The sequence below is a fragment of the Mesorhizobium sp. CA14 genome (assembly GCF_020165195.1).
GTDB lineage: Bacteria > Pseudomonadota > Alphaproteobacteria > Rhizobiales > Rhizobiaceae > Mesorhizobium.
The window spans coordinates 110,275-225,267 of sequence record NZ_JAIUHR010000002.1 but is presented as its reverse complement, the minus strand read 5'-3'; the positions used below and the strand labels follow the sequence as shown (position 1 = coordinate 225,267).

Sequence of the window (114,993 nt, the reverse complement as noted above, 5' to 3'; positions counted from 1 at the left end):
AGCGGGTTCTGCGCGAATGGTCCCTCGACCGTCGTCGGCCCGTCGCCGCCGATCAGCTCGAGGCAGGTCGCGGTCATCAGCGCCAGATAGAATGAGACGGCGGCGAAGCGCTGGCCGGAGGTTAGGTCGCCAGCATTCGCCCACTGTGCATCGCGATGCGGGAATGGCCCGGAGCCCTGTTGGGTGGATGGCAGCAGCAAGACTTGGCGCGCCAGTATGGCGGTAACATCGGCTTCGCCCCATTCCTGCGGCTGGCCCTCGGTCAGCAGCGAAAACTCGCGTCCGCCCATGAAGCGCGCCGACGGCACCGGATCGCCGAGCGCATTGACATTGACCAGCGTGTCGCGCGCCGGGTCGAGCTCGATCCTGCCGCCGCCCACTGCCATCGACACCACCCATGTGCCGGTCGAAACAACCGAGAAGGGCGGTCGGTCGGACAGCAGATGCGGCAGCAGCGAGGCGTTGGAATCATGCAGTCCGCAGAACACGGGCGTCTGCGGGTCGAGCCCTGTCCGCCGCGCCAGCTCCGGCAGGATCGGGCCAAGCCGGTCCTTTGCCGGCCGTACCGGCGCCATCAGCCGGCGCCAGTCCATCCGGTCGACCAGCGACGAGTAATCGGACGTCCAGGGATTCCAGAGATCGGTGTGGCAGCCGAGCGAGCTCACTTCATTGGCGGCGACGCCGGTCAGCCGCAGCGCCCAATATTGCGGATACATCAGCATCGCGCCGGCCGTGGCGAAGTCCGCCGGGAAACGTTTCTGCTGCCAGAAGAACTGCGCGCCGAGATTGAGCCCGATCGGCAGCCGCGGCGTGCCTGTTTCGCCGAAGGGCGGGCGCACGGCGTCATAGTCGCCCGCAAGCTGGTCGGGGCCGTCGAATTCGTAATCGAGCACAGGCAGCACCAGTTCGCCTGAGCGGTCGACCAGCGCGCCGGTCGCGCCATGCGTGGTGATCGATATCGCATCGATCCGCCTTTCGCGGTTGAGATCGGCAAGGCTGTTCAGGATGAACGTCCACAGCGCCTCGACATCGTGATGCGGGTAGGGCGCCCGCCGCACTGGCGCGTTGGCGATACGGCGCAGCGCGATCTCGCTTCGTGTCGCGAGATCGACCAGCGCCACCTTGGCGTTGGTCTTGCCGATATCGATGACGGCGACGATCATGCCATATGGAACACGGTTTCCAGCGGCACCGCCACCGGCTCGTTGTCGGGTTTGGTCTCCATGAGATCGGCCATATGCGCCCACCAGCGCTGCATCACGGAGTGCTTCGGAAGATCGGCCATGCCGTGGTCATCGCGGCGCCACAGCACCCCGAACAGGATGTCGGTCTCCTCGTCCAGATGGATCGAATAGTCGGAGACGCCGGCCTCTCTCAGCAGCGCGACCAACTCGGGCCAGATCTTGTCATGGCGGCGCTTGTACTCGGCCTTCATGCCGGGATTGAGCTTCATCTTGAAGGCGTATTTCTCCATCAGGCGAAGCGCCCCTCGCGCAGCCGCCGCCAGACGATCGGCAGCGCAATGACGATGATCAGCAGCAGGCCGATGAAGATCGACATGACGATGCCGGGCACATTGAGCAGTCCGAGGCCGAACGTCACCAGCCCCATGATGAAGGCGGCGAGCACGACGCCCGGGATGCTGCCGGCGCCGCCGAGGATCGACACACCTCCAAGCACCACCATGGTGATCGCCTCGAGTTCGTAGCCCTGCGCGATCGACGGCCTTGTCGAGCCGAGCCGCGAGGTAATCAACACCGAGGCGATGCCCGACATCAGCCCGGTCAGGGAGAACAGGATGAACTTGATGCGATCGACACGAACGCCGGAGAACTGGCAGGCGACGGGGTTGTTGCCGATAGCGAAGACGCGGCGGCCGAAGCTCGTGCGGTGCAGCACGAACCAGTAGATGAGCGCGGCGACGAGGAACAGCGCCAGCTCGAACGAGAAGACCCACCAGACATAGCCTTGGCCGAAGAAGGCGAAGCTTTCCGGATAGCCCTTGTAGGCCTGGTCGCCGAGGATGATGAAGGCGATGCCGCGGAACAGGCTCATCGTGCCGATGGTCACGACGATGGAAGGCAGGCCGAGCCGGGTGACGAGCAGCCCGTTGAAGGCGCCGCAGCCGAGCCCGACGGCAATGCCGATCGCCACCAGCACAGGCGTTCCGGCGCCGGCCTGCACGGCCATGCCCATCATCGTCGAGGCTAAAGCAACGATCGCCGCGACAGACAGATCGATCTCGCCCGAGATGATCAGCAGCGCCATGGCTAAAGCGATCAGGCCCTTTTCGGTGAAGTTGAAGGTCAGATCCGACAGCGACCACGGATCGAGGAAATAGGGCGAAGCAAAACTGTTGACCGCGAAGATGAGGACCGCGATGGCGACGAGCAGCGCCTCCCAGGAGAAGATCGCCGAGGAGAGCGGCTTATCCAGCCGGTCGGGGATGTGGCGCGGGGCAGGGGTGTCGGTCATGCCGCTTCCGCCTTTCTCAGGATGATGCGGCCCTGCCGGCGTTCGCCGCGCGCGTTGAGCACGACGGCCAGGATGATGGCGCTGCCCGATATCGCCATCTGCCAGAAGGGCGAGATGTTGATGACCGGCAGTGCGTTGGAGATGATGCCGAGGAACAGCGCGCCCAGCACCGCGCCGCCGACCGAGCCGATACCGCCGGCGATCGAGATGCCGCCGATCACGCAGGCAGCGATGATGTTGAGCTCATAGCCGTTGGCTACCTCGACCGAGGCGATCACGTAGCGCGAGATCCACAGATATCCGGCGAGTCCGCCGATCATGCCGGAAATGCAAAAGACGATGAATTTTGTGCGGCCGACATCGATGCCGGCATAGACCGAGGCGGTCGGATTGACGCCGATGGCGTAGATCGAGCGGCCAATCTGCGTGCGCGTCATCACCAGGAAGAACAGCGCGATCACGATGATCGCGATCCAGGACAGCATTGGCAGGCCGAGGAAGGCGGCGCGCTGAAAATTGATGAAGTCGGGGCTCATCTGGTCGGCATTGACCCAGGCGCCGCCCGAGACGACGAAGGTCGCTCCCCGATAGATGGTAAGCGTTCCAAGCGTAACCACGATCGACGGGATGTTCAGCCGCCACACCAAGAAGCCGTTGATGGCGCCGAGCACCAGCCCGACGAGTAATGCGACGACGATCAGCACCGGGATCGGGATCGCCGGATGCGCGGCGTTGAGCATCGCCACCACCATGCCGGTGAAGCAGAGGTTGGACGCCATCGAGAGATCGATCGAGCGCGTTAGGATCACCGCCATCTGGCCGAGCGCCAGGATCATCAGGATCGAGGTGTCATTGAACACCTGGCGGAGATTGGCGGGGTCGGCGAAGCCGGGAAAGCGTGTCGAGATCAGCCCGATCAATGCCACGATGCCGGCGAGCAGCCAGATCTCGCGATATTTGAGGAAATTCTTCATGCCGCGATTCCCGCTGCCGTCCGAACCAGCGTCTCGGCGTCCAGCCCCTTGTTGTCGTAGGTCGCCGCGATGCGTCCTTCGCGCATGACCACGACGCGGTCGGACATGCCGAGGATTTCGGGCAGTTCCGACGAGACCATGATCACTGACAGGCCTTGCGCGACCAATTCGGCCATGAAGCCATGCACGGCGGCCTTGGAGCCGATGTCGATGCCCTTGGTCGGCTCGTCGAGGATGATCACCTTGGGGGCTGTGGCCAGCCATTTGGCGATGACCACCTTCTGCTGGTTGCCGCCGGAAAGCGTGCCGACATCCTGGCTGAGCGATGAGGCGCGCAGATCGAGACGTTCGGTGTAGGAGCGGGCGAGCGAAAACTCTTCCGCCAGTCTCAGCACGCCGGATTTCGAGGTGCGCTTCAGCGACGGCAGCGACACGTTCTGGAAGATGGGCAGGCCGATCACCACGCCCTGCTTGCCGCGCTCTTCCGGCACATAGACGATGCCGGCCTCGATCGAATCCGCCGCCGATTTCGGCGCGATCGTCTTGCCGTCCAGCGAAATCGCGCCTCGGCTGGTGCGGGTGATGCCGGCAATCGCCTGCATCACCTCGCTGCGCCCGGCGCCGACCAGTCCGTAGAAGCCGAGGATCTCGCCCTTGCGCAATTCGAAGCCGATGTCGTCGAACTCGGTCGGATGCGACAGGCCGGAGACGGAAAGCACCTGCGCGCCGATCTTCGGCTCGCGCTGCGGAAAGATATGGTCGACGTTGCGGCCGACCATCATGCGCACGATCTCGTTCTGGCCGGTGCCCTTGAGCAGGCCTTCGCCGACCATCTCGCCGTCGCGGAAGACGGTGTAGCGGTCGGCGATGCGGTAGATTTCGTCGAACTTGTGGCTGATGAAGAGCACCGCCTTGCCTTCGCTCTTAAGGAATTCGATCAGCAGGAAAAGCTCCTCGATCTCCTTCATCGACAGGGCTGCGGTCGGCTCGTCCATGATGACGATGCGCGCGTCGATCGACATGGCGCGGGCAACGGCTACAAGATGCTTGTTGGCGATGCCGAGGTCCTTCAGCCGCGTGTCGGCATCGATATGGCCGGCGCGCATCGTCTCCAGCACCTCGCGCGCATTCTTGCGCATGGTGCGCCAATCGATGGTGCCTAAGCGGGTGCGCGGCGCATGGCCGAGGAAGATGTTTTCGGCGACCGACAGATCGTCGAACAGCACCGTCTCCTGATGGATGGCGGTGATGCCGTGGCCGAAGGCGGCATGCGCGCTGGGCAGCGTCGTGGCCTGGCCATCGATGCTGATCTCGCCTGAATCGGGCTGGTAGATGCCGGTCATGACCTTGACCAGCGTCGACTTGCCGGCGCCGTTCTCCCCGATCAGCGCCGTCACCTGTCCGGGATAGAGCGATAGGCTGACATTGTGCAGCGCGCGCACGCCCGGAAAACTTTTCGAGATGCCGGAGAGTGTCAGGCGAGGAGCGGCGCTTTGGAACGGACCTGAAGGCTCGGGCCGCTCCGTCTCCGCTTTGCGCTGGGCTGTCGTGTCCATATCCGTATCAGGCCCTGAGAAGGTCCGTTTGAAGATGCGGCGGGACATTGTCCCGCCGCATGAGCGATAAGTCGACCAGGATCAATAGATCTTGGAGAACTTCTCGATGTTGGTCTTGTCGAACTGGAAGGGCGGAGCCATCGCGGCCGAGTTGGTGTCGTCGAGCGTCACCTTGCCGACGCGGCCGATCGACAGCGTGGCGCCGGGCTTGGCTTCTTCCTTCTTCACCGCCAGGTCATGGGCGAGATAGATCGCCGAGTAGCCGAGGTCGATCGGGTTCCACAGCGCAACCGCCTGGCTGGCGCCATTGTCGATGAACTTCTTGAACTCGGACGGCAGCGCCAGGCCGGTGACGTTGACCTTGCCGATCAAGCCTTCGTCGGTCACCACCTGTGCGGCGGCGACGACGCCCACCGTGGTCGGCGCGATGATCGCCTTGAGGTTCGGATAGGACTTCAACAGGCCCTTGGCCTCGTCGGTGCTCTTTGCCGAATCGTCATCGCCATAGACGGTGGCGACCAGCTTGATCTTCGGGAACTTCTCCGGCAGCACCTTCTTGGCCGCCTCGATCCAGGCATTCTGGTTGGTCGCGGTCGAGGAGGCCGACAGGATGGCGACGTCGCCGCCTTCCGGCAGATAATCGGCGGCGAGCTTGATGATGGTCTCGCCGATCAAATTGGTGTCGGACGGGTTGAGGTGGAGCTGGCGGCCTTCCTTGGCGACGCCCGAGTCCCACGAGATCACGGTGATGCCGCGTTCCATCGCCTTCTTCAGCACCGGCACCAGCGCGTCGGCGTCATTGGCCGAAACCGCTATTGCGTTGACCTTCTGCGCGATCAGCGAATTGATGACCTCGATCTGCGCTTCCGCGGTCGCCTTGGTCGGACCGGTGTAGATCACGTCGACATCGCCCAGTTCCTTGGCCGCTTCCTCGGCGCCCTTGTTGGCGGCGTCGAAGAAGCCGTTGCCGAGCGACTTCACCACCAGCGCGATCTTGACGTTTTCGGCATAGGCCGCATTCACGAACATGGCGGCGGAAAAGGCCGCCGTAACCAGCAGTTTCTTCAAAAAGCTCATCGAATATCCTCCCTTGAGCGTTGCATTCCATCGCCGCTGCGGGCGCGAGTTTCCCTCAGGCCTGCAGTGAAGATTCCTCCCTGTCGCTTGACTGTCTGCGGGCGACGATCAGCGCCACGCCCGCCGTTTCCAGCATCTTGGCCTCGCGGTCCTCGATGCCGTCGTCGGTGATCACGGTCGCGATGCGCGACAGCCCGCACAGGATCAGGCTGGAGCGCATGCGGAATTTCGAGGAATCGACCAGCACCACCAATTCGTCGGCCTGGTCGATCAATTTCTGCTCGGCCTGGATCAGCAGTGGATCGCCCTCCATCAGCCCGAGCGGCCCCAGCCCCTGCGCGCCCATGAACATGCGCCGCGCATAGAAGTTGCGCGTCACGTCATTGTCGAAGGGCGACAGGATGATGTTCTGCTCGCGGTAGATAGTGCCGCCCGACAGCATCACCGTGTTCTTCGAGTGCTTGAGCAGATGCTCGGCGATCGGGAAGGAGTTGGTGAAGATCGGCATGCGGCGGCCGGTCAGGAAATGCACCATCTGGAAAGTGGTGGTGCCGCCATTGATGATGATCGGCTCGCCGTCCGTGCAAAGGCTCACGGCATCCCGCGCGATCGCCCGCTTCTGCGCGGCGTTCAGCGTCTCGTTGACGGAGAAGGGCCGGCCGGCGAGGCCGATGAATTGCGGCGGCGAGATCGCCTCGGCGCCGCCGCGCACCCGGCGCAGGCGTTTTTGCACATGCAGTGCCGCGATGTCGCGCCGGATCGTCGCCTCGGAGGAGTCCGTCAGCTCGACCATCTCCTGCACCGTCACCACAGGCTTTTCCTGGACGGCGGACAGTATGATCCTGTGGCGCTCTTTCTCGTGCATGGTTCCTCCCTGCCTAAGCATCAGGCCTTAGAAAACACGCAGTGTCAATCATTTCCGATCATATATTTTCATTGTGCAGTGCAATATGATCGATATTGATCGTTTGTGATTGACAAGCGCGGCGCTTGCGTAGACATTCCCCGGCGAGAAATGAGGGGCGCGGCGTTCGCGCTCCAGGGAGGATACCTATGCTCGACAAGCGCTCCGGCTCGCGCCTCGCCAATCTTTGGGACGATGCAAAAGCCGAAGGGATGAGCGGCCCCGAGCTCCTGGTCTATCGCTCGAACACGCTGGGCTCCGATAAGCGCGTCACCAATTATGGCGGCGGCAACACCTCGTCCAAGGTCTGGCAGAAGGACCCGCTGACCGGCGAGGAGGTGGAAGTTCTTTGGGTCAAGGGCTCGGGCGGCGACAGCGCTTCGATCAAGCTTGACGGTTTCGCCACTCTCTACATGCAAAAGCTGCGGGCGCTGAAGGGCCTTTATCGCGGCGCCGAGCATGAGGACGAGATGGTGGGATATCTGCCTCACTGCACCTTCAACCTCAATCCGCGCGCGGCCTCCATCGACACGCCGTTGCATGCTTTCGTGCCGAAGGCTTGCGTCGACCACATGCATCCCGATGCCATCATCGCGGTCGCCGCAGCCAAGGATTCCAAGGCGATCACGAAGGAGATCTTCGGCGACGCCGTCGGCTGGCTGCCGTGGAAGCGGCCGGGCTTCGAGCTCGGCCTATGGCTGGAAAAATTCTGTCTGGAAAATCCGGATGCCAAGGGCGTCGTGCTGGAAAGCCACGGCCTGTTCACCTGGGGCGACACGCCGAAGGAATGCTACGAGACCACGATCTCGGTGATTAACCAGGCGATCGAGTGGTTCGAGCGCAAATCCGAGGGCAAGGCGATCTTCGGCGGCGAAGCGGTAAAGTCGCTCGACGCGCCGGCACGCCGCGCGATCGCCGCGAAATTGATGCCACGGATCCGCGGCCTGATCTCGCAGAAGAGCCACAAGCTTGGCCATTTCGACGACCAGCCGGCCGTGCTCGAATTCGTCAACTCGAAAGACCTGAGGCCGTTGGCGGCGCTGGGCACTTCATGCCCCGATCACTTCCTGCGCACCAAGATCCGGCCGCTGGTGATCGAGTTCGATCCGGCAAAGCCGGATGTCGATGCCGTCATCGCGCGCCTGGCGGACGACATCGCCGAATACCGCATCGGCTACCAGGCCTACTACGACGCCTGCAAGCATTCGGACTCGCCCGCGATCCGCGACCCGAATGCGGTCGTCTATCTGATGCCCGGCGTCGGCATGTTCACCTTTGCCGGTGACAAGGCGACGGCGCGCATCTCCGGCGAGTTCTATGTCAACGCCATCAATGTCATGCGCGGCGCCTCGACCGTCTCGTCCTATGTCGGCCTGCCGGCGCAGGAAGCCTTCGACATCGAATACTGGCAGCTCGAGGAAGCCAAGCTCCAGCGCCTGCCGAAACCGAAGGCGCTTGCCGGGCAGATCGCCTTGGTCACCGGCGGCGCCGGCGGCATCGGCCGCGCTGCCGCCAACCGGCTGCTGCGCGAAGGCGCCTGCGTGGTGCTCGCCGATATCGACGAGGCCGCTTTGGCCAGCGCCAATGAAGAGCTCTCGAAAGCCTACGGCAAAGACTTCGTCCGTCCGGTGCGCATCGACGTCACGTCGGAGGATCAGGTACTTTCCGGCTTCGCTGACACTGCGGTCGAGTTCGGCGGCATCGACATCCTGGTCTCCAATGCCGGCCTCGCCTCCTCGGCGCCGATCGAGGAAACGACGCTGACCTTGTGGAACCGGAACATGGATATCCTGTCCACCGGTTATTTCCTAGTCTCGCGCGAGGCTTTCCGACTGTTCCGCGCCCAGAAGATCGGCGGCAATGTGGTTTTCGTCGCCTCCAAGAACGGACTCGCCGCCTCGCCGAACGCGTCCGCCTATTGCACGGCCAAGGCGGCCGAGATCCATCTTGCCCGCTGCCTCGCACTTGAGGGCGCGGAGGCACAGATCAGGGTCAACGTCGTCAATCCGGACGCGGTGCTGCGCGGCTCCAAGATCTGGACCGGCGAATGGAAGGAACAGCGCGCCGCCGCCTACAAGATGTCGACCGACGACCTCGAGGAGCATTACCGCTCGCGCTCGATGCTGAAGCGCTCGGTCTTCCCGGAGGACATCGCCGAAGCGATCTACTTCTTCGCCTCGGACATGTCGGCCAAGTCCACGGGGAACATCGTCAACGTCGACGCCGGCAACGCGCAGAGCTTTACGCGCTAAGCTTCCTTCTCCCCGTTCTACGGGGAGAAGGTGCCGGCAGGCGGATGAGGGGCAGCGCCGGCCGAACGTATTCTTGGGAGGAATAGCCTTTGTCCGAACAGATCATTTCAGCCGAGCTCGTCGTCAAGCACAATGCCGCGCGCAAAGCCGACCTCGACCGCGACTACGCTTCCCTCGGCGAGCGTCTCGACAGACGCGGCATCGCCATCGAGGCCATCCGTGACAAGGTGGAAAAATTCGCCGTGGCGATCCCGTCCTGGGGCGTCGGCACCGGCGGCACGCGCTTTGCCCGCTTTCCCGGCGCCGGCGAGCCGCGCGACATCTTCGACAAGATCGAAGACTGCGCGGTCATCAGCCAGCTGACGCAGGCGACGCCGACCGTCTCGCTGCACATCCCATGGGACAAGGCCGATCCTAACCGGCTGAAGCAGGCGGCGTCCCGTTTCGGCCTCGGCTTCGACGCGATGAATTCGAACACCTTCTCCGACGCCAAGGACCAGAAGCTTTCCTACAAATTCGGCTCGCTGTCGCATGCCGATGCCGGCACGCGCCGGCAGGCGGTTGAGCACAATCTCGAATGCATCGAGATCGGCAAGACGCTGGGCTCGAAAGCGCTGACGGTGTGGATCGGCGATGGCTCCAACTTCCCCGGCCAGGTCAATTTCGCAAAGGCCTTCGAGCGCTATCTCGACGCCATGCGCGAGATCTATGCCGGCCTGCCGGATGACTGGCGGCTGTTCACCGAGCACAAGATGTATGAGCCGGCCTTCTATTCGACGGTGGTGCAGGACTGGGGCACCAACTACATTATTGCCAGGGAACTCGGCGACAAGGCCTTCTGCCTGGTCGATCTCGGCCATCACGCGCCCAACGTCAACATCGAGATGATCGTGTCGCGGCTGATCCAGTTCGGCAAGCTCGGCGGCTTCCACTTCAACGATTCCAAATATGGCGACGACGATCTCGATGCCGGCTCGATCGATCCCTACCGGCTGTTCCTCGTCTTCAACGAGCTGGTCGATGCCGAGCTTTCGGGCGCCAAGGGTTTCGACCCCGCGCATATGCTCGACCAGAGTCACAACGTCACCGACCCGATCGAAAGCCTGATGCTGTCGGCGGTAGAGGTGCAGCGCGCCTATGCGCAGGCGCTGCTGGTCGACCGCAAGGCGCTTGAAGGCTTCCAGGAGGACAATGACGCGCTGATGGCGACGCAGACATTGAAGCTGGCCTATCGCACAGATGTCGAGCCGATCCTCGCCATGGCGCGGCTCAGAACCGGCGGCGCCATCGATCCGGTCGCCGCTTATCGCGAAGCCGGCTACAGGTCCAAGGTCGCGGCGGAGCGGCCGGCGGTTGCGGGTGGCGGCGGCGGTATCGTCTGACAGGCAGCGCCACTCCTCATCCGGCCGCTTCGCGGCCACCTTCTCCCCGAGGGGAGAAGAGATCAGCGCCGCCGCACGATCCTCTCCCCTTGGGGAGAGGTCGGATTGCCCGAATTGCCCTTGCAATTCGACTTGGCAATCCGGGTGAGGGTCACTCGCGCTGCTTCAATTGTTATTGGACTAATTCGCTGTGGCGGTCTTTCCTAGGCATCCCCCAACGCCAGGAGCACCGCCATGCCCTTGACCCGCCGGACGCTGATCGCCGTCAGCCTTTCGCTCACCTTTGCCTTCACGCCAGCCGCCGTCTTCGCCGCTTCGCCGACCCCCGCCAAGGGCGAGCATGGCATGGTGGTGACCGCCCAGCATCTGGCAACCGAAGTCGGCGTCGACGTGCTGAAGAAAGGCGGCAACGCCGTCGATGCAGCGGTCGCCGTCGGCTATGCGCTCGCCGTGGTCTATCCCAATGCCGGCAATATCGGCGGCGGCGGTTTCATGACCGTGCGCATGAAGGACGGTCGCACGACCTTTCTCGATTTCCGCGAGCGCGCGCCTCTCGCCGCGACCAAAACCATGTATCTCGACAAGGACGGCAAACCGATCAAAGGCGCCAGCCTCGACGGCTATCTGGCGGTCGGCGTACCCGGCTCGGTCGCGGGCTTCGAGATGGCGCGCGAGAAATACGGGACCTTGTCGAGACAGGATCTGATGGCGCCGGCGATTGCCTACGCCAAAGACGGCTTCGTGCTCAATCAGGGCGACGCCGCGACATTCGCCGGCAGCGCTGACCGGTTGGCGAAGGACCCGGCGGCGGCCGCCATCTTCCTGAAGAAAGACGGCAAGCCTTACGGCATCGGCGAGAAGCTCGTTCAGCCGGGCCTCGCCGCCTCGCTGTCGGCGATCTCGGAAAAGGGGCCTGACGCCTTTTACAAAGGCACCATCGCCGATGAAATCGTCAAGGCGAGCGGCGCGAAAGGCGGCATCCTCGCCAAAGGCGATTTCGAGCAATATGCCGTGCGTGAGCTGAAGCCGGTGACCTGCTCCTATCGCGGCTACGAGATCATCTCCTCGCCGCCGCCGAGCTCGGGCGGCGTCATCATCTGCGAGATACTCAACGTGCTGGAGGGTTATCCGCTCTCCTATCTCCGTGCCGGCTCGGCTGAGACGGTCCATGTCATGGTCGAAGCCATGCGCCATGCCTATGTCGACCGCAATTCGGCGCTCGGCGATCCGGATTTCGTCGACAATCCGGTCTCGAAGCTGCTCGACAAGAACTATGCGAAAGACATCCGCGACAAGATCGATCCCTTTCGTGCCGGCGTCTCGAAGGAGCTGATGCCGAAAGGCTTCGGCGAATCCAAGGAAACCACGCATTATTCGATCATCGATAAAGACGGCAATGCGGTTGCGGTCACCTACACGCTGAACGGCTCCTTCGGCGCCGGCGTCGTCGCTGGCGGCACCGGCATCCTGCTCAACAACGAGATGGACGATTTCACCCAGAAGCCCGGCGTGCCCAACCTCTACGGCCTGGTCCAGGGCGAGGCCAATGCGATCCAGCCGAAGAAAACGCCCTTATCCTCGATGAGCCCGACGATCGTCACGAAGGACGGCAATCCGTTCATGGTCATCGGCAGCCCGGGCGGCTCGCGCATCATCACCATCACGCTGGAGGCGATCGTCAATGTCATCGACCACGGCATGGACATCCAGCAGGCGATCGACGCGCCGCGCATCCATCATCAATGGCTGCCGGACACTGTCTATGTCGAGCCTTTCGGGCTTTCGCCGGACACGGAGAAGCTGCTTGCCGCAATGGGGTATCATCTCGATCTCAGCGACCAGACCTGGGGCCAGGCGGCCGGCATCCTGGTCGGCGGCAAGAGCCTGGCGGAGATCGAGAAGGGCGGCGGCGCCCGCTACAATGGCGCCATCGACAGCCGCGCGGCCGCCGGCGAGGCGCTGGGATACTAGGCTCAGGGACCTCTGAATCAGTCGGCCAATTAACATGGCAGTGGGTGCCGCCTCGGCCGGCGTCACCCAATCGACCGCAGCGATGGTGTTGTCACCGCCCGGGCAGGGAATGCGATCCCGGACGACACGTCGGCGCTACGATGGCTCAGGCCATTGAAGATTAACTGAAAATCGTTAGAAGGCGGAGTAGCGGACCCTGAATGCCTTAACATGCCGAGCCTCCGGGGCGGCGCCACAGCGGCTGTCGATGAATGAGTCAGAGTTTTGCTTTGGTGGTTCCTACGCGTGACGGAGCGCCGCACAGTCTGATAATTGCCGAAGAATATCGACGGCTCGGGATTGAAATTCGGTATTTCGTCGATAGCCGTTCGTCGCCGCGATACATAGAAGATGTGCTTCGCAAAGTAGACTTGGCCACCAAGCTATCCGTCAGGTGGGGGCGGTCTTATGTCGAAGGCATTCTGCCGAAGATTGCAGCCGTTTCACGCGCAAAGCGTATCTTCCGGTTGGACGACGATGAATTTCCCTCGCGTGCCTTGTTGACCTGGCTGCGCGATGTTGCGGCGCCGACAAACAAACCGGTGATCGCCGTTCCGCGCCGCGCCGTAGCAATTATCGACTCCATGGCTGTTTCTGCTGCGAATATGCCTAATCTGCCACCGCAAGATTTTCAGTTCAGAGGGTTCCTCGTCGATTCGGTAAGATTCAGGAAGAAGATCCACACGCCGGGCTTCTCGTTCAATGAATCCGACGTCTTGTACGCACCCTCGGATTGCCACATCTACCATTTCGACTGGGTTGTACGAAGTCGCGAGCAGAGGGCCAGCAAACTCGAATTCTACGAGAGGATGGAGCCGGGAGCGTTCGAATTGCTGAAGTATCAGTATCTCTACGAGGACTTCGACCGGGCCCTTTATGATTTTAGCCCGCTTGACGATTCGGACGTATCGGCCCTGGCCCTTCGGCTCCACGACGGGCGGCCTGCACCCGCGGAGGCAATCAAGGGATGGACGCGGCTTTTCCGCAGGATCGCTTGTCGATGAATCTCTTCGCGGCTTTTCAGCGGCCATTGCTCGGCCCATCGGCAGGTAGTCGGCAGGCAGGAATCTTCATAACTCATGTGCTGAACGATCGAATACAGGCTCATTTTGACCGTCTCCGCCACGAAACGGAGGAGGTCATTGACTGGCAGCTCGCCTATAATCCGTGGACGTTGAGCGACCTCGTCGCCGGACGAGGAGAATTCGAGATCGACCGGACCTCCGGGCGCGTGCGGCAAGCCATGAATAAAGGGAACTTGTCGATGGGCTATATGGACATCGTCCTCTTCCCTTTGGCGAAGTCCGCAAATCGGGAATTCGTCTGGATCCTCGAATATGACGTCGACTTTGCCGGCCGATGGCTCGATTTTTTTCAGCAGTTTTCAAGTAACGGCGTGGACTTGCTGGCGACGACGCTCAATACGCGCCGCCGCGATCCGCGCTGGACGTTCTGGGGCTCGGCGGATGGGCCGTGCCCTAAATCACGGTTCACGAGAGCATTTATGCCCATCATGCGGGTTTCGAGGCGGTTGATTGATGTCTACGAGGAGGCGCTCTCGACAGGCGAATGGAGTGGGCACTACGAATTCCTCGTGCCGACCATTGCGCGCGTTCATGGTCTCAGGATCGAGGACATCGGCGGGACCGGGCCGTTCGTGCCTTGGCGCCGAAGGAGGCGAAACTATCTGAATACGGCGAAGGACCCCCATCTCGGTCCCGGGACGTTCGTCTGGCGACCATCGATGAGGGCTTATTTTCACGAAGACCACACCGCATTCATGCAACGGGCCATGCTTTACCATCCGATCAAGGCCGACGTGGTCGAATGGGAGGCCGAAGCACCTGTGGCGCTATCCGAGGCCTGATGCGAGAGGCCTGGGGGCTGGTTTATCGCAAACCAGCTGGATTACTTTTTCAGACGACCAGCGTGATGGTCGAAGCGATCAGCATGACGGCGGCAATGGCGACGAACAGCGCATAGATGCGCGGCCGGTCGAGCAGCAGCGCATTGCCGGAAATCCAGGCCGCCGTGGCGCCGCCGAGCGCGAAGAGGAAGCCGTTGCGATGGCCGAAGGACATGGAGGCGGCCATCAGGCCGCCAATGATCAGCGCGCCGAAGACGATGATGACGGCGACCGCGTATTTCTCGAAATCATTGCCGCCGCCCATCGCCGGGCCCATCGCATTGAGATTGGGCAAGTCTTCCGGGTCGAAGGGGCTGGTCGAGCCGTATTCGTCTTGACCGAGGGATTCGCGCATCATTTATTCTCCGCTGGGCGGCAACAAACCATCAACGCCAGCCGAGCGCAACCCGGCAAAGCCGCCACTGCGATGCATTCGCCGCCCGGCTGATGCCCGCGTGCCACGGTTTCCCGGTCGGTTTCAACGGCGTAGCGGCGTTGCGGTTCCCACGGGCATGACGCCGAAAAGTGTGAAGCGTTTGCGGACGACATCATGCTCCATCTCGGCCCTTGATCTACCTGGAAAAATCGCTGCGCACGATGCCGTGCCGCTGCAGCTTGTCGTAGAAGGTCTTGCGCGGAATGCCGAGCGCCTCGATGGTGCGCCGGACGTCGCCGTCATTGCGGCCAAGTGTCTCGCGTATGATCTCGGCCTCGTAGCGATCGAGCCGTTCGGGCAACGGCATCGCGGCGTCGCTCTCCATTGCCGCACGGGAAGGCGTTTCGCCGACATCATCGAGCCCGAGCACGAAACGTTCGGCGAAATGGGCGAGCTCGCGCACATTGCCCGGCCAGTCATGGTCCCTCAGATGACGCTGGACCGCGGCGGAGATCGCCGGCACGGTGCGACGGAAGCGGGCGGCGGCACGCTCGGCGAAATAACCGAACAGCAGCGGCACATCATCCCGCCGCTCGCGCAGCGGCGGGATCGAAAGCGTCACCACATTGAGCCGGTAATAGAGATCCTCGCGGAAAGCGCCGCGTTGGCTGGCATCGCCGAGATCGACCTTGGCTGCCGCGACCACCCTCAGGTCGACCGGGCGCACCTCATTGGTGCCGAGCGGCGTCACTTCGCGCATTTCCAAGACGCGCAGCATCTGTACCTGCGTTGAGGCCGGCATGCTTTCGATCTCGTCCAGGAACAGCGTGCCGCCGCTCGAATGCTCGATACGGCCGACGCGCTTCTTCTGCGCGCCGGTGAAGGCGCCGGGCTCGTGGCCGAACAACTCGCTTTCGATGACCGTCTCCGGCAAAGTGCCGCAGTTGAGCGCGACGAAATTGCCCTTGGCGCGGCGGCTCCAGCGATGCAGCAGGCTCGCCACCACCTCCTTGCCGGAGCCGGTCTCGCCGGTCACCAGCACGTCGACGTCGGTGTCGGCGATCTGCCGCAATGTCCGGCGCAACCGCTCCATCGCCGGCGTCTGGCCGATCAGCGGCAATCCCTCCTGTGCCTGCTCTGCCGCTTCTCGTAAAGCGCGGTTTTCCATCACCAGCCGGCGTTTCTCCGCGGCGCGCGCAACGCTCTGCGCCAGCCGGTCGGCGGCGAAAGGCTTGGTGATGAAGTCGTAGGCGCCGTCCTTGATCGACTTGACCGCCATGGCGATATCGCCATGACCGGTGACCAGGATGACGGGAATGTCGGGGTCGAGCCGCAGCACGCGGTCGAAAAGCTGCAGGCCGTCGATCTCCGGCATGCGGATGTCCGAGACAATCACCCCCGCGAAATTCCTGTCGAGCGTCGCCAAAGCTTCGCTCGCCACCGCGTAAGCCGACACCGCGAAGCCGGCAAGCTCCAGCGTCTGCCTTGTCGCCTTGAGCAGATCGCTGTCGTCATCGATCAGGATCACCGGTGCTGGGTCATGCCTGGTCATGCTGCGCCGGCTTTCGACAGATGGATGGTGAAGCGTGTGCCTTGGCCGCTGCTCGAAACCTCGATGCGCCCGCCATAATCGGCGACGATGTCCTTGGAGATGACGAGGCCGAGCCCGAGGCCACTTTCCTTCGAGGTGTTGAAGGGCGTGAACAGGGATTTCAGGATCGCGGGCGGGATGCCCGGCCCGTTATCGGAAACGACCAGCGCCACGTCTTCGGCGGTTTCGGTGGCGGAGATTTCGACCAGCGCGCCATCACGGCCATCGAGCGCCTCCAGCGCGTTCTGGAACAGGTTGATCAGCACCTGCTCCAGCCGCAGCCGGTTGCCCATCACCTTCAGCGCCGGCGGCGGCAGCGTGATCGCCAGCGCGTCCAGCCGGCCGGCGAAGCGGCTCCTGAGCAGCACCACGGCGCCTTCGATCACGCCGCGCAGCTCAACCGGTTCGGCGGCGGTGCGGCCCTTGCGGGCAAAGGCTTTCAGCTCTTCGGTGATCGAGCCGATGCGCTCGGTCAGCGCGGCGATGGCGCCAAGGTTCTCTTCGGCCGAGGCCCCCTGCTTGCGCTCCAGGAAGACGCGCGCATTGTCGGCATAGGCGCGGATCGTCGCCACCGGCTGGTTGATTTCATGCGCGACGCCGGCAGCGACCTGGCCAAGCGTGGCAAGCCGGTTGGCCTGGACCAGCTCCTGCTGCATCACCTGCAGCTTCGCCTCCGTGCTGCGATGGTCGGCGATCTCGGCCTGCAGCCGGTCGCGCGCCAGGCTGAGGTCCTGCGTGCGCTCGACGACCCGGCGCTCGAGCTCGACCCGCGCGGCCTGTTCCGCGGCAATCCGCATTTGGCCGGATTGCCGGCGCCACAACAGATAGGCGGCAAAGGCGATGAGCGGGACGAGGATACCTAGCGTCAGCAGCCGCATCTCGCGCTGCGCCGCTGCGATCGGCGCCTCGGCCGGAACGAGATAGTCGAGCCGCCACGGCGTCGACGGCACTGCGGTCGACAGCCGCAGATACTCGGCGTCGCTGCCCCCGGGCGTGATGGCATGGACCAGCGCGACGTCGGAGCTCAGCGGTTGCGGTTTCGTGATCGGCAGGGGCACCAGCGGCGCATCGCCGAATTGCTGGCTGGCGCGGATGGCGCCGCTGACCGCAGCCGCCAGCGGTGCCGTCGTCATGAAGCGCCAGGAGGGCACGCTGGTGATCAGCACCACGCCGTGCTCGTCGCTGACATAGGCCGGGCGGTTGGCCTCGTGCCAGTCGGCCTCGAGCTGGTCGAATTCCATCTTGACCACGACGACGCCGAGCGGCCCCGAAGCGCCGTCGACGCGGCGCGAGATGTAGAGGCCCGGACGTTTGCTGACATTGCCGAGCGCGAAATATTCGGCCGTGCCGGTTTCCATCGCGCCCGAGAAATAGGCCCGGAAACCATAGTCGTTGCCCACGAAGCTCACCGGTTCGCGCCAATTGCTGGAGGCGATCGCCAAGCCGTCCGTGCCGGTGACATAGAGCACCGAGGCCTTGGTGCCCGACACCAGCCCTTCGAGCTTGCGGTTGAGCACGTCGATCGAGGCAGGGCTGCGCTCGCTCAACGCGTCATGCACCTGCTGATCCTCCGACAGCAGCAGCGGCAGCGCGCGCGGGTTTTCCAGCACAGCGCGCAGCAACGCCACCTTGAGGTTGGCGTCGGTGCGTCCCTGCGTGGCCAAGGCCTCGGTCTCGGTCGAGCGGCCATAGAGGCCTGCGCCGTAAAGCGCTGCCGCGACGATCGCCAGCGCCACCGCCGCGAACAATAGCCAGGCGCGGCGTGCCCGCCCGGCGAGCAGTTCGGGCGTCGAGGCGAAGACAGCGGCAGGGCGTTGCAGCATGCCGCATCTGTGCATGAATTCGCACAAAGCACAATTCGACCTATGCGGATAAGCGCACGGAGTCCTCGAAGACGCCCGTCCTCGGTTCGAAAAAGCCAACAAAATCAGTATTTCGAGGCTTCGGCCGTCATCTGGCACGCGCGTTGCAAATGCATCCGCAGCAGCCGCGAGGCTGTGGAGGTCAACAGCCCCAGGGAGGTCGAGCGTCTCGATCGGGGGCCGAATGGAGGATATCATGCAGACAGCAATCGCTGCCGCCGAACCGCGCGGCAAGGTTCCCTTTTACCGGCATCTCTATGTCCAGGTCCTGGTGGCGATCGCCGCCGGCATCCTGCTTGGCCATTTCTATCCCGACCTGGGCGCCTCGCTGAAACCGCTTGGCGATGCCTTCATCAAGCTGGTCAAGATGGTGATCGCGCCGGTGATCTTCCTCACCGTGGCGACCGGCATTGCCGGTGTTTCCGACCTGCACAAGGTCGGCCGCGTCGCCGGCAAGGCGATGATCTATTTCCTCGTCTTTTCGACTCTGGCGCTCGTCGTCGGCCTCGTCGTCTCCAACGTCGTCCAACCTGGCGCCGGCATGCACATCAATCCGGCCACGCTCGACGCCTCGAAGGTCTCGACCTTCACCGAGAAGGCGCATGACACGACCATCGTCGGCTTCCTGATGAACATCATTCCCGACACCATCACCGGCGCCTTTGCGCAGGGCGACATCCTGCAGGTGCTGTTCTTCTCGGTGCTGTTCGGCATCGCCCTGGCGCTGGTCGGCGAACGCGGCCGCCCGGTCGTCGATTTCCTCCAGGCGTTGACTGCGCCGGTCTTCCGCCTCGTCGCCATTTTGATGAAGGCCGCCCCCATCGGCGCCTTCGGCGCCATGGCCTTCACCGTCGGCAAATACGGCATCGGCGCGATCGCTAACCTCGCCTTCCTGATCGGCACTTTCTATCTGACGTCGCTGCTCTTCGTGCTCGTCGTTCTGGGTGCCGTCGCATGGTACAACGGCTTCTCCATCCTGGCGCTGATCCGCTACATCAAGGAAGAGCTGCTGCTGGTGCTCGGCACCTCGTCGTCGGAAGCGGCACTTCCCGGCCTGATGGCCAAGATGGAGCGCGCCGGCTGCAACCGTTCGGTGGTCGGTCTTGTCATCCCGACAGGCTATTCCTTCAACCTTGACGGCACCAATATCTATATGACGCTTGCCGCGCTGTTCATCGCCCAGGCGACCGACACGCCGCTCACTTTCGGCGACCAGATCCTGCTGTTGCTCGTCGCGATGCTGAGCTCGAAGGGCGCGGCCGGCATCACCGGCGCCGGCTTCATCACCTTGGCCGCCACGCTCTCGGTCGTGCCCTCGGTGCCGGTCGCCGGCATGGCGCTGATCCTCGGCGTCGACCGCTTCATGTCGGAATGCCGCGCGCTCACCAACTTCGTCGGCAACGCGGTCGCGACCATCGTCGTGGCCCGCTGGGAAGGCGAGCTCGACCAGAAGCAATTCGCCGCCGCCATGGCCGGTCAATTGCCGGAAGAGGCTGACCTTGCGCTGTCGGGCGGCCTGCAACCTGCCTGATCGCCGTCCGAAGTTGCGGAAGACAAACGGCATCCTCCCGATGCCGGACAGGTCGCGGCTCTGCCGCGGCCTGTTCTTTTTGTCGGCCGCCGCATAGGCTGCGCGAGCCGGATCCTCGGCGAAACATCCAGCCGAGAGGGCGTTCGATGAGCAGCGCGTATCCCGAGATCTATCTTGTCCGGCATGGCGAGACCGAATGGAGCCTCTCGGGCAGGCACACCGGCCGCACCGACATTCCCCTGACGGCGAAAGGCGAGGAGGCCGCGCGCGCCGTTGCCGACCGGCTCAAGGGACTGACGTTCCAGGCCATCTGGTCCAGCCCCTCGCAGCGCGCCTTCGACACCTGCCGGCTCGCCGGTTTCGGCGAGCGCGCGGTGAAGAAGCCGGACCTGCAGGAATGGGATTATGGCGCCTATGAAGGGGTGACGACCAGGGAGATCCTGTCCAGGCGCCCCGGCTGGCAATTGTTTCGCGATGGCTGTCCGCAGGGCGAGACGGCTGCCGATGTCGGCGCCCGCGCCGATACCATCATCGCCGAGCTTCGCGCAATTGCCGGCAATGTGCTCATCTTCTCCAGCTCGCATTTCCTGCGCGTATTCGCGGCGCGCTGGGTCGGCCTGCCGCCGGCAGGCGGCGAGCATTTCGTGCTCGACACTGCCAGCCTCAGCATCCTGGGCTACGAGCACGATCTGACCGAGCCGGTCATCCGGCGCTGGAACCAGAAGTAGCGAGCGCGGGCTCCCCCTCATCCGGCCGCTTCGCGGCCACCTTCTCCCCATGGGGAGAAGAGGCTGACTTCGGCGCCGGTGACCTCCTCTCCTCTTGGGGAGAGGTCGGATTGCCCCGAATAGCCTTCGCAATTCGGCTGGCAATCCGGGTGAGGGGAAGTGCCTGGCGCGTCAAGTCGACAAGATTGCCAGCTCTTCGCTCGTCAGATGCCGCGCCTTGCCCTTGGCAAGCCCGCCGAGCTGAAGGCCGCCGATCGCCACTCGTACCAGCCTCAGCACCTCGATGTCGAAAGCGCCGAGCAGCCTGCGGATCTGCCGGTTGCGTCCTTCGTCGAGCACGATCTCCAGCCAGGCTGTCCGCCCGCCGCTGCGCAACAGCGCGATCGAGCTTGCCGTAAGCAACTCGCCATCGACGACGGCGCCCTGACGAAAGCGTTCTAGCATCGCCTTGTCGGCCGAGGCGGCGATCTGCACGTGATAGGTCTTGTCGACATGCGAGGCGGGGTCGAGCAGTCCGTTCGCCCAGCGCGTATCGTTGCTCAGCAAAAGCAGCCCTTCGCTCGCCTTGTCGAGCCGGCCGACCGGCGACACGAAGGGCAGGTCGAGCCCTTCCAGGCAGTCATAGACCGTGCCGCGGCCTTCGGGATCGTCGCGGGTGGTGACCAGCCCGCGCGGCTTGTTGAGCATCAGATAGACCTTGCGCTCGGCAACGACGCGCTTGCCGTCGACACCGATGCTGTCGTGGTCGGGATCGATGCGCAGCAAGGCATCGCGCACCGTCCTGCCGTTTACTTGCACCCGCCCCTCGGCGACCAGATTCTCGGCCTGCGTGCGCGAGCAGAAGCCAAGCTTGGAGAGCGCTCGGGCGAGGCTGACCTTTGCTGTTGCGGATCGTCTGTCGGGTTGGCGTGCCACTATCTTTGTCTTCGAACGTCTCAAAACGCCGCAACCGATGCCACGCTTGGCGAGATGGGCGCAAGCGGCTCCGTCACCTGCTTCGGATCGTCCAATTTCACTCCTGCGGCGCGCTCAGCCGCCGGTAGGTGACTCCGTCGAATGTTGCCGTCACGAAGCTGTTGACCGACATCTTGCGCTTGCGCCCGTCGCTGCAGGCATAGAGCGGCCAGCCGGCCTCGCTGCACTCGCTGGCCGTGCAGATGCGGGTCACGCAGTTGCCTGTGGTCAGCCGGAAGCCGCCTTTGCCGGCAAAGCCCTGCAGCAGGCTGCCGTCCGCCGAGCGCCATGTCCGTTGCTGGAATTCAGGCCGCAGCAGGCGAGGCTCGAGCGGCGCGGCCAAACCGGCCTGGGCCGCGGAGCCCGAATATTGAAGCCGGTAGCGCGCCATGCCGGTCGTGTATGCGGTGAGGAGATCGGATTGGCCCGAATAGGCTGCCGCGAGGTCGGACCGGTCGAAAAGATGGGACGAGCGCGGTTCCGCCCCTGACGGTCTCGTCAGGGCAGCGATGGCGACAAAAGCCAGGCAGACGCGCAACATCCCGATTTCCAGCAGCCAAACCCCATCCGGCGTGCCGGCTCGCCGGCTGCCTTTTCTACAATTCCGCTAAACAATGCTCTGTGCAAGTCGCCGTTGCCGGGAAGACGCCTTTCATGCGGAGGCCTGGGCTACGCGCGAGCCAATATCGGGCATCAGCCGCCGGGGCTCATGCGTGCGAGGCAGCGTGCCTGGTCGCGTGGCCGCCCGAGCTCCTCGTAGCGGCCTGCCGCCTCCTCGAAGGCGGCCAGCGCGCGCACTTCCTTGTTCTGCGCCCGCCGCTGCACGCCGCGTGCCTCCCAAAGCGCCGCGGCCCAAGGGCCACCCTGCCACATGCCGGCGATACGTTCGGCGTCGTTCAGGCGGCGGTCCACTTGTTCCAGGTCGCCGGCTTCGGCAAGCGCTATTGCCGATGCGGTGCGCAACGCCATCGAGCAGGGTTGGCAAGCGCCTGGCGTCAACAGCCGGTCGCCGGCGAGGATTTCCTCGGCCACCATCTTGGGTGTTGACGCGGCGCGCACGGCCAGCGCCTGCATGCGCATGATCAGGTGCGGGGAAAGCCAGGATCGCTCCGCATCCGCCAGGCCGCGGCGGATGAGACGGCCGGCGCGCCACCTTTGGCCGCGCTCCAGCGCGATCTCGGCCAGTCGCTCGATTGCAAGCACGCGGCCCGCCACCGCATCCGCCTCCTGAAGCAATTGTTCCGCCGTCGTGAGGAAGCCTTCGGCGCTGTCGAGATCGCCCGAGAAAAGCGAGGCCTCTCCAAGCAGCAGGCAAGCGAGACCGCGGCCCGCGCTCGATCCGGCCTCCTCGGCCACGCTGAGCAATTCCCGGGCAAGTCCCGCGACCTCGGCGTGGCCTTTCGCGCTGCACAGGCAGAATTCTGACAGGCAGAGATGACCGTCGAAGACATGCTGAACGAAGGCGGGTTTGGCGCGGACCCATTCGATGAATTCGGACCGGAACAGTTGCGGCCACCGGGCTTGCATCATCGATGCGATGCCCAGCAGCGCGCTCGCCTCGCCGACCTCGCGCGGCAAATCGGCGCCCAGCGCCAGATCGCGTGTCTGCCGCGCGATCTCGCTTGCCTTGTCGAATTCGCCGCTTTGCAGATGCACCAGCCCCCAGGCGAGCGATGTGCGTATCTGCTCCACCGGGCTGACGATCTCCGTGCCGGACAGAGCCAGGGCCTTCTGGTAGAGCGCGATGGTGGCGGCGCTCGGCCCGACGCCGAGCTCGGCATGCAGATTGTCGCGAAGCTGATTGAATTGGCGGATCGCTTCCACGCGGTTGCCGGAATCGAGTGCTGCCTGCATCAGCGCGCATTGCGCCTGCTCGTCGGCCGGGTCGAGCGCGATCAGTCGCTGCCAGAGATTGCCGGCGCGCAGGAGGTCGCTGTAGCGCTGCTGCAGTTGCGCGCGCGGAGTGTCCAGCCATTCGACGAACAGATCGTCGGGCAGGAGCATGCCTCCGTAGAGGTCGGCGGCGTGTGCGAAGGCCCGGCTGTCGCCGCCTCGCAGGGCGGCCTTCGTGGCGGTCTCGAAGCTCTCGGTGTCGATCGCCAGTTCGACATCCGGGGCGAGCGCCACGATATCGTTGCTCACCTCGATCAGGTCGTGGCTGCCCAGCGCGCGGCGTGCGAAATGGACCGCCTTGCGCAGGCTGGCGCCGGCGGCGTCGGGGTCCGCGTCTGGCCAGAAGGTCTCCATGATCTGCTCGCGGTGGGCGCGATGTCCAGGCCGCAAGGCAAGCAGCTTGACCAAAGCCGCGGCGCGGTCGCGCCGCCACTCGGCCGCAGGGACCACCCGGTCATCGACGCTGACGGCGAACCGGCCGAGGAGGTGGATCGAAACGCGCATGCATGCACCGTCCGGAAGAAAGGGCACCGCCGCCGAAGCCGTCACCGGGCGGCCGTCGTCGGGGAACGCTGGCGGAACATAAATTTCCTAATTTAGCGCCGCAATCGAATTCCAACCGGAAAGGAACACAACCATGTCACTCCGTATCGCAGACATCGCCCCCGACTTCACCGCCGACACCACGCAAGGTCCGATCTCCTTCCACGAGTGGCTGGGCAAGGACTGGGGCATCCTGTTCTCGCATCCCAAGGACTACACGCCGGTCTGCACCACCGAGCTCGGTTACATGGCGCGCCTCAAGCCCGAATTTGACAAGCGCGGCGTCAAGGTCATCGGCCTGTCCGTCGACCCGGTCGAGAAGCATGCCGGCTGGGCGAAGGACATCGCCGAGACGCAAGGCATGGCGCCGAACTTCCCGATGATCGGCGACCCGACACTCGCCGTCTCGCAGCTCTACGACATGCTTCCGGCGTCGGCGGGCAACAGCGCCGACGGCCGCACCGCCGCCGACAATCAGACGGTTCGCAATGTCTACGTCATCGGCCCCGACAAGAAGATCAAGCTCGTCATATCCTACCCGATGACGACGGGCCGCAACTTCGACGAGGTGCTGCGCGTCGTCGACTCCCTGCAATTGACGGCCAAGCATCGCCTGGCGACTCCGGTGAACTGGAAGCCCGGCGACGACGTCATCATCGCCGGTTCGGTGTCGAACGATGAAGCAAAGCAGCTCTATCCGCAGGGCTGGAAGGAACCGAAACCCTATATCCGCATCGTGCCGCAGCCAGTGCTGACCTGACAGGTCAGGCATCGAGGTCTGAGGCGCCGGGCATCGGCGGCGAGGACGTGAGAGACACATCCCCGCCGCCACACAACCGAAAGACAGTGAGCAAATTCAAATCCGGCGCTTCTGCATGGCGCCAAGACGTGGGGAACCGAGATGAGCACTGCAAACAAACCGCGCATCGTCGTCGTGGGAGCGGGCTTTGGCGGCCTGGAACTGACGACCCTGCTGTCCGAGGCAATGGGCGACGGCATCGATGTCACGCTCATCGACAAGAGCGACGCCTTCGTGTTCGGCTTTTCGAAACTCGACGTGATGTTCGGCCTGAAGGCGGCGGAGGCGGTCCACTTGCCCTACAACCGTTACGCCAAGCCCGGCGTGAAATTGCTGAGGCGCACCATCACCGCGATCGATCCAGAAAGGCGCCGTGTCACCACCGACGACGGTGTCTACGATGCCGATTACCTGATTGTCGCGCTTGGCGCTGAATATGATTTCGACGCTACGCCTGGGCTGTCGGGCACCAACGAGTTCTATTCGGTTGCCGGCGCGGAGCGGCTGCGCGACGTGTTGCCGGGCTTCAAGAGAGGCAGGGCGATGGTCGGCGTCTGCGGCGCGCCCTACAAATGCCCGCCGGCCCCGAGCGAATGCGTGTTGATGCTGCATGACTATCTGGTGCGGCAAGGCGTGCGGGAGGCCTGTGAGATATCGCTGGTGCTGCCGCTCGGCAGCCCGGTGCCGCCGTCGCCCGATACCTCGAAGGCGCTGCTTGCGGCTTTCGCCGAGCGCGGCATCAAGTTCATTCCCAGCCATCGCGTCGCCTCGGTCGACAATAGCCGAAACGTGGCGGTGCTCGACGACGGCTCGGAAATGCCTTTCGAGCTTTTCCTTGGCGTGCCCAAGCATCGGGTGCCGCCGGTCGTGCTCGAAAGCGGGATGTCGGAGAACGGCTGGATCCCGGTCAACCCGCGCACGCTCGAGACGAAATACCGGAATGTCTACGCGGTCGGTGACGGCGCCAACACCGGGACGCCCAAGGCCGGCGTCTTCGCCGAAGGTGCCGCGCGCGCCGTTGCCTCAGCACTCGTCGCCAAGCTGCGTGGCAGCGGAAACGGCATGCTCTATGACGGCTTCGGCACCTGTTACATCGAATTCGGTGGCGGCCGCATCGGCAAGGTCGAGGTCGATTTCTTTTCTGGCCCCGCGCCGACAGGCAACTACTACGAGCCTTCGGTGGCGTTGCGTGCCGACAAGGAAAAGTTCGGCTCGAGTCGACGGTCGCGCTGGTTCGGCTCGTGAGCCTGTGACAACCGCAGTGATGGGCGAGGACGCCGCCGCCAGAGGGCGGCGCACCGGCAAATCCGGAGGCGGTCTGTCAGCTGCCCTCAGCCGTTGGCGGCCGGCGGCAGCTCGAACAGGGTGGCGCCGTTCTCCCGCCCCCGGTCGATATAGCCGATCACGCGGAACCATTTCGCGACGTCGGGCCTGTCCAGCCAGCTGCGCGAATGGATGGGAAGATTGCCGGCGAGCGCCTGGACATGGCGGATATGCCGCTTGCAGAAGCGGACCGTCGCAGCGTTGAAGAAATCCTCCCGCGCGGCAAAGAGCGTATCGGCGGCATCCGCGTGCTCATGCCAGGCGATGATCGCAACCGTCCTGTCGTCCTGCGCGAGCGCATGCGCCCGGCCTTCCTTCAGGTTCATCATCAGATTGTCATAGGCGCTTTTGCTGTCCTTGCCGGCCGCCACATATTCGTCCGATATTCGCTTGGACAGGCCGCGGAAAACATCTTCGAGGTCTCCGACCGTCGCCGCGCGTGCTCTCATGTCTCCTCCTGACAGCCCGGGTGGGAGTTTGCCTCAAGGAACAGAGATCACCAAGAAAACCAAATCCCCACTTCGGGCTATGCGCGCAATCTCATTCCGTGCGGAAGGGCTCGACCGCTGATCACGCTCGCATATCAGCGTCGGCTTGAGATCACATTTCCGCCGGCCTTACCCTGGCGGAAACGGCCGCACGGGGCGGCATCATTGGAGCGGCGAAAGAAAGCGGATCGTTGAATTCATTGCAGGCCTGCCATAAAAGGCGCAAGTTCTCGATGGCCTGAAAGGTTTGGCTGCAGCGTTAGGGGTATGTATTGACGTCGAGCAGGCCGATCCTGATTACCGGCGCGGCCGGCTTCATAGGTTTTCACCTTTGCCAGAGGCTGCTCGCCGAAGGCCGGCAGGTTGTCGGCCTCGATTCCATGAGCGAGTATTACGACGTCACGCTCAAACAGGCGAGGCTGGAGCGGCTGAAAGGGTTCGCCAACTTTCGTTTCGAGCATGTCGATCTCGCCGACCGCGATGGTATCTCGGCGGTCTTTGCCTCCGCCGCGCCGGAGATCGTCGTCAATCTCGCCGCGCAGGCGGGAGTCCGCTATTCGCTGATCAATCCGCACGTCTACGCGCAAAGCAATCTCAACGGCTTCCTCAACATTCTGGAAGGGTGTCGGCAGACCTCGGTCGGCCATCTTGTCTATGCGTCGTCGAGCTCGATCTATGGCGGCAGCACGCGCATGCCGTTCTCGGTGCATGATTCCGCCGACCATCCCCTCAGCCTCTATGCCGCCAGCAAGAAGGCGAACGAGCTGATGGCCCACACCTATAGCCATCTGTTCGGGCTGCCGACGACGGGTTTGCGTTTCTTCACCGTCTACGGTCCGTGGGGACGGCCCGACATGGCCTTGTTCATCTTCACCAAGGCCATCCTCGCCGGCCAGCCGATCGACGTCTTCAACCATGGCAACATGCAGCGCGATTTCACGTATATCGACGACATCGTCGAAGGGGTGGTCCGTGTCATGCATCATCCAGCGACGCCCAATCCCGATTGGACAAATGCCGCGCCGGATCCTGCGACAAGCAATGCACCGTTCCGGATCCACAACATCGGCGACAGCTCGCCCATCGAGCTGAATCGGCTGATCGACGTGCTGGAAGGAGCGCTCGGGCGCAAGGCCATCCGCAATATGATGCCGCTCCAGCCGGGCGACGTGCCGGCAACTTTCGCCGATGTGACCTCGCTCGAAGAGGTGACCGGCTTCAAGCCCAGCATCCCGATCGAAATCGGCGTCCCGCGCTTCGTGGAATGGTATCGGGATTTTTACCAGGTCTGATCGCAGTTAGCGGCCGCAAACCGAGCCTGCTGGGCGTTCAGTCGGCCTGGCGTGCCTGCCTGTCGATCCAGAGCGCGATCAGCGTGCAGGCGGCGCCCGAAAGCAGATAGGCGCCGGCGGCGATTAGGCCGAAAGTGCCGGCCAACAGCAGCGCGGCAAGCGGCGCGAAACCGGCGCCGAACATCCAGGCGAGATCCGACGTCACCGCCGAGCCCGTATAGCGGTGCCGGCGCGAGAAGCTCGATGCGACGACGCCCGAGGATTGCCCGAAGCTCAGGCCCAGCAGGATGAAGCCCAGCACCATGAACACCGTCTCGCCGACCGTGCCGCCGTTGAGAAGCTGCGGGGCAAAGCCGCTGAATGCGGCGATGGCGACGGCGCCGCCGCCGAGCAGGGCGCGACGTCCGACGCGGTCGGCCAGCGGGCCTGATGCGACGATCGCCGCGATGCCGAACAGCGCGCTCACCGCCTCGATGACCAGGAAACGCTCCGGCCCTTCATTGGTGAACAGGAACACCCAGGACAGCGGGAACACAGTCACCATGTGGAACAGGGCGAAGCTCGCCAGCGGCGCGAAGGCGCCGACGACGACGTTACGGCCTTCTGTGCGGATCATATCCCTGATGCGGGTTGGCTGCAGGTCGCCGCTCTCATAGAGTTTCGAGAACTCGGGCGTCACCACGATGCGCAACCTGGCAAACAGCGCCACGACATTGATGGCGAATGCGACGAAGAAGGGGTAGCGCCAGCCCCAGGCGAAGAAGTCTTCGGCCGAGAGGTTGGCAACGAAGAAGGCAAACAGCGAGCTGGCCACGATGAGGCCGATCGGCGCGCCGAGCTGCGGGATCATCGCATAGATGCCGCGCCGGTTCTGCGGCGCATTCAGCGCCAGGAGCGAGGGCAGCCCGTCCCAAGTCCCGCCAAGCGCAAGGCCCTGCAGGAACCGGGTAAGCGCCAGCAGCCAGGCGGCGACCGCGCCGACATCTTCATAGGAGGGCAGGAACGCCATGGCGACGGTCGAGGTGCCGAGCAGGAACAGCGCGATCGTCAGCTTGGCGCCGCGGCCATAGGCGCGGTCGATCGCCATGAACAGCACGGTGCCGAACGGGCGCGCGATGAAGGCAAGCGCGAAGATGGCGAAGGAATAGAGCGTTCCGACCAGCGGGTCGTGCGTTGGAAACACAAGCTTGGGGAACACGATCACGGAAGCGATCGCGTAGACGAAGAAATCGAAGAATTCCGACGTTCTGCCGATGATCACGCCGACCGCGATGTCGCCCGCGCTGACCTGGCCGTGATGCGAGCCGATCAGTCTGCTGTCAGTTTCGCCAGTCGAAGTTTCAGCCATCTCGTCCGTCGCCACCGAGCTCAAGTTCGGAACGCGATTGTCGTCGTCCCGATGCGATGTTTGTCGTCATCCAGATGCGACGTTGTCGTCATCCCAATGCGACCTTGTCGTCATTCAGATGCGATGTTGTCGTCATCCAATTATGCGTGCACACTTTCGCCAAAGCCATAGCAATCCGGCATTGGACAAATTGTCCAATGTCGTCGCCGTGACGGCGGCAGTAGCCGTTGGACATATCGCGTCGCAACCTGCAAAGACCTGCTGCAGGCCCATCGAGGGCAGCGTTTGATGAAACGATCCGGAGCCTTGCTTCTTTTTCCGCTGGCCGTGCTGCTCAGCGGCTGCGACTTCGTCGTGCTGGCGCCCGCGGGCGACGTGGCAGTGCAGCAGCGCGACCTGCTCGTCGTCTCGACCCTGCTGATGCTGCTCATCATCCTACCCGTCATGGTTCTGACCGTGCTGTTTGCCTGGCGCTACCGGCAATCCAGCACCACGGCGACCTATACGCCGGACTGGGACCATTCGACCAAGCTGGAGCTGGTGATCTGGGCCGCGCCCCTGCTCGTCATCATATGCCTCGGCGCGCTCACCTGGCTCGGCACACATCTGCTCGATCCCTATCGGCGCATCGACCGGATCGAGGCTGGACAGCCGGTCACGCAGAATCACAAGCCGCTCAGAGTCGAGGTCGTCGCGCTCGATTGGAAATGGCTCTTCATCTATCCGGATTACGGCATTGCCTCCGTCAATGAGCTGGCGGCGCCGGTCAACCAGCCGATCGACTTCCGCATCACCTCCTCCACGGTGATGAACTCCTTCTACATCCCGGCCCTTGCCGGGCAGATCTACGCCATGCCCGGCATGGAGACCAAGCTGCACGCCGTCGTCAACAGGCCGGGCACCTATACCGGCTTCTCTGCCAATTACAGCGGCGCCGGCTTCTCCGGCATGCGCTTTGCGTTCCACGGTCTCTCCGACCAGGCCTTCGGCGAGTGGGTGGCGCAGACCAAAAACGCTCAAGGTACGCTCAGCCGCGAGACCTATCTCGAGCTCGAACGTCCGAGCGAGAACGAGCCGGTCCGCCACTATGCCTCCGTCGATCCCGACCTCTATGGCGCGATCCTCAATCTGTGCGTCGAGCGCGGCAAGATGTGCATGAACGAGATGATGTCGATCGACGCCAAGGGCGGCCTTGGCCTGGCCGGCGTGCGCAACACCCTGCCGCTGCAATATGACAAGCTTGCGCGGCGCGGGGCGGTGTTCGGCAGCGGTCCGTCCTATGTCGCAAGCATCTGCACGGCGGAGGAGGCCGCCGCCGCTTCGCGCGCGGCCCGTAATGACGATGACAGGGGCTGGCCGCTCAGGGACCTGTCCCCGCTACGCGGCGTTGGCCTGCTCGCGCCCGGCGCCGGCAGCCGCCGCGCCGACGCCGGCGCGCCGTCGCTCGGCCTGCTGCGCTTCGAATTGTGAGGGATCGCGGATGCCTGAGTCGCTGACCAAATTCATCTTCGGCCGCCTCACTCTGGAGTCGCTGCCGCTGCACGAGCCGATCGTCGTCGTCACCTTCATCGTGGTGGCGTTGGGCGGTCTCGCGGTGCTCGGCGCCATCACCTATTTCCGGCTCTGGGGTTATCTCTGGCGCGAGTGGTTCACCAGCGTCGACCACAAGAAGATCGGTATCATGTACATGGCGCTCGGCCTCCTCATGCTTTTGCGCGGCTTTTCCGACGCCATCATGATGCGCCTGCAGCAGGCCATCGCCTTCAACGGCTCCGAGGGCTATCTCAACGCCCATCACTACGACCAGATCTTCACCGCCCACGGCGTGATCATGATCTTCTTCGTGGCGATGCCCTTCGTCACAGGGCTGATGAACTTCGTCGTGCCGCTGCAGATCGGCGCGCGCGACGTCTCCTTCCCCTTCCTCAACAATTTCAGCTTCTGGATGACGGTCGGCGGCGCCATACTGGTGATGGCCTCGCTGTTCGTCGGCGAGTTCGCCCGTACCGGCTGGCTGGCCTATCCGCCGCTCTCGGGCATCAATTACAGTCCCGATGTCGGCGTCGATTATTACATATGGGCGCTGCAGGTGGCGGGTGTCGGCACGACCCTGTCCGGCATCAACCTGATCTGCACCATCATCAAGATGCGCGCCCCCGGCATGACCATGATGCGCATGCCCGTCTTCACCTGGACCTCGCTCTGCACCAACGTGCTGATCGTGGCGTCTTTCCCGGTGCTGACGGCGGTGCTCACGCTGCTCGCGCTCGACCGCTATGTCGGCACCAACTTCTTCACCAACGACTTCGGCGGCAATCCGATGATGTATGTGAACCTCATCTGGATATGGGGTCACCCAGAGGTCTACATCCTCATCCTGCCGCTGTTCGGCGTCTTCTCCGAGGTCACCTCGACCTTCTCCGGCAAGCGCCTGTTCGGCTACACCTCGATGGTCTACGCCACGATAGTCATCACCATCCTGTCCTATCTCGTCTGGCTGCACCACTTCTTCACCATGGGCTCCGGCGCCAGCGTCAATTCCTTCTTCGGCATCACCACGATGATCATCTCGATCCCGACTGGCGCGAAGATATTCAACTGGCTGTTCACCATGTATCGCGGCCGCATCCGCTTCGAATTGCCGATGATGTGGACGGTGGCCTTCATGCTCACCTTCGTCGTCGGCGGCATGACCGGCGTGCTGCTTGCGGTGCCGCCGGCCGACTTCGTACTGCACAACAGCCTGTTCCTGATCGCGCATTTCCACAACGTCATCATCGGCGGCGTGCTGTTCGGCCTGTTCGCCGGCATCGCCTATTGGTGGCCCAAGGCCTTCGGCTTCAAGCTCGATCCGTTCTGGGGCAAGGTCTCGTTCTGGTGCTGGGTGCTCGGCTTCTGGTTCGCCTTCATGCCGCTCTATATCCTTGGCCTGATGGGCGTGACGCGCCGCATGCGCGTGTTCGACGATCCCTCGCTGCAGATCTGGTTCGTGATCGCCGCCTTTGGCGCGGTGCTGATCGCCTGCGGCATCGCCGCCTTCCTGGTCCAGATCTTCGTCTCCATCCGCAAGCGGGCCGAGTTGGTCGATGTCACCGGCGATCCGTGGGACGGCCGCACGCTCGAATGGTCGACCTCCTCGCCGCCGCCGGCCTACAATTTCGCCTTCACCCCTATCATCCGCGACAACGACGCCTGGTGGGACATGAAGAAGGCCGGCTACCGGCGCCCGCTCTCCGGCTTCAGGCCGATCCATATGCCGAAAAACACCGGCACAGGGGTGATCCTCGCCGCCTTCAGCGTCGCGCTGGGCTTTGGCCTGATCTGGTACATATGGTGGCTGGCGGCGCTGAGCTTCGTCTGCCTGATCGCCACCGCGATCGGCCATACCTTCAACTATCATCGCGACTTCGACATCCCGGCGTCCGAGGTCGCCCAAACGGAAGAGGCGAGGACGACGCTCCTCGTCGCCGAGGGGGTCAGGGCTTGAGCATGACATCGACGGCGATCACGGCCGGTTCAGAGCCGGTCTTCCACCTGGAAGAGGAGCATGCGCATGCCGAAGGCGGCAGCACCATGCTCGGCTTCTGGCTCTATCTGATGAGCGACTGCCTGATCTTCGCCATGCTGTTCGCGGCCTTTGGCGTGCTCGGCGGCAATTACGCGGCGGGTCCGGCGCCGAAGGACCTGTTCGATCTCGGCCTGGTGGCGGTCAATACCACCATGCTGCTCCTGTCCTCGATCACCTATGGCTTTGCCATGTTGACCATGGACAAGGGCCGCGTCGGCGCGACGCAAGGCTGGCTCGCGGTGACCATGCTGTTCGGCCTGGCGTTCCTCTCCATCGAGCTCTACGAATTCGCGCATATGATCCATGAAGGCGCGACGCCGCAGCGCAGCGCCTTCCTGTCGTCCTTCTTCACGCTGGTCGGCACGCACGGCCTGCACGTCACCTTCGGCATCGTCTGGATGCTGACGCTGATGGTGCAGGTCGCGCGATACGGCCTCATCAAGGCCAACCGCCGCCGGCTTATGTGCCTCTCGATGTTCTGGCACTTCCTGGACATCGTCTGGATCGGCGTCTTCACCTTCGTCTATCTGATGGGGATGCTCAGATGAGCGCTCATGATCATGCCGATCACGACCACACCCATGGCGGCGCCGCGCACGGGTCGCTGAGGGGCTACCTGATCGGCTTCGTCCTGTCGGTGATCCTCACCGCCATCCCGTTCTGGATGGTCATGACCGGCGCCCTCGACAACAAGCAGGCGACGGCCATCATCATCATGGCGTTCGCGGTGGTGCAGATCGTGGTGCACATGGTCTTCTTCCTGCATATGAACCCCGCCTCGGAAGGCGGATGGTCGATGCTGGCGCTCATTTTCACGGTGACCCTCGTCGTCATCGTGCTGAGCGGCTCGCTTTGGGTGATGTACCACCTCAACGCCAACATGATGCCCGCGCTCCACGAGATGCGGGAGATGCCATGAACCCCATTTCGGGCGCGTCGGGCGCGGGGAGGGCCAAAGTCGAGGCAAAGGACATGACCGGCCGGGCAGGTATCGGCTCTCATGCGGCCTCGAAGGGTTCCGCGTCGCGATTCTTGCTTGCGCTGCTTGGGCTTCTCGGCGTTCTGGTGTTTCTCGGGCTCGGCATCTGGCAGCTGGAAAGACGGGTCTGGAAGCTCGACCTGATCGCCCGCGTCGACCAGCGCATCCATGCTCCGGTCGTCGACGCGCCCGGACCGCAGGACTGGAGCGGGTTGAGCGCGCCGGACTACGAATATCGCCATGTGCGCCTGGCCGGGCATTTCCTCGGGGGCACCAACACGCTGGTGCAGGCGGTGACCGAGCTTGGCGGCGGCTATTGGGTGCTGATGCCGATGCGTGATCACCGCGGTTTCACGGTCCTCGTCAACCGCGGCTTCATCCCGCAAGAGCGCAAGACGGAGTTCGAGCGAGAGAATGCCGCGCTCACCTCGCCGGCGACGGTTGACGGCCTGCTGCGCATCAGCGAGCCCGGCGGCGGTTTCCTGCGCAGCAACGATCCTGCTGCCGATCGCTGGTATTCGCGCGACGTCGATGCCATCGCCAAGGCGCGCGGCCTGGCGGATGTCGCGCCCTATTTCGTCGATGCCGAAGCCTCCGGCGCTGCTGGCTGGCCGCGCGGCGGGCTCACCGTCGTCACCTTCCGCAACAGCCATCTGGTCTATGCCTTGACCTGGTTTGCCCTGGCAGGGATGCTGGCGGTGGCGCTTGCCAGTCAGGTCTTCGCCGGCCGGCCCCAGCGGGAAGCGCCGAAATGAGCATCTCGATCGCGTGGCCCCATCACGACAAGCCGTTCCTGACGGTTCCTCCGACCGGGCAGGGAGGCCCCGCCTCGAACGCCGACGTCACGAACAGGAAGAACCTGCTCCTGCTCATCCAGCTGCGCTGGCTGGCGGTGGCGGGGCAAGTGCTGACCATCCTGGTGACGCAGTACTGGTTCTCCATCCCGCTGCCGCTCACCGAGATGGCGGGCGTGGTGCTTTTCCTCGTCGGGCTCAACATCTTCAGCCTGCTCGCCCTGCGCGGCAACCGCCGCATCTCCAACGCGCAGCTCTTCGTCGCGCTGATCTTCGACATGGCGGCGCTGACGACGCAGCTTTACCTGAGCGGCGGCGCCTCGAATCCTTTCGTGTCGCTCTATCTGCTGCAGATCACGCTCGGCGCCGCGCTGCTGGCCCCATGGTCGACCTGGCTCCTGGTGGTGGCGGCCTCTGCCTGCTTCATCTTCCTCATCTTCGTTTTCCAGCCGATCGCGCTCCCGCATCACGGCGGCAGCGATCTCCTGGCGCTGCATCTGCGCGGAATGTTTATCTGCTTCGTGCTCGCGGCCGGGCTGATCGTAATCTTCATGACGCGCATCAACCGCAATCTGCGCGAACGCGATGCCTATCTCGCCGACCTGCGTCAGCGTTCGGCCGAGGAAGATCACATCGTGCGGATGGGCCTGCTGGCCTCGGGTGCCGCGCATGAACTGGGCACACCGCTCTCGACCATATCGGTCATCCTGTCCGACTGGCGCCAGATGCGCGGCGTCAAGCGCAACCGCGAGCTTTCCGAGGACGTGGCCGAGATGCAAGCCCAGATCGAGCGCTGCAAAGGCATCGTCACGGGCATTCTCATGTCCTCCGGCCAGGCGCGGGGCGAGGGCACCATCCGCACCACGATCCGCCGGTTCCTCGACGATCTCGTCGAGGAATGGCGCGTCAGCCGCCAGCCTATCGAGCTGGACTACGGCAATGGTTTCGAGCCGGACGAGCCGATCGTGTCCGACACGGCGCTGAAACAAGTGATCTTCAATGTGCTCGACAATGCGCAGGAAGCATCGCACGATTGGGTCGGCATCACTGCCGAGCGGCAGGATGAGAAGCTGGTGCTCTCCGTCACGGATCGAGGACCGGGTTTCGACAAGGATATTCTGGCAACGCTCGGCCAGCCCTATATGTCGAGCAAGGGGCGTCCGGGCGGCGGCCTGGGCCTCTTCCTGGTGTTCAATGTGGTGCGCAAGCTTGGTGGCGACGTTTCGGCGCGCAACATGGCGGAGGGCGCCTGCGTTACCCTTTCGCTGCCGCTGGCGGCGCTGACCGATGGAGACGATCGTGAAGCCTGATCGATCCTTGTTTGTCGTCGAGGACGACGCGACCTTCGCGCGCACGCTCAAACGCTCCTTCGAAAAGCGCGACTACGACGTCGTGGTCTGTCACGACCGCGAGGCGCTGCTGGTCGCGCTGGACACGGCCGTACCGGCCTATGCCGTCGTCGATCTTAAGCTCGGAGCGGGATCGGGGCTCGAATGCGTCAAGCTGCTCAGCGCCCGCAATCCGTCGATGCGCATCGTCGTGCTGACGGGATTTGCCAGCATCGCCACCGCGGTCGAGGCGATCAAGCTCGGCGCCTGCCATTATCTGGCCAAGCCCGCCAACACCGATGACATCGAAGCCGCCTTCGGTCGCGCCGAGGGCGACGTTTCGGTGCCGCTCACCAGCCGCCCCACCTCGATCAAGAATCTCGAATGGGAGCGCATCCACGAAACGCTGGTCGAGACCGGCTTCAACATCTCCGAAACCGCGCGCCGGCTCGGCCTGCACCGGCGCACGCTCGCCCGCAAGCTCGAGAAGCGCGTGGTGCAGTAGGGCGCCGCGCCAGGACTATTCCCGAACGGCCACGCCCAGCACCGAGACGCAGTCGCCCGCCTTGACCAGGCCCGGGAAGTGACGCGCGGCGAGCAGTCCCGACATCCTGGCCCTGATCTCCTGCGGCGCCTGCCCGGTTCGGCCGACCGAATGGATGCGCGCGACAACCTGGCCGCCCTTCACGGGTTCGCCGAGATCGACCATCGTCTCGATCATGCCGTCATCCTCGGCGAAGGCGAAGCAATCACCGGAAGGCATGTCCAGCCACTGAGTTCTGTCCTTCTCGACCGCACCATCTACGATACCCGCATGGCGCAGCACGTTGAGGATGCCGCGCCTGGCAATCCGCACCGTCTCGGCGCGCGAGGTTCCGCCGCCGCCGAGCTCGGTGGTGACGAAGACCTTGCCCATCTCCTCGGCGGCCGTGTCATACATGCCGACCGCGTCGATCTCGGTCATGCGCATGGAGAACGGCGCCGAGAAAGCCTCGACCGCGGCGAAAGCCTTTTTCTCCTGCGCCTTGTCCGGCAGCGTGTGCGCCGCGCAGAACGGCACGAAGTCCAGCGTTTTGCCGCCCGAGTGGAAGTCGAAGACGATGTCCGCGCGGGGCAGCAGCTCGCGCTGGAAATAGTCGGCGATCTTCTCCGTCACCGTGCCGTCCGGTCGCCCGGGGAAAGAGCGGTTCATGTTGCCCTTGTCGATCGGCGAGGTACGCGTGCCGGCCCGGAAGGCCGGATAGTTCATCGCCGGCACGATGATGACCGTGCCGGAGACATTTTTCGGATCGAGCGTGCGGGCGAGGTCGTAAAGCGCCAGTGGCCCCTCATACTCGTCGCCGTGATTGCCGCCGGTGAGCAGCGCCGTCGAGCCCTTGCCGTTGCGCACGACACAGACCGGGATCATTACCGATCCCCAGGCGGAATCGTCGCGGCTGTAGGGCAGGCGCAGGAAGCCGTGCTGGACGCCGTCGCGCTCGAAGTCGACGGTCGGCGCGATCGGCGACGGACGCAAAGCGGACATCGGCTCAGTCCTTCACGAACAGCTTGCGCGGCACATTGGCCAGGCATTCGACGCCGGTATCGGTAATGAGAATGGACTCGGTGATCTCCAGCCCCATCGTCTCCAGCCACAGTCCAGTCATGAAATGGAAGGTCATGCCGGGCTTGAGCTCGGTGCGGTCGCCGGGGCGCAGGCTCATGGTGCGCTCGCCCCAGTCCGGCGGATAGGAAAGACCGATCGAGTAGCCGGTGCGGTTGTCCTTGACGATGCCGTATTTCTTGAGCACCGCAAAGAAGGCATTGGCGATGTCCTCGCAGGCATTGCCCGGCTTGGCCGCGGCCAGACCTGCTTCCATGCCCTCAAGTGTGGCCTTCTCGGCATCGAGGAACGCCTGCGTCGGCTTACCGAGGAAGACAGTGCGCGACAGCGGGCAGTGGTAGCGATTGTAGCAGCCGGCGATCTCGAAGAACGTGCCTTCGTTCACCTTCATCGGCTTGTCGTCCCAGGTGAGATGCGGCGCCGAGGCGTCCGCGCCCGATGGCAAGAGCGGCACGATCGCCGGATAGTCGCCGCCGATGCCGGCGACGCCGCGCGTGCCGGCATCGTAGATCTCGGCGACCAGGTCGCATTTGCGCATGCCGACCTCTACTTTGTCGACGATGCGCTGGTGCATCGCCTCGACGATGCGGGCGGCGTTGCGCATGTATTCGATCTCGGTCGGGCTTTTCACCGCGCGCTGCCAGTTGACCAGCGCGGTGGCGTCGGCGAAGCGGGCATTGGGCAGGTGCTTCTGCAGCGACGCGAAAGCCGCAGCCGAAAACCAGTAATTGTCCATCTCGACGCCGATGCTGAGCTTGTCCCAGCCGCGCTCGGCCAGCACGCTGGCGAGGTAATCCATCGGGTGCCGCTCGGTCGACTGCACATAGTGGTCGGCGTAGCCGATGATGTTGTCATGCGCGAGATAGGCGGTGCGCTTGGCGCCGTTGGCGTCCTGGCCGCGGCCGTACCAGACCGGCTCGCCGGAAGGCGGCACGATGACGGCCTGATGCACATAGAATGACCAGCCGTCATAGCCTGTCAGCCAGGCCATGTTGGAAGGATCGCTGACGATCAGCAGATCGACGCCCTTAGCCTCCATGGCTTTTCGCGTCTTGGCGAGGCGATCGGCAAATTCGCTCCGCGAGAATTTCAGGTTTGGCTGCATTTTGTTGTCCTCGTTTGTTGGGCCTGGCGGCCAGCATCAACTTTCGAAATTGAGCCCGGCATTGGCGGTGCGCGCCCGGTCGCGAGCCAAAGTGGCGATTGCGGTGTCCTGCACGCCGGTGCCGGTGAGGTCGGCGATGGTGATGTCGCTGGCCGAGCGCCGTCCGGGCTTGCTGCCGGCGATGATCTGGCCGAGTTCCGTGACCTCGGCGTCGGCGGCGAAGACCGCCGCTTCGATGGCGTGATGGAGCTCGCCCAGGCGCCGCGTCTGCTTGGCGCTGTCGGCGACATAGAGATCGGCCATGCGCAGGATCGCCGGCGCGATCTCGTTCTTGTGCTCGGCATCCGAGCCCATGGCGGTGATGTGCTGGCCGGCGGTGACGAAACCGGCCTTGACCAGCGGTTCGGTCGACGGCGTAGTGGTGACGATGATGTCGGCGCCCGCTGCCGCGTTCGCCGCATCCGGCTCGGCCCGCACGAGGATACCGAGCTTCTCGCGCAGGCGCGCGGCGGTGGCTTCAGCCTTGGCAGCGTCGCGCGCCCAGATGCGCGCTTCCTCGATCGGCCTGACGAGACGCAGCGCTTCCAACTGCAGGCCGGCCTGCAGGCCGGCGCCGAAGATCGCGGCCACGCTGGAGTCTTGGCGCGACAAATGCCTGGCCGCGACCGCGCCGGCGGCGGCCGTGCGGATATCGGTGAGATAGCCATTGTCGAGCAACAGCGCTTCGACCACACCGGTCTTGGCCGAAAGCAACACCATCATGCCGCCGCCGCTCGGCAGCCCGAGCGTCGGGTTGTCGAAGAAACCGGAGCTTATCTTGACGGCGAAACCGTCTATGCCGGGCACATAGGCGGACTTCACGTCGACCTCGCCGCGATGCTCGGGAATGTCGAGCCGGAGGATCGGTGGCATCGCCACCGGCAACGTGGCCAAGGCGCGAAAAGCGTTCTCGACGCAGGCGACGGCGTCCAGATCGAGTGTCACGATCTTGCGAAGCTCCGCCTCGGTGAGGATGGTTATGCGGTTCATGCTGCGCGCTCCGCGATTGTCTCGCCGCAGACGATGCGGCGGTGCAGGCCCATGTCGATGTTCTTGCCGGAGAGGATGAGAACCGTCGGGCCGCTCACTTTGACCTTGCCGGCAAGCAGCGCGCCGATGCCGACGGCCCCGGCGCCTTCGACAATCTCACGCTCCTCTTCATACGCATGGCGGATGCCGGCCGCGATCTCCTCCTCGGAAAGCAGGACGACGTCGTCCAGCAAGTCGCGGCACATGGCGAAGGTCAGCCGGTTGTCGAGCCCGATGCCGCCCCCGAGCGAATCCGCCAGTGTCGGCAATTCCTCGACCTGCACCGGCCGGCCGACGTCGAGGCTGGCCTTCATCGCAGCACCGCGCGCCATCGAGATGCCGACGACTTTGGTGCGCGGGCTCACGCCTTTGACGGCCGCCGCAACACCGGCCGCCAGCCCGCCGCCGGAGAGCGGCACCAGCACGCTTGCCGCGTCGGGAACCTGCTCCATGATTTCCAGCCCGAGCGTGCCTTGCCCGGCGACGATATCGGGATGATCGAAGGGCGGCAGCATGACCAGCCCTTCATCCGCCACCAGCCTGTCGACTTCCTGCTGCGCGTCGTCCTGGCTGTTGCCGATGATGCGGATATCCGCGCCCAGGCGACGGATGGCGTCGAGCTTGTTTTCCGGCACCAGCCTCGACATGCAGATCACCGCGCGGATGCCTTCGAGCTTCGCCGCATGCGCCAGAGCGCGGCCGTGATTGCCGGTCGAGGCGGCGACGACGCCGCGCGATTTTTCTTCCGCGCTCAACGCTGCGATCGCATTGGAAGCGCCGCGCAGCTTGAACGCGCCGGTGGTCTGGTGATGCTCCAGCTTGAGATGAACAGGACGGCCCGCGCGGTCCGAGAGGCTTTGCGACAGCACCGTGGGTGTCCGCTCAATCTTGCCGGCAATGCGTTCGCGCGCCGCGCGAATATGCTGAAGCTCAACAATCATTTCGATCACAGGCACTCGTTCACTTGGCCAGCGGCTTCGTCCACAGCCGGCCGAACTCGGGTCGGGGCACCTCGTCGCCGCACAGCCGCAGGCAGTTCCAGGCGCTGGCCTGGTTGCTGGTGACGACCGGACGTCCGATCGCCTCTTCCATAGCTGGAACCGCGAGCGCGGCGCGCAGCGCGGTGCATGAGACGAACAGCGCATCGGCCTGCGGATGCGTGACCTTGCGCGCCAGCTCGACCAGGAACGCCGGCGTGATGCGCGCCATCTCGCGGTCGTCCTCGAAACCGAGGCAGGAGAAGCTCTGGATGTCGAAGCCATGCGCCGCGAAATAAGCGGCCATCGGCCGGCTGGTCTCGACGGTGTAGGGGGTCAGGATGCTGATGCGCTTCACCCCGAAAGCGTTCAGGCCGCGCACGCCGGCCATCGGCGGCGTGACGGCGGGCACGCCGGGCTTGGCTGCATGGATCGCCTGCTCGATCTCGGCGTCGCCGATCACCACCGAGGCTGACGTGCAGGAATAACACACGGCATCGAGCGGCTCGTCCGGCAGGATGAGCGCCGCGCCCGCCGAAAGCGACGGCTGCATCTTGCGCAGATTTTCCGGCGTCGTCGGATTGGCGTAGGGGATGCGCGCGACATAGATGCCGATCCGCTCGCTCGCCACCATGCGGCGGAAGTCCACCTCGCTGGTGTGGTCGGTGGCTAAAGCAATCAGGCCGACGCGCTTTTCCAGCGGACGCGTATCCAGCGTAGGACGCGCCGTTTCGAGACGGATCTCGGGCAGTGCTTTCATGACTTTCATCTTTCGATCCTGCCGTAGCGATGCTCCAGCCAGCGCAACAGCACGACGGAGCAGAGGCTGATGACGAGGAAGAAGGCGCCGACCAGCGTCATCGGCTCGATGTAGCGGTAATAGGTGTTGGCGACGCTCTTGGCCTGGTTCATCAGCTCCAGCACGGTAATCGCCGACAGTAGCGGCGTCTCCTTGAACATGGCGATGAAATAATTGGCCAAGGCCGGGATCATCGGCGGGATCGCCTGCGGCAGGATGATGTGCGTCCAGGTATGGCGGCCGCCCAGATTGCAGGCCTTGGCAGCTTCCCACTGGCCGCGCGGCACATTGTCGATGCCGGCGCGGTAAACCTCGGCCGTGTAGGTGCCGTAATGCAGGCCGAGCCCGATGACGCCCGCCACCAGCGGCGGCAGCAGGATGCCGATATCGGGCAGCACGTAGAAGATGAAATAGAGCTGCACCAGGAGCGGCGTGCCGCGGATGAACTCGGCGAACCAGCCGACGCTGCGCGCAACGATCCGGTTCTCCGAGCGGCGCGCCAGCGCGATCCCAAGCCCAACGATCGCCGCCAGGACCGAGCCGAGCACCGTCGCCAGGATGGTGATCTTCACCCCCTGGATCAGGGTCGGCATAATCTCCCGGACGAAGTTCCAATCCCAGTCCATTATTTGACCCATTCCATCAGACACGCACTCCGTCGAGGCCGCGCGCCATGCGGCGCTCCAGCGTGCGAATGCCCCAGGAGATGATCAGCGCCAGCGCGAAATAGATGACCAGCACGGAAAGGAAGGGCATCAGCGTGCTGCCGGTCTGCGAGCGCACCACCTGCGCCTGGAAGGTCAGGTCGGCGAGCGAGATAAGCGAGACGACCGAGGTCGCCTTGAGCAACTCGATCGCGTTGTTGCCGAAGGTCGGCAGCATGACCAGCAGCGCCTGCGGCAGGATCACATGGCGCATGCCTTGCCAGCGGCCGAGATTGAGCGCCGTGCAGGCTTCGTATTGCTCGCGGCCGACCGACAGGATGGCACCGCGCACGACTTCCGCCGCATAGGCGCCGACATTCAAGCCCAGCGCCAGCACGCCGGCCTGCAGCGGCGTCAGCGACAGGCCGGCGAAGGGCAGCACGAAATAGGCCCAGAACAGCTGCACGAAGATCGAGGTGCCGCGGAAGAATTCGATGTAGGTCGTCGCCAGCGCGCGGATGATGAAGAAGCGCGACACGCGCCCCATGCCGGCAAGGAAGGCCATGATCAGCGCAAGCACCGACCCCATCAGCGTCAGCTCGATGGTGACAAGCGCTCCCTGCAATATCAGGCCGAGATAGCCGGACCACTGGGTCATTAGGTTCCAACGTTTTGCGGTTAGCTTCCTTCTCCCCGTTTACGGGGAGAAGATGCCGGTAGGCAGATGAGGGGCAGCGCTAACCTTGAAATGCTGGCGCCGCCCCTCATCCGTCACTTCGTGACACCTTCTCCCCGTTGAACGGGGAGAAGGTAAGGCCGTGTCCTACTTCGCTGCGCAGAGCTTCTCGCGCGTCGTCGACATCGCCGCCTTGGCGGAGAAGCCGTAGGGCTCGATGATCTTGGCGAACTCGCCGGACTTCTTCATCTTGGCGAGCTCGACGTCATAGGCGTCGCGCAGCGCCTCGTCGCCTTTCTTGAAGGCCGCGCCATCGCAATAGACCGGCGCGCCCTGCACCGGCGCGATCACTTCGAGGTTCGGATCGTTGGCCTTCTTCATCAGGTCGTTGATCGACAGGACGGGGAGCGAATAAGCGTCGATACGGCCGTCCTGCACCATCTTCAGGCCGCTCTGGCCATCCGGCACGACGATGACGCGATCGCGCGGCACGCCGGCATTGAGCGCCAGCTTCTCCTCGGTGCCGCCGCCCGGCGCGCCGACCGTCGCGGAGCTGTCCTTGGCAATGTCCTCATAGCTCTTGAAGCCCTTCGGATTGCCCTTCTTCACCAGCATCGCTTCGGCATCGCAAAGCACCGGCTCGGAATAGGCGACCGCCGCGCAGCGCTCCGGCTTCATGAACAGGCCGGCGGTGACGACGTCGAAGCGGCCGGCCTGCAGGCCGGGGATCATCGCGCCATATTCGGAGATGGAAGCGACGATGTCGTTGACGCCGAGACGCTTGAAGATCTCGCGCGCCACGTCGGGTGCCGCGCCCGAAACCTTGCCGTCGGCCGCGACCGCCGTATAGGGCGGCTCGTTGGCGATGGCGACGCGGGCGAAGCCTTGCTGCTTGAGTTGCTCCAGCTTGGCGTCATCCGCCGACCGCGCGCCGGGGGCGAGCAGCATCGCGGTGATCGCGAGGCCGGCGACGCCAGCCAGAATGCCAAGTTTCTTCATCGTTCCCAACTCCTTGTTTGTCTTCTTGGTTTGCCTTAGGTTCGGGACGGCCTTTTGCCGCCCGTGGACGGCTTGCGCCGCCCGTCTGCATTGCGGTCAGACGCGATGTCCGGCCGCGATGATCTTCTTCAGGAAGCTCTGTGTTCTTTCCTGTTTGGGATGACGGAAAATCTCATCGGGCTTGCCTTCCTCGACGATCCTGCCGCGGTCGAAGAACAGCACGCGGTCGGCGAAGTCGTGGGCGAAGCCCATCTCATGAGTGACCAGAAGCATCGTCATGTCGGTCTCGGCGGCGAGCTTGCGCATAACGTTGAGCACTTCCTCGACGAGCTCCGGATCGAGCGCCGAGGTGACCTCGTCGAACAGCATGATCTTGGGCGACAGCGCCAGCGCCCTTGCGATTGCCACGCGCTGCTTCTGGCCGCCGGAGAGCTGCGCCGGCATCGCCTTCGCCTTGTCCGCAAGCCCGACCATGTCGAGCAGTTCCATCGCCCGCTTCTCGGCGGCGACGCGCGCGACGCCCTTGGTAAGCATCGGCGCCAGGGTCACATTGTCCATGACGCATTTGTGCGGGAAGAGATTGAACAGCTGGAAGACCATGCCGATCTTCTGGCGCATCCTGGCCAGGTGCCGCTCGTCGGCCGGCAGCAGCTGGCCATTGCGCTCCATGTGGTAGAGCTGTTCGCCGTCGACCTGGATATGGCCGCCGTCGATCTTCTCCAGCGTCATCAGGATGCGCAGGATCGTCGTCTTGCCTGAGCCGGACGGACCGATCAGCGCCAGCTTCTCGCCGGGCATGACCTGCATCGACAGGCCGTCCAGCACCTTGAAGGCGCCGAAGCTCTTCGAAATCGCATCAACCTTGATGATGGGCGCGGGCAATCCATGTCCCCGTTCTGGAGAAGCCTATGCCCTTAACGATGCGAAACGTGCCAAATCATGTCAATTGGGAAAATAATATCATGACAATATTTCCGGCACGCCGCAATTTCAGGGCAATCTGAGCTTCCTTTGTGCATCAGATGGCGAGCAGGAGATGCTCCGGATCGCCGAGCAGCAGTTTGGCGACAACGCTCAAGCCCGCCCGCAGTTCCCCCTCGGTGGTCGATCCGAGCGAGATACGCACGGCCGGGCGCCAGGGCGAGCCGGCAATGCGGAACGAGGTGCCTGGCGCGATCGCCACCCCACGCAGGCGCGCCTGCGCGACAAAGCTCTCCTCGGCCCGGTCGCCCGGCAGCTCGAGCCACAGATGCAGCCCGTCGCGATGACAGCGATAGTCGACACCCGTGAGCACTTCCGCGGCGATCTCCTGCCGGCGTCTCAGCGCGCCGCGCTGCCAGTTGACCAGCTCCATCGCTGTCCCGTCATTCACCCAGCGGGTGGCGATTTCCGCCACCATCGGCGTCGCCATCCAGTTCGAGACGAGGTGACGATTGGCGACGGCGGCCACATAACGGTCCGGGACTGCGAGATAGCCGATGCGCAGGCCTGGCACGACGATTTTGGTGAAGGAGGTGACGTAGAGCGTTCGCTCCGGCGCGAAGGCGGCGACGGCCGGAGGCCGGCCTTCGACCAGCGGCCCGAGCACGTCGTTCTCGATGATGGCAATATCGTGCTTGCGGGCGACCGCCGCGATCTGCTCGCGCCTTGCGGCGTCCATCAACGTCGCCGTCGGGTTGATCACCGAGGGCTGGACGAAGACGGCGCGGATGTCCGAGAGACGGCAGGCCTCATCGAGCGCTTCGGGGATGAGTCCGTTGTCGTCGATCGGCAGGCCCTCGAGGTTGAAGCCGAGATAGCGGGCAAGCGGGATCAGCGTGTGGTGGCCGATCGCCTCGGTAGCGACCGTCGAGCCCGGCGGCGCGACGCTCATCAGCGCCACCGTCATGCCGGCGGTGGCGCCGTTGGTCAGGCTGATATTCTGGGGCGACGCCTCCAGCCCGCAAAGCTTCAGCCATTCGACCGCGACTGCGCGGTGGCGCGGGAAAACCATGTTCGGCCGGAACGACAGCGCCGAGCTCGGCGGCAGGTTCTCGGCCAGCCACCCCAGCGCCTGTTTCAATTTCTCCAGATGCATCGGCTCGCAGACCGGCTTCAGGATCGAGAGGTCGATGACCTCGCCCAGCCGCTCCGGGATGTAGGGCGGTTCGGGCTCGCGACGCTGCGTTTGCACGAAACTGCCGCGGCCGACCTCGCCGGAGATCAGCCCGCGGCGGATCAATTCCTCATAGGCGCGGCTGACGGTCTGCACCGAAAGCTTCAGGTCGTCCGCCAGCCGTCGATGCGTCGGCAGCCGCGTGCCGTTGGCCAGTCGCCCGTCATGGATGGCGCGCGCAAACTGGTCGGCCAGCGAGAGATAGGCCGGCCGGCGGATGAGAGCAGGATCTGGCTGCCATAATGTCATGACTTATTAGAGATCGAAATCAGTGCAATTGACAATCGAAATAATGCACCGTCATGGTGTCCGCAACGAAAGGCGGATCCCGCATGGCGGCAGCGAAACTCGACCCGATCGACCTCAGGATTCTCGATGCCATCCAGCGCGACGGGCGCATCACCAAGCTGGCGCTGGCCGGGAAGGTCGGCCTGTCGCCGACGCCGTGCTGGATGCGGCTGCGCAAGCTGGAGAAAGCCGGCATCGTCTCCGGCTATCATGCCTCGGTGGCCATACGCGTTATCGCGCCGGTGGCGACGGTGCTGATGGAGGTGACCCTGGCCAACCACCGCCAGGCTGACTTCGACCGTTTCGAGCGGGTGGTGCGCGATGTTCCGGAGATCGTCGCCTGCTGGTCGATGGGCGGCGGCGTCGACTACGTGCTGAAGGTGATGGCGCGCGACATCGACGCCTATCAGCGGCTGGTCGACGGCTTGCTTGAGCGCGAGATCGGCATCGACCGCTACTTCACCTACATAGTCACCAAGACGGTCAAGGACGAGACCGTCCTGCCGGTGGCCGATCTGCTGCCGGAATAAGGGTGATGTCTCGGCGAAGGCCCCCTCATCCGGCCGCTTCGCGGCCACCTTCTCCCCGAGGGGAGAAGAGATTTGGCGCCGGCGCTCGCTTCCTCCTCTCCCCTCGGGAGAGGTCGGATTGCCCCGAATTGCTCTTCGCAATTCGGTTGGCAATCCGGGTGAGGGGGAACTTTGCCTCAGCCGTCGAGCTAGAGAGATCGTCTGCTTCCGCCGGCCAATAGAGACAATCTCTCTCTGTCAGCTTGCCGAAACAGCCCCTTTGTCTCGATAGCACGACTAGTCTCTCCATATCGCCTCGGCACCGGGAGACTTGACTGATGTCCGCGCATTTTGCTCGTACCAACCACCATGACGCGCTCGACCGCCTCGCCGATCGCCGGCTGCTGCGCGCGCTCGCCTATGTCGATGGCCACTGGACGGCGAGCGAAGCGGCGGCAAGTTTTGAAGTCACCGATCCTGCGACCGGAGCCACCGTCGCCTTTGTTGCCGCGCTCGATGCCGCCCAAACGACGAAGGCGATCGACGCAGCATCCCGTGCGTTTCCTGCGTGGCGTGCACTCCTGCCGCAGGAGCGCTCGAAAATCCTGCGAAAATGGTTCGATCTGATCGTCGCCGCCAAGGACGATCTGGCGCTGCTGATGACGCTCGAGCAGGGCAAGCCATTGAAGGAATCGCTTGGCGAGATCGACTACGCCGCGTCCTTTGTCGAGTGGTATGCCGAGGAAGCAAAACGCCTCAACGCCGAAAGCGTCACCAGCCATCTGCCGAATGCCGAGATGTCGGTGCGCCGAGAACCGCTCGGCGTGGTCGGCGTCGTGACGCCGTGGAATTTTCCGTCGGCCATGCTCACCCGCAAGGCGGCCGCGGCGCTCGCTGCCGGCTGCACGGTGGTGGCGCATCCGTCCTCGGAGACCCCGTTGTCGGCCCTGGCGCTGGCTGAGCTCGGCGAGCGCGCCGGGCTGCCGGCAGGCGTCTTCAACGTCATCACGGGTGATGCGCGCACCATCGTTGGCGCGATGTGCGCCGATGCGCGGGTCCGCGCCATGAGCTTCACCGGTTCGACCGAAGTCGGCCGGCTGATCGCCGCGCAGAGCGCGCCGACGATGAAGCGGCTAGTCATGGAGCTCGGCGGCCATGCGCCGTTGATCGTCTTCGACGACGCCGACATCGACAGGGCCGTCACGATCGCGCTCGATGCCAAATTCGCCACTTCCGGCCAGGATTGCCTCGCCGCCAACCGCATCTATGTGCAGCGGCCGATCTATGATCGCTTCTGCGCCGCTTTCGCGCGCCGTATCGAGCAACTCCGCATCGGCAATGGTCTATCGACAGACGCCGATATCGGACCGCTGATGCATGAGCGTGCGGTCAAGAAGATCGAGGAGCAAGTCGCCGATGCACTCACCCACGGCGCGCGCTGCCTGACCGGGGGCAAGCGTCACGCGGCCGGCCCGCTGTTCTATCAGCCGACGCTGCTCGCCGATGTGCCGGACGAAGCGCTGATCATGCACGAAGAAACCTTCGGCCCTGTGGCGGCTGTGACGCCGTTCGACGACGAGGCGGAAGTCGTCGCCCGGGCCAATGCCACGGAATACGGCTTGGTCGCCTATGTCGTCACCGAAAACGGCGCGCGCCAGGCGCGCATGGGCCGCGCCCTGGAATACGGCATGGTCGCGATCAACCGGGTCAAGATCACCGGCGCGCCGATCCCCTTCGGCGGCGTCAAGCAATCCGGCATCGGCCGCGAGGGCTCGCGCCACGGCCTCGAAGCCTTCACCGATTTGAAATACCTTTGCCTGGATGTCGCCTGAGCGAGCGCCGGCAGGATCCGAACAAGGAGAAAAAAGATGCTCGAACAATCCAACGAACTCTCGGCTTGGGATCGCGACCACTTCTTCCATCCCTCGACGCATATGGGCACGCATGCGCGTGGTGAATCGCCGGCCCGCATCATGGCCGGCGGCGAAGGCGTCACTGTCTGGGACAACAGTGGCAAGAAGAGCATCGATGCCTTCGCCGGCCTCTATTGCGTCAATGTCGGCTATGGCCGTCAGAAGATCGCCGATGCCATCGCCGAGCAGGCCAGGAACCTCGCCTATTACCATGCCTATGTGGGGCATGGCACAGAGGCCTCGATCACTTTGGCCAAGATGATCATCGACCGCGCGCCGAAAGGCATGAGCCGAGTCTATTTCGGCCTCTCGGGTTCCGATGCCAACGAGACCAACATCAAGCTGATCTGGTACTACAACAACGTCCTCGGGCGGCCGGAGAAGAAGAAGATCATCTCGCGCTGGCGCGGCTATCACGGCTCGGGCGTGATGACCGGGTCGCTGACCGGGCTCGAGCTGTTCCACAACGCCTTCGACCTGCCGCGCGCGCCGATCCTGCATACCGAGGCGCCCTATTATTTCCGCCATGCCGACCGCTCGATAAGCGAGGAGCAGTTCTCGCAATATTGCGCCGACAAGCTGGAAGAGATGATCCTGGCCGAAGGTCCCGACACAGTCGCGGCCTTCATCGGCGAGCCGATCCTCGGCACCGGCGGCATCGTTCCGCCGCCGGCCGGATATTGGGCAAAGATCCAGGCCGTGCTCAACAAATACGACGTGTTGCTCGTCGCCGACGAAGTGGTGACCGGCTTCGGCCGTCTCGGCACGATGTTCGGCTCCGACCATTACGGCATCAAGCCGGACCTGATCACCATCGCCAAGGGCCTGACCTCGGCCTATGCGCCGCTTTCCGGCGTTATCGTTTCCGACAAGGTCTGGCAGGTGCTGGTCAAGGGTTCCGACAAGCTCGGCTCGCTCGGCCATGGCTGGACCTATTCGGCGCACCCGATCTGCGTTGCCGCGGGTGTGGCCAATCTCGAGCTGATCGACGAGATGGATCTGGTGCGGAACGCCGGCGAGACCGGAGCTTACTTCCGAGCCGAGCTTGCCAAGGCCGTTGGTGGCCATAAGCACATCGGCGAGGTGCGTGGCGACGGCATGCTGGCCGCGATCGAGTTCGTGAAAGATCGCGACGATCGCGTCTTCTTCGATCCGGCGCTTAAAGTGGGGCCGCAGATCGCTACCGCGCTTGCCGCCAGCGGCGTCATCGGCCGCGCCATGCCGCAGGGCGACATCCTTGGTTTCGCGCCGCCGCTCTGCCTGACGCGCGAGGAAGCCGACATCATCGTCGCAAAGACCGCCGACGCCGTGAACAGCGTGCTCTCAGCTCTCTGATTTTTGGTCGTTGGCGCTGCCCCTCATCCGCCTGCCGGCATCTTCTCCCCGTAAAGGACGGGGAGAAGGGACAAGCTCCGGCGTCGGCGAACCCCTCTCCCCGTCTTTCACGGGGAGAGGGTGAGGGGCAGCGCCAACCTGCACAGTTGGAAGTAACATCTATGAAGTCCTATCCCACCGTTCCCGCCACCATGGCCGCCGTGCAGCTTACGGGCCATGGCGGCCTGGAGAAGCTCGTCTACCGCACCGATGTGAACGTACCCGCGCCGGCCGCCGGCGAGGTGCTGGTCAAGGTCAGCGCCTGCGGCATGAACAATACCGATGTCTGGGTGCGCCAGGGCGCCTATGGCACGGAGGAAGATGCCGGGGCGGTGTCTACCTGGCGCCGGCAAGGCAACACGCTGACCTTTCCGCGCATCCAGGGCACCGACACGGTGGGCACGATCGTCGCCGTCGGCGACGGCGTGCCCGCGGAGCGCATCGGCGAGCGCGTCATAGTCGACTTCTCGATCTACAACCGCGACGACGATTCGCTGGCCGACATCGACTATATGGGCCACGGCCGTGACGGCGGTTATGCCGAATACCAGGCGCTGCCGGCCGAGAACGCACATGTCGTCGACACCGATCTCAGCGATGTCGAGCTCGCCACCTTCTGCTGCGCCTATCTCACCGGCGAGCAGATGCTGGAGCGCGCGGGCCTGAAGGCCGGCGAGCGTGTGCTGGTCACCGGCGCCTCCGGCGGTGTCGGCTCCGGCATCGTGCAACTGGCAAGGGCGCGCGGCGCCATCCCCTACGCCGTCGTCGGCAAGGGCAAGGAACAGGCGGTGCTCGACATCGGCGCCGAGAAGGTGATCACGCGCGGCGTGGCCGACCTGCTCACCGCCGTCAACGAAGCGACGAATGGCCAGCCCATAGACGTGGTGGCCGACCTCGTCGGCGGCGCCATCTTCAACGACCTCTTACGCATCCTGCGGCCCGAAGGCCGCTACACCACGGCCGGCGCCATTGCCGGCCCGGTCGTGCAGTTGGACCTCCGCACCATGTATTTGAAGCAGCTCCAGCTACACGGCTCGAGCCAGGGCACGCGCGCCGATTTCCGCCGCATCGTCCGCTACATCGAGGAAAAGAAGATCAGGCCGCTGGTCGGCGGCGTCTACAAACTATCGGATTTCCACCGCGCCCAGACGGACTTCATGGGCAAGGATTTCGTCGGCAAGCTGGTGGTGGTGCCGGACGCGATGTGGAGCGGCGCCTGACCCAGGAAAGAGCGCCGGCTTGGGCTCGGCGGTTCGCCGTAGCCTTCCGCCCGGAATTGCAAAAAAAAAGATAGGGCGGTTTCGCCGTTTCCATGAAACGCTGTGGCGTCACAGACAGGCAGCGCTGCGCGGAGGCATGGCTCGCTGATGGCAGTCCTGCGCCGAACGGCGGCGATGCGCTTGCCCAGGTCATTGCGGCGACCGGGCCTCTGAGTTATTTTAGCAGTCTATTGGATATGCGATCTGTCTTGCCATCGGCAGGCGCGTCTCCTTGCCGTCTTGGCAGATTGTGAAGTCTTTAACAGACCACGATGCCGCAAGCTGCGTTCTTGTGGCCGACAGGATGAATAGCAGTTAGGAATTTTGCCATGCTGCGATGCTGCGCGCTGATTGCAGCCTTGATCCTCGTGGGCCTCACGACTGTGCAGGCGCACGCCGATCGAAGGGTTGCGCTTGTCATCGGCAATTCCGAATACCGCGAAATCCCGGCCCTGAAGAATCCGGACAAGGATGCGGAAGACGTGTCGAGCACGTTCCGGTTGGCCGGCTTCGATGTGTTCGTCGCCAAGGACCTCACCAAGCTCCAGTTCGAAAAGGAGTTCCGCAATTATCTCGCGGCGGCGGACGGCGCCGATCTGGCGGTCGTCTACTATTCCGGCCACGGCTTTCAGATCGGCGGCGAGAATTTCCTGATCCCGGTCGACGCGTCGCTCAAGAATGCGGCCGACATCGAGGTCCAGGCGGTCAAACTGGACGACGTCCTTCAGCAATTGCGCGCCAAATCGAAGATTCAGGTCATCATCCTCGACGCCTGCCGCAACAACCCGTTCCCGCGCAAGGATTACTGGCTGCGCGACCAGTTGATCGCGGCCGGCGACACTGGCCTTGCGCAGGTGAAAAGCTCGCTGAACACGCTGATCGCCTTCGCCACGGAACCCGGCGCCGTCGCCTATGACGGGTCCGGCGATCTCAGCCCGTTTTCATCCGCCTTCTCCCGCCGCGCACTGGCGCCGAACCAGGAGATACGCTCGGTCATGGCGGCCGTCCGCCGCGACGTGGTCGAGGCCACCAAGGGCGCGCAGGTTCCGTGGGAGAATTCCTCGCTGATCGACGAGGTGGTGCTGATGCGCCGCGCCAACCGGCCGGCTTTGCCGCCGGTGCTGGAAAAGACCGTGCCCTCGGGCGTCGGACCGGTCGCGCTCGACCTGCCGGTTCCGGTCGATGTCGACGGCGGCGCGGTCACCATCAGCATCGAAAGGCCGCCGGCACTGGGGCGTCTGATCCTGGACGGTAAGCCGGTGGCAACGGGCGAGCCGATAGACGGCAAGGATCTGCCGCGACTCGCGATGGATGTGCCGAAGGGCGCCGACGCCGAGGATCAGGTCGATATGCTGGCCTATGCCGCGCATGACGAATGGGGCGGCGGATCGCAGGGCATACTGGTGTTCCGGGTCAAGAATGGCGAGGGTGCCGCGGGCAAGCAACTCGTGGCCTCGCTGGAGTCCGAACAGAAGCAGGAGGTGGTGGAGCGCGGCATCCACATCGCCGGCGCCGCCGAGGCGATCGAGAACCGCGACGTCAAGATTCCGGTCGGTGTCGGCCCCGTGCCGCTGAAGCTGGATGTCCCGACCAAGGATTCGGGCGTCAGCGTGAAGCTCGCGAGCTATCCGGCAACCGGGACGCTGTCCCTACCGGACCGGACCTTGTCGCCCCAATCGAGCCTGATGGCCAATGAAGTCGATCAACTGCGCTATGAACCGCAGATAGGCGCCGCAAAGCCCTTGATCGTCGGCTTCGAGATCACGGCTGACAACACGTCATCGAAGCCGGCGACGATGAAGCTTTCCCCGAGCGTCGACCCTTGCGACACGCAGGCAGGCGAACCCTTGGACCTGCAGGGCGTCGTCCCCGGCCTGCTGCCGAACGAGATCGGCGCCGGCGCGGTGGAGGCCTGCCGGGCGGCGGTGAAGGCCTATCCCGACGTCGCGCGCTTCCACTACGAACTCGGCCGCGCGCTGCTCGCCGCCGGCAAGGTCGAGGAAGCGAAGAAGTCCATCCAGAAGGCTGCCGACAAGGGGCATGTCCGCGCGGTGTTCGAGCTCGGCTACCTCAACGCGACCGGCACCGGTATGCCCGCCAACCGCAAGCAGGCCAACATTTTCTACGCGGCAGCGTCCGACAAGGGCGACCCCTATGGAATGACCTCATGGGGCCGCGCCTTGTTCAACGGCTACGGCGTCGATCGCGACACCGGCAAGGGGCTTGACCTGCTGCTCAAAGCGGCGGCGATGGGCCATACCTATGCGATGAACGACCTTGCGGCGATCTTCACCGAAGGCCGCAACGGCGTGCCGGCCGATCCGGCTCGCGCCGTGGCCTTCCTCAAGGCTGGCGTCGAGCGGCAGGACATGTATTCGATGAATCTGCTTGGCCGCAATTATCTCGCCGGCATCGGGGTCGAGAAGGACCCCAAGACCGCACTCACGCTGTTCCAGAAGTCGATGGATCTCGGCCAGCCCTATGCCCCCGGCAGCCTTGCACGCATGTACAGGGACGGTGTCGGCGTGCAGCAGGATTTGGCAGAAGCGCAAAGGCTGTTCGAGCTGGCGACCGATCGCGGCGATCAGTCGGCTGCATATGATCGCGCGGCGCTGGAGATGCAAAGAGGCGACAAGGCGGACCAGGCGGTGGCCGCGCGCTATCTTGCTTTCGCGGCCGCGCTCGATCTTCGCAACGAGATTCCGGACGCAAAGGCGACGCTCGCGAAATTTGGAGCCAAGGCGAAGACAGCGGCTCTGAAACAGATGCGTGGAGAACTCAAATCCAAGATTTCGGCGGATGGCTCGTTGGACGATCAACTGGTCAAGACGGCCAGGGCGGTCTGGGAACAAGCCAATCCGCGACGGGACCTGTTCTGATCAGCAAGGAGGCAATGTTGTGGGCTGGGCATCGAAACACGCAATCGTCGCAACAATCCTATCCGGTGCTCTCGCGGTCGCAGGCTGCACGACCGTGACGCCCAGGGTCGAGCCGGCCCCGACGGAGAAGCACAGGACGAAGGCTGTTCGCACGACGACCGCGCCAAAAGTCGTCGAGCGCAAGAAAGTCACCGCCAAGAAACTGATCAAGCCCGTTCAGACCGAAACCGCGCCTGTCATTGCACCGATAGGCGGCGGAGGCGGTAGCGGGGGCAGCGGTGGAGGCGGCGGAGGTGGCTGGGGATGAGCACTCGATAGCCGCGGGAGGGCCACTTATCGAGCCCGCTGGAACCGCTCGCCAAACAAGGGCAGGTGCTCTATGCCCGGGTCACGTGCCGTTATCGAGATGGTTGTCCTAGCGGGGCGTTCCCATGCTCGAGTTCGCCGCATTCTGGCAAATACACAGCGATCGACGGCAAGAGCATAGCCCAGTTGATCAAGGGAGAGCTGCTTTTCAGTCCGGTCGAAGGCCTCGACAAATCGGTCTGGCAGGGCAAGCACTGCGACGGCTGTCACGAGTAGAACGAGACGCGGCTCTGCGAGCAGGCGAAGAATTTCACCGCCAACGACGTTTCCGTGCTGCGCCTACAGCATCACTTGGCACCCGCTTCAAGGTCGCTTTGGCCAGGTGGGCGCAAGGCGGCTGCAAATGACCGTGGATTAGAGACGTTCCGGTCCTGTCCGGCGAAAAGCCCTAGTCTAATACGCGTCGACCGATTGGCGCTGCGCCTCCATCTCCACCATCTGGATGCCCATTTCGACGAAGGCCGAAAGCACGCCAAAGCGGTCCGCGGTCGAGACGCGGGCCAGCCCCGCCAGGATCCCGGCATTGACGGCGTGGGCGGCGGGAAATCCGGTCGACAGCATATCGAAGGTCGGGTCACGCCACGCCGCAGACAGGGCAATCCATGCAGCCGGCGTCGCTGGCGACGGACCGACGGCGCTGCTGAGCGCTGCCCGATGGCGGGGATTGCCAGGCTCGCCCACCCAGTCATTGACGAGAGCGAGCAACTCGAGATCCCTTTCGGCAAGGAGCTCGGCGACATTGCTCAGACATTCATGTCCCCACCAGACCGCTGCGCGCTCCGGCAGAAGGTAGGCACAAAATGTGACGGCTTCCTCCGGCACGCGCCCGGCGAGCAAGGCGCGGCAGAATTCCAACGGGGGTTGGGCGGCGGCTGGCGATTTCATGTCCCGGGCGATCGCGGGACAGGCAAGAAACAGATCCCTCGCCGTTCTGTATCCGAGTTCATTGGCCATCGCTGCCACACCCCGAGCACCGGCACAAATAGCACTGAAACCCGCGGCTAAGCGGCGGTCAAGCCCCAACCTCTAGCAGGCCGCAGCCATTCGCAACGTGCGCTTGTTCACAGACAATCGTTTCAAGATTTGATATAGTCCGCGCCAGCGAAAACCCGTTCAAACAGGCCCGTTCAAACAGGAGTGACGGTCATGCGGTGGGGCAGCTCAGCCTTGGCATTGGCGGCCGTGCTTTTTTCAACGCACGTTTACGCCGATCCGCTTCAGAAATCGGAAGACATCGTAAAATTCTTCGCCGGCCAGAGCAACCTCGGCGCGTCGCGCGGCATCTGCGTCGGCACGGAGGAAGAGTGCAAGAGCAAGGCGGAGAAGAACGAGGCACCGCCCCAGAAGGCCGGGCTCGACATGATGATCAATTTTGCCCTGGACTCGGCCCAACTCGACCAGACCGCGCGCAAGGAGCTGGACGAGTTCGCCAAGGCGCTGAAGGACAATCGGCTGAGCACGTTCAGCTTCGTCGTCGAAGGCCACACCGACGCGACCGGCACGGATCGCTACAACCAGGACCTGTCGCAGCGGAGAGCGCAATCGGTGGCCGCCTTCCTCGAAGCGAACGGCGTTGAATCGGCGCGGCTCGAAGCGATCGGCCTCGGCAAGTCGCACCCGCGCGTCGCCAATCCCTACGACCCGGTGAACCGCCGCGTGGAAATGCGGATCAGGACGGAATAGGCCGCCGGCGCCGATCAGTTCTTAGCGAACTGCCGATAGGGTCTTGCCGACAGGCTGGGCTCGCATTCTAAAGCGCGCCGCCCGCCGCAATATCAGGGCGGGCCTTCAGCAACACATGGTCGCCGAGACCGTAGACGCTGCCCATCTCCGGCGGGGCCAGTTAGCTGATTTGGCAAGGCATATCGCCGGCAAGGATGCCGCCTTCATCCGCTGGGTCCAGGCTGTCGGCAGCTCTTCTTCTCGTTCCCCTCGACCTTCGATTCCGACCGAAGTCGGATGTTGCTGCGCAATGGTCCATCGGCTGAAACAAACCGCCAGCTATTCCATTTGGATCTCAGACTGGCGAGCATCGTCCCTTCATCGCCGGTTGCGATTGCAAGAAGAAAACACCCGCCGCGACCTGCGAAGCGGCGGGTGTTTCTTTGTCAGGAAAGTGCCCGCATGCAGCTTGGCGAAATCATTGCAAACCTGTTCGCCGCCCTGTTGCTGGCATGTGTTGTCGGAGCCGCTTTCTTTTTCGCCACCCAGCCGATTTGGCCGGACCACCATAAGGGACAGATGGTGATCCTCCCGCCCGCCGACGCGATCACAACGGGATCGATCAAAGCGACTACACACCCGCATTTGCCCAACGCGATCGACGGAAACCTCGTACAGCCGAGGCCTTCACGGCATAATTAAGGGAAGCGATTTACCACTCGTTTACGATATTAGCCCAGGCTGATATTCGGCCATGCCGGTACAGCGTACATGCCCACAGAACCCCAGCGCCGATCCCCCTCAGCGCTGGGGTTTTTTACGCATGATCCATTCGACTATGTTGGGGTCGACGTAATCGTCCCCGGTCATGATACGGACCAGCTTCGTCGCGCGCGGCCGCCATTGATCTTCAGGAACCTTATCCTCATCGACCCAGCGCCTGAACGCTTCACGCATGACGCCGAATTCGAAGTATGAACAGTTGTCGTTGGATTGTTTTTTGACCATGGCCGGCAACGTCGAATCCCCTGAAATGTTCCAGTTCGCCGCGCGTCGAAAAACGCTGTTGCCTGATGAGCCGAAAGACCACGGTTAGCCGGGCGCCAGCGTATTCTGGATAGAACCAATCAGCGCGGTGACGGCCTGCTTGTATTTCTCGAACTCGGGAGAGGTCTGCCGGACTTCGGTCGTGGTCGTCGTCGGCTGGCCTTGATCGGTCACCACGCGCGGCACCTTCTGCCCCATCTTCCGCTCGGCCCAGTCGACGACGTAGCTGACGGTCTTGCCGGTCAGGAATGGGTTGGCCTGGATGACGGCCGATCCCAGAACGGCGCTCAATTGCGACGAGCCCGGCGCCGCCAGCACCTGATGCGCCCCCTCCATGCCGAGGAAATGGCACAGATAGAGCCGGCCGGCAGAAATCTGGTGGCCGCGGGCGCGCAGATAGGCTTCGCCTTCACGCGCCAGGTTGCGCACCATTTCACGCGACAGCGTGGCGTCGTAGCGAAGCGCAAGCAGGTCGGCGGTCGACAGCGAGCGGGCAAGGTCGGGCCGATAGGTGTTCATCATCCGGATCCAGGTCTTGGAGATGAACTGGCCGGCGCCGGTTGCCGAGGAAAGCGGGTTCTTGGCGCGGGCGCTGCCGCCGCTTTCGACATGCACGATCCGGTCGGTCAGTGTCTCGACCGCGGCATCGCCGGAGCCGCCGGAACTGACCGAGACGGAAGTGGCGACCGAGGTGACCGTGCCCAGCGGGTCGATCGCCTCGCCGTTCTGGTAAAGCTCGAAATGCAGATGCGGGCCGGTCGAAAGTCCGGTGGTGCCGATATAGCCGATGACGTCGCCGGCCTTCACCTTGGTGCCGACGCCGCTGGCGATGGCGAATTTCTGCATATGCGCATAACGCGTCTCGCGACCGTTGGCATGCGTGATCTTCACCAGATTGCCGTAGCTGCCGCCATCGCCCTGGAAGGAAATCTCGCCGTCAAAGGCAGCCATGACCGGCGTGCCGACCGGCGCCGCCCAGTCAACGCCCTTGTGGATGCGGACCGCGCCCAGGATCGGATGTTTGCGCGGGCCGAAGGTCGAGGTCATCACCCCGGCGACCGGCGTGACCATGCCGTTGGTGACGGTCAGCGAGCGCACCTGATCGTCGCCGGTCACGCAGGCATACTGGCCATCGCTCTGCTGGAAGACGAAGCAGTCGAGGCTCTTATCCGTGCCTTGGACGCCGACATAGAGCACCCGTCCGGAAATCTCGCCCTGGCCGCGCGGCGTCTGCGAATAGATCAGCACCAGGCGCTGGTCCTCGCTGGCGAAGGCGTCGAGATCCTGCCCGCGCGACAGATACATGATCGCCTCGCCGATGACGCTGGTCGGCACCTTGTTTCGCGCCGCCGTCGAATAGATCGCGTCGAGCAGGCGGTATTGACGCTTAGGCCCGCCCTGGTCGGAGGCGCCGGAATAGTTGAACAGATCCTCGCGGACCCAGGGGTCGACGCCCGACACGAAAGCACCGGCCGCATTGCGCGTCAGCGTGCCGACATAGACGTTCTTGGCATAAATCGAGACCTGCATCAGCGACATGGTTGTCGTCTCGCGGTTCGGACGGAATCCGCGCATGGCCACCACAAAGCCGGACTCCAGCCCGTCGCGGTCGAACAGCGTCTTCAGCGCCTCGCCGGCAAGCTTCGCATCGTCGGCGGAGAAATGCGCATCGAGCGCCACGCTATCGAGGCTGCGGTCGTTGAGGATCTTCACGAAAGTGTCCTCGGTCGCCTCGAAGCGCTGATATTCGCTGGTGACGGTCGCAACGGTCGTGTTGTTCTCGATCGCGGTTTTCTTGAAAGCCGGCAGCGCCGCTTCGCCCTGGTCGATGGTCTCGCCCCAGCCGGCCTCGGGGTCGTCGGCGTCGGCCTTGGGAGCCGAGCCGGCCTCGCTCTCGTCCGGCGCCGCCTGCAAGTCGTTCTGCAGGTCGCCTTGCGAAGCGCCCTGTTCATCGTCGGGCGCTGCGGCCGGAGCGGGCGGGGCCGGTTGCTCATCACCCGGCGCCGCTGCGGAAGGCTTGGGAGCGGCTTGCCGCTGCGCCTGGAAGAAGGCGAAATCCTCCTGCGTCGACGGGATCGTCGTCATGAACTTTTCGCTGGCGCTCAGCATCACGTCGGAGAGGATTTCGATCTGCGGCGAGGCGCCCGAACTGTCGAGCTCGGCAGGGCGCGCGACCGTCTTGCCTTTCGTCGCGGTGTCGGCATCGGGCGCCAGCGTGATCCACATCGGATCGCCGGCGAGATCGATGATCGCCGGCACATAGACCGAGGCGTCGGGCGGCACGTCTTCCATGCCCTCGACGGGATGCAGCTCCTCGTCCTCATCGCCGAACGACCAATAGTCCCTGGTCAGGTAGAAGCCGGTGGCTAAGGCGACGACGGCGAGCGTGGCAAGGCCGGCGAACGCCCGGCGCCAGAGCTTGCGCCGCCGCTCGGCCAGCCGCGCCAGCTTCTTCTGCCTGAAGCTCGCGTCGATCGAGTGCGTCACGGGCTGTTTCCGGTCAGGAAATAGGTCCAGCGCACCTGCTCGAGTGTGTCGACCTCGACGAAGCGCGCTGCGATATGGCCGCGCTGCCAACACTCCTCGATGCCGCGGATCGAGAAGCGCCGCCGGTCGATGCACATCTCGGTCGATCCGTCGAGGATCGCGTGGCCAAAGACGTCCGTCGCGTAGAGATAGATGTAGCGGTTGGTCAGCTCCTCGCGGATGACGTTGACGCATTGGTTGGCGCCGATGGTCCACCAGCCGTCGGTCTGGTCGGCATTGTCGACCTTCTGTCCGACCGCGAGATTGACGACGTCGAGCGTCTGGTTGCAGACGGTGAATTCGGCATGCGCCTCGCCGAGCGAAAGCATCGAGAGCAGCGCCGCGCCGAGCAGCGTCGCAAGCGACATGCGGCCGGGGAACAGCAATCGGAGCCGGCTACGCTGCTTGCGTGGCGAGGGCTGGTGCAAAGAACGCGAGCGGCGAAGATCCATTTGCGTGCATGCTATCCGCCAAGCCGGAAATAGGTGGCCGTGGCGGAGAACTGCGATCCGTCGGCCTCGATCTCTTCGAGGATCCTGGGCAAAAGCTCCGAGGCCGGCATCGGCCTGGAGAACATGGCGGCCTGGATGTCCTTGGGCCCGGTGATCACCAGCATGATCTGCGGCACCGCCTTGCCGGCTGCTTTGTCCGGCGCGGCAAGGCCGATCGGGATGTTGAAGGTCACCTTGTCGGTTTGCGGCACCATGCGGTCATCGAGGTTGAAGGCGATGCCCTTGTGGTCGATCAGCATGACGTTCGAGATCAGTCCGCCGCCCGTATAGAGAGCGCCGCTGACCGGCGAGCCGTCCGGGACCGCTGTCCGGTCGAGCACAAGCTGTGGCTTCGCGGCAGAACTCCGGTCGAGGAAGCGAAGGAAAGTGGGTACGCCGCACTGGGAGAGCGTGATGAGCCGCACGCTGATATCCGGCTCGACATGGAACCTCGTCTGGAAATCGTTGAGCAACTGTTCGAAGGGCTGGACCGCCGTTGCGTATCCCTCGATCGTCGGGGTGGCGCCAGGTCCGGAAGTGACGTTCGCGTAAAAACAGCTGCCGCCGCTGAAATCACGCACCCAGGAGCGCTGGTCGTTCCACTTGGTCATATCGTCTTCCGCCGACGGAAGCGCCGGCTTGGGCACATTGATGGCAACGTCGGTGTTGTCGGGCTGCTTGGCCGCCGGTGTCTGCGCTTGCTGCGCTGGTTGTGCCGGCGTTTTCGGCTGGCTGGCTGTTGGGGTCTGCGCCTTCGGCTTGGCCGGCGGAGGGGTCGGCTGTGTCGATGCCTGGCTTTGCGAAACCGGAGGCGGGGAAGCCGCTGGCTTGGGCAACTTGGAAAGCATCTCCGCGAGGTCTTTTACGCTCGGCTTGGCCGCCGGTGGACTTGCCTCCTGCGCCGGCTTGTTCTCAGCCGCCTGGCTCGGTTCCGGCGTCTTGGCCGCTGTCTTGCCTGCAGGCTGCGCCGGCTTCTGGTTTTCGGCGGCCGCTGGCGCGGGAGCCGGCGCAGGCATCGGTGGTCGCTCCGCCGGCGGTTGCGCCGGTTTGGTCTCGACCTGTGGGAGATGCGGTTGGCTGTTGGCCTCGCTCTCCGGCTGAGTGGCAGGCGGGGCCGGCTTCTCGACGGGCGTCTTGGCCTCCGCGTCGGGTTGGGCGGGCGGCTTCGCCGGCTCCAAGGAGGCGGCGCTGTCAGGTTTCGGCGCCCGCGGCCGAGCCGCGGCCGGTGCCTGCGGCTGAGATTTAGGCGCCGCCGGTGGCTGCGCCTCGGCCACGGGCTTGGCGGTCTCGGCGACCGGCTTCGGCGTCAGCGGCTTGGATGTTCCCGCTGCCGGCGGGGGTGCCAGGACACCGCTGAAATAAACGCCGCCCCCAACCAGCACAGCGAGAGCCGCGACCCCTCCGGCGATGGCGGGCATGCGCGAAGTCTTTTTGGGTGCGGCCGGTGCGGGCGCGCTGGCCGGGGGGGCTGCCGGCGCGGGCCGTGGCTCCGACAGATATGCGGGACGCACATGCTCGACGAAGCGCGGCTCGCCGGGAGACGCCGGCGGCTGCGGTTTGGAATCGGGCGGCGCCGTCCAACCGGCGCGCGGCAGGCCGGAGCGTTCGCGTGCGCCGAACGACACCGGCGGCGGCAATGTCGCCTCGAGATCCTCGCCGCGCGAGGCCCTGGCAATCTCGGCCATGCTGGCCGGCCGGTCGCGCGGATCCGGCTGCAGCATGGCTTCGATCAGCTCGCGGAAATCGGGATCGATATCCGACAGGTCCGGCACCGCCCGGCGCTTTTCGATAACCTCATATTGCGACCCGCTCATGTCGAGCGGCTTTCCGCGCAGCGCCGCGACCAGCACCAGGCCGAGGCTGTAGATATCGGATCGCTCGCTGACCTCCCCGCCATAGAGGCCGAGCTGTTCCGGCGAGACGTAGTTGTATTTGCCGGCGAATTTGCCTCCGATCAGTGTTTCGCCGCCGACGGTGGCGGACCGGGCTATGCCGAAATCGATGATCTTGGCGCGCTCGACCTGCCCGCCCGGCAGAATGATGTTGTCCGGCGAGAGGTCGCGGTGCACCGCGCCAGCCTTATGCACTGCGGCGAGCCCCGATGCGAGCCGATGGCAAAGCCGTCGCACGTCCTCTCCGGGCATCGGCCCGCGCCGCATGACATCGAACAGCGATTGGCCGTCCACGAACTCCATCGCCAGATAGGGGCGGCCGATCCCCGTATCGATCGTAAACACGTGGTAGCGCACCACCGCGTCGTGCGAAAGATGGTTGAGGATCGATGCTTCCTTGCGGAACAGCGACAGGATTGTCTGATCGCGGGCGAATTCGGGCAGCACGATCTTGATCGCCACATGGTCGCCGGTCTGGATGTTGTGGCCGCGATAGACTTCGCCCATGCCGCCGGAGGCGATCCTCTCGTCGAGCTCGTAGATGCCGCTGAGCTGCGTGCCGACACCCGCATAGGTGACGTTCGCCGAAATCCGCGTCCTGTCGTCGTCGCTCATCTGGCCAGGCCCTCCGCTGCGGACCGATCCGGATGGAGCGCGCTGCTCTGCCCGCCGCCGACCTTCACGAGTACGATGGTTACATTGTCGGTTCCGCCGCGCGCCAGCACCATGTCCAGCAGGGTCTGGCATGCCGCCCGCGGCGTGGTGAATTTGACCGCGGCCTCGATCTCGGCGTCGCTGACATGCGCGGTCAGTCCGTCGGTGCCCAGGACGAAAACATCGCCCGCCATCAGCTCGCCCTGCTGGAAATCGATCTCGAGCTCGTCGCTGACGCCGACCGCATGCGTGATCACATTGCGGCGCGGCCAGTTGCGCGCTTCCTCGGCGCTGATCATGCCGCGGTCGAGCAATTCCTGCACCTCGGTGTGGTCCTTCGAAACCTGGAAGATCGAGCCGTTGCGCACGAGGTAGATGCGGCTGTCGCCGGCCCACAGGCAGGCGAAGCGTCCATCCATGGCAAGCAGGGCCGCGAAAGTGGAGCCGATGGTGGTGCCGCGCGAGCGCGATATATCGCGGATTTCGGCATTGGCGCGGCTCAGCCGGTCCTCGAAGCGGGCGCGAAGGTCCGGCGCCGAGCTGGCAATACCGATCGTCGCCAGATGGTCGACGATGCTGGCCGAGGCGACTTCGCCGGCCTCATGCCCGCCCATGCCGTCGGCCACCACCCACAGCCCGGTCTGCGGTTCGATGAGGTAATTGTCTTCGTTGTGGTCGCGCACGCAGCCCTTGTGGCTCACGCCGAAGCTTTCGATGGGGAGGGCGACAGTGCTCAATTTGCCACCAAGCGCTTCGTGAGCGTCCTCTGTGACCAGCCACGGGCCGCGTGCCCACGCCACTCTGCCACAAGCGTGTACATTAGAGTATCGAAATGAAGCTTCGAGCCGGCCATCTCAGAACGCCTTCGGACAGCTGAAGCCGGACAAGGCCGGCAGCAGCAACGGATTGGCGCCCGAGCCGACTTGGACCGTGTAGGCGACATCGCGTCCGCCGATCACGAAGCGCGCTTCGGCATTGGCACCGTCGCCGCTGATGGTCGCCTTGTCGAAAAGCCGCTTCAACGCCCACGGCCCCTCGAATTTGAGCGCGGACTCGCGGCCGGGCATTTCCGGCACGAGAGTAAGACTCGCCGATCCGGAAGCGGCGCCGCTCGGCCATGTCACGATGCTCGGCGCGTTACCGGCCTGCGCGCTCTGGACCGTCTGCCCGTCGACGTTGAGCACGGCGCTGTCGACTTCGCTGTTCACCGACGTGGGTGTGATGGTGATTGAGACCGAGGGCACCGAGCCGCCGGAAGGGAAAAAGGCGCTGCGGATTTCCGCCGCCGACTGGAACGCCTTCAAAGTCGATTTTGCAAGGTCCTTGCTCGAACGCGCATCCTGTTTCCAGGTCCATTCCTGGCCGGTCATGTCGATCAGCGGCGCAAGATTCTGCGCGAAGAAGCGGTCCATCAGGCCGCCAGGCGCGAACAGCTTGGTGAAATCCGCCATCGAAATCTCGTCGGTGCCGTCGCGGGTGAAGGGATAGCGGCCGTTGACTGCCTCCTCGCAGACGCGCGTCACCGTCTGGTCGAGGGTCTGGTTGAGGTCGGCGACGGAGGCCTCGGCGACATTGCCTTCGAGCTCGTCCGCCGCCGCGTTGACCATGCGCGCCAGCGGCTTGGGCAGGCGCGAGACATTGGCGCGTAGCGTCGAGATCTGCAATTGCAGGTTGGCGTTGACGCGTTCGGTCTGCGTGGGGACATCGGCCGCGAGCTTCAGGCTCTGGAAGATGTCGTGGAAGTTCTGCGTCAGCGCATCGAGCGGCCGGCGCCCGGCGGCCCCGCCGACCAGCGCTTGGAACGAGCGGAACTGCGCCTCGACGCTGGCGCCGGCATTCTGCGCAATGGCCGAGCTTGCGCCGGCGCGGCTTTGCGACTTGCCGCCGGCGATCTGCAGGCCGATGCGGGCGAGGCCCTTGGCCATGCTGGCGGGATCCTGCTGCGCAGTGCCGATATCGCCCTCGGCGCCGCTGTCCTTCGTCAATGCGGTTTCATCGGCAATCGCGGTGAAGAGCTTGTCGAGGGGTGAGTCTGGCGCCGCGAGGGCGGAGAGCGCCAGATATTGCGGCTTGTCCTTCAGCATCGCCTTGAGCTTCAGCTGGTCGAGCACCCCGTTCCAGGCGGCGGCGAATTCCTTGCCGTAGCGGTCGATGAGCTCGGGACCGAGCTTGGGCAGGTCCTGATCGATACCGCCCTGTTCGCCGCCGCCGCCGAGCACCCATCGGTCGTCGACGAGCATCTGCGCGATCCGCGAGAGCTGCGGCAGGAAGAAGCGATTGAACCCGGCGCGCGTGTAAAGACCGGGGACCTGAAGATCGGCGAGCTCGCTGCCATCCGTGCGCTCGAACACCAGCTGCGCTTCCGGACCGGCTTTCGCGGCAATGGAGAAATCCTGCAGCTTTGCCGCGTAGACCGCCGACTTGATTTGCGCCGAGGCGCGGTCGGCGAGGCTCATGCGTCCGAGCGAGCGCTGCGCGGCCTCGACCAGCGGCTGGTTGAGCTCGAAGGTTGGATCGTAGGCGTCGTCAAGCGCAAGCATGGCGCGCAAATGCTTTTCGAGCTGCGCCCGGCCCTCGCGGTTGTTCTCGCCGGGGTAGCGGTTCTCCTCCCAGTCCTGCTTCATCCAGGAAACGATCAGCTCGTCGTCGACCTTCGGCGCCTTGCCGCCCAGCATCAGGTAGATCTTGAGCGGCTCGTAGAGCGCGACCGGATCCGCCATCCTGGCCTGGATCGTCCGCTCGGCCTGAACCAGCAGCCGAGAGCGGAAGGTCCGCTCCAGCGCCTGCCGATAGGCCGTCTTGGAGGCCGACAGCAGCCGCTCGCGCTGGCTGAGCCCGAACGTCTCCTCGATCGGCTTTCCCTGGTCGCTGTTTTCGAAACCGGCCGGCAGGTTGCGCAGCTGGTCGAGCGGACCGATGACGTTTTCGAGGTCGACGTCCGTTACCGTGGTGCTCTTGAGCAGGCTATCGGCGCTGTCGCGATAATGCGCCATGGCTTGGCGCGTGGAGGCGATCAGCTCCTTGTTGGCGAAGAAGCTGAGGCCAAGCATGCCGAGCGCCGCCAAGGCCGCCAGCGTGATCGCGGCCAGGCCGCCGAACCTGGCGAGCTTCGCGCGCCGCTCGGCCGCCCGGTCGAACGACACCCAGTCCGATTCCGGGAAGATCACATTGGCCAGCAGGTCGTGCAGGAAGAAGCTCTTGCCGGCGCCGGAAAGATGCGCCTGCGAGGCACTGCCGAAACTGCGTCCGATCGCGCCCAGCACCTGGTCGAAGGGCGTGCCTTCCTGTGTGCCCGACGAGAAATAGAGCCCGCGCAGGCTGACATTGACCTGCGACCGCGAGGTGTCGAACAGGCTGCCGACAAACTGCGTTATCCGGTTCTTCAGCGCGCCGAACTGGGCAGGGAAGCCGAACAGCGCGATCCGCGTCACCGGGTCTGCCTCTTCCTGCAGGCGATCGGCGACTTCCTCGGCGAGCCGCTTCGCCAGTTCGTCGAAGGCTGCGGGCGCTTCTCCGGCCATGTTCCTGGTGCGGTCGGCGGTCTGGAATGTCGCACCCCACACCTTGCGCCTGCGGGTCTCGTCGAAATCGCCGAAATAATCCATGAAGCCGCAGATGAGATCGGCCTTGGTGAAGAGCAGATAGACTGGGAACTGGACCTTCAGCGTCTCGTGCAATTCGCGCAGGCGGCTCTTGATCTCGCTGATATGCGCGTCGAGTTGCCCGTCGTCGAAGCCGATCAGGTCGGCAAGGCTGATGGCGAGGATCACGCCGTTGATCGGTTGCCTGGTGCGATGCTTCTTGAGCAGCCCCAGGAAGGCGAGCCAGCTTGCCTTGTCGCGCTCGCGATCCGATTCCTGCGTCGTGTAGCGGCCGGCAGTGTCGATCAGCACCGCCTCGTCGGTGAACCACCAGTCGCAGGATCGCGTACCGCCGACGCCGGCCAGCGGCTCAGCGCTGCCGGAGCCGGCAAGCGGGAACTTCAGCCCGGAATTGACCAGCGCCGTCGTCTTGCCGGCGCCTGGCGGGCCGATAATGATGTACCAGGGGATGTCATAGAGGAAATTGCGCTTGCCGCTCGTCCGCTTCAGCGTCGCGATGGCTTCACTCATGCGCGCTTCGAGCAGCTGTGAATCGTCGTCGCGCTCATCGCCGCGCACTATGGCCGTTTCGAGCGCCTTTTGAGCCTTGCGACTCCGCCAGAAGCGGACCCCGTAGAACAGCGCGAGCACCGCAACGCTGACGCCGATGATCGTGGCCCTGAGCCACACGGGTCCAAGCGGGCGCGTATCGGCGAAGCGGATCAGCGGCCCGGCATACCAGACCGCCGCCGACAAACTGGCAAGCGCGATCAAGCTGAAGATCCGCAGCATCCAGCGCATCAGTCGCCGGTCTCCGCCGCGCCGGTCTGTAAGCTCTCCTGTCTCCGGATCATCACGTCGACGCGGCGGTTCCTGGCGCGGCCGTCTGCCGTGCCGTTGTCGGCGATCGGTTCGTCCTCGCCCCTGCCGTCGGCACTCAGCCGCGATGGGTCCTTCAATTGCTTGGCCATCATCGCCTGGACGGCCTTCGCCCGGGCAACGGAAAGATCGAAATTCGATTTGAACGGGCTCGATTTCTTCGGCTTCACATTGTCGGTGTGGCCGATGATGCTGATCGGTCCGCTTTCGGCATCGAGCGCAGCGGCGATGTCGGCCGCGACAGGCTGGAACTGCGGCTTCAGCTCCGCCTGGCCGGACGCAAACAAGAGCTGGTTGTTGATCTCGACGACGATGAACTCGCCCTTCTCGCCGACGCTCAGTCCGCCGCTGGCAATCTCCTTGGCAAGTGCAGCGCGGATGCGGTCGATCTGGGTGGTATCTGGGATCACGGGCGGTGGCGGGCTGGCTTGCGCCGGCTCAGTGGGCGCCGCCACGCTGGCGCGCTCGATGGTGACGGGCGTCGATGGGTTGAGCGCCAGCAATTCGCCGGCGGTCGCGTCGCCTTCATCGGTGATCAGTACCCGCAGTCCGAAGAAGGCCGCTGTCACCAGCGTCGCCGCGGCGGCCGCTGCCGCCCACAGCGGCAGCCGCGCCCCCGGCTTCGGCAATGCCGCAGCCATGCCTTGCCAGCGTGGCGAGATGTCATCATTGGCGCGCGGCTTGAAATAGCGCAGCGTGTCGTAGACGTCGCGCCGGACGCGTTCGAGCGTGTCTCGTTCTTTGGCCAGCCCGCGATACTGGCCTTCGAAGCCCAGCGACAGGCAGGCATGCATCAGTTCGAGCAGGTCGTAATGCGCTTCCGGCTTAGCAAGAATCTTGTTCAGCGCTTCGTAGAAGCCCGTGCCCGTCGGTTGGGTGTGGAAGAACCGCGCCACCAGACTGTGCTGAAGCCAGCTGTCCTTGTCCGGCCAGGGTAGATTGCCGACGAGGTCGTCGGCGGTTTCGCAAAGGGCGAATTTGGCGATGCGTGCGTCTTCCTCGGCTACGCCGGCTTTGGCGATCGCGTGGTCGAAGGACTCGATCGCGTCGGCGATACGCTCTGCCAAGGGTGCGGCTTGCCGTTCGACCGGCATCAGCCGCAATTGGCCGAAGAGCATCAGCAGCGGCGCCGCCGCGGCAAGGATCGGATTTGTCGCGGCGTATTGCACGCCCTCGGCGGCGGCAAGCAGGGCATCCTGCGGCAGCCCCGGCATCGCATTGTCCTCTGCTCCCGAGGTTGGCCCTTGAAACAGCACGGTTCCGGACGACCAGCCGGTTGGCATCTGTCGGCCGCCGCCGGGGTCGAACACTGTCGCTTCGCGAGCGGGCGGTGGTGCAGGCCGTGCGCCTTCCGGACCGGATCTCTCGGCAGCCGCAAGCGGCTTCTGCTTCGGCCGCGGCGCACGGATGACGGTCTTGTCCGCCGGCCTGGAGAGATCGTCCTTCGAACTCATCGGCGGCGATCCGCCGTCGAATTGCAATGAGCAGGTTTTTGTCCGGGAAAACGCGTTCCAGCCTGAGCCTCGGCGGCGGGCCGCATGGAAAGGCTCATCTCGCCGAAACATGACATTGCTGCACACGCCCCAAGCCACGCCGCTTTGCCCGCCGGGCAAGCGTCCCTGGGCATTCTAGTCGCCCGGATACCCAATTGAAACGGCCCGCCGATTGAAATCGGAGAGCAAGATGCTCGAAGGGGCGGCTTCTTCTATGAGACCCGTCACATACGGTTGGCGGGGTCTGTGCCGCGCGGCTATTTCTGCTTGTTGGCCTTGGCGTAGGCTTCGGCGAAATAGGCGAGGAAGACATCCAGCATGCCGTTCTCATGCTTGTCTTCCATCGTCCGCCAGGTCGCGACAAGCGCATCCCAGGCCTGGCTCTTCCTGGACGAGAAGGACGCCGGTGGGATTTTTTTGGCGATCGCCTCCGGCGACAGGTCGTCGAGCAGCCTGGACAGCGCGGCCTGCATGGCGGCATAAGTCGCGATCTCGTGGGCCTTCAGATCGCGGAACGCATCCTCGACGCTGTGCCTTGCATCGAGATAGCCGGCTCTGCGCTTGGCGAACATGATCTCCAATATGTCGTCGGTGCCCGGCACGAATTTCAGCGGATTGTTGTCCTCGGCGCCGATCATCGTGCGGTGCGCGCTCTTGGCGAGCACTTTTGCTGCCGCGCGCGCCTTGAGCAGCAGCGATAGTTGCTCGACCGTGGTCCTCAGCACGGAGCCGATCTCGGCCGCGACATCGTGCGGGTCGCGCGCCTGCAGCAATTCAGGCGCAATGCCCGCCGCCCTGGCGATCTCCCGCAGCGCCGCGTCCGCTTCGGCCGGCCGATTGGCCGGGGCGGCCGGACCGGGCTGCGGGGCCGAGGACCTGGAGGCGGGCGCCGCCCCGGTCGAGCGCTGTTCCGCCGGACTGAAGAACGGCTCGTGACCGCGATCCGGCGGGCCGCCGGTCGAGGGCGGCAGCTCGCGCTGCGTCGATCCCGTCCTGGCCTGCGGATGTCCGATCGCGGCCCGTTCGTCTTCGATCGAAACGCCGACGACGTAGCGGCCGATCAGCAGCCGGTCGCCTGGGGCCAGCCGATGCGGCCCAGCCATGCGCTGGTTGGACCCGTTGATGAAAGTGCCGTTGCGCGAGAGATCGTAGAGCCAGAACGAACCCGCCTGGTAGCGGACCTCGCAGTGCCGGCCCGAAATGAACTTGTCCGGATCGGACAACGTCCAGTCGCAATTCTCGCGGCCGATCTCGAAACTGCGGTCGCGGGCGGCATAGCTGGCGGCGGTGCCGACCGGGAGCCTGTCGACATTGCTGATCTGGAGCGAGATGAACATCCGGAAGCGTCGCCCAACTTGGTCAACAAATGCTTATTTTCCGCGCAATTCCAGGCGGAAACGCCAACGCACCTTTCCTGAAATTGCCTTGGCATTCTAGCAGCTTGCGAGCGCAGCGGGAGAGGAGCGTTTCACACCGGCGCACGGGGCAGTTTAGCCACAGCTGTTATTTGGCGGCCGCCAAACATATGCTAGGCTGAAAGTGGTCCGGTGCGGTGGGCGTGAAAAGTTCCCGAACGTGATGCGGTTAACATAGCGGGGGCTTCAATCCATCATACTGGCGGCCGCGTCCAGGAGGGGCACGACCATGCCGAACGAACGCGCCACGGTTGTGCAGACGCCGGCTGGCGCCGACCTCACCTTCACCCATCTCATCGGCCGCGATGAGATCAGCCGCTGTTTTGCCTATACGGTCGGCTTCGTCTCGAAGAACCGCGACATCGACCCGTTGAAGATGCTGGGCGGCGTCGTTTCGGTCGAAGGCGAATCCGATCCGAAGCGCTGGTTCAGCGGCCTCGTGTCGGATTTCAAGCTGACCCGCATCGAGGACCGGCTGGCCTTCTACGAGGCGACCGTCAGGCCATGGCTCTGGTTTCTCGGCAACACCACCGATTGCCGTATCTTCCAGAACATGACGGCGGTGGAGATCGTCGAGAAAATATTCTCGAAATACGGCATCGCCAAATTCGAGAAGCGGCTGCAGGGGTCCTATCCCCAGCGCGAATATTGCGTCCAGTACGATGAGAGCGATCTCGATTTCGTGCAGCGGCTGCTCGAGCACGAAGGCATCTTCTATTTCTTCGAGCATGACGAGGGCAAGCACACGCTCATTCTCTGTGACGCGATGAGCAAGCTGAAGCCGGCGCCGGGTTACGAGAAGGTGCTTTACAATTTCGAGGGCCAGGCCTCGCGGCGCGATGTCGAATACATCACCGAATGGATTCCCGGCAGCGCGGTGCGTCCGGGCGCCTATGCCCACACCGACTATGATTTCGAGAAGCCCGGCGCCGATCTGATGGCGAAATCCGCCCAGCCTTTCGCCCATAAGGAAGCCTCGGGCGAGAACTACCGCCAGCCCGGCGCGCATCTCGATGTCGGGCGGGGCGACAAGATCGCCGGGATCCGCCGCGAGGAACTCCAGGCCGTGCACCAGCACAGCACGGCGGTTGGCACGGTGCGCGGCCTTTTTTCCGGCTGCAAGTTCACGCTGGAGAGCTTCCCGCGCGACGACCAGAACCAGGACTATCTTGTGGTCAGCGCCGAGTACCGGCTGTTCGACCCGGGCTACCGCACCCAGAACGAGGCCCACAGCGAGAACTTCAAGGCGGTGCTTGGCGTGGCGCCCACCAAACTGCCCTACCGGCCGGCGCGCATCACGCCTCGCCCGATCATGCGCGGCCCACAGACGGCGACTGTCGTCGGTCCTTCGGGCGAGGAGATCTTCACCGACAAATATGCGCGGGTGAAAGTGCAGTTCCACTGGGACCGGCTCGGCAAGAAGGACCAGAACTCATCCTGCTTCGTGCGCGTCTCGCAGACCTGGGCCGGCAGCAACTGGGGCTTCATCCAGATCCCCCGCATCGGCCAGGAGGTCATCGTCGATTTCATCGAGGGCGATCCGGACCTGCCGATCATCACCGGCCGCGTCTACAATGCCTCGCAGATGCCACCCTACGGGCTGCCGGGCAACGCCACGCAATCCGGCTGGAAGTCGAATTCCTCGAAAGGCGGCGGCGGTTACAACGAGCTGATGTTCGAGGACAAGGCGGGCTCCGAGCTGGTCAACTTCCAGGCCCAGAAGGACCATCACCTGCTGATCAAGCACGACCGCAACAAGACGGTCCAGCACGACCAGTCCGACCGCATCGACCACGACGCCAAGCACTCCGTCGGTCACAACCTCGACGAGGACGTCGGCAACAACAAGACCGTCAAGGTCGGCGTCGATCAGACGACGAACATCGGCAGCAACGATACTGAAACGGTGGGCAAGAACAGGTCGCTGACGGTTATGGCCAACGAGACGATCCACGTCGTCGCCAACTCGACCGAAAACATCGATGCCAACCATTCGCAGACCGTGGGGCTGGTTCAGACCGTGACGGTGGGCGCGGCGCGCGTCGATACGGTTGGAGCGGCGGAAGCGCGAACGGTCGGCGCCTCGCAGACGAACACGATTGGGACATCGCGATCAGTCACGGTGGGTACGGCACAGAGCCACGATATTGGGGCGGACGATGGCTGGAACGTAGCGGCCAGCCAAAGCATCGAGATCGGCGTCGATCAGGGCCTCAAAATCGGCGGCGCGCAGAACACCGAGATCGGCAAGACATGGATCGTCAAGGTCGGCCAAGATGCCTCGACCCAGATCGACGGGGCGCACGAACTCAAGATCGGCAAGAAGAGCCTCACCCAAGTCGGCGAGGATGCGGGGATGGTGGTCGGCAAGAACCTGACCATCGAAGCCAAGGACTCGATAACGATCAAAACCGGTAGCGCAGAGATCCTTATGAAGAAGGATGGAACGATCACCATCAAGGGAAAGGACATTACGGTCAAAGGTTCGGGAAAGATCAATGTCGACGCTTCGAGCGATATCGTCATGAAGGGCAGCAACATCTTGCAGAATTGAGGTTCGAAATGGTTGCGTTGAAATCGCGGATCGAGGGTGTCGTTATCGGCGTTCTGTTGGGCTTCGAGGGGGCGACGCCGCTGGTCGTATTCGCAGGCAATCCAAAGGAGACCGCGCTCAAGGCGAGGAGCCTCGTCGCGCTGGGTCCGGACGCGATCGCCTCCGAAGTGGCACTGCTGTTCGAGGAGGGGGATCCACTACGTCCGCTGATCGTCGGACGCATTGTCGATCCGACCCGCGGTCCGCAGCCGCGGGTGTCCAGTGACGGGCGCCGGGTGCGGATCGATGGCGAGGAGCGCGTCGAACTCCGCTGCGGCAAAGCGACCATCATCCTTGAGAAGGACGGTCATATCACTATTCGCGGAACATATGTCACCAGCCATGCCAGCGCGACAAATCGTATCCGCGGTGGCTCCGTCAACCTCAACTGATGCCGCGCGCACCCGTCCTTCCGAAAATTGTGCGCCAGCACGCGGAGATGGCGGCGTTCCTGTGGACAGCCTATGACCGGCACCTGCTGCACCCGGACGAGAATCCCGACATGGACGCTGAGCGGCTCGCGCGGCTGGTCGAACGACTGGAGGCGCATTTGGACGGGCTGTGGGTTGCGGGACCGGACGGCAAGCGGATCGCCAAGGAACGGTTCGCCGAATATCCCGAAGCGGGTGAACTGTTCGTCGTGCGCATGCTGGAGGCGAAGCGCCCGATCCCGGTCAGGGAGTTGAACCTTGAAAAGGTCAGAGAATATCTCAGAGCGAACGGGAGCTTAGATAGTTAAGCAAGCTGTCGCGCCTGCTCATCCCTGGTGGCGCACTTCTTCCCATACCTCGTCCGGCAGGTCCATGATGACCCAGGCGTTTTGCTGCCGTTTAGCAACCCCCTTGTGATCGAAATACCAGAGCACGCCATCCGCGACATCAATGAGCAACGGGCTCTGCAGGTCGTCCGGCAAGCCAATCTCCTCTTCCAACTGCAAATCCTTGCCGAGTACATGAATCACCGTATCGCCAAGAAGGTGGGGTCGGCCACCGACCAGGCAGATAGAAAAGTAGTTCTCGGCGAAGCCAGGCTGCGAAAAATCCTCGAAGCTATCGGGATCCCGGCCGGCGACGATCAGACCACCGCCGCCCACCGCTAGAAAGCGTCCGTCCTCCAGCACGATGACATCCTCAAGATAGGTGTTGCCGGGTAGGTCCACGCCTGTCCAGCGGCGTTTACTGCGCACGTACAGGCAGCCGATTTCGCCAGCCAACTGGGTCTCGAAGCGCTCCTTCGCGGCAAGGTATTGTGGCATCGTGCCTGTCGCTGCGATCCGGTCGAGTTCGGCTTGCTCGGCGGCGGTCGGCTCACGGAAGGCTGCGGCGGTGTTGCCGCATGCCACCCACTCCCCATTCGCATTTCGCGCCACGGCTTCGAATGCGTTGTCGCCCAAAGTCTCGTCATCCGCGTCGGCTATTCTTGTCCACACGTCCCGTGTGTCACGCACGTAGATTTGCGAGCCGTATCCGCAGACCATCAGTTCGTCGCCCAATTGCCGCATTTGGCTCATCGAACCGCGGCCCTCTTCATCGTCGCCTGCGCCCGCCTCCGGAATCTGCTCGCTGGCAAATTTCTGGCCGATGAAGTTGACATCGCCGTCGATGCCGAGGGCCGCGAGCAACGCCCCATGACGCCAGCCGTCGAGCCTCGTCAGCCACACGAGTGTCGATTCGAAACGCAAATAATTCCATTCAGGCATGCCCGGCGCTCGGTGGAGCGTAAGCCTGCTGAACTGTGGCCCGTCCTCGAGCAGGCCGGTCGAAATCGCGAAGCCGTCGGCGGACAGCGCGCAGGCCGCCCAGATATCGTAGTGGCTCATGATATTGTCGTGTTCAGCATTTTGCTTGCCGCCGCCTTGTTCGGAAGCGTACCTGACGTACGGCCGACCTGGTTCGGCCCGATGTTTGCGGTCTGCCTAGTTACCGCAGCCTTTGCCTTCGCGATGCACGCGGCCGTCGGATTGCCATTCTTATCCTGCTTGATGTCGCTGATCGACTTCTTCGACTCAGCGATAACGTCACCGAGCTTCGCGGTGTTCCAGGTGCCATTCTTTTTCATAGTATCGATATGCGCCTTCTTGGCTGCGCCTTTCAGATTGGGCGGTACATTCTGCCCGAGCTTTTTGAGCGCTGCCCGCTCCTTCTTGTGGACCTTTTTATGCGCCGACTTGCTGACACAAATGCAGACGCCTTCACCGATCGACGGCGCGTTCTTCACGCGCTCGTCGATGTTCCGCTTCTGCCTTCCGAAGGTCCGCGTGATGGTCGAGGCGCCGGTCGCCCCAGCGGTGATCGCCTGATCGCGCGTGCCCGTCCGGTAAGCCTTGTCCGGAACGATATGATGGGCCTCGCCGGGAGGCTTCGCGTTCGCGCAGGCAGCGGCGATGTCATCATAGGAACCGACGAGGCAGTCCGCGTCCTGGCCGGGTTTCAGGTCGGCGGCCGCGATCTTCGGCCAGGGCGGCGCATTGCCGACCGGCGAGGCATGGTTATTCGTTGAGATATCGGTAAACCGGCTGATCGGCTCTCCGTCCATCTTGACGTTGCCGGACCAAGCTTCGGCGTACTCCTTGCCGGTGTTTTGCGAGCTGACGACGCCCTTTTTCGGCGCACACCCCGCTTCGGTACCCATGGTCTTGGTGTAGTAGGACAAGTTCTTCTGCGTGACAGTCTTGCCGCCGATCTTGACTGTGCTAGTCCCTTTGTCCGTGTCTGTATCCATGCCGAAGCTTGGGTAGGGAATCGGCACGCCGGGCGGCGTGGCCGGCGTCTGCGGCGGCGTGAAGCAGACATCCGGAAAAGCGGCGATCACCTGATTGGTCTGCGCCTTGCAAGCGATCTCGAGCCCATTCGCGAACACCGTCATGCGGCGACCCGCCTCCGTGACATCCGGCCCGCGGTTAACAGCAGCGCACCGCAGGAACCGTCGTCGCCCGAAGACTCGATCAGTACCGGATCGCCTCGGTCGTAGCCTTTCTTGGCAGCGGTCATGGCCATGCCAACCGCTATCGGCACGACAGCGGCTCCGACATTCCCCAGACTTTCAGCCGGGCTCCAGAAGTCTTGGAAACCATGATGGCCTCGGACGAGTCGCAGCGAGGCTATCGCTGCCTGCTTGAAGAAATAGCTTTCGCCGATCAGATCCGAAATTCGGTAACCGATATCGCGCATGTCTATCCCCGAGGCGTCCAGAGCCATGCGGTAGGCTGCGGTCATGCCGTTGCCGCGGAGGGGTAGATCGGTAGGGTTGTAGATATAGGCCGGCTCGCGGGCTAGGCCGAGGCCGAGGAGGCGCATGGCGCCGTTGCCTGGGCGGGCGCAGAGGATAGCAGCAGCGGCTTCGCCCGGTATGAAGCCGTTGGGGTTTTCCGGGGTGAGCAGGCGGCGTTCAGCCAGATAGTGGTCGATCGTCAGCCCCGCCAGGTAGCTGTCGACGCCGCAGATCATCACGTAAGGCACGCTGCGGTCGGCCAGCAGCCGACGGGCCTGATCGAGTGCGACGTGGCCGGAGGGCCGGCCGTGGGCGACGATTCGCGTTCGGTGCGGCGAGGCGATGCCGGTGATCTCCGCGATACGCGCCGCGAGGCGAGGGGCTTCCGGGGCGATGCGGCCGGGCCGGTCTTCGGCGAGGCAGAGGACGAGCGCTGCAGTTCCATGTGCCTCGGGAACGGGCTCGAAAGCCTCAAGGATGGCCGCGGCAGCCATGTGGGCCAGTCGCTTCTCTCCTGTGAACTTGCGCGGCAGCGGCACCGGGGCGCCGACCAGCCAGCCGCCCCCGGGGCCGACGAAGCGGGTTTCCTGGAAGCCGTCAAGCTTGGCGCGCATCGCGGCGCATGCAGAGGGGGCATCGAGACCGACCGCGGTCACCATGCCGACCGAGACGATGTCGAGTTCGAGTGTCATGCCTCCTCGATTTCTTCTTCCGCGCCAGCACCGTTTGCCCGGACATAGGTTCGCCCGGTTGCCCGTGCGCGCAGCATAGATTGCGTCGGCGGCCCGATCCAGCATTCTGAAAAATCGAGGATCGTGCGCTTGAGCCTCTGCTGCAACCGCCAAACCAGCGAGAATCGTCGTTTCTCGGGGTCGAACAGAATCGTGTCCGGAGGCAGTTCACCGTCGAACACCTTGTCCTGCTCCTTGAACAACGTGATCGGCAGCGCTGTCGGAGGCAGCCGGAAGCTCACGCGCCCCTCAGGCGTCAGATTGACTAACACCACGTCCTCGCCGCCACGCGGGTGATCGATCTGCTGGTCGGGTGGCGCCATCTGGAAATAGCGCTCATCGAAATCCTCGGGCAGAAAAGGGAAGACATTGTCGATCCAGTTCTGGTCGTAGGTGCCGCCATATTCTATGCGCCCAGGCCAGCCGCGGCCCATCGGCCCGAAACTCATCGGCCGGTAGTCGCCGAACGGAGAGCGCATTTCTTCCCCAACCGCCTGCGTGTTAGGCAGCCGCAGGCCAGGGACGAGACGCTGATTCTTTGTGCGCGACCAGCCGGTGCCGACGGGATTGTATTTGTAGCTAGCCGGAAGCTTGTCTTCGGGGTCCAGTCTGTCAACGCCGCCCCACGCAACGTCGTAGGAGATGGGCAGTTTCAGAAAAGCTTCCGGTGATGTGGCGGTAAAAACCGGGCCGATGGCGCGCCATTCCCGGTGGCCGACGACTTCGAACAGCTTTGACCAATTGCCAATCTTGATGCCGACCGGCACGCGTTCCGTCGGGCGTCCCCCGGGTGCATAGGCGTAGCCGTTGGCAACCACATCGCAACGCGGCTTGCGGAAGGCAAAGTCGGTCTCCCATAGCGTCGCCGAATAGCCCGGCGCACCCGTGTGCGTATCGGCCATTACAAGCGGTACCTGTTCTGCCGATTTCCGCACCAGCCCGCCGGGCGTCGTCGGAAAATCGAAGGTGCCTTTCACCACCACGACGAGCCACTCGTGGCCAGCCTTGTCCATGCCCATGGTGAACTGGTGCGGATGGCCCATTTGATTCCAGATCTGCATCAGCTGGTCTCCCAGCTTGCGGCGAAGATTTGCTCGAGCGTCGGCTGCGGCGCTTGCGGATCGACATCGAAAATGTCCGTATGCGTCGTCCACATCACGAGGTCGACGATGATATCTCCATCCCTATCGACAGATGGCGCAGGCAGGGCTGTCAGGGCGGCGTCCAGCTCATCGGGCACCAACTCCCCCCGCTGCGCCGCGAAGGCTGCGCCCTCGATGCCGCCGAACCAGCCATCAGAATAGGCCAGCTTCAACGGCGCCTCCTGCAGCCTTGCAAGGACGCTCAATGGAAATTGCCGGCCGACCTGGTCGGCGCTTTGCAGCACGATGCCCGCCGCGGCGCCGAAGGAACCGGGGCCGCTGATGAAACGCAGCGCCGTGTTCTGCGGCCAGGTCTCTACCCCGAACAGCGGCACGATGTGCTGCGCCAGCCAGCGGTCCCACACGCGCACGAAATCGCCCGGCAGCCGGCGCGTGACGAAATCGCCGGCGGCGGGCATCTTGCCGTAGAAGCCGGGCAGTATCAGATCTGCGGCGGACATGTGAACTTCTTGAACATTTCGAGCGTGTAGGGGTTCTCGACACTGGCCGCCTTGAGCTCGAAATCGGCCCACATCCCCTTGGTGCCGAGCCGCAGGCTGTAGACGTCGGTGAGCTTGGTCGCGTTGAAACGGCCGCCGCGCAGCATCCTCAGCCATGCCCAGCTGCCGGTCTCGTTGAGCATCACCTCGGGCGAGCCGTCGACCGGCTGGAACGCCAGCGAAATCACCCCGGTGCCGTCCTTGCCTGGCCATGTCATTGGCTGCGGCCTCGTCGCGTTGTTATAATAGACGAGGTTCTGGCCATCGAGATTGAGCGTCACCCGCGCCACGTTGGGCGACAGGTCCTTCGGCTCCAGGGTAAAATTCATCACCGGTCCGGTGCCCCCAGGGAAGAGATCGTCACGGATGTGGCGCGCCTGCTCGAAGGCCGCCAGCGCCGCCGGGTCGAGACCGAAATCGGCGCGCCATTTCCACGGCTCGCTGGCGGTGTCGACATAGTTGATCAGATGGTCGTTGGTGAAGGCGTCGATCAACCCGGTCGGCCCGAACAGGCGCTGGAAGTCGCGCACATTGACGTCGACCGCGCTGTCCGGGCTGAACGGATAGCGGTTGTTGAGCGCGGCCTGGCAGAAGGGCAGGATATCGGCGCGCCAGATGGCGTTGAGCTCATTGGTGACGGCCTTCTGCGACAGGCCGCTTGTGTCGCCGGCAATTCCGCCCAGCCAGTCGTTGATCGGCGAGGGAAGAATCTGCGCCTGCCTGGCGACAGCGCCCGTCAGTTCGGCCAGCCCGCCCTGCTTCTTGATGGCGTCCTGCGGATTGGGGTTGGCGGTTACCGTCTGCAGCACATTGGACAGCGCCGTCAGCGCCACGACGGCGGCGTCGAGCGCCGGCGGCTGGCCGTCGACTTGGGCGATCGTGCCCTTGAGCGGCTTGAAATGCTCGGCCACGAGGCTGCCGGTCATGTCGACCTGATCGGCCGAGCCCGCGCGGGGCAGCAATTTCGCTCCCGTCTTTACCACCTTGCCCAATTTGCCGAGCTTACTCAAAAGCTTCGAGCCGGTGTTGGCGGCGTTCTTGTCGTTGGCCGCGGCGTCGTCGGAGCGGGTCAGGTCCGTCTCCTGCACCACCGCGGTGAGCAGGCGCTTCAGCGCGGAGTCGGCGCTGGAAAGATCCTTAAGGTTCTCGCTGGCGACGTTGAGATCGGTCAGCGGCGCCAGCCGCATGTCGCGCAGGAAACTATCCCACTGCGCGATATAGTCGTCGTAATAGAGCTTCAGTATGTCTTCCGACAGCGCCGAGACCGACGTCTCCGAATTCTCCGAGCAGCCGCCGGCAAACACCGCGCGGTCGAGCGCCGCCTGCCCGGCGACATCCTCGACCCGGTCGAGGATCGCGTCGTGGAAGCCGGCATAGGTGTAAGGCCCCGGTACGCCGACGCGCAGCGTCTTGTCGGAGCGGCGCGCGAACACCTTGGCGCCGTTCGGTCCGGCAAAATTGGCCGGCACCCATTCCTTGACGGCTGCCACTTCCGGGTCGGCCAGGAGCTGCTTGTAGGCGCGCTCCGGCAGCGAGATCGTGCAGACCGTCTTCAGCGCCTCGGCGACCAGCTCCTTGTCCGGCGCGATGTAGCTGTCGTCGACGGCCATGCGGCGGATCGCGGCAAGCTGGTGCTCTTCGGCGTCCGCGGTTGGGAAGGGGGCGGCAGGCGCAAATTGCGGCAGGCTGTTCACCCACCAGTTCTGCACAAAATCGGTGTCCATCTGCGAGAGGCCGGTCATCATGCGGTAGGTCTTCAGCGCGCCGAGCATGAAATCCGGATCGCGGATCTGCCGCCACATCGTGGCCTCCAGAAGCGCCACCATATGCGGCTCGAGCACGTTGCGCAGGGCGTGGTCGTAAGTGTCGGCCTGCGCACGCACCAGCTCGGCCGAAGCGGTCGGGCCGAGCAAATTGTGGATCGCATCCGGTGGCGCCGTGCGGGCCGCCACCACCGCGTCCATCGCCGCCAGCGCGCCGTCCATGGTCGGCTGCTCGACCGCGGCCGGCGTGGCGGCGACGTCGGTCAGCGGCTGCTGCAACGCTTCGAATTGGCCGGCCTGCTCGGTGATCGCATTGCGGTTGTCGAGATAGGACCAGGTGAACAGTCCGCCGGCGAGCAGCGCCGCAAGAGCGCAGGCGGCCGCGGCGCCGCGCCAGATCCAGGCGCGGCGACGCTGCGCCAGCGGATCGAATGTGCCGAGGCCGGCTTCCTTGAAGATCACCTCGGTCAGAAGGTTCCTGAGGAAGAAGCTGCGTTTCTCGACACGCGCTGCCGGCATGGTGCGACGCGGCGGCAACCCGAAGGTTGAGGACAGCGCCGCGGTCAGCCGGTCGATCGGCGCGCCTTCCTGCGTCGCCGAGGTCAGATAGAGGCCGCGCAGCCAGGCGGCTTCCTCGTAGCGACTCTCGCCGAACATCGCCTCGACCAGCACCTGGATCGGTTCGGAGAGGCTGGCAAGCTGCGCCGGGAAACGGAAGATTTCGGCACGCTGGCCGAGCTTGTCCTCGTCCTCCAGCCGTGGCACCAGCCGGCGTTCCAGTTCGCTGGCAAGCCTGGCAAGTTCCGTCTGGATCATGCCGGCGTTGACGCGGGCGTCGAGCGGGAAAGTGGTTCCCCAGACCTGCTCGCGCGCCGTGGTCGACAAGCCGCCGAAGAATGCTTCGAACCCTTTGATCAGATCGGCCTTGGTCAGCATCAGGTAGACGGGCAGGCGGATCTCCAGCCGATCATTCAGCTCCGCCAGCCGGCGGCGGATCTTTTTGCCATGCGCCTTGATCGCGTCGTCGCCCTCCGACAGCGCGTCGATCGACAGCGCAACGATCACCCCGTTGAGCGCGCGACGGCCCCGGTGCTTCTTCAGAAGGTCGAGGAAGCCCAGCCACTCCGCCGCGTCGACATCCGGCTGGCTTTCCTGCTGGACATAGCGGCCCGCTGTGTCGATCAGCACCGCGTTCTCGGAAAAGAACCAATCGCAATTGCGCGTGCCGCCAACGCCCTGCAGGTCGTCGGTGAGATCGATCGGGAAATTGAGGCCGGACTGGCGCAGCGCCGTGGTCTTGCCGGTGGCAGGCGGACCGACGATCACATACCAGGGCATCTCGCGCAGGAATTTTCTGCCGCCGAGCTTGCGCCGCTTGAGCTCGGCCATCACTTCGCCGAACTTGGCGCCGACGGCGGCCACGCTTTCCTCGCCGGGCGTGAGCTGCTTTTCGGTGACGGGCGCCGCGATCTCGGCGACGAACATGCGGTTGGCGCGGATCGCGCGGCGCTGCGCGATGATCAGCCAGATCAGCCACAGGATGATCAGCCCGGCGATGATGGCGATGCGCACATTGTCGGATTCGAACGGCGCGTAAGGGCCGACCTGCACGATCGGGCCGAACACCCAGATCAGCAGCGAAAGCAGCGCGATGCCAATCAGCGTCCACAGAAAACGCGAGGTGATGACGGCCCAGAGGAAGCGCAGGATGAACATCTCAGAGCCTCTTCTCGACCAGAACCTCGACACGCCGGTTGAGCGCGCGGCCCTCGCGCGTCGAGTTGTCGGCCACCGGATCGGTTTCGGCGCGCCCCTCGGAGGAGATGCTCTCCTGCGGCACGCCGGCTTGCACCAGAAGCTTGGCTATGGTTTCGGCGCGCGCTTCCGACAGACGCTGGTTGCTGGCCAGCGGATTGGACTTTTGCAGGCGCACATTGTCGGTATGGCCGACGATGGTGATTTTTCCGATCAACTCCTTGTTGTCCAGGATCACCTTGGCGATCGATGCGATCAGCGGCTCATAGCCTTCCGTCAGCGTCGGTCGGGAGGACTGGAAGAGCTCGGGATTGGAGGACTGGATGATGAGCTTGGCCAGCGAGACGCTCTCGGTGCCGCTGAGCGCCCCTTTGAGGCTGTCCGGCGCTTCGGCCTTGAACTCCGGCAGCAGCGCGAAATCGACCGGTTGCGGCTCGGGCGCGGGCGCATCCTGCTTGGGCGCGGCGCGGGTGACGTCGCCGCGCGAGGCCGGCGGCAAGGTGCGCACCAGCGCGGAGAGCTCGACCGCCTGGCTGCTCAGGCCCATCGACAGGCCGATATAGGCGGCTGCGGCGACGACGATCGCGGCAAGCGCCATCACCCAGATGGGCACGATGAAGCGCTGCGGCTCGTCGGAGGCGATCACGCCTTTCCAGTTCGGCGACAGCGGCGCGTCCTCGGCGTCCGCATTGCGCAGGAAGCGCGCCGCCGCCACGCGCACGGCATTGAGCGAACGGTCGCCGGCGCGGCCGGGCACGCGGTATTTACCGCGAAAGCCGAGCGCCAGGCAGTAATATTGCAGCTCCAGCATCTCGCGGTCGCGGTTGGGATGCCGCTCCAGCTCGTCGAGGCGGGTGAAGAACTGGGTGCCGGCATCGACGTCGCCGCGCAGCATGACGACCAGCGGCTGGCGCGGCCAGGCGCTGGCGCCGCCCCACGGCGTGTTGAGCGCCAGATCGTCGAGCAGAGCCGCTACCGCCCAGGCCGCCTGGTCTGCGCGCTCCAGCGATGAGCCCGCGGCAACAGCGGCGTCGCGCGCCCGCACCAGCTCGTCGAGCAGGCGCGTGCGCATCACCTCCGGGTTCTCCGGCGCCAGTGCGCTTTCGAGCTCCGGCGCGAATTCGAGCAGCGGCGCGAAGATGTTGATCAGCGTGTTGGGATGGGTGCGCGCCCGTTTGACCGGCGCGCCCGGCGCCAGCGGCGCCATCGGCCGGGGCGCGGCACCGGTCAGGCGGATGCGTGTTCGCTCGCGATCCTCCGACAGTCCGAAAGGATCATCCCGGCTCATGGCCTCACCTGTTCACCGAATAGCAGTCGACCTGCGGCTCGCTCGGCAGCACACCGGAAACGCCGATGACGAAGCCGGGGGCGTCGAGCAGCGAGGCCCAGTGCTCGCTCTTCTGGTCCAACTCCAGGCACAGCCTGTCGCCGTCATACGGGATCTCGCGCGGCTGCGAATGCAGCGGCTTCAGCGGAATGCCCGGCAGGCGCGACTTCCACAGCCCTTCGAACTGATCCGCCGAGCCGACCGTCGCCTGGTTGACGAAGATCTTGCGCAGCGCGTCTTCCGAAAGCTCTGAGCCGACGCGGATGACGATGCGGCTGGCGACCAGCAGTTTCGGGTTGTCGATGCGCACCTTCCACACATTGGTCGCGTGCCGCATGACCGGCAGAGCGCGCGACTTCGGCTCGATGTAGCGCAGGCTGAGGATCAGCGAACGCAAGGCATCCGCCAGCGCCATATAGGCGGGGCCGGGCGCCATGTGGTCGTAGGCTGGCAATTCTCCGAGCCGCCGCGAGCTCGAGCCGTAAGTGGCCATCTCGCCGGCGAGGCTGGCAAGCTCGAGATAGAGCTCGGCCGGATGGAAGACATCCTGGGCCAGCATATGCGCAAGGCGAGGCCGCGCGGCATTGGCGAGGTGCAGCATCAAAAGGTCCTCGACGCTGCGGCCGGCCCCGCCCATCACCATCTTGCCGTGCGCCTCGGCGATCTGGTCGAGGCCGGTGACGACCTCCTGCAGCAATTGCCGGTACCAATGAACGGCGCCGGTGATCAGCGTCGGCGGCAGGAAGGCCTGGTCGAGCGAGACGCCGCCATCGGCGCGCACGCCCTTGATGTCGGCGACCGGCAGCGCCGTGTAGCCGCCGACCGATTTGCCAGGCGCCAGCAGCACCGCTTGCGGCCGGGCGATCTCGATCTCCTCCGGATCGGAGCCGCCCTGCACGGCATCGCGCACCGCAACGATCTTGCCGTGGTAGCGCGCGCCCGTCGACGCGGCATGCGCCGGATCGAAGCCGACGCCGCCGGGCGGCTCCAGCGGCAGCGCCACCAGCACCGGCCCGGCGCCGGTGTCGGCCGAGACCGGGAGCGGCTTCGGCGCGTCCATCAGTTCCGGGATGGAGAAGGGCGTGCCGTCCGGGAAGATGCCCCGGGCGGACACGATCGACACCTGGCCGGCATCGAGCAGCGACTGGTCGAGCGTCAGCTGCTGGAAGCCGAACGTATGGAGCTGGCCGGCCTGCAAGGCGCCGCGCACCATCCCCTCGAAGAACCGGTCCTGCTGCTGGAAGTGCTGGGTCCTCAAGAAGAGGCCCTCGGACCACAGCACCCTGTTTGCGTCGCTCATGCCACTGCTCTCTGCACTGCCGTTCTTGTCTCGCCGTCAGGCGGAAATGCCGCCCTTGCCGAGGCTAACGTTGATGGTGAATTTCGACCCTGGCGATACCGACTTGGTCGTGCGCCAGTTGCGGCCGCCGGGTTCGCGGATCAGCGCGACGAAGCCGAGCGCCGTCGCGTTCGGTTCGACCGTGATGGTCTTGGCCGCCGTCTTGCCCGGAGCGACCGAGATCGCGTCCGATCCGATGAGGTCGGCGCCCAGCGCCGAGCCGGCATCGCCCTGCAGCGCGAAATAATCGGCCGAGTTGAACTTGCCGGTGCTGGCAAGCCGTATCACCAGCACGGTCACCGGCCTGTCGCCGCCGGCCGGTCCCGGATTCATGCCGGCACCACCGGTCACGTTGACCGTGATGACCGATGGTTTCGGCGGGCCGCTCTGGCATGCCGCAAGCAGCCCCGTTGCGCCGATGGCAACGATGAATTCCCGTCTGTCGATCATGTCCCTACTCCTCTTCATATGCGTCCCTGAAGTCTGCGCCGATCTCGCCCAGGAAGCTCGATTCCGCGCTCTGGGCGATGTCGCGATGGCGCTTCTGGTAGAGCTCCCACAGCTTGGCATTGCGCCCGCCGGCGAGCAGATTGCCGATCGCCGAATTGGACTTGAGCTCTTCCTCGATCGCGGCCGGATCGAAGCGGTCGATCATGCGCCGCAGCGCCGCCTGCACGCCGCGCCAGGCGCGCACGTGGTGCTGCGCGAGGTCCTTCACCGCGTCGCCGATCGCCGCCTCGCCGGAGAGAAAGCCGGGACTGCGTTCCGCGATGATGGTGACGATGACATCTTCGACCGTCGGCAGGAACTTGAGCGGGTTGACCTCGGAGGCACCGACCATGGTCTGGGCGACGCGCGCGCTTCCCTTCTCCTCGGCGCGCTTGCGCAGGAGCTGCATCAGGCCCTCGAGCATCAGCCTGTATTCGCGCCCGAATTTTTCCATTTCGGCGACCGCGTCGCGTCCGGGGAAATCGGCCCCCTCGACACCCATGCCGCGCAGGAACGCGGCGCGCAGCGCCATGTCGCTGGGCGCCGGTGACGTCGGGCGTGACAGTTTAGGAACACGGCGCGGTGGCGGCGCTGACGCTTCGGCCTGCACCGGTATCTCCCGTGGACGGGCGGCCTTCGGCTTCTCGGCGGGCCGCTCGACGCGGCCAGCTGGATCGGCGCTGTTGCCGGAAGCGGGCGCCGCGGCCGGCCCGAAGCTGAAATCGTCGAAGCCGGACGGTTTCGCCGCGGGTTCGGGCATATCGCTGCGCAACGGCATGTCGCCGAAGCCGAACGGATCCGACCGGCCGACGGCGGGCTCTTCGTTCGAGGCCGGCGTCGCCACCGGATCGAGGCTGAACGGATCGTCGAAGGCGGGCGAGCTGCGCTGGTTGGAAGTGCGATCGTACGCCCCCGGCACAGGCTGCTCGAACGGATCGGGCAGTCCTGCCGGGCGCGGTCGCTGCGGCTCTTCCTCGACCTTGGCCGAGAAGAAGTCGTCGCCGCCGATGCTGGCTGGCGTCCGCGATTGTGGCGACCACGCCGGCGCGGCGTTGGCAATCGGCGCCTGACCGATCGAGGTGTGGCCGGCCCCGGGCTGCACCTCGACATGGAGCACATAGTCGCCCATGCGCAGCCGCATGCCGCTTTGCAGGCGCGTCGACCTGCCTGTGCCGAGCGGGCTGTCGGAATCGTCGATAAACAGACCGCTGCTCGACGTGTCGGTGACGTAATAGCCGTCGCGGCCGCCGCTGATCTTGCAGTGCGCGCGTGAGACGAACATGTCCGGATCGTCGATCTGCCAGCCGGCATCGGCGCTGCGGCCGATCACCAGCTCGCCCTCGTCCAGCCGGGTCTGCCTGACCACCTGCGAGCGCGGGCCTTGTTCCAGGGTCAGCAGCAGGCTCATCAGGCTGCCTCCGCCATGTCCGGCCGCCAGCCGACGATGGTGCGCAGCCTGAGATCGTCGGCGTCGCCCTTTTCGGCAGGGCGCGAAAGCCAGGAGGTCCGGCCGAGCTGGATGGTTCCCATCTTCGGCGCCGGCACCTTATCACGCGCGAGCACGATCCTGAGATCGACGTCGAGCGCTTCGCCGATCATGTCGCGCACCGCCTTCTTGAACAGGGCAAGGCGCCGTTCTCCGGGCAGGAACGACTTGAAGTCGTCTAGGCTCAGCGGGCCGACGCGCAATTCGATCCGGCTCTGCCGGCTAAAGACGCGCGGGCCGATCGTCGCTCCGCCGCCGAGCGCCGCATAGGCCTTGCCGATGCGGCTCTGCAGCGCTGTGGGGATCGTGATCCAGGCGGCGACGAATTCCTTGATCTCAACCGGCACCTTGAAGGCCGTGGCGAGAAACAGCGTCAGCCGCTCCGCGCCGTCGACCTGGTTGGCCAGCGATCCGGCCTGGCGCAGCCGTACTGTGTCGAGCTCGGGATCCTGCGTGCCGGGAAGGCCGATGCCGGCCATGGCTTCGAGCATGGCGCGGACGCGCCCGCCGACCGAACGTTCGACCTGCACGGCCGGATGCGCATCCGCCCAGGCGCGATAGTAGAGCGTGATCATGCGATGCTGCAGGATGTTGACGAAATCGACGAAGGTCGTGTCGCTTGTCTGCTCGGCGTCGGCGCCGGTGAACCAGCGCTGCGACAGCCTGTCGAGCACCCAGCGCGTCAGATGCAGCGGCATCGGCCCTTCCGGCCCGAGCAGGCCGAGATTGGCCACGGTCACCCGCGCCGGAGCCTTTTCGCTGGCATCCTGGAATTTGATCACGTCCCTGGCCGAGAAGTTCAGGCGCACATGCTGGCCGAGCCTTGCCGGCTCGCGGTCGGCGGTTCCGGAATGCCCGAACAGTCCACGCCGCTGCTCCAGGCGGCGCAGCAGCTCGAAGAAGTCGAAGCTCTCCGACAGCGCCTCGGCCTCAGTTGGCTGCGCTAGATCAGGTAGCGATTGCCGGGCGTCATCGGCCATGGCACATCCTCCTGCTTCTGCAGCAACCGCGTACGCGTCCGCACGAAACCATTTATCCCGGCATGGCGGGCGAACAGCCGCGCCAGCAGGGCCGAAAGCAGCAGCGTGCTCTGGCCCGCCAGCACCGACTGGTCGACATGCAGCGTCACCTCGGTGCCGCGGCCGAAACACATCGGCCCATCGATCTTGAGCCGCTCGATCACCGGCCGCGAGTCGATGCGGGTGATCGAATGCACGTTGCGGGCAAGGCTGGGATCGCCACGATCGGCGTAGAGGTCGAGCAAGGCGTGCAGCGGATCGACGCCGCGGCCTTCCTTGGCGAGACTCAGGAAATTGAGCGAGAGCTGCGCCACCAGCCGCCAGGCGAGATTGTCGGCGCGGGATTCGCCTTCGGCGCCGGCCGGCAGTGCTGCCGGGATCGCCGGCTGCGGCGGCCGCAGCGCGCCGAGCAGCCGCACCGCTTCCACCGGGTCGGCGGTCTCCAGCGTCAGCGTCGGCGTGTCGTCGAGGATCGGCAGGTCGCGGTTGGTGCAGAGCGCCATCACGTCGAGCCGCCTGAGCGGCCGGTTGGGCTGGCTGCCGGCCGGCCGCGAGATAGCGAGGAAGACATCGTCGCCGGTGTAGGAGGTACGGGTCAGGCCGTCGCGCCGCTCATCCTCCGTGGCCCGCCGCGGGCGCCGCTCGGTCGAATAGACCCAGCCGCTGCCGCGGTTCTGCCCCAGGCTGAACAGTTCGGGGATGGTCGCCTCGCTGCCTTCAGCGTCGGCGTCCTCCACCCGGGTGACGCGGAAAATCTCGAAGTCGCGCGCCCGCGTGCGGTCGGCATGCAGCACCTGGCGCGTCCGCCGCGGATCGATCTCGATGACGTTGCACTCGCGTTCGAAGAGATTGATGATCGGCGTCGCGAACAGCTCGAAATCGGCCACCGTCACATCGGCGAGTTCCGGCACCGGACGCCGGAACAGGAAGATGATCTCCATTCCCCCATCGCACTTGCGCACCACCGGCTGCAGGCCGGCAACGCGCACATAGTGGAAGCGCTCGGGGATCATGAAATATTCGCGCAGCAGCCGGTATCCCTCGAAGGTCGGCCGCGTGCGCGGCATCAGCGCTTCGTCGTCGTGGATGCCGATCATTTCGGGTTCGGGCAGCGCAATAAGCGGATTTGTCTTGCCTTCCGCCCGCGCGCCGACGGCCGAACAGGCGCCGAAGATCGCGTCGAAGATGAGCGGCGCCTTGGTGCGTCCGGCGAAATAGAGGTCGAGGCGGTCGAGCGACAATTCGCTGAGCTTGCCTTTTCCGGTTCGCGCGAACGCGATGCGGAACGCCGCTTCGCCGCGCACGCCGCCGACCGGCGCGATGCCGGCGGCGGCCAGCGCGCTGCGATCCTGGAAATAGCTGACTGAGGTGATCGCGATCGGCCACAGCGTGACCTCTTGCGCGGTGGTGAAGGTCGAGCGCGTCGAAAGCCCCGGATGCAGGCCCGAGACCAGCCGCGTGCCGCGCGCGACGGCATGGCCGGCGATCATCGACTGCACCTGCTGTCCAGGTTTCAGCACGGCCATTGCCGTCGCCGGCGCCGGCGTCACCAGGTCCGGATAGAGCACGTCGAGCACGGCGCGCGAAAAGCGTGAACGCTCGGCGTCGACCTTGAGCCGCGTGCGCGCCGCAAGAAAGGCCACGCCGTCGAGCAGCCGTTCGACATAAGGATCGGGGCAGGGGACGGTGTCGAGGGAAAGGTTGCGGGCCACCGCCGGATGCATGTCGGCGAATTCCGCGGCCAGCGCGCGGATATGGGTCAGTTCCTCTTCGTAATACTCCACGAAGACCCGATCCATCTCAGGTCTCCCGGAATTCGGTTCGCGCTAGACCGTTGTCGAGATTGATCGTGGTGCGCAGCCGCATGCGTTCCGGCGTCGGCGTCATGATCAGCACGGCGTCGATCTCGATCTTGAGGCCGACGGTCTTGTCGCCAAGCGTGACATTGACGGTCGTGGCGCTTTCCTTGAGGCGCGGCTCGAAAGTGGCGAGCACCGCGCGGATCTCGCGCGCCAGCGTGTCGCGATCGAAATCCCGGGACGAGCGGCCGGAAAACGACGGCACGCCATAGTTGACGACGCTGCGGCGCACCTCCGGAAAGTCGGCAAGCGGCGGCAACTCGTCCAGCGGCTGTTCGTGCTCGGCGTCGGAAAGCATCGGGACGGACTCGAAACGCTCGGTATTGAACAGGGCCTCGATGTCGCGCCTGACTGCCTCCCTAAGCACGCGCGCCGACACCACCACGCCGCGGCTCTCGATCTCGGCGCGATGCTCGGTCTGGAAGACCAGCCTGTGCAGTCGCCGTTTCTGCTCGGATGTCAGTTCGGCATCGGCATCGATGGCGCGCGCGCTGCCGGCCAGAAGAGCCTCGACGCGCTCGGCGCCGAGTTCTTCGTCCAACAGACGGCGCAGCCCGTCAATCTCCGACGTTAGCCCGGGCAAATCGTTGACGAGGCGGTCCCAGAGGGAGGGTTGTACCGCCTCGCGCTTTGCCCGCGAGCTGCCGGCAAGCTGCGCTTTCGCGCCGGGCCGCTTGGCCTCACTTGCCGACATAGACGTCCATTTCGATCTCGTCGTCCTTGTTGTAGACGAACTTGATCTTCTTGTAAGCGAAGCTGACCTCTTCCTCGATGAGGTCTGGCTCGTCGTGCGCCTGCCGCATGTCGTATTCCATGATCGAGGCGTCGGTCAGCGTCACGACCAGGTAGTCGCTGGTCTCGCCGTCGATGGTGCGGCGTGCCGAAAACACCACTTCGTCGAGCGCCTTGTTCTCGAACAGCGCCTTCTTCAGGTAGGGCGACGACTTGTCGTAATGCTTGAAGAACTTGATCATTCCCATCGACACGCGGCCACGCCGCGACAGCGAGTTCGGGTCGTAGGGCGCGATCATCTTGTAATCGACGCCGTGGATCTCGATCTCGTCTTCATGGCCGTCGCGTTTGCTCGGACCCTTGATGTCCGGGACTTTCAGGAAGCCGTCGATTTTCGTCGAGGGCGCATCGGTTCTGTCTGGCATTGTCTTTCTCCACCGCTACGAAACAAGATGACTTTGCTTAACGATCTCAGCCCTTCACCGACGGCAGTTCCGACACCAGCCGGAGCGAGGCGTTGATGCCTTCCAGCTGGTAGTGGGGACGCAGATAGAAACGGGCATTGTAGTAACCGGGCCGGCCCTCGACGCTGTCGACCTGGACCTCAGCCGCGGCGAGCGGGCGCTTGGCGCGCGCCTTGTCGTCGGCGAAGGCTGGATTGGCCAGCACGTACCGGTTGATCCATTCGGTCAACCAGATCTGCATGTCGGTGCGTTCCTTGAACGAGCCGATCTTGTCGCGCGCGATCGCCTTCAGGTAATGCGCGAAGCGCGACACCGGGAACAGGTAGGGCAGGTTGGCGCTCAGCCGTTCGTTCGCCTGCGCGTCCGGATCCACCAGGCGCCCGGCGCGCGTCTCGTCGTCCTGCAGCGAATGCGCGCCGATAAAGGCCGCGAGATCGGTGTTCTTGCGGTGCAGGATCGGCATCAGGCCGAGCTTGGCCAGCTCCGCTTCGCGCCGGTCGTCGATGGCGACCTCGGTCGGGCACTTCATCGCGATCGAGCCGTCGTCGGTCGGGAAGGCGTGCACCGGCAGGTTGAGCACCGTGCCGCCATTCTCGACGCCGCGGATCTGCGTGCCCCAGCCATAGAGCTTGTGGCTGCGGTTGATGTTCACGCCCATCGGGAAGGCGGCGTTCATCCAGACATATTTGTTGTGATCGCCGCCCACCTCCTCCTCGAAGGTGAAGCCCTTCACCGGAACGGTTTCCGAGCCGTAGGGCAGGCGCGCCAGCACGCGCGGCATGGTGAGCCCGATATAACGTGCGTCCTCGCTCTCGCGCAGCGACTGCCATGAGGCATAGGCCGGGTTGTTCACGATCATCTGCAGGTCCTGCGGGTTTGGCAGTTCCTGCCAGCTGTCCATGCGGAACAGCCGCGGCGAGGCGGCCGCGATGAACGGAGTGTGCGCCGAGGCGCAGACGCCCGAGATGTTGCGCAGCAGGCCGACGTCGCGCGGGTGGTTTGAGAACTCGTAGGCGCCGATGATGCAGCCGATCGGCTCGCCGCCCAGCATCGAATACTCGTCCGTGTAGACCTTCTTGAAGATCGGGCTCTGGTCCCACATCTGGCCTTCGTAGTCTTCCAGCGTGTCGGCCAGCTGCTCCTTGGAGATGTTCATCACCCGGATCTTGAGCTTGGTGTCCGTCTCGGTGTTGTTGACGAGGTACCACAGGCCGCGCCACGTGCCTTCCATCTCGCGCACTTCCGGCGCGTGCAGGATCTCGTTGACCTGCGTTGTCAGCATCTTGTCGATGCCGGCGATCAGCGACTTGATCGACTTGATCGCGTTGGATGAGATGGTCGTGGTCTCAGAGCGCGATTGTGCGGCCAAAGCCAGGTTGCGCACCAGCTGCTGCAGCTTCTCGCTGTCGTCCTTCTTGACCTTGAAATCCTTTTCCAGGAGTCCGCTGAATTCGCCGAGATCGATGGCTTCCGCCTCGGCGGTGGCGGCTGCGGTCTTTTGCTGTTCGGCCATGACTTACTCCTCGCCCTTGCCGTCATCCATTGCCTGGCTGGCGATCTTGCTCAGCAGCGGCTCGTTGTTCAGAAGCTGCGCGATGCGCTTTTCGGCGTCGACGCGGCCGTCCATGAAGCCCAGCAGCTCCTCGAGCTGACGGCGCATCTTCAGGATCTCGGCCAATTGCGGGACCTGCTCGGCGATCTTGTCCGGCGCGAAGTCGCCCATCTTGGAGAAGGTGAGATCGACCATGAGCTCTTCCTCACGCTCCTGGCCCTCGGCCTGCGGCAGGGTGTTCTTCACCCGCGCCTTCACGCGCGGCCCCATCGCTTCCATGAATTTGGGGAAGCGGTTGGCATCGGTTTCGACGAAGTTGCGGTCGAGCACCGACTTCGACGCTTCCTTGGTCTGCGACGCGCCGGCAAGGTCGGCCATCACGGCCATGACGAACGGCAGTTCGATCGTCGTCGGGCTGCCGTAGGTTTCGACGTCGTAGGCGATCTGCACGCGCGGCGCGCGGTTTCTTTCGATGACCTTCGCTTTGCTCTCTGCTGGCATGCTTTCTACCTTTCATCCTTCTGGGCCGGCTTCTTGGGATCGGGGACACCGGCAAGCAGCCGGAATTCCTTCAACCCCGACGGGGCGAGATCTTCCATCAGTTCCACGAAATCCATGTGCACCATCCGGCGCACGCGCCGGGCGAGATGCGGGATGGGGCTGGACGGCTCGGTGCGGTCGTAGAAGGCGACGACGAGGTCGAGGCATTTGACGACTTCGTCGCGCGAGTTGATCCGGTCCGGCAGACCGGTGCTCGCCTCAACGGCGCTTGCCACACTTGCCATCGTCTCGGCTCCATGACCATTGCGGGCGGGCATTGCTGGTTCCGCCGCTGCCTGCGGAGCGGGCTTGGCGGCACCGTTCACCGTGGCGCCGGCACCGGAATTCCGCTCCAGCGTCGTCAGCAAACGCTGCAGGAACTTCTTCAATTCCGGGACGGTGGCGCCATGGCCTTCGATGCGGGCATTGAGCGCGGCATCCACCGCGTCGAGGGCGGCGATCGCGGCCCGCGCGTCGGCGAGCAGCGCCGTCATCGCCTCGCCGGCCTGATCGATTTGCGCCGCGCATCCGGCGCGCACCCGGTTCAGCAACTGGTTGTGCGCGCTTACCAATGCCGCCTTTTCGGCCGCGTTCAGCCCCGAGGCCGCTTCCTGCAGCATGACGCGCTCGTCGAGCGCGCCCTGTTCCAGGTCGCGCCCGCTGATCGGCCCGACCTGGCGCGGCGAAAAGAAAATCGTTCCGCGCAGGCTTGCCAGCAGGCCTTGCTGGGCGTTCTGGAGGTCAAGCAGCGCGTTGATGCGGCGCAAGGCGGCGTCGCGCGGCGGCGCGTTCGCCCGCAATGCCGGATGCATCGTGTCCCAATGCTGGTCGAAGGTCCTGGCGATGAGCGTCAGGCCCTGGGCGAGGCCGGCCAGCCCTTCCTCGTTGGCCAAGGCCCGCGCGACGATGACCAGCAGGCGCAGGTCCCGGCCGCGGGAGCGCAACTCTTCGGCCTTTTCGAGCACCGCCGCCCAGTCGACCGGACTGGATTGCGATGTGGGCTTGCCGTTGCCGTCGTAGACAACCTTGAGCTGAGGCTCGGTCAGGCGCTCCAGCTCATGAAAGGCCGGGTCGCTGCGCAAGTCCTCTCCCGACGGATTCTCACCGTTCAGAGGATTCAGCCAGAGTGCGAGATCAATCACACCAACCCCCAGCCAGCGGCCCTGAGACCCCTATGTGACGTGACGTTATCACTGGCCTCACGCGACGACAATTGAGCATCTGCGCAAAAACTAACGGAAGCTAAACGCGGCCGTTCTCTTCGGCGAAACCCATTGCGCGATTGCCGGACCCGGTATGTGAAATGGCTCGCATAGCCCGGACAGCAATCGTGTTTGTTGGCCACGAGTTTGCAAGGCTTGTGTAACCGGGCGGTGCCGCCCCGGGTAGGTCCAGACGCCGTATCCGTCACACGGCTTTGTCAAGCAGCCGCTTATATGGCAGGGTACGGTCGGCAGGTTGCGGGAGCAGGTTCGATGGAACAGCGCCGATCATCGCAGAGTGTCAAGCGAAGTGAATTAGTCGACAAGCTGAATCCGACAAGCAAGCGCGCCTTTGGCGCGGCTGCTGGGGCCGCAAAACTTCGGGGTAATCCCTATGTCGAGCTTGTACATTTCATCGAACAACTTGTTCTATCCGATCGCTCTGATGTTCAGATGATTGTTGCAGACGCTGGATTGGATGTGAGCCGGCTGACCGCCGACCTAACCCGCGCGGTCGATAAGCTGCCTTACGGCGCTACTTCCATCGAAGAATTTTCGGATCACATCTTCCACGCCATTCAGGAAGGCTGGAGCCTGGCCGAGCTCGAATTCGGCGTGAAAGAGGTACGCAGCGCCCATATCCTGCTTGCCTGCCTCAAGACGCCGGTGTTGGAAGGCCTGGTGTCGAAGATGAGCGCCGAGTTCGACAAGATCGACGCTGACGGGGTGATTTCCCGCTTCGCCGATGTCACCGAAGGCTCGCTCGAAGCCGGCTCACCGCCCGCCGAGCCCGCCGCGGAGGCGCCGATGAAGCGCGGTCCGGGCGGGGATTCGGCGCTGGCGAAATACGCCACCGACCTCACCCAGCGCGCCCGCGACGGCAAGATCGATCCGGTCGTCGGCCGCGATCCGGAAATAAGGCAGATCGTCGACATCCTGATGCGACGCCGGCAAAACAACCCGATCCTCACCGGCGAGGCGGGCGTCGGCAAGACGGCGGTGGTCGAGGGTTTTGCGCTGCGCATCGCCCAGGGCGACGTGCCGCCGACGCTGCAGAATGTCAGCGTGCGCATGCTCGACGTCGGGCTGATGCAGGCGGGCGCCAGCGTCAAGGGCGAGTTCGAGAAGCGGCTCAAGGCGGTCATCGACGAGGTCCAGGCCTCAGAGATGCCGATCATCCTGTTCATCGACGAGGCGCATACGCTGATCGGCGCCGGCGGCGCGGCCGGCACCGGCGATGCCGCCAATCTCCTGAAACCGGCATTGGCGCGCGGCGAGCTTCGCACCATCGCGGCCACGACCTGGGCCGAGTACAAGCAGCATATCGAGAAGGATCCGGCGCTCACCCGTCGTTTCCAGGTGGTCAAGATCGAGGAGCCCTCCGAAGCGGTGGCCGTGCTGATGCTGCGCGGCGTCGCGGGGGTCCTGGAGCAGCACCACAAGGTGCAGATCCTGGACGAGGCGATCGAGGCGGCGGTCTCGCTTTCGCATCGCTATATCCCGGCCAGGCAGCTGCCGGACAAAGCCGTCAGCCTGCTCGACACCGCCTGCGCGCGCGTCGCGGTCTCGCAGCATGCCACGCCGGCCGAGGTCGAGGACATCCTGCGCCGCCGTCAGGCGCTGGAGGTCGAGAGCGGCATCATCGGCCGCGAGGCGGCGATCGGCATCGATGTCGCCGAACGGCAGGCCCGCGTCGATGCCGGGCTGGCGGAAACCGAGACGAGCTTGGCCGCCGCCCAGGCGCGCTGGGACCGGGAAAAGACTTTGGTGACCGAGATACTCGACCTGCGAGCAAAATTGCGTGGCGAGGGCGTGCCGCTCGACGAGGCGGCCGAAGAGACCGCCGCAGTGACGGACAGCGCGGAGGGCGCGGAAAACGCGCCCGAGCAAAAGGCCCCCGAAAGCAAGATTGGCGAGGGCAAGGCTGACGAGACCAAGAAGGCCTCGAAAGCCAATGGAGCCAGGACTGCAAAGGCCGAAACAACTTCAGCCGAGCCGGCGGACGAAGCCGCTGCCAACCTGGCGCGACTGCGCGAACTGATGGCCGATCTTGCCGCGGCGCAAGGCGAGACACCGCTCATCCTGCCGTCGGTCGACCGCAACGCGGTCGCCGCCGTGGTGCAGGATTGGACCGGCATCCCGACCGGACGCATGCTTTCCAGCCAGACCGAGAAGGCGCTCAAGCTCGCCGCGACCCTGTCCGAGCGCGTCGTCGGCCAGGATCACGCCATGGAGATGATCGCCAGGCGCGTGCAGACCAGCCGCGCCGGCCTCGGCGCGCCGGAAAAACCGGTCGGCGTGTTCCTGCTTTGCGGCCCCTCCGGCGTCGGCAAGACCGAGACCGCGCTGGCACTCGCCGAGACGCTTTACGGCGGCGAGCAGAACCTGATCTCGATCAACATGTCGGAGTTCCAGGAAGCGCACACCGTCTCGACGCTCAAGGGCGCACCGCCCGGCTATGTCGGCTACGGCAAGGGCGGCATCCTGACCGAGGCCGTGCGCAGGAAACCCTATTCGGTGATCCTGCTCGACGAGGTCGAGAAGGCGCATCCGGACGTGCACGAAATATTCTTCCAGGTCTTCGACAAGGGCATGATGGACGACAGCGAAGGCCGTCGCATCGACTTCAAGAACACGCTGATCCTGCTCACCTCAAATGTCGGTTCCGACGTCATCATGGATCGCACGAAGAACGGCACGGTGCGGACCGGCATCGACGATCTCGACACGGCGTTGCGCGCCCCGCTGCTGAAGGTCTTCCCGGCCGCCTTCCTCGGCCGCGTCGTCACGATACCCTACTACCCGTTGTCGGATTCCATGATCGAGGCGATCGCCCGTCACCAGTTCGGCAAGATCGCCAGGCGCCTCAAGGCCACCAACGATGCCGAACTGGTGATCGGCGACGGCGTGATGGACCTGGTCAAGGCGCGCTGCACCGAGATCGAGTCCGGCGGGCGCATGATCGACGCCATCCTCACCAACACGCTGCTGCCGGAACTGAGCCGCGGCGTGCTCAACCGCTCGCTCGAGGGCAAGAAGATGGCAAAAGTCACCGTGGGTGCGTCGCCGGAAGGATTTACCTACTCGTTCGAATAGGCCTCCGGTGAGGGAAGCCGTCCTCAGATGAACCAGAGCGCGCCGCCGTCGCAGGCGACGGCTTGGCCGGTGATGTAGGAGGCGCGATCAGAGGCAAGGAAGGCTGCCAGCGCCGCGAACTCTTCGGGACGGCCGATGCGCCTGGCCGGTATGGCCTGGCTCACCTTTGCCAGGTCGAGCTTCGCATCCGCCAGCCTCTCGGTCAGCATATAGCCCGGCATCAGCCTCGGCGCTCGCCTGCACGATCGGCTGTTTTACGATTTCGACATCGGGGCAGTCCCACTGGTCCTCGATGCGGAACCTTCCGACCGGCGCGGCCTTATCTTCATGTTTTGCAGCAGGAGAGAGGGAGGCCATTGAGCAGCATTGCCTGGCGAAGTCTGGCGCTACTGCAGGTGCTTGCACCGATGCTTGCCTCCTGCTCCTCATCTGAAACTATTGACCAGCAATCGAAGCTTGCGGCCTCGTCGGCGCAGGCGGCAGTGCTGGTGAGCGATGCCTGGCTTTCCGGCGCGGCGCCGACACACTACGCATCCTCTGCCTTGCAATCCTTTGCCGGGACGCTCGACGAGGCCGGCCGGCAAGTGGAATCGGCGTCTGCGTCCGACCCGGCAAAGCGAGATGCGTTAGCAGCGGCTGTCAGCCGGCTGTCGAACGCGGCAAAACGGGCCAAAGGCGCGGTCGAGGCCGCACAGCATGCGCAGGTCGGTCAGGCGCAACAGGAGCTTCGGGCCGCGCAAGGCGATCTCGCAACCGCTTATCGAAACTATGTCTCGCCGGAACGATGAAGAAACTTCTGGAAATTTCGCTCGGTGTCGTCACCAGCGTCGGTGGTTTCCTGGAGGTCGGGTCGATGGCGACGGCGGCGCAGGCCGGTGCATTGTTCGGCTACGAGCTCATCTGGGCGATTGTACTTGGCACCGTCTGCATAGCCTTCCTGGTCGAGATGGCTGGCCGGTTCGCCGCCGTGAGCCATCACACCATCGTCGACGGTATTCGCGAACGTTTCGGCTTTCACGCTTTCATTTGGCCGCTGCTTGCGGTCTTGCTGGTCAATTTCCTGGTGCTTTCCGCCGAGATAGGTGGCGTTGCCATTGCCGCCGAGCTTGCCACAGGAATCGGTTTCCAGTGGTGGGCCTTGCCGGTTGCTTTTCTTGCCTGGCTGCTGCTGTGGAAAGGCACGTTCGGCCTCATCGAGAAAGGGGTATCGATGCTTGGCTTGGTCACGCTCTGCTTCGTGGTCGGGGCGGTGATGCTCCGCCCCGAATGGAAAGAGGTGTCGGTCGGGGCCATGCCCAGCCTGCCGCAGCACGACACAGCAAAATACTGGTTCATGGCCGTCAGCATTCTCGGCGCCTCGATCTCGCCTTACCTTTTCATGTTCTATTCCTCTGGCGCGATCGAGGACCAGTGGGACAAGAGCTATCTTGGCGCCAATCGGGCGATAGCCGGTCTTGGCATGGGCTTTGGCGGAACGATTTCGGTGGCCGTTCTGATCGTGGCGGCGCTGGTTCTCGGTGCTCACGGCGTTACCGAAGTGAACGACTATAACCAGCTTCCGCTGCTGCTGATCCCGATCTTCGGCTTCTGGGGCTTCGTCCTTTTCGTTGCTTCGCTAGGCATCGCCTGTTTCGGCGCCGCTCTCGAAGTGGCTTTGCAGCAGGCCTATCTCGTCGCGCAGGGATTCGGCTGGACCTGGGGCGAGGATCTCAAGCCGCGCGACGATCCCGGATTCAGCCTCGTCTACACACTCACGCTTTTCCTTGCCGCCGTTCCGATAGCGCTTGGCGTCGATCCGCTGAGGCTCACCATCTTCTCGATGGCGCTGACCGCGGCCAGCCTGCCGCTGACGGTCGTGCCGTTCCTTTTCCTGCTGAACGACGACCGCTATGTCGGCAAGCATCGCAACGGTGTCATTTCGAACGCGGCCGTGATCTTCGTCATCGCGCTCGGCTTCGTGCTGGCGGTGGTGACCATTCCGCTGCAGATATTCGGAGGCACATGATGCAACTGCTGCGCGATATACTGGACAAGCAGGTCGTCGATCGCGAGCAGGTCAAGATCGGCAAGGTTGATGGCCTGGTCGCAGAGCTGAGGCCGGGGAAGCCGCCCAGGCTCGTTGCCGTCGAACTCGGCTCGATCGCATTGGCGCGCCGGCTTGGCGCGCAGCCTGGCCGATGGGCCGCCCAGCTCGCGGCAAAGCTCAGTGGCAAGCGCCAGGCGAGGCCGCATCGGATCGCGTGGAACAAGGTGCGCGACATCGGCGTCGACATCGAATTCGATATCGACGTTCGCAGGACCAAAATCTTGGCCTGGCAGAACTGGCTTCGCAATTACGTCGTCGGCCGAATCCCGGGAGCCTGAGGATGAACGTGAACCTCGAGCATCTGGCTGGTCGGCGCGTCTGGTCTAAGCGCGGTAGGCCCGTCGGCTACATCGAGGAGATCATCGCCGAGCAGGATGGTGACGATCTCGTCGTTACCGAATTTCATGTCGGCATCTTCGCCGCGTTGGAACGTCTGTCCGCATCGACCGTCGGCACCGCATTGCTCGATTTCTTCGGACTGCGTCGCCGGCCAGGGCTCTATCGCATACCTTGGGACAAGCTCGACATTACCGATCCGACGCACCCGCGGCTGCTCTGCTCGGATGACGAGCTTTCCGGCTTCGAAGATCTTGGCACTGTCGGATAAGCCCAGCCGCCCTCCACCAGCGCGACAGTTGAGACGGAAGCCTTCCGATGTCGAGACGCTTTGCATCGATCGCAGGCGCTCTGCCAGTGTCCGGATGAGCCTCGGCTTGCCGATGCCCAGGCCGCTGGACCGCTATTCTCGCCATATCGCATTTTGCCCAAGGAAACTCCTCGTAGGGCGGAACGATCGAGTCCAACTGCCGTTACCGTCAAAAAGGCAGGAGCGAGCAATGACTGGACGCACGACCCACGATCAGCAGATACGTGTCATCGAGAAGCGTGAGAACACGAAGAACGCGCCCAAGGAATTCGAGGCCGAAGCGGAGCTGAAGCGGTCGGCGGCGGAGCGCGAGGCACGGCGGAAGGGGTCGAGCCTCCAGGGCGACACGCCTGACCTGGTTGATCCAGACGATCGCAATATCCTTCGCGGTAAAAATCAAGAAAGTGCCCATAACAAGAGCCGAGGCTCCAAGTAGGACCGCCTTCCGCGGTAACCCCAGCTGGGGCTCCTGGCAGCAATCGGCGCGGCGCTCTGTCCTTCTCGATAATCTGTGGCAGCAGTTCTTTGCGCACTTGCCCCAGCTTAGAAGGATTCTCGGTTTACCGGTGATTGCGTTCTCGATGATGAGCACTTTGTCGTCAGGCCGCCGACCGCCGTTATATCAACCAAGCGATTGGAACACCTACGGTCGATATGTTTCGACCGGAAAAGGTCTAGCTAAAGGCTGCCCCCGCCTTCGCACGCTCCTGGCGGTGGGTCACCAAAGATCTGGTCACCAAAGATCGCAGCCCCGGTCGCAGACCGGGGCCGCATCGCCAAACTTGGCCTTGGCATGCAAACGAGCTTATACCAGGCGCCTCACGCGGCCGCCTGCAGGGCCCGCTCGTTCGCACCGCTTTCGCCGAGCTTGGTAAGTGCCTCGTCGGTGGCGGATTCTTCCTTGAGGGTCTCGCGCAGCAAGGGGAGGGCGTCTTTCAGCCCCAGTTGCTCCGCCCAGGCGATCAGCGTGCCGTAGCGCGCTATTTCATAGTGCTCGACCGCCTGGGCGGCCGCCACAAGGCCCGCGTCGAGTGCCGGCTCGTCCTTGTATTCCTCGAGGACCTCCGAACCCTCTTCGATGATGCCGTCGATCGCTGGGCAGGTCTTGCCCCGCGCCGGCTTGCCCAACATTTCGAAAACCTGCTCGAGCCGGTCGACCTGTCCTTCCGTCTCGGTGCGATGCTTTTCGAAAGCCGCGCTCACGTCTTCTGCCTGCGCCGCCTTGGCCATCTTCGGCAGTGTCTTCAGAATTTTCTTTTCCGCGTAGTACAGGTCTTTCAGACCGTCCACGAACAGGCTTTCCAGGCCGTTCGCCTTGCCGGACGAACTTTTCTTCACCATCGACGTCTCCTTCGGTTGGGTTGCTGTTCCAAAACCAACAGGATCAAACGATGTTCCCGGTGAGATATTTTGTGACCTTCATATTCGGCAAGGGCACGGCCGGCGGGCCTGCGTCATCTCGGCGGTCCCTTACGGTCGCGCGACCAGAGCTGGTCGAACATGCTGAGCGCGGCACTTGGCCCGACAGGATCCAGCAGCCCTTGCTCGGCGGCTGCCTTCTTAAAGGCCGCAAAAGCGATAGCCGGACGGCAAATCCCGTTGGCCGCGTCTTCCACCAGGCGCACCGCCTTTACATAGCTCGCCGCATCCTTGTTCTTCCAGGTTCCATCAAGAGCTTTCCTGGCGTCCGCGATCGAGGAGACCACCATTGTGCCGCCGTGGACGAAGCGGATGGTAAGCGGCAAGAATCTGCTCATGTCTAGTCACCAGCCTAACCACTCGCTCCGGCGTCAGGCGAGCCGATAAAGGGCGCTATCGAGGCCGCCAACGCGAGAGCGAGAAGGAATGAGTTCATCTGAAAGAATTTCATGGGCGCCACCGCATGGATCGAGACCGCCATAACGAAATTGCCGCCACCCGGTTGCATCCAATCAACCACAGTGGATCAACGCACGAGCCGAGAGGCAAATAATTGAAACTGCAGCCTCGTGCGGCGATGCCAACCCTTTCTGTTCTCCTGCTTCTGTTCACCATTGGAAAGCGCTGATCGGCGGGTGCATCGGCAGCAGTTCGGTCGCGACATCCTATGGTGCCGCTGGTCCCTGATGGTCGTTCTGCTGTGGGTTGCCACTCGGCCCGGATTTTTCTGTTCGGCGCCGAATTTATGCGCGCCTGCTCGGTGAGAGGCGGAAGCCGCGCCGAAGAGAGCTAACGATCTCGACACGCAGGCCGGACCGGCTCTGTAGGACCTCCTCCACAGATACCCAAGAGGCATAGGAGTTTCCGCCTCGGAAGCCACGCAGACGTCAGCGGCTCTACTGCCGGGCCGGAACAAAAGAGCCGATGCGGCAGTTCGGCCCAAGGAAGCAAAGGCGGCATCCACCTACGCACGTTCGGCCGATCCTTTTCCGACGACGTTGAGCGCAGGCGATGACCGAACAAGCCAATAAAGGGGCAGACAGGCCAACGCGCAAAGGGATCGGCAGAGCCGCTGGTTTAGCGTTGATCGCCGGTGCGGCCGATGACGATTGTTCCGCGATCGGGACATATGCCAGTGCAGGGGCAAGGTTCGGGCCGGACCTGCTTTGGACCGCACCCGTGACACTGCCGATGATGTACACGGTCGTGTACCTCTCGTCGAAACTCGGCCAGGTTTCGGGGCGGGGCCTGTTCCAGGTTATTGCGGATTTCTATCCCCGATGGCTGTTATGGTCAGTTCTGGCTGGAGTTCTGATCGGCAACACGATCGAAGCTGCCGCGGATCTCGGCGCCATGGCGGCAGCGATCAACCTCTTCTTGCCATTGCCGATTCCGCTGATCGTCGCTGTGGTTGCGACGTTCATGTTCGCTCTTCAGGTCTTCGGTTCTTACGATCTTCTCAGGAATCTGTTCCGAGTGCTGGCATTGGCGCTGCTCGCCTATGTTGTCTCCGCTTTTCTCGCCAAGCCCGAACTGATGCCGGTGCTAAGCGGTACCTTCCTGCCCAAGGTGCATTTCAACCGTGAGTATTTATCGATCCTCGTTGCGATCATAGGAACAACGCTTTCGGCCTATCTTTACACCTGGCAATCCAATCAGGAGGTGGAAGAGGAGATCGCGGCCGGCCGAACCACGCTTGAAAAACGCAAGGGAGCGACAGCGGAAGAGTTGCGCCGCTCGCGCCGGGACATTCTGGTCGGCATGACCTTTTCCAACCTGATCATGTACTTCATCATTCTTTCGACCGGCTCGACGCTTCACAAAGCCGGCCAAACCCAGATCGAAACGGCGGCCCAGGCGGCCGAAGCGTTGAGACCGCTGGCTGGCGATGCGGCAGGCATACTCTTCGCCGCCGGCGTGATCGGGGTCGGTTTTCTGGCCGTTCCGATCATGACGACCGGCGCCGCTTTCGATCTGGCGCAGGCGATGGGCTGGAAGCATGGCATGAACGCGAAGCCGCAGGACGCGCCGGGCTTCTACCTGGCAACGGGGGCAACGACGCTGGTTGCGGTTGGACTCAACTTTCTCGGTTTCAATCCAATGCGAGCGCTGGTCTGGGCAGGTATCGTGCAAGGTTTTTCCACCCCTCCGCTTCTGCTGCTGATCCTTCTGATGACCAACAATCGCAGGATCATGGGCGACAGGGTCAACAGCCGCAGCACGAACATCCTGGGCGCCGTCACGACCATCGCAATCTTTGCGGCCTCGGCCGGCCTGGTGGCGAGCTGGTTCCTCTAACTCGAACGCGGCTGTCAATCCGCTGGCCAAAGGGCATTCGAGCAAGTTCGTTTCGGATAGGAACGATCATCTTTGTCACGCATTGTCTCTAATCAAGATTCATCTGTCTCTGCTGGGGTTCGAACCGTGTTACCCAATGGTCATGCCGTGCCGGATTGCGCACTGGGGGAAATCTCCGTCGTCGACCTGATCCCTGCTTTGCGCGCTTTTGCGCGTACCTTTTGCCGTGTGCCTGAGGATGCCGACGACCTGGTGCAGGAAACTCTCGTCAAGGGGCTTGCGAATTTGGACAAGTTCGAGCCAGGGACGCGCTTGAAATCCTGGCTGTTCACCATCATGCGCAATACGCACTACACTCGGATCAAGGCGGCCGCCAGGGAAGCTCCCGGGTTGCTCGACTGCGCCTCCAGCCGACCGATTTCGGAAGCCTCCCAGGAATGGTCCATCCGGAGCAAGGAAGTGTACCGGGCCATCCAGAAGCTTCCGGAGCATCAGCGCGAAGTGCTGATGCTGATCGGTGTGCTGGGCGTCAGCTACGAAGAAACGGCTGAGATGTGCGACTGCGCAATTGGAACCGTGAAAAGCCGTCTCAACCGCGCCCGGGCAAGCGTCGTGGAATTCCTCGATGAAAGTTCATCGCAAACGCTGGTCGAAAGATATGACCATCTCTGCGAGGATCAGCACGCGGCGGATAAGTTTCGATGAGCGTTTGCGTCAGTTGCTGGTTTCGCATCGACGCCTTTGGACCAGCGCATTCTGCAACGCAATCGCGAGCTTGGTCAGGCGATCCGGAACTTTTTCCTGTTCGATAGCAGTCAACAATGACGCAATCTCTTGGTCCACCTTTTGGTCCACGCTCGCGTTGTGAGCGAAATCGCGCTGGCTCGGACGAGTCATGGTATTCTCTTAGCAAACAGGGTCCCTTAAATTCACTTGAGACCACAGGCGGTCGGAGTTTGCAAGGCGCCTCCAGCCGCCGATCGGCTTCGACTCCGCACAGGCTGTGGGCAGAGCGAAAACCTCACCTGATCCCTTTGCGCCCTTGCCGGGTCCCAAAAGACGAGAGCCCCGGCGAGCTCAGTCTTTGGGGAGCCGGTTTGCCGCGTTGTCCTGATACTGGTCGGACTTGATGCGATTGCCGTCGAGGCCGCGCTCTTTCGTGTGTTGCTTCTTATCCCGGTTCGACAGGACGTCATTTTCGCCAACCATGTCCTTCGGAAGCTCGGTCTTCGCTCCGGTCCCGGAACCTTTGCCCTGGCTGCCGCGTCCCATGTGTTTCTTGCTGCCGGATGCCATCTTCTTCTCCTCGGCGTCCCAGTCACTGCGAGAGGTGTTTGGCGTCCCAACTTCGCTCTCTCGCTTATGTTCCGTCGCGACGGCGAACAAGAAACGCCGTGCCATCCCAATGACGGAAAGGCATCTCGCCATCAATGATGACGTCCATGCCGCATGTGCGCGCGAGATGGCGGATATCGGAAGAATCGACGGCTGGTGACATGCGATATGAATAGTTGAGAATCGCCGCCAGTCCTGTTGGCCGCAACACCCGCGCCATTTCGCTGAAGTGCCGCTCGGCGATGCCGGCGAGCACCAGATAGGGGAAACAATCTACGGCCAGCACACCATCGAAGCCGGCGACGGCGAATTCACCGAGGTCGAGGCCTGAGGTCTGGCGGAACTCCACATTGGCAAGCCCGGCGCACCGTCGGCGCGCGATCGCGAGCATCCTGGAGGAGATATCGATGCCGACAATGTATTTTACCCTCGCGTGGAGCGCGCGTTCGAAGCGGCCGATGCCACAGCCTATGTCCAGTATCGTCTTGCCCGCGCCGGTGAAGCCCTGTTGTTCCAACCACGAAGCGATCTCGGCCGTTGTAGCCGAAAGCATCTCCTCATCGCCAAGGGACGAGAGTTGGACGCTGGCGGCCGGAGAGATGGCGGCCGCCTGGTCGAAGCCGCTTGCCAGCCGGCCGACAATCAGCTCGCCCGTCTCATCATCCGAGCGGTCATGACGCACGGAAGCTGCCGTGGTCCGGAGATCGTCAAAGACAACCGTCTTGCGGGAAAGGAGCATGGCCACCTGCTCGAGCCAGCCGCGCCGGTGGAGGGCATCTGAACGCATGTCCAGCGCGATATCGGCCAGCTCCGCCGCCTCGGTGTCCGTCAGGTAAAGGGCCAATCTGGCAATCGCGACTTCGGCGGGAAGATCATTCGCCATGCAAGTCTCGAGAACGCGCCGCGCGATCGTCCTCTCTGTTTCCGCTACGGTCATGACGGCGGCGCGTTCCGGGTCCATACCCTTTGCTCCGTCCACCGGTCCACGGCCCCCCAGCTGTATTTGTAGCTTTCCCGGCCGCGCAAAAAATCGAACTCCCGTGCTCCCTCCCGAGCGGCTTCGGCAATGGCCCTGCCGATCAGGATTGCGCCGGGACTCTCCTCCGCATAGGCGGGGTCGAAACCTCCGAGATAGGCATAGGCGCGATCACGGTGATGGAACCCGTAATAGGCGCCCGCGACAGTGCCGCCGATCTCGACCAGCCAGCATCGGGCCAGGCCGTTTGCGGCCAGGCGCGGCAAGGCCCTCCTATGGAATTCCTGTGCGCTGTCGGTGAGTACGCCCTGTCCAGCCCAACGGGCGCTGTGCAGTCGGACCAACTGATCGATGAATACCTTCGGATCGGTCTCATATCGCCCGATGGCCACATGCCCTCGCCGTTGCGCGGCTCTCTCGGCGCGGCGCAACTGCCGCCGTCGCCGGGCAGGTACCGAGCTTGCAGACACGTCATCGCCGTGAAGTGAGAGCACTGGACAAGCGGCATGGTTCGAGGTTCGGCTCTCCTCGATATTCGTCAGCCTAAGGCGAAGGGAGGCAGCCCCGGCCGGCAGATCCGGCAGGATCCATTGCGACCATTCCAGTGAGAGCGCTGCCTCGGCGATGGCGGCGCTTACCGCTGCTTCCTGCTCGGGGGTGCATAGAATATCGAGGTAATCGCTCAGCGAGATCCCGACCGGCAGCAGTCGCCGGCCAGAAACATGCGGTTCAAGATAGAGGGGCGCCAGGCCGACAAGATCATGTCCGCTCCACACGACGATCATGGCGAGATCCCCCGGCGAGAATGTCCGCCACCACGGCACCAGCCAGGCGGGCGACTGGAAAGGCGTAGCGGTGGCGCTTTGCGACCAGAGCTGCCACCAACGCGGCTCGAGGTCATCGAACGCGGCTTGGTCTCGGATGATACCGGCACGCAGGCCGCTCACTGAGCCCCCCTCAGCCCTGCGCGCGAAGCGCCGACCTTTGCCAGCGCCTGATAGGCATCCATATAGGCCGAAACCATGCGATCGAGCGAAAAGCGGCGCCGCGCCTCGGCCCGGCATGTCTCGCTGTCGAGGTTGGCGCAGGCAAGGATCGCCTCCGCCATCTCATCGATGTCGTTGACGAGAAACCCCGTCTTGCCGTGTTCGACGACGTCGGGCAGGGCGCCATTCGGAAAGGCGACGACGGGCGTGCCGCAGGCGAGAGCCTCCATGGCAACCAGCGAGCTCGTTTCTGCGGCAAGGCTCGGAACGACCAGACAGCGGGCGGCGTTGAGAAGCCGCCGCTTGGCGGAAAAACCCAGCGGTCCCAGGAAGCGCCGCCGCCTGTCGAGGCGCGGCGCCACCTCGTCGGCAAAATACTGGACATGTGTCTGATAGGGGTAAATCCGGCCGCCGATCGCAAGCGGCACGGAGGCGCGTCTGGCGGCTTCGATCGCCAGGTGGATGCCCTTTTCCGGGCAAACGCGGCTCAGCACGAGCGCGAAATCGCGACGCGACCACGGCCCATGGAGCGCATCGACGTCGACGCCGTTTGGAATGGGCGCGATCAGCCTTGATCCAGCCGGCGCGGTCTTTTGCTGTGCCTCCGACACCGCGTGCAGCCACAGGTCCTCACGTGCCGGCCTCAGGACTTCGGGCGGATACCAGGCGAGCGGCAGGTGCAGCGTCACCAGCGTCGGGCCGTCGTCAGGCAGGTAGGCGCCGAAATCGATACCGTGCAGGTGAACGACGTCGATCGGCCAGCGCGCCCGGGCTGCAGCGATCGCCGCGCAATGCGCTTGCTGGGCACGGTCCTTTGCCGCCTCGTCGAGCGGGCCTGTTTCGGCTGGCGTCTCAACGAGGGTACCGGCTGCGCTGGAACCGTGGCAGGCGACCACGACGGAACGATGGCCCTGCCGCACCAGCGCGCGATCAAGGGCGGACAGCACCTGCTCGGCGCCGCCGACAGCATCGAGGCCGACGGGGGCAAGCGGGTAGGCGACGTTGAGCACGGTGAGCGTCATGGTTGATCGGCGAATTCAGCCGGCGCATCGGACGACCGATCGGCGGATGACATGATGATCTCACGCGGCCGATGCGCGCCGCACCGGCATCTCGGCATCACGCGCGCCAGGGGCGTAGCGGCGGATCATGGCCTGGCAGAATTCGGCGAATTCCTCGGGCGCCTGTGGCGGGCTGGTGTGATGCGGCTGCAGGCCGCGATGTTCTGGCGTGAAGCAGAAGGTGACGGTGACATCGAAGTCGGCCAGCGCTTCCATCTGGCGGTCGAACCAGTCGATGGCATTCGGCCTGAAGCTGTCGGCCCAGGAGAGGCCCGTGCGCAGATTTGTGACGCCCAGACGCTTCATCCAGGCGACGGCATCGTCCAGCCGGTGGTCCTCAAAATGGAACCACTGGACCAGCCCCATGTGGGGCGTATGGCGCACGAACTCTTCGAGCGCCGGCTTGGGCGTGCCATCCTCACGCAGCAGACCCATGTAGAAATGACGGTAATAGGACGAGCCTTCCACCTCGCGATGCCGCGTCGTGGCGCCCCACGCATGCGGCAGATCGTAGAGGCTATACCATTGCACGCGGGGCGCATTGCCCAGCAACAACTCCGCAGTCCGGCGCAGACCCCAGAGCTGGACCTCCTCGGCGCCGAAACTCGACACACCGGCCTCGCTGATCCAGATCGGCAGATCGGTTATTGCGGCGATCTCGCCGAGCTTTTGCGGCCACTCGTGGATCTGCCAAAGGTTCCAGTCGAGCGGGAAGCCGTGCACGGCGACGGCATCGACATGATCGAGCACGCCGTACCCCTTCATCAGCGACATGAAGCCGGCATCGATCGGGGAAATGCCGCCGAGAATTCTGGTGATTGCCGGATTTTCGAGGCCGATGGCGTCGGCCGCCAGGATCGCCATGCTGGCAAAGCGGCTCCAGTCCGGATCGAGCTCTGGGTCCCAATGCGACTTGTTGTTGGGCTCGTTCCAGATCATCGCGGCTTCAATCATCGTTTCGTCCTTTCACAGGGTAAACGGCGCCTTCGCCGGCCGGCTCACCAGCCGCCCGGCAGAAATAAACCTCGTCCTCCGGGTGCATCAGGATCTCGAAACCGGCGCTACGCAGCATCGCCTCGATGCAGCCGCGGTTCGGGATCCACCAGTTGGTCGGGTCGTCTGCATAGCGGTGCTCGATGAAATGCAGCTTCGGAAATTCAGGCCGATCGAACAGGTCCTGCGTCCAGAAATCGTAGTTTTGTTCGAGCGCGAAGACCTCGCTGCTCCCGCGTTGCATCGACTGGAAAATCATCACGTCTCGCGCGACGTGCTGGCGGATCAGGTCGAGCGCCAGCAACGGGTGCCGCAGGTGATAGAGCACCCCCATGAAGAGCACGATGTCGAAAGTCTCGCCAAGGGCGCCGACGTCATAGACCGACAGTTCGCGGAACTCGATGTCGCAATCGGCGACTTCGGCGGCAAAGCGCGCCTGTGACAGATAACCCGCGTCGAAGTCTATGCCGAGCACCCGGTCGGCGCCCCGCCGTTTCATTTCGATCGAATAGAAGCCGGCGTTGCAGCCGATGTCGAGCACGGACTTGCCCGAGAGATCGGCTGGAATCGCGTGCGCGAATTTGCGCCACTTGACCAGCGGATAGTTGCCGAGGAAATGATCGGGAGCGGTCTGCACGCCGGCCAGTTCCATGTTGTGAAACCAGGGCCCCAGCGCGTCGATGCGGCGGCGGATTTCCGCGTCGGAATGCAGCATGGGTCAACCTCCTTCGCCAGGCAAGGTCGGTACCGGCGAGCGGCCTGAAGGCACGGTTATTGGCGTGCCTTCTTCCGCTATGTTGTTGTTTTCAAGCAATCGGAGCGCCGTGCGGTAGCCGTTGAACGTCCCGACGTCGACGTAGGCGGTGCCCGCCTTCACGCCCCAGGCTTCGCCACCGGCGGCCAGATAGGCATTGACCAGCGTGCCGAAATACTCGTCGCGACCGTCCCGCTCGCGCCAGAGAGCTGCAAGCCGGTGAAAGATGCTGCCCGGCATTTTGAATGCACCCCAGACCCACTCCGTTGCCGCGTTCCGCTGTTTGACCTGGATCTGCTCGACCCGGCTATCCTGATCGACGAGCACGGCGTCAAAAAGCTCGGGGCGGTCTACAGGAAACAGCAGGAACGACAGCCGGTCCTCCGCAAGACGGCAAAAGCCGTCCTCCGGAAACCAGATCGTATCCGGGAGCCCGATCAGGACCGTCTCTTCCGACGGGACGAGCGGCTCGGCGCGGAAGATCGCGTCGCAAAGGCCGACCGGAGAGGGCTGCGCCACGAAAATTGCGGCAGCTCTGTCATAGCCGGCCGCATAATATTCGAGGATATCCGATTTACCCGAACCGATGACGAAGCAGATTCTGTCGACCCCGTTACGCACCATCCTGCGCACCAGATATTCGCTGACGGCGCAGGGACGTTCGGTGTGCCCGTCCATTCGGCTGCCTACAGGCAGCAGTTCCTTGGAAAAGCCAAGCGGTTGAATGCGACTGCCCCGCCCGGCGGCAGGTACGATACCCAGCATCAGACGGCTTCCTTCATGGCTTCGCCTGCTTGCGCCCCAGCGGCCTCGCTCAGGATCCGATCCAGTTCCGCGGCGCGTCGCGTCGATGTGTGTTCATCGAGAACGCGCTCGCGGGCCCGGCGGCGCAGCGTCTCGAGCTCGGTATCCGGCAAACCGAGCGCGGCGACCACGTCTTCGGTAGAATGTGCAAGCAGGATCTCTTTGCCAGGCTCGAAGAAGCTGTCGAGGCCTGGCCAGTCGTCGGAAATGATCGCCGCGCCGCAGGCTGCCGCTTCGAACAACCGGCCCGACGGACACCAGCCCTTGCGCGCCATCGCTTCGCGGGTGACGTTCAGGGTCAGGCGCGACGAGCAGAAGAAGGCCGGATGGTCGGCAGGCGGCAGATGCCTGACAAAGAAGATGTTGTCGCTCCACGGAAAATCCTGAGGATATTGCGCGCCGCCGATGACGAAGCGGCGATCCGGCATGCGCAGAGCTGGCGCGACCAGCAATTTCTCGACGCTCGGCTGGCGATCTTGGGCATAGGTGCCGAGATAGGACAGATCGCCGGCGAATTCGGGCCTGGGCTGCGCCGGCCGATGGCGGTCGGGATCGACATGACCATAGAGCGGCAGCACCAGACGCGCGCCCAGCATGGTCTTTAGCGCATCGAGCGCCGGGCCGCCGGTATAGCTCAGCACCAGGTCGAAATCGCGAAGACCTTCCGGGCCGAAATAGGATGGCTGGTCGCCTTGTTCGATACGCGCCAGCGTCACCGCGGTGTCGAGATCGTAGAACACCTTCAACCCGCGACAGCACTCTTGCGCCAGGTGCGAGGCTTCAACTGCATCCGGGCAATAGGACGTAACGATCACAACGTCGGCTTCCCGGACCACGTTGGCCGCGGCCTGCGCGATGTCGTCCCAAGACGTATAGAGCACGATCTCGCCACCATCGAGGTGATCGAGATCCCTTGCGCCGGCGTAGTAGGGCGTGTCGCGTTCGAAGAAGCTGATGCGCCAGCCGAGCGGCGCCAATGCGCGTATCAGCCCGCGCCAGAGCGTGGCATGCCCGTTTCCCCATGAGGAGGTGACAGTAAGGCCGAAGATCGCCATCCGCATCGGGCTGCTCCGTCAAGCGACTTCATTCAGGCGAATGAGCTTCGAACCCCAGTCGCCATGAACGATTGTGGTGATCGATGCGGGTTCGACGTCGAAGCGGAAGCAATCGCCCAGCTGAAGGCCGAGGACCTTGCACACGGCGGCCTTGATGACGTCCGCATGGCTGATCAGCGCAACATACTGGTTGGGGGTCTGCCGGCGCAGCGCATCCATCAGGCCGATAACCCGCTGCTGCGTGTCCTGCATGGTCTCGCCGCCGGGCGTGCGTGCGCTCTGGCGCTGGTCATTCCATATTCGCCAGGCGGCATCGCCATTCAGCTCTTCAAACGTCTTGCCGGACCACGCGCCGTAGTCGATCTCGTCCAATTCCTGGCAGATCGCGATCTGCTCGACGTTGCAGGCGATGGCGATCGGTTTCGCTGTTTCCAAGGTGCGCTTGCGCGGACTGCTGAAGATCGCGGCAAGCGGCTCCTTCGCCATGCGCCGCGCAAGCTGCAGCGCCTGCACCTGGCCGGCGCGGCCAAGGTCCATATCCTCTAGACGGCCGGCCAAACAGCGGTCGACATCGTCATGCGCGGCATGCCGGACGAGGAAGAAGATCGTGGTCATTCGGCTGCGTCGAGCATCGGCTCGTCCCTGCCGGCGATGAAGGCGAGCGTGCGCAGGCGGGCCTCGGCATCGGTGAACTGCTCCGGCGGCGACTTCATGAAATAGCTGCAAGGCCCCGTGAGCGCGCCGGCAATGCCGCGATCGAGGGCCAGCTTGGCGCAGCGCACGGCATCGATCACCACGCCGGCGGAATTCGGCGAATCCCAGACCTCCAGCTTGAGCTCGGCATTCAGCGGCACGCCCCCGAACGTCGTGCCCTCGACGCGGATATAGGCCCATTTGCGATCGGTGAGCCAAGGCACGTGGTCGCTGGGTCCGACATGGATGTTGCCCGGCTCGAGCGGAATATCGATCTGGCTGGTGACGGACTGCGTCTTGGAGATTTTCTTGGATTCCAGCCGCTCCCGCTCCAGCATGTTGAGGAAGTCGGTGTTGCCGCCGAAATTGAGCTGGTAAGTGCGGTCGATGCGCACCCCGCGCTCCCGGAAGAGATTGGCGAGCAGCCGATGGACGATGGTCGCGCCGACCTGGCTCTTGATGTCGTCGCCGACAAGGGGCAGGCCACGCTCCTCGAAACGCCGGCGCCATTCCGGCCGCGAAGCGATAAAGACCGGTATGCAGTTGACGAAGGCGCATCCGGCTGCCAGCGCACATTCGGCATAGAAGCGGGTGGCCGCTTCCGATCCGACGGGCAGATAGGACACCAGCACCTCGGCTCCGCTTTCCCGAAGCCTCGCGGTCACGTCGGCGACCGGTTCATCCGCTTCCTCGACGATATCGCGCAGGTATTTGCCGATGCCGTCGAGGGTCGGTCCGCGGTGCACTCGCACGCCGATCGGCGCCACATCGGCAAAGCGGAAGGTGTTGTTGGGCGCGCTGTAGATCGCCTCGGCCACATCGCGCCCAACCTTGTCCTTCGCGACATCGAAGGCGCAGACGACTTCGACGTCGTCGACGTGGTAGCCGCCGAGATCGGCATGCATCAGTCCGGGGATCGGCTCGTTGCTTTCTGCCTGGCGATAGTAGGTGAGGCCTTGCACGAGGGAGGATGCGCAATTGCCGACACCGACGATGCCGATGCGAACCTTTTTCGATGTCACGAAACCGCCGCCTCTGCTGTTGGGGGTATGTTCCTTGCCGCCGAACTGGGACCGCCCAGGAATGTTCCTTGCCGACGGAAAAATTGCGGATCGCTGGTCAGCGCTTACGACGGCGCGGTGCTGCCGAACCGAGAAGGGCGCGCCTGCTGGAACGGAACCTCGCCCATCCTGCAAAGTTAAAGCGCGGGAGCGAAAGTTAAAGCGCGGGAGCGATTGTCATGTCAGCAAACGCCGGCCTTCCGCTGGGCTTCGCATTTTGGTTTCTTGCCTATGGCAGCAGCTGGGTCGCAGCCGAGGAACTCGGGCATCAACAAGCGAAGGTCGTCAAACCTGCGATCGAGCCCGTGGCTCCCGCTGCGCCGCAATCCTCGAACCCAACCGCATCCCAAGACCCGCCGGGCAGCGGGTTGTCGCTGTTCCTGAGCAATGGTTGCGGTGCATGCCATACCATAAGAGGCACCGAGGCCCGCGGGACGATTGGTCCGGACCTTTCCCATGTCGGATCGCGAACAGCGATCGGCGCCGGGGTCCTGCCGAACACCGAGGAAGCCTTTGCACGTTTCGTCGCTCGCCCTGATCTGTTCAAGCCAGGCGTGAAAATGCCGGCGTTCGACATGCTGCCGCAAACCGAAATCCAGACGATCGCGCGATATTTGAAAGCCTTGCAGTGATGCCCGGTTCTCGTGCCGAATCCGGGACAGCGTCGTCCAATGCCACTGCCGAAGAAGACGTCGTTCGCGTGGCGAACCAGCCGATGATGATCCGCCTGAAGCATGTCGTATTCGGCGCCATCGGTTTGCCCGTCGTCCTGTTGCTTGGGGCATGGATCGGCTTTTTCAACGTCGGCGCCAGCAGCGGCCATTGGAAGGTGACGGCCTGGTTCCTTCAACTCGCCATGCGCTCGGCCGTCCGCACTTATGCGTTGGCCGTCGACGCGCCGAAAACGCTCGACCGGCGGGGGCTCCCGGCGGCAGCCGGACATTTTGCGCGAGGCTGCGCGATCTGCCACGGCGCACCTGGCGAGCTCCGCTCGCCGGCGGTGCTGCGGATGCTTCCGCAACCGCCGGATCTTGCGCTCACGGTCGGAGATTGGACCGACGCCCAGCTTTTTCGGATCGTCAAGCATGGAATACGGTTCACCGGCATGCCCGCCTGGCCGGCCCGCGACCGCGATGACGAGGTCTGGGCAATGGTTGCTTTCCTGCGGGAACTCCCAAAGCTCGATCCGAATGAATTTCGGGTGCTTGCCTTGAATGGCAGCGATGCAACTGACAGCGATAGGCAACCCGCCACCCCGGATGTGATCTCCGACTGCGTGCGCTGCCACGGAGGCGACGGCGAGGGGAGGGGTGACGCCGTGCCCGCGCTGGCCGGACAGAAAGAAGCTTACCTGCTCGCTAGCCTCCAGGCCTATGCCAAAGGAGACCGCACGAGCGGCTTCATGGCTCTGCCGGTGACAGGAATAGCTCCTGACGAAATGGCCGCGCTTGCCCGGTATTTTGCGACGCTGCCACCGGCCTCGGGGGAACACGATCAAATCCCGGCGGAGGTGATCAACGGCGGACGGCAAATCGCAGAAGCCGGAATTCCGGAGCGGAACGTGCCTGCCTGCGCCGGCTGTCACATCGGCTCCGACAAAAATCCGATCTATCCGCGCCTCGACGGTCAGCACGCCGCTTACCTTGAACAACAATTGAAGCTGTTCCGGTCCGAGAGCCGAGGCGGCACGCCATTCTGGCATATCATGGCGACTGCCGCCCAACGCCTCACCGACGATGATATACGGGCGGTATCGGCCTATTTTTCCAAACGGGCAGAAAATTCTCAGCAACCACCATAATACGTCGCCCGGAGGCATTGCCGAGCCGAGAGCGCCTGC

102 protein-coding genes (1 of these 102 only partly in view) are annotated in these 114,993 nt (G+C 64.1%); 37 read left to right on the top strand and 65 right to left on the bottom strand.

Annotated elements, in window-relative coordinates; all coding sequences use genetic code 11:
- From LB565_RS03300 to LB565_RS03270, 7 genes are all read right to left on the bottom strand, one after another.
- Positions 1-1,163, bottom strand: the 5' portion of a protein-coding gene (locus tag LB565_RS03300; protein ID WP_224581738.1) for an FGGY-family carbohydrate kinase. Its footprint begins 196 nt before the window's first position; 1,163 of the gene's 1,359 nt are visible here — the first part of the coding sequence; it begins with the start codon at positions 1,161-1,163; its stop codon lies beyond the left edge, outside the window.
- Positions 1,160-1,474, bottom strand: coding sequence for an L-rhamnose mutarotase (gene rhaM / locus LB565_RS03295; RefSeq protein WP_224581737.1), 315 nt, complete (start codon positions 1,472-1,474; stop codon positions 1,160-1,162). The genes LB565_RS03300 and rhaM overlap by 4 nt, the downstream gene beginning before the upstream one ends.
- Positions 1,474-2,475 carry an ABC transporter permease gene (locus LB565_RS03290; RefSeq protein ID WP_224581736.1) on the bottom strand — a complete coding sequence of 334 codons (1,002 nt, stop codon included), beginning with the start codon at positions 2,473-2,475 and terminating at the stop codon, positions 1,474-1,476. The genes rhaM and LB565_RS03290 overlap by 1 nt, the downstream gene beginning before the upstream one ends.
- Positions 2,472-3,449 (bottom strand): ABC transporter permease, encoded by a 978-nt coding sequence (locus tag LB565_RS03285; protein ID WP_224581735.1) that lies wholly within the window; start codon positions 3,447-3,449, stop codon positions 2,472-2,474. The genes LB565_RS03290 and LB565_RS03285 overlap by 4 nt, the downstream gene beginning before the upstream one ends.
- The gene (locus tag LB565_RS03280; protein WP_224581734.1) at positions 3,446-5,005 is read right to left on the bottom strand and encodes a sugar ABC transporter ATP-binding protein; all 1,560 of its coding nucleotides are present in this window, start codon (positions 5,003-5,005) and stop codon (positions 3,446-3,448) included. Before LB565_RS03280 ends, LB565_RS03285 begins: the two co-directional genes overlap by 4 nt.
- 81 nt (positions 5,006-5,086) lie before the next feature.
- Positions 5,087-6,082, bottom strand: coding sequence for a rhamnose ABC transporter substrate-binding protein (gene rhaS / locus LB565_RS03275; RefSeq protein WP_224512909.1), 996 nt, complete (start codon positions 6,080-6,082; stop codon positions 5,087-5,089).
- Positions 6,083-6,137: 55 nt separating this feature from the next.
- Complete coding sequence (locus LB565_RS03270; RefSeq protein ID WP_224581733.1) at positions 6,138-6,947, bottom strand: DeoR/GlpR family DNA-binding transcription regulator; 810 nt, start codon at positions 6,945-6,947, stop codon at positions 6,138-6,140.
- A 188-nt stretch (positions 6,948-7,135) separates the two neighbouring features.
- Here LB565_RS03270 and LB565_RS03265 point away from each other — a divergent pair, with 188 nt between their 5' ends.
- The 5 genes from LB565_RS03265 to LB565_RS03245 all read left to right on the top strand — a co-directional run bounded on the left by LB565_RS03265 (position 7,136) and on the right by LB565_RS03245 (position 14,497).
- Positions 7,136-9,238: a bifunctional rhamnulose-1-phosphate aldolase/short-chain dehydrogenase gene (locus tag LB565_RS03265; protein WP_224581732.1), complete on the top strand. Its 2,103-nt coding sequence runs from the start codon at positions 7,136-7,138 to the stop codon at positions 9,236-9,238.
- A gap of 89 nt (positions 9,239-9,327) precedes the next feature.
- The gene (gene rhaI / locus LB565_RS03260; protein ID WP_224581731.1) at positions 9,328-10,620 is read left to right on the top strand and encodes an L-rhamnose catabolism isomerase; all 1,293 of its coding nucleotides are present in this window, start codon (positions 9,328-9,330) and stop codon (positions 10,618-10,620) included.
- A 234-nt stretch (positions 10,621-10,854) separates the two neighbouring features.
- Complete coding sequence (ggt, locus tag LB565_RS03255; protein ID WP_224581730.1) at positions 10,855-12,591, top strand: gamma-glutamyltransferase; 1,737 nt, start codon at positions 10,855-10,857, stop codon at positions 12,589-12,591.
- 251 nt (positions 12,592-12,842) lie between these two features.
- Positions 12,843-13,634: a hypothetical protein gene (locus LB565_RS03250; protein ID WP_224581729.1), complete on the top strand. Its 792-nt coding sequence runs from the start codon at positions 12,843-12,845 to the stop codon at positions 13,632-13,634.
- Positions 13,598-14,497: a hypothetical protein gene (locus tag LB565_RS03245; RefSeq protein ID WP_224581728.1), complete on the top strand. Its 900-nt coding sequence runs from the start codon at positions 13,598-13,600 to the stop codon at positions 14,495-14,497. Before LB565_RS03250 ends, LB565_RS03245 begins: the two co-directional genes overlap by 37 nt.
- Positions 14,498-14,546: 49 nt before the next feature.
- Here LB565_RS03245 and LB565_RS03240 read toward each other — a convergent pair whose 3' ends face one another.
- The 3 genes from LB565_RS03240 to LB565_RS03230 all read right to left on the bottom strand — a co-directional run bounded on the left by LB565_RS03240 (position 14,547) and on the right by LB565_RS03230 (position 18,326).
- A complete protein-coding gene (locus tag LB565_RS03240) occupies positions 14,547-14,894 on the bottom strand; it encodes a hypothetical protein (RefSeq protein WP_224581727.1) in 348 nt (115 codons plus the stop codon).
- A gap of 214 nt (positions 14,895-15,108) precedes the next feature.
- On the bottom strand, positions 15,109-16,464 hold the full coding sequence (locus LB565_RS03235; protein WP_224581726.1) for a sigma-54-dependent transcriptional regulator: 1,356 nt from the start codon (positions 16,462-16,464) through the stop codon (positions 15,109-15,111).
- Positions 16,461-18,326 (bottom strand): sensor histidine kinase, encoded by a 1,866-nt coding sequence (locus LB565_RS03230; RefSeq protein WP_224581725.1) that lies wholly within the window; start codon positions 18,324-18,326, stop codon positions 16,461-16,463. Before LB565_RS03230 ends, LB565_RS03235 begins: the two co-directional genes overlap by 4 nt.
- 235 nt (positions 18,327-18,561) lie before the next feature.
- Here LB565_RS03230 and LB565_RS03225 point away from each other — a divergent pair, with 235 nt between their 5' ends.
- Positions 18,562-19,896, top strand: a complete 1,335-nt coding sequence (locus LB565_RS03225) for a dicarboxylate/amino acid:cation symporter (RefSeq protein ID WP_140844031.1) — start codon at positions 18,562-18,564, stop codon at positions 19,894-19,896.
- Positions 19,897-20,042: 146 nt separating this feature from the next.
- The gene (locus LB565_RS03220; protein WP_224581724.1) at positions 20,043-20,624 is read left to right on the top strand and encodes a histidine phosphatase family protein; all 582 of its coding nucleotides are present in this window, start codon (positions 20,043-20,045) and stop codon (positions 20,622-20,624) included.
- A 171-nt stretch (positions 20,625-20,795) separates the two neighbouring features.
- On the opposite strand, the gene LB565_RS03215 is transcribed toward LB565_RS03220, so the two are convergent.
- The 3 genes from LB565_RS03215 to LB565_RS03205 all read right to left on the bottom strand — a co-directional run bounded on the left by LB565_RS03215 (position 20,796) and on the right by LB565_RS03205 (position 23,975).
- Positions 20,796-21,539 carry a pseudouridine synthase gene (locus LB565_RS03215; RefSeq protein ID WP_224581723.1) on the bottom strand — a complete coding sequence of 248 codons (744 nt, stop codon included), beginning with the start codon at positions 21,537-21,539 and terminating at the stop codon, positions 20,796-20,798.
- A 97-nt stretch (positions 21,540-21,636) separates the two neighbouring features.
- A complete protein-coding gene (locus LB565_RS03210; RefSeq protein ID WP_224581722.1) occupies positions 21,637-22,119 on the bottom strand; it encodes a hypothetical protein in 483 nt (160 codons plus the stop codon).
- Positions 22,120-22,271: 152 nt separating this feature from the next.
- The gene (locus LB565_RS03205; RefSeq protein ID WP_224581721.1) at positions 22,272-23,975 is read right to left on the bottom strand and encodes a BTAD domain-containing putative transcriptional regulator; all 1,704 of its coding nucleotides are present in this window, start codon (positions 23,973-23,975) and stop codon (positions 22,272-22,274) included.
- 133 nt (positions 23,976-24,108) lie between these two features.
- On the opposite strand from LB565_RS03205, the gene LB565_RS03200 reads away from it, so the two are divergent.
- Positions 24,109-24,774, top strand: a complete 666-nt coding sequence (locus LB565_RS03200; protein WP_140543785.1) for a peroxiredoxin — start codon at positions 24,109-24,111, stop codon at positions 24,772-24,774.
- A 141-nt stretch (positions 24,775-24,915) separates the two neighbouring features.
- Positions 24,916-26,058 carry an NAD(P)/FAD-dependent oxidoreductase gene (locus tag LB565_RS03195; protein WP_224581720.1) on the top strand — a complete coding sequence of 381 codons (1,143 nt, stop codon included), beginning with the start codon at positions 24,916-24,918 and terminating at the stop codon, positions 26,056-26,058.
- An 86-nt stretch (positions 26,059-26,144) separates the two neighbouring features.
- Here LB565_RS03195 and LB565_RS03190 read toward each other — a convergent pair whose 3' ends face one another.
- Positions 26,145-26,585, bottom strand: a complete 441-nt coding sequence (locus LB565_RS03190) for a hypothetical protein (RefSeq protein WP_224581719.1) — start codon at positions 26,583-26,585, stop codon at positions 26,145-26,147.
- A 311-nt stretch (positions 26,586-26,896) separates the two neighbouring features.
- On the opposite strand from LB565_RS03190, the gene LB565_RS03185 reads away from it, so the two are divergent.
- Entirely contained in the window at positions 26,897-27,916 is a 1,020-nt protein-coding gene (locus LB565_RS03185) for an NAD-dependent epimerase (protein WP_224581718.1), read from the top strand.
- Between the two features lie 37 nt (positions 27,917-27,953).
- On the opposite strand, the gene LB565_RS03180 is transcribed toward LB565_RS03185, so the two are convergent.
- Positions 27,954-29,264, bottom strand: a complete 1,311-nt coding sequence (locus LB565_RS03180; protein WP_224581717.1) for an MFS transporter — start codon at positions 29,262-29,264, stop codon at positions 27,954-27,956.
- A 288-nt stretch (positions 29,265-29,552) separates the two neighbouring features.
- On the opposite strand from LB565_RS03180, the gene cyoA reads away from it, so the two are divergent.
- From cyoA to LB565_RS03145, 7 genes are read left to right on the top strand one after another with little or no spacing between them, the layout of a single operon-like run.
- Positions 29,553-30,734 carry a ubiquinol oxidase subunit II gene (cyoA, locus tag LB565_RS03175; RefSeq protein ID WP_224581716.1) on the top strand — a complete coding sequence of 394 codons (1,182 nt, stop codon included), beginning with the start codon at positions 29,553-29,555 and terminating at the stop codon, positions 30,732-30,734.
- Positions 30,735-30,744: 10 nt separating this feature from the next.
- Entirely contained in the window at positions 30,745-32,751 is a 2,007-nt protein-coding gene (cyoB, locus tag LB565_RS03170; protein WP_224581715.1) for a cytochrome o ubiquinol oxidase subunit I, read from the top strand.
- A 2-nt stretch (positions 32,752-32,753) separates the two neighbouring features.
- Positions 32,754-33,380, top strand: coding sequence for a cytochrome o ubiquinol oxidase subunit III (gene cyoC / locus LB565_RS03165; RefSeq protein ID WP_224581935.1), 627 nt, complete (start codon positions 32,754-32,756; stop codon positions 33,378-33,380).
- Positions 33,377-33,751, top strand: coding sequence for a cytochrome o ubiquinol oxidase subunit IV (cyoD, locus tag LB565_RS03160; RefSeq protein WP_224581714.1), 375 nt, complete (start codon positions 33,377-33,379; stop codon positions 33,749-33,751). Before cyoC ends, cyoD begins: the two co-directional genes overlap by 4 nt.
- Before the next feature lie 5 nt (positions 33,752-33,756).
- Positions 33,757-34,566, top strand: a complete 810-nt coding sequence (locus tag LB565_RS03155; protein ID WP_224581934.1) for an SURF1 family protein — start codon at positions 33,757-33,759, stop codon at positions 34,564-34,566.
- Positions 34,563-35,915, top strand: a complete 1,353-nt coding sequence (locus LB565_RS03150; protein ID WP_224581713.1) for an ATP-binding protein — start codon at positions 34,563-34,565, stop codon at positions 35,913-35,915. The genes LB565_RS03155 and LB565_RS03150 overlap by 4 nt, the downstream gene beginning before the upstream one ends.
- Positions 35,905-36,438, top strand: a complete 534-nt coding sequence (locus LB565_RS03145; protein WP_224581712.1) for a response regulator transcription factor — start codon at positions 35,905-35,907, stop codon at positions 36,436-36,438. Before LB565_RS03150 ends, LB565_RS03145 begins: the two co-directional genes overlap by 11 nt.
- 15 nt (positions 36,439-36,453) lie before the next feature.
- Here LB565_RS03145 and doeB read toward each other — a convergent pair whose 3' ends face one another.
- From doeB to LB565_RS03095, 10 genes are all read right to left on the bottom strand, one after another.
- Positions 36,454-37,458, bottom strand: coding sequence for a N(2)-acetyl-L-2,4-diaminobutanoate deacetylase DoeB (gene doeB / locus LB565_RS03140; protein WP_224581711.1), 1,005 nt, complete (start codon positions 37,456-37,458; stop codon positions 36,454-36,456).
- Positions 37,459-37,462: 4 nt separating this feature from the next.
- Positions 37,463-38,641, bottom strand: a complete 1,179-nt coding sequence (gene doeA, locus LB565_RS03135; RefSeq protein WP_224581710.1) for an ectoine hydrolase DoeA — start codon at positions 38,639-38,641, stop codon at positions 37,463-37,465.
- A gap of 36 nt (positions 38,642-38,677) precedes the next feature.
- On the bottom strand, positions 38,678-39,670 hold the full coding sequence (locus LB565_RS03130) for a cyclodeaminase (RefSeq protein WP_224581709.1): 993 nt from the start codon (positions 39,668-39,670) through the stop codon (positions 38,678-38,680).
- Positions 39,667-40,650 (bottom strand): hydroxyectoine utilization dehydratase EutB, encoded by a 984-nt coding sequence (eutB, locus tag LB565_RS03125; RefSeq protein ID WP_224581933.1) that lies wholly within the window; start codon positions 40,648-40,650, stop codon positions 39,667-39,669. The genes LB565_RS03130 and eutB overlap by 4 nt, the downstream gene beginning before the upstream one ends.
- Before the next feature lie 19 nt (positions 40,651-40,669).
- Positions 40,670-41,446, bottom strand: a complete 777-nt coding sequence (gene eutA, locus LB565_RS03120) for an ectoine utilization protein EutA (protein WP_224581932.1) — start codon at positions 41,444-41,446, stop codon at positions 40,670-40,672.
- A gap of 5 nt (positions 41,447-41,451) precedes the next feature.
- Positions 41,452-42,111, bottom strand: a complete 660-nt coding sequence (ehuD, locus tag LB565_RS03115; protein ID WP_224581708.1) for an ectoine/hydroxyectoine ABC transporter permease subunit EhuD — start codon at positions 42,109-42,111, stop codon at positions 41,452-41,454.
- A 16-nt stretch (positions 42,112-42,127) separates the two neighbouring features.
- On the bottom strand, positions 42,128-42,787 hold the full coding sequence (ehuC, locus tag LB565_RS03110) for an ectoine/hydroxyectoine ABC transporter permease subunit EhuC (protein WP_095765846.1): 660 nt from the start codon (positions 42,785-42,787) through the stop codon (positions 42,128-42,130).
- 165 nt (positions 42,788-42,952) lie between these two features.
- Positions 42,953-43,753, bottom strand: a complete 801-nt coding sequence (ehuB, locus tag LB565_RS03105) for an ectoine/hydroxyectoine ABC transporter substrate-binding protein EhuB (protein WP_246679127.1) — start codon at positions 43,751-43,753, stop codon at positions 42,953-42,955.
- 147 nt (positions 43,754-43,900) lie between these two features.
- Positions 43,901-44,686: an ectoine/hydroxyectoine ABC transporter ATP-binding protein EhuA gene (gene ehuA / locus LB565_RS03100; protein ID WP_263488332.1), complete on the bottom strand. Its 786-nt coding sequence runs from the start codon at positions 44,684-44,686 to the stop codon at positions 43,901-43,903.
- Between the two features lie 136 nt (positions 44,687-44,822).
- On the bottom strand, positions 44,823-46,208 hold the full coding sequence (locus tag LB565_RS03095; protein WP_224581707.1) for a PLP-dependent aminotransferase family protein: 1,386 nt from the start codon (positions 46,206-46,208) through the stop codon (positions 44,823-44,825).
- A gap of 83 nt (positions 46,209-46,291) precedes the next feature.
- Here LB565_RS03095 and LB565_RS03090 point away from each other — a divergent pair, with 83 nt between their 5' ends.
- From LB565_RS03090 to LB565_RS03070, 5 genes are all read left to right on the top strand, one after another.
- Positions 46,292-46,777, top strand: a complete 486-nt coding sequence (locus LB565_RS03090) for an Lrp/AsnC family transcriptional regulator (RefSeq protein WP_224581706.1) — start codon at positions 46,292-46,294, stop codon at positions 46,775-46,777.
- Between the two features lie 317 nt (positions 46,778-47,094).
- On the top strand, positions 47,095-48,588 hold the full coding sequence (locus LB565_RS03085) for an NAD-dependent succinate-semialdehyde dehydrogenase (protein ID WP_224581705.1): 1,494 nt from the start codon (positions 47,095-47,097) through the stop codon (positions 48,586-48,588).
- 36 nt (positions 48,589-48,624) lie between these two features.
- Positions 48,625-50,004, top strand: coding sequence for an aspartate aminotransferase family protein (locus LB565_RS03080; protein ID WP_224581704.1), 1,380 nt, complete (start codon positions 48,625-48,627; stop codon positions 50,002-50,004).
- Between the two features lie 161 nt (positions 50,005-50,165).
- Positions 50,166-51,263 carry an alcohol dehydrogenase family protein gene (locus LB565_RS03075; protein ID WP_224581703.1) on the top strand — a complete coding sequence of 366 codons (1,098 nt, stop codon included), beginning with the start codon at positions 50,166-50,168 and terminating at the stop codon, positions 51,261-51,263.
- Positions 51,264-51,631: 368 nt separating this feature from the next.
- Positions 51,632-54,181 carry a caspase family protein gene (locus LB565_RS03070; RefSeq protein ID WP_224581702.1) on the top strand — a complete coding sequence of 850 codons (2,550 nt, stop codon included), beginning with the start codon at positions 51,632-51,634 and terminating at the stop codon, positions 54,179-54,181.
- Positions 54,182-54,940: 759 nt separating this feature from the next.
- Here LB565_RS03070 and LB565_RS03065 read toward each other — a convergent pair.
- On the bottom strand, positions 54,941-55,501 hold the full coding sequence (locus LB565_RS03065; RefSeq protein ID WP_224581701.1) for a DUF6931 family protein: 561 nt from the start codon (positions 55,499-55,501) through the stop codon (positions 54,941-54,943).
- 192 nt (positions 55,502-55,693) lie between these two features.
- On the opposite strand from LB565_RS03065, the gene LB565_RS03060 reads away from it, so the two are divergent.
- Both LB565_RS03060 and LB565_RS03055 read left to right on the top strand, forming a co-directional pair.
- Complete coding sequence (locus LB565_RS03060; protein ID WP_224581700.1) at positions 55,694-56,230, top strand: OmpA family protein; 537 nt, start codon at positions 55,694-55,696, stop codon at positions 56,228-56,230.
- Between the two features lie 276 nt (positions 56,231-56,506).
- Positions 56,507-56,911, top strand: coding sequence for a hypothetical protein (locus LB565_RS03055; protein ID WP_224581699.1), 405 nt, complete (start codon positions 56,507-56,509; stop codon positions 56,909-56,911).
- 99 nt (positions 56,912-57,010) lie between these two features.
- Here the strand turns inward: LB565_RS03055 and LB565_RS03050 are convergent, their stop codons facing one another.
- The 8 genes from LB565_RS03050 to tagH (LB565_RS03015) form a co-directional block, all read right to left on the bottom strand.
- Positions 57,011-57,226 (bottom strand): hypothetical protein, encoded by a 216-nt coding sequence (locus LB565_RS03050; protein ID WP_224581698.1) that lies wholly within the window; start codon positions 57,224-57,226, stop codon positions 57,011-57,013.
- A 75-nt stretch (positions 57,227-57,301) separates the two neighbouring features.
- Positions 57,302-59,743, bottom strand: a complete 2,442-nt coding sequence (locus LB565_RS03045; RefSeq protein ID WP_224581697.1) for a M23 family metallopeptidase — start codon at positions 59,741-59,743, stop codon at positions 57,302-57,304.
- A complete protein-coding gene (locus tag LB565_RS03040) occupies positions 59,740-60,234 on the bottom strand; it encodes a DUF1036 domain-containing protein (RefSeq protein WP_224581696.1) in 495 nt (164 codons plus the stop codon). The genes LB565_RS03045 and LB565_RS03040 overlap by 4 nt, the downstream gene beginning before the upstream one ends.
- Positions 60,235-60,245: 11 nt before the next feature.
- Entirely contained in the window at positions 60,246-62,780 is a 2,535-nt protein-coding gene (locus LB565_RS03035; RefSeq protein WP_224581695.1) for a serine/threonine-protein kinase, read from the bottom strand.
- Positions 62,777-63,556, bottom strand: coding sequence for a PP2C family protein-serine/threonine phosphatase (locus LB565_RS03030; RefSeq protein ID WP_224581694.1), 780 nt, complete (start codon positions 63,554-63,556; stop codon positions 62,777-62,779). Before LB565_RS03030 ends, LB565_RS03035 begins: the two co-directional genes overlap by 4 nt.
- 117 nt (positions 63,557-63,673) lie before the next feature.
- A complete protein-coding gene (tssM, locus tag LB565_RS03025) occupies positions 63,674-67,201 on the bottom strand; it encodes a type VI secretion system membrane subunit TssM (RefSeq protein WP_224581693.1) in 3,528 nt (1,175 codons plus the stop codon).
- On the bottom strand, positions 67,201-68,733 hold the full coding sequence (gene tssL / locus LB565_RS03020; protein WP_224581692.1) for a type VI secretion system protein TssL, long form: 1,533 nt from the start codon (positions 68,731-68,733) through the stop codon (positions 67,201-67,203). The genes tssM (LB565_RS03025) and tssL (LB565_RS03020) overlap by 1 nt, the downstream gene beginning before the upstream one ends.
- Before the next feature lie 296 nt (positions 68,734-69,029).
- The gene (gene tagH, locus LB565_RS03015) at positions 69,030-70,109 is read right to left on the bottom strand and encodes a type VI secretion system-associated FHA domain protein TagH (RefSeq protein WP_224581691.1); all 1,080 of its coding nucleotides are present in this window, start codon (positions 70,107-70,109) and stop codon (positions 69,030-69,032) included.
- A 307-nt stretch (positions 70,110-70,416) separates the two neighbouring features.
- On the opposite strand from tagH (LB565_RS03015), the gene tssI reads away from it, so the two are divergent.
- The 3 genes from tssI to LB565_RS03000 are packed head-to-tail and all read left to right on the top strand — an operon-like array spanning position 70,417 to position 73,519.
- Entirely contained in the window at positions 70,417-72,741 is a 2,325-nt protein-coding gene (tssI, locus tag LB565_RS03010; RefSeq protein WP_224581690.1) for a type VI secretion system tip protein VgrG, read from the top strand.
- An 8-nt stretch (positions 72,742-72,749) separates the two neighbouring features.
- Positions 72,750-73,172 (top strand): DUF6484 domain-containing protein, encoded by a 423-nt coding sequence (locus LB565_RS03005; RefSeq protein ID WP_224581689.1) that lies wholly within the window; start codon positions 72,750-72,752, stop codon positions 73,170-73,172.
- On the top strand, positions 73,172-73,519 hold the full coding sequence (locus tag LB565_RS03000; protein ID WP_224581688.1) for a hypothetical protein: 348 nt from the start codon (positions 73,172-73,174) through the stop codon (positions 73,517-73,519). Before LB565_RS03005 ends, LB565_RS03000 begins: the two co-directional genes overlap by 1 nt.
- An 18-nt stretch (positions 73,520-73,537) precedes the next feature.
- Here the strand turns inward: LB565_RS03000 and LB565_RS02995 are convergent, their stop codons facing one another.
- The 17 genes from LB565_RS02995 to tssA are packed head-to-tail and all read right to left on the bottom strand — an operon-like array spanning position 73,538 to position 93,830.
- Complete coding sequence (locus tag LB565_RS02995; protein WP_224581687.1) at positions 73,538-74,599, bottom strand: hypothetical protein; 1,062 nt, start codon at positions 74,597-74,599, stop codon at positions 73,538-73,540.
- The gene (locus tag LB565_RS02990; RefSeq protein ID WP_224581686.1) at positions 74,596-75,645 is read right to left on the bottom strand and encodes a DUF4150 domain-containing protein; all 1,050 of its coding nucleotides are present in this window, start codon (positions 75,643-75,645) and stop codon (positions 74,596-74,598) included. Before LB565_RS02990 ends, LB565_RS02995 begins: the two co-directional genes overlap by 4 nt.
- Positions 75,642-76,682 (bottom strand): 3-oxoacyl-ACP synthase, encoded by a 1,041-nt coding sequence (locus LB565_RS02985; RefSeq protein ID WP_224581685.1) that lies wholly within the window; start codon positions 76,680-76,682, stop codon positions 75,642-75,644. The genes LB565_RS02990 and LB565_RS02985 overlap by 4 nt, the downstream gene beginning before the upstream one ends.
- Complete coding sequence (locus tag LB565_RS02980) at positions 76,679-77,782, bottom strand: DUF2169 domain-containing protein (protein ID WP_224581684.1); 1,104 nt, start codon at positions 77,780-77,782, stop codon at positions 76,679-76,681. Before LB565_RS02980 ends, LB565_RS02985 begins: the two co-directional genes overlap by 4 nt.
- Positions 77,782-78,324 (bottom strand): type VI secretion system-associated protein TagF, encoded by a 543-nt coding sequence (gene tagF, locus LB565_RS02975; protein WP_224581683.1) that lies wholly within the window; start codon positions 78,322-78,324, stop codon positions 77,782-77,784. The genes LB565_RS02980 and tagF overlap by 1 nt, the downstream gene beginning before the upstream one ends.
- Positions 78,306-81,842: a type VI secretion system membrane subunit TssM gene (tssM, locus tag LB565_RS02970; RefSeq protein WP_224581682.1), complete on the bottom strand. Its 3,537-nt coding sequence runs from the start codon at positions 81,840-81,842 to the stop codon at positions 78,306-78,308. The genes tagF and tssM (LB565_RS02970) overlap by 19 nt, the downstream gene beginning before the upstream one ends.
- Position 81,843: 1 nt before the next feature.
- Complete coding sequence (gene tssL / locus LB565_RS02965) at positions 81,844-83,169, bottom strand: type VI secretion system protein TssL, long form (protein WP_224581681.1); 1,326 nt, start codon at positions 83,167-83,169, stop codon at positions 81,844-81,846.
- A gap of 4 nt (positions 83,170-83,173) precedes the next feature.
- Positions 83,174-84,508 (bottom strand): type VI secretion system baseplate subunit TssK, encoded by a 1,335-nt coding sequence (tssK, locus tag LB565_RS02960; RefSeq protein WP_224581680.1) that lies wholly within the window; start codon positions 84,506-84,508, stop codon positions 83,174-83,176.
- Positions 84,509-84,544: 36 nt separating this feature from the next.
- Positions 84,545-84,997, bottom strand: a complete 453-nt coding sequence (gene tssJ, locus LB565_RS02955) for a type VI secretion system lipoprotein TssJ (protein ID WP_224581679.1) — start codon at positions 84,995-84,997, stop codon at positions 84,545-84,547.
- A 4-nt stretch (positions 84,998-85,001) separates the two neighbouring features.
- Positions 85,002-86,444 (bottom strand): type VI secretion system-associated FHA domain protein TagH, encoded by a 1,443-nt coding sequence (gene tagH / locus LB565_RS02950; RefSeq protein WP_224581678.1) that lies wholly within the window; start codon positions 86,442-86,444, stop codon positions 85,002-85,004.
- A complete protein-coding gene (tssG, locus tag LB565_RS02945; RefSeq protein WP_224581677.1) occupies positions 86,444-87,502 on the bottom strand; it encodes a type VI secretion system baseplate subunit TssG in 1,059 nt (352 codons plus the stop codon). Before tssG ends, tagH (LB565_RS02950) begins: the two co-directional genes overlap by 1 nt.
- Positions 87,466-89,340, bottom strand: coding sequence for a type VI secretion system baseplate subunit TssF (gene tssF / locus LB565_RS02940; protein WP_224581676.1), 1,875 nt, complete (start codon positions 89,338-89,340; stop codon positions 87,466-87,468). Before tssF ends, tssG begins: the two co-directional genes overlap by 37 nt.
- 1 nt (position 89,341) lies before the next feature.
- The gene (gene tssE / locus LB565_RS02935; RefSeq protein ID WP_224581675.1) at positions 89,342-90,094 is read right to left on the bottom strand and encodes a type VI secretion system baseplate subunit TssE; all 753 of its coding nucleotides are present in this window, start codon (positions 90,092-90,094) and stop codon (positions 89,342-89,344) included.
- Positions 90,081-90,557, bottom strand: a complete 477-nt coding sequence (locus LB565_RS02930; protein ID WP_112131253.1) for an Hcp family type VI secretion system effector — start codon at positions 90,555-90,557, stop codon at positions 90,081-90,083. The genes tssE and LB565_RS02930 overlap by 14 nt, the downstream gene beginning before the upstream one ends.
- Positions 90,558-90,603: 46 nt before the next feature.
- The gene (gene tssC, locus LB565_RS02925; RefSeq protein ID WP_224581674.1) at positions 90,604-92,109 is read right to left on the bottom strand and encodes a type VI secretion system contractile sheath large subunit; all 1,506 of its coding nucleotides are present in this window, start codon (positions 92,107-92,109) and stop codon (positions 90,604-90,606) included.
- A gap of 3 nt (positions 92,110-92,112) precedes the next feature.
- Complete coding sequence (tssB, locus tag LB565_RS02920; RefSeq protein ID WP_095765809.1) at positions 92,113-92,649, bottom strand: type VI secretion system contractile sheath small subunit; 537 nt, start codon at positions 92,647-92,649, stop codon at positions 92,113-92,115.
- 5 nt (positions 92,650-92,654) lie between these two features.
- On the bottom strand, positions 92,655-93,830 hold the full coding sequence (gene tssA / locus LB565_RS02915; protein ID WP_224581673.1) for a type VI secretion system protein TssA: 1,176 nt from the start codon (positions 93,828-93,830) through the stop codon (positions 92,655-92,657).
- Positions 93,831-94,163: 333 nt separating this feature from the next.
- Here tssA and tssH point away from each other — a divergent pair, with 333 nt between their 5' ends.
- The gene (tssH, locus tag LB565_RS02910) at positions 94,164-96,986 is read left to right on the top strand and encodes a type VI secretion system ATPase TssH (RefSeq protein ID WP_224581672.1); all 2,823 of its coding nucleotides are present in this window, start codon (positions 94,164-94,166) and stop codon (positions 96,984-96,986) included.
- Positions 96,987-97,009: 23 nt separating this feature from the next.
- Here tssH and LB565_RS02905 read toward each other — a convergent pair whose 3' ends face one another.
- Entirely contained in the window at positions 97,010-97,207 is a 198-nt protein-coding gene (locus LB565_RS02905; protein ID WP_318012113.1) for an SDR family oxidoreductase, read from the bottom strand.
- A gap of 135 nt (positions 97,208-97,342) precedes the next feature.
- Between LB565_RS02905 and LB565_RS02900 the strand changes: the two genes are divergently transcribed.
- From LB565_RS02900 to LB565_RS02880, 5 genes are all read left to right on the top strand, one after another.
- Complete coding sequence (locus LB565_RS02900; protein ID WP_224581671.1) at positions 97,343-97,774, top strand: hypothetical protein; 432 nt, start codon at positions 97,343-97,345, stop codon at positions 97,772-97,774.
- Positions 97,771-98,991, top strand: coding sequence for an NRAMP family divalent metal transporter (locus LB565_RS02895; protein ID WP_224581670.1), 1,221 nt, complete (start codon positions 97,771-97,773; stop codon positions 98,989-98,991). The genes LB565_RS02900 and LB565_RS02895 overlap by 4 nt, the downstream gene beginning before the upstream one ends.
- Complete coding sequence (locus LB565_RS02890; RefSeq protein ID WP_224581669.1) at positions 98,991-99,350, top strand: hypothetical protein; 360 nt, start codon at positions 98,991-98,993, stop codon at positions 99,348-99,350. Before LB565_RS02895 ends, LB565_RS02890 begins: the two co-directional genes overlap by 1 nt.
- Before the next feature lie 2 nt (positions 99,351-99,352).
- Positions 99,353-99,679 carry a hypothetical protein gene (locus tag LB565_RS02885; protein ID WP_224581668.1) on the top strand — a complete coding sequence of 109 codons (327 nt, stop codon included), beginning with the start codon at positions 99,353-99,355 and terminating at the stop codon, positions 99,677-99,679.
- A 229-nt stretch (positions 99,680-99,908) separates the two neighbouring features.
- Positions 99,909-100,154, top strand: coding sequence for a hypothetical protein (locus tag LB565_RS02880; protein WP_224581667.1), 246 nt, complete (start codon positions 99,909-99,911; stop codon positions 100,152-100,154).
- A gap of 383 nt (positions 100,155-100,537) precedes the next feature.
- Here the strand turns inward: LB565_RS02880 and LB565_RS02875 are convergent, their stop codons facing one another.
- The gene (locus tag LB565_RS02875; RefSeq protein WP_224581666.1) at positions 100,538-101,059 is read right to left on the bottom strand and encodes a ferritin-like domain-containing protein; all 522 of its coding nucleotides are present in this window, start codon (positions 101,057-101,059) and stop codon (positions 100,538-100,540) included.
- 113 nt (positions 101,060-101,172) lie between these two features.
- Positions 101,173-101,475, bottom strand: coding sequence for a DUF982 domain-containing protein (locus tag LB565_RS02870; protein ID WP_224512764.1), 303 nt, complete (start codon positions 101,473-101,475; stop codon positions 101,173-101,175).
- A gap of 673 nt (positions 101,476-102,148) precedes the next feature.
- On the opposite strand from LB565_RS02870, the gene LB565_RS02865 reads away from it, so the two are divergent.
- Both LB565_RS02865 and LB565_RS02860 read left to right on the top strand, forming a co-directional pair.
- Positions 102,149-103,435 carry an Nramp family divalent metal transporter gene (locus LB565_RS02865; protein WP_224581665.1) on the top strand — a complete coding sequence of 429 codons (1,287 nt, stop codon included), beginning with the start codon at positions 102,149-102,151 and terminating at the stop codon, positions 103,433-103,435.
- Between the two features lie 147 nt (positions 103,436-103,582).
- The gene (locus tag LB565_RS02860; RefSeq protein ID WP_224581930.1) at positions 103,583-104,140 is read left to right on the top strand and encodes a sigma-70 family RNA polymerase sigma factor; all 558 of its coding nucleotides are present in this window, start codon (positions 103,583-103,585) and stop codon (positions 104,138-104,140) included.
- Positions 104,141-104,149: 9 nt separating this feature from the next.
- Here the strand turns inward: LB565_RS02860 and LB565_RS02855 are convergent, their stop codons facing one another.
- The 11 genes from LB565_RS02855 to LB565_RS02805 form a co-directional block, all read right to left on the bottom strand.
- Positions 104,150-104,332 (bottom strand): hypothetical protein, encoded by a 183-nt coding sequence (locus tag LB565_RS02855; protein WP_224581664.1) that lies wholly within the window; start codon positions 104,330-104,332, stop codon positions 104,150-104,152.
- A gap of 180 nt (positions 104,333-104,512) precedes the next feature.
- The gene (locus LB565_RS02850) at positions 104,513-104,731 is read right to left on the bottom strand and encodes a hypothetical protein (RefSeq protein WP_224581663.1); all 219 of its coding nucleotides are present in this window, start codon (positions 104,729-104,731) and stop codon (positions 104,513-104,515) included.
- 64 nt (positions 104,732-104,795) lie between these two features.
- Positions 104,796-105,731, bottom strand: a complete 936-nt coding sequence (locus LB565_RS02845) for a class I SAM-dependent methyltransferase (RefSeq protein WP_224581662.1) — start codon at positions 105,729-105,731, stop codon at positions 104,796-104,798.
- Positions 105,704-106,693, bottom strand: a complete 990-nt coding sequence (locus LB565_RS02840) for a GNAT family N-acetyltransferase (RefSeq protein ID WP_224581661.1) — start codon at positions 106,691-106,693, stop codon at positions 105,704-105,706. Before LB565_RS02840 ends, LB565_RS02845 begins: the two co-directional genes overlap by 28 nt.
- Positions 106,690-107,754 carry a glycosyltransferase gene (locus LB565_RS02835; RefSeq protein ID WP_224581660.1) on the bottom strand — a complete coding sequence of 355 codons (1,065 nt, stop codon included), beginning with the start codon at positions 107,752-107,754 and terminating at the stop codon, positions 106,690-106,692. Before LB565_RS02835 ends, LB565_RS02840 begins: the two co-directional genes overlap by 4 nt.
- Before the next feature lie 60 nt (positions 107,755-107,814).
- Positions 107,815-108,747 (bottom strand): beta-xylosidase, encoded by a 933-nt coding sequence (locus LB565_RS02830; RefSeq protein WP_224581659.1) that lies wholly within the window; start codon positions 108,745-108,747, stop codon positions 107,815-107,817.
- Positions 108,740-109,501, bottom strand: coding sequence for a TIGR04290 family methyltransferase (locus LB565_RS02825; RefSeq protein WP_224581658.1), 762 nt, complete (start codon positions 109,499-109,501; stop codon positions 108,740-108,742). The genes LB565_RS02830 and LB565_RS02825 overlap by 8 nt, the downstream gene beginning before the upstream one ends.
- Before the next feature lie 3 nt (positions 109,502-109,504).
- Positions 109,505-110,305 carry a sugar phosphate nucleotidyltransferase gene (locus LB565_RS02820; RefSeq protein ID WP_224581657.1) on the bottom strand — a complete coding sequence of 267 codons (801 nt, stop codon included), beginning with the start codon at positions 110,303-110,305 and terminating at the stop codon, positions 109,505-109,507.
- Positions 110,305-111,405, bottom strand: a complete 1,101-nt coding sequence (locus LB565_RS02815) for a glycosyltransferase (protein WP_224581656.1) — start codon at positions 111,403-111,405, stop codon at positions 110,305-110,307. The genes LB565_RS02820 and LB565_RS02815 overlap by 1 nt, the downstream gene beginning before the upstream one ends.
- 12 nt (positions 111,406-111,417) lie before the next feature.
- On the bottom strand, positions 111,418-112,014 hold the full coding sequence (locus tag LB565_RS02810; RefSeq protein WP_224581655.1) for a histidine phosphatase family protein: 597 nt from the start codon (positions 112,012-112,014) through the stop codon (positions 111,418-111,420).
- Positions 112,011-113,114: an inositol-3-phosphate synthase gene (locus LB565_RS02805; RefSeq protein WP_224581654.1), complete on the bottom strand. Its 1,104-nt coding sequence runs from the start codon at positions 113,112-113,114 to the stop codon at positions 112,011-112,013. The genes LB565_RS02810 and LB565_RS02805 overlap by 4 nt, the downstream gene beginning before the upstream one ends.
- 218 nt (positions 113,115-113,332) lie before the next feature.
- Here LB565_RS02805 and LB565_RS02800 point away from each other — a divergent pair, with 218 nt between their 5' ends.
- The gene (locus LB565_RS02800; protein ID WP_224581653.1) at positions 113,333-113,785 is read left to right on the top strand and encodes a c-type cytochrome; all 453 of its coding nucleotides are present in this window, start codon (positions 113,333-113,335) and stop codon (positions 113,783-113,785) included.
- A gap of 83 nt (positions 113,786-113,868) precedes the next feature.
- The gene (locus tag LB565_RS02795; RefSeq protein ID WP_224581652.1) at positions 113,869-114,954 is read left to right on the top strand and encodes a c-type cytochrome; all 1,086 of its coding nucleotides are present in this window, start codon (positions 113,869-113,871) and stop codon (positions 114,952-114,954) included.
- Positions 114,955-114,993 lie beyond the last annotated feature (39 nt).

Coding starts and splice junctions, on each gene's coding strand:
- rhaM (WP_224581737.1), bottom strand. CDS start 1,474: ATGGAGAAATACGCCTTCAAGATGAAGCTCAATCCCGGCATGAAGGCC.
- LB565_RS03290 (WP_224581736.1), bottom strand. CDS start 2,475: ATGACCGACACCCCTGCCCCGCGCCACATCCCCGACCGGCTGGATAAG.
- LB565_RS03285 (WP_224581735.1), bottom strand. CDS start 3,449: ATGAAGAATTTCCTCAAATATCGCGAGATCTGGCTGCTCGCCGGCATC.
- LB565_RS03280 (WP_224581734.1), bottom strand. CDS start 5,005: ATGGACACGACAGCCCAGCGCAAAGCGGAGACGGAGCGGCCCGAGCCT.
- rhaS (WP_224512909.1), bottom strand. CDS start 6,082: ATGAGCTTTTTGAAGAAACTGCTGGTTACGGCGGCCTTTTCCGCCGCC.
- LB565_RS03270 (WP_224581733.1), bottom strand. CDS start 6,947: ATGCACGAGAAAGAGCGCCACAGGATCATACTGTCCGCCGTCCAGGAA.
- LB565_RS03265 (WP_224581732.1), top strand. CDS start 7,136: ATGCTCGACAAGCGCTCCGGCTCGCGCCTCGCCAATCTTTGGGACGAT.
- ggt (WP_224581730.1), top strand. CDS start 10,855: ATGCCCTTGACCCGCCGGACGCTGATCGCCGTCAGCCTTTCGCTCACC.
- LB565_RS03250 (WP_224581729.1), top strand. CDS start 12,843: ATGAGTCAGAGTTTTGCTTTGGTGGTTCCTACGCGTGACGGAGCGCCG.
- LB565_RS03245 (WP_224581728.1), top strand. CDS start 13,598: ATGGACGCGGCTTTTCCGCAGGATCGCTTGTCGATGAATCTCTTCGCG.
- LB565_RS03240 (WP_224581727.1), bottom strand. CDS start 14,894: ATGATGCGCGAATCCCTCGGTCAAGACGAATACGGCTCGACCAGCCCC.
- LB565_RS03235 (WP_224581726.1), bottom strand. CDS start 16,464: ATGACCAGGCATGACCCAGCACCGGTGATCCTGATCGATGACGACAGC.
- LB565_RS03230 (WP_224581725.1), bottom strand. CDS start 18,326: ATGCTGCAACGCCCTGCCGCTGTCTTCGCCTCGACGCCCGAACTGCTC.
- LB565_RS03225 (WP_140844031.1), top strand. CDS start 18,562: ATGCAGACAGCAATCGCTGCCGCCGAACCGCGCGGCAAGGTTCCCTTT.
- LB565_RS03220 (WP_224581724.1), top strand. CDS start 20,043: ATGAGCAGCGCGTATCCCGAGATCTATCTTGTCCGGCATGGCGAGACC.
- LB565_RS03210 (WP_224581722.1), bottom strand. CDS start 22,119: ATGTTGCGCGTCTGCCTGGCTTTTGTCGCCATCGCTGCCCTGACGAGA.
- LB565_RS03205 (WP_224581721.1), bottom strand. CDS start 23,975: ATGCGCGTTTCGATCCACCTCCTCGGCCGGTTCGCCGTCAGCGTCGAT.
- LB565_RS03200 (WP_140543785.1), top strand. CDS start 24,109: ATGTCACTCCGTATCGCAGACATCGCCCCCGACTTCACCGCCGACACC.
- LB565_RS03195 (WP_224581720.1), top strand. CDS start 24,916: ATGAGCACTGCAAACAAACCGCGCATCGTCGTCGTGGGAGCGGGCTTT.
- LB565_RS03190 (WP_224581719.1), bottom strand. CDS start 26,585: ATGAGAGCACGCGCGGCGACGGTCGGAGACCTCGAAGATGTTTTCCGC.
- LB565_RS03180 (WP_224581717.1), bottom strand. CDS start 29,264: ATGGCTGAAACTTCGACTGGCGAAACTGACAGCAGACTGATCGGCTCG.
- cyoA (WP_224581716.1), top strand. CDS start 29,553: ATGAAACGATCCGGAGCCTTGCTTCTTTTTCCGCTGGCCGTGCTGCTC.
- cyoB (WP_224581715.1), top strand. CDS start 30,745: ATGCCTGAGTCGCTGACCAAATTCATCTTCGGCCGCCTCACTCTGGAG.
- cyoC (WP_224581935.1), top strand. CDS start 32,754: ATGACATCGACGGCGATCACGGCCGGTTCAGAGCCGGTCTTCCACCTG.
- cyoD (WP_224581714.1), top strand. CDS start 33,377: ATGAGCGCTCATGATCATGCCGATCACGACCACACCCATGGCGGCGCC.
- LB565_RS03150 (WP_224581713.1), top strand. CDS start 34,563: ATGAGCATCTCGATCGCGTGGCCCCATCACGACAAGCCGTTCCTGACG.
- doeB (WP_224581711.1), bottom strand. CDS start 37,458: ATGTCCGCTTTGCGTCCGTCGCCGATCGCGCCGACCGTCGACTTCGAG.
- doeA (WP_224581710.1), bottom strand. CDS start 38,641: ATGCAGCCAAACCTGAAATTCTCGCGGAGCGAATTTGCCGATCGCCTC.
- LB565_RS03130 (WP_224581709.1), bottom strand. CDS start 39,670: ATGAACCGCATAACCATCCTCACCGAGGCGGAGCTTCGCAAGATCGTG.
- eutB (WP_224581933.1), bottom strand. CDS start 40,650: ATGATTGTTGAGCTTCAGCATATTCGCGCGGCGCGCGAACGCATTGCC.
- eutA (WP_224581932.1), bottom strand. CDS start 41,446: ATGAAAGCACTGCCCGAGATCCGTCTCGAAACGGCGCGTCCTACGCTG.
- ehuD (WP_224581708.1), bottom strand. CDS start 42,111: ATGGACTGGGATTGGAACTTCGTCCGGGAGATTATGCCGACCCTGATC.
- ehuC (WP_095765846.1), bottom strand. CDS start 42,787: ATGACCCAGTGGTCCGGCTATCTCGGCCTGATATTGCAGGGAGCGCTT.
- ehuB (WP_246679127.1), bottom strand. CDS start 43,753: ATGCTGCTCGCCCCCGGCGCGCGGTCGGCGGATGACGCCAAGCTGGAG.
- LB565_RS03095 (WP_224581707.1), bottom strand. CDS start 46,208: ATGACATTATGGCAGCCAGATCCTGCTCTCATCCGCCGGCCGGCCTAT.
- LB565_RS03090 (WP_224581706.1), top strand. CDS start 46,292: ATGGCGGCAGCGAAACTCGACCCGATCGACCTCAGGATTCTCGATGCC.
- LB565_RS03085 (WP_224581705.1), top strand. CDS start 47,095: ATGTCCGCGCATTTTGCTCGTACCAACCACCATGACGCGCTCGACCGC.
- LB565_RS03080 (WP_224581704.1), top strand. CDS start 48,625: ATGCTCGAACAATCCAACGAACTCTCGGCTTGGGATCGCGACCACTTC.
- LB565_RS03075 (WP_224581703.1), top strand. CDS start 50,166: ATGAAGTCCTATCCCACCGTTCCCGCCACCATGGCCGCCGTGCAGCTT.
- LB565_RS03070 (WP_224581702.1), top strand. CDS start 51,632: ATGCTGCGATGCTGCGCGCTGATTGCAGCCTTGATCCTCGTGGGCCTC.
- LB565_RS03065 (WP_224581701.1), bottom strand. CDS start 55,501: ATGGCCAATGAACTCGGATACAGAACGGCGAGGGATCTGTTTCTTGCC.
- LB565_RS03060 (WP_224581700.1), top strand. CDS start 55,694: ATGCGGTGGGGCAGCTCAGCCTTGGCATTGGCGGCCGTGCTTTTTTCA.
- LB565_RS03055 (WP_224581699.1), top strand. CDS start 56,507: ATGTTGCTGCGCAATGGTCCATCGGCTGAAACAAACCGCCAGCTATTC.
- LB565_RS03040 (WP_224581696.1), bottom strand. CDS start 60,234: ATGGATCTTCGCCGCTCGCGTTCTTTGCACCAGCCCTCGCCACGCAAG.
- LB565_RS03035 (WP_224581695.1), bottom strand. CDS start 62,780: ATGAGCGACGACGACAGGACGCGGATTTCGGCGAACGTCACCTATGCG.
- tssM (WP_224581693.1), bottom strand. CDS start 67,201: ATGCGCTGGATGCTGCGGATCTTCAGCTTGATCGCGCTTGCCAGTTTG.
- tssL (WP_224581692.1), bottom strand. CDS start 68,733: ATGAGTTCGAAGGACGATCTCTCCAGGCCGGCGGACAAGACCGTCATC.
- tagH (WP_224581691.1), bottom strand. CDS start 70,109: ATGTTCATCTCGCTCCAGATCAGCAATGTCGACAGGCTCCCGGTCGGC.
- tssI (WP_224581690.1), top strand. CDS start 70,417: ATGCCGAACGAACGCGCCACGGTTGTGCAGACGCCGGCTGGCGCCGAC.
- LB565_RS03005 (WP_224581689.1), top strand. CDS start 72,750: ATGGTTGCGTTGAAATCGCGGATCGAGGGTGTCGTTATCGGCGTTCTG.
- LB565_RS03000 (WP_224581688.1), top strand. CDS start 73,172: ATGCCGCGCGCACCCGTCCTTCCGAAAATTGTGCGCCAGCACGCGGAG.
- LB565_RS02995 (WP_224581687.1), bottom strand. CDS start 74,599: ATGAGCCACTACGATATCTGGGCGGCCTGCGCGCTGTCCGCCGACGGC.
- LB565_RS02990 (WP_224581686.1), bottom strand. CDS start 75,645: ATGACGGTGTTCGCGAATGGGCTCGAGATCGCTTGCAAGGCGCAGACC.
- LB565_RS02985 (WP_224581685.1), bottom strand. CDS start 76,682: ATGACACTCGAACTCGACATCGTCTCGGTCGGCATGGTGACCGCGGTC.
- LB565_RS02980 (WP_224581684.1), bottom strand. CDS start 77,782: ATGCAGATCTGGAATCAAATGGGCCATCCGCACCAGTTCACCATGGGC.
- tagF (WP_224581683.1), bottom strand. CDS start 78,324: ATGTCCGCCGCAGATCTGATACTGCCCGGCTTCTACGGCAAGATGCCC.
- tssM (WP_224581682.1), bottom strand. CDS start 81,842: ATGTTCATCCTGCGCTTCCTCTGGGCCGTCATCACCTCGCGTTTTCTG.
- tssL (WP_224581681.1), bottom strand. CDS start 83,169: ATGAGCCGGGATGATCCTTTCGGACTGTCGGAGGATCGCGAGCGAACA.
- tssK (WP_224581680.1), bottom strand. CDS start 84,508: ATGAGCGACGCAAACAGGGTGCTGTGGTCCGAGGGCCTCTTCTTGAGG.
- tssJ (WP_224581679.1), bottom strand. CDS start 84,997: ATGATCGACAGACGGGAATTCATCGTTGCCATCGGCGCAACGGGGCTG.
- tagH (WP_224581678.1), bottom strand. CDS start 86,444: ATGAGCCTGCTGCTGACCCTGGAACAAGGCCCGCGCTCGCAGGTGGTC.
- tssG (WP_224581677.1), bottom strand. CDS start 87,502: ATGGCCGATGACGCCCGGCAATCGCTACCTGATCTAGCGCAGCCAACT.
- tssF (WP_224581676.1), bottom strand. CDS start 89,340: ATGGATCGGGTCTTCGTGGAGTATTACGAAGAGGAACTGACCCATATC.
- tssE (WP_224581675.1), bottom strand. CDS start 90,094: ATGTCGGCAAGTGAGGCCAAGCGGCCCGGCGCGAAAGCGCAGCTTGCC.
- LB565_RS02930 (WP_112131253.1), bottom strand. CDS start 90,557: ATGCCAGACAGAACCGATGCGCCCTCGACGAAAATCGACGGCTTCCTG.
- tssC (WP_224581674.1), bottom strand. CDS start 92,109: ATGGCCGAACAGCAAAAGACCGCAGCCGCCACCGCCGAGGCGGAAGCC.
- tssB (WP_095765809.1), bottom strand. CDS start 92,649: ATGCCAGCAGAGAGCAAAGCGAAGGTCATCGAAAGAAACCGCGCGCCG.
- tssH (WP_224581672.1), top strand. CDS start 94,164: ATGGAACAGCGCCGATCATCGCAGAGTGTCAAGCGAAGTGAATTAGTC.
- LB565_RS02905 (WP_318012113.1), bottom strand. CDS start 97,207: ATGCCGGGCTATATGCTGACCGAGAGGCTGGCGGATGCGAAGCTCGAC.
- LB565_RS02895 (WP_224581670.1), top strand. CDS start 97,771: ATGAAGAAACTTCTGGAAATTTCGCTCGGTGTCGTCACCAGCGTCGGT.
- LB565_RS02890 (WP_224581669.1), top strand. CDS start 98,991: ATGCAACTGCTGCGCGATATACTGGACAAGCAGGTCGTCGATCGCGAG.
- LB565_RS02885 (WP_224581668.1), top strand. CDS start 99,353: ATGAACGTGAACCTCGAGCATCTGGCTGGTCGGCGCGTCTGGTCTAAG.
- LB565_RS02880 (WP_224581667.1), top strand. CDS start 99,909: ATGACTGGACGCACGACCCACGATCAGCAGATACGTGTCATCGAGAAG.
- LB565_RS02875 (WP_224581666.1), bottom strand. CDS start 101,059: ATGGTGAAGAAAAGTTCGTCCGGCAAGGCGAACGGCCTGGAAAGCCTG.
- LB565_RS02870 (WP_224512764.1), bottom strand. CDS start 101,475: ATGAGCAGATTCTTGCCGCTTACCATCCGCTTCGTCCACGGCGGCACA.
- LB565_RS02865 (WP_224581665.1), top strand. CDS start 102,149: ATGACCGAACAAGCCAATAAAGGGGCAGACAGGCCAACGCGCAAAGGG.
- LB565_RS02855 (WP_224581664.1), bottom strand. CDS start 104,332: ATGACTCGTCCGAGCCAGCGCGATTTCGCTCACAACGCGAGCGTGGAC.
- LB565_RS02850 (WP_224581663.1), bottom strand. CDS start 104,731: ATGGCATCCGGCAGCAAGAAACACATGGGACGCGGCAGCCAGGGCAAA.
- LB565_RS02845 (WP_224581662.1), bottom strand. CDS start 105,731: ATGGACCCGGAACGCGCCGCCGTCATGACCGTAGCGGAAACAGAGAGG.
- LB565_RS02835 (WP_224581660.1), bottom strand. CDS start 107,754: ATGACGCTCACCGTGCTCAACGTCGCCTACCCGCTTGCCCCCGTCGGC.
- LB565_RS02830 (WP_224581659.1), bottom strand. CDS start 108,747: ATGATTGAAGCCGCGATGATCTGGAACGAGCCCAACAACAAGTCGCAT.
- LB565_RS02825 (WP_224581658.1), bottom strand. CDS start 109,501: ATGCTGCATTCCGACGCGGAAATCCGCCGCCGCATCGACGCGCTGGGG.
- LB565_RS02820 (WP_224581657.1), bottom strand. CDS start 110,305: ATGCTGGGTATCGTACCTGCCGCCGGGCGGGGCAGTCGCATTCAACCG.
- LB565_RS02815 (WP_224581656.1), bottom strand. CDS start 111,405: ATGCGGATGGCGATCTTCGGCCTTACTGTCACCTCCTCATGGGGAAAC.
- LB565_RS02810 (WP_224581655.1), bottom strand. CDS start 112,014: ATGACCACGATCTTCTTCCTCGTCCGGCATGCCGCGCATGACGATGTC.
- LB565_RS02800 (WP_224581653.1), top strand. CDS start 113,333: ATGTCAGCAAACGCCGGCCTTCCGCTGGGCTTCGCATTTTGGTTTCTT.
- LB565_RS02795 (WP_224581652.1), top strand. CDS start 113,869: ATGATGATCCGCCTGAAGCATGTCGTATTCGGCGCCATCGGTTTGCCC.